The sequence below is a fragment of the Variovorax multivorans genome (genome assembly GCF_051216835.1).
Taxonomy (GTDB): domain Bacteria; phylum Pseudomonadota; class Gammaproteobacteria; order Burkholderiales; family Burkholderiaceae_C; genus Variovorax.
This window is the reverse complement of record NZ_JBPJZL010000007.1, coordinates 332,491-443,709: the sequence shown is the minus strand read 5'-3', so window position 1 is coordinate 443,709 and position 111,219 is coordinate 332,491. Positions and strand designations below refer to the sequence as shown.

At 66.0% G+C, this 111,219-nt stretch carries 102 protein-coding genes, 1 tRNA gene, 2 pseudogenes and 1 riboswitch (1 of these 106 only partly in view); of the genes and pseudogenes, 51 read left to right on the top strand and 54 right to left on the bottom strand.

Features of this window, described 5'->3' with window-relative positions; translation table 11 throughout:
* Nucleotides 1–93: 93 nt before the first annotated feature.
* Nucleotides 94–507 (bottom strand): gamma-glutamylcyclotransferase family protein, encoded by a 414-nt coding sequence (locus ACSFCA_RS21070; RefSeq protein WP_435460634.1) that lies wholly within the window; start codon nt 505–507, stop codon nt 94–96.
* Between the two features lie 38 nt (nt 508–545).
* On the opposite strand from ACSFCA_RS21070, the gene ACSFCA_RS21065 reads away from it, so the two are divergent.
* Both ACSFCA_RS21065 and ACSFCA_RS21060 read left to right on the top strand, forming a co-directional pair.
* Entirely contained in the window at nt 546–1,469 is a 924-nt protein-coding gene (locus tag ACSFCA_RS21065; protein ID WP_093081674.1) for a DMT family transporter, read from the top strand.
* A gap of 155 nt (nt 1,470–1,624) precedes the next feature.
* Nucleotides 1,625–2,068: an SWIB/MDM2 domain-containing protein gene (locus ACSFCA_RS21060; RefSeq protein ID WP_093081677.1), complete on the top strand. Its 444-nt coding sequence runs from the start codon at nt 1,625–1,627 to the stop codon at nt 2,066–2,068.
* Nucleotides 2,069–2,108: 40 nt separating this feature from the next.
* Here the strand turns inward: ACSFCA_RS21060 and ACSFCA_RS21055 are convergent, their stop codons facing one another.
* Nucleotides 2,109–2,888: an AraC family transcriptional regulator gene (locus ACSFCA_RS21055; RefSeq protein WP_435460635.1), complete on the bottom strand. Its 780-nt coding sequence runs from the start codon at nt 2,886–2,888 to the stop codon at nt 2,109–2,111.
* Between the two features lie 103 nt (nt 2,889–2,991).
* Here ACSFCA_RS21055 and ACSFCA_RS21050 point away from each other — a divergent pair, with 103 nt between their 5' ends.
* Nucleotides 2,992–3,288, top strand: coding sequence for a hypothetical protein (locus ACSFCA_RS21050; RefSeq protein ID WP_435460636.1), 297 nt, complete (start codon nt 2,992–2,994; stop codon nt 3,286–3,288).
* On the opposite strand, the pseudogene ACSFCA_RS21045 reads toward ACSFCA_RS21050, so the two are convergent.
* Nucleotides 3,251–4,980, bottom strand: a pseudogene (locus tag ACSFCA_RS21045) (thiamine pyrophosphate-binding protein). The gene ACSFCA_RS21050 and the pseudogene ACSFCA_RS21045 overlap by 38 nt on opposite strands.
* Nucleotides 4,981–5,074: 94 nt before the next feature.
* Here ACSFCA_RS21045 and ACSFCA_RS21040 point away from each other — a divergent pair.
* From ACSFCA_RS21040 to ACSFCA_RS21000, 9 genes are all read left to right on the top strand, one after another.
* The gene (locus tag ACSFCA_RS21040) at nt 5,075–5,740 is read left to right on the top strand and encodes a TetR/AcrR family transcriptional regulator (RefSeq protein ID WP_258350116.1); all 666 of its coding nucleotides are present in this window, start codon (nt 5,075–5,077) and stop codon (nt 5,738–5,740) included.
* A 144-nt stretch (nt 5,741–5,884) separates the two neighbouring features.
* Entirely contained in the window at nt 5,885–6,877 is a 993-nt protein-coding gene (locus tag ACSFCA_RS21035) for a tripartite tricarboxylate transporter substrate binding protein (protein ID WP_258350117.1), read from the top strand.
* A 30-nt stretch (nt 6,878–6,907) separates the two neighbouring features.
* Nucleotides 6,908–7,681: an ABC transporter permease gene (locus ACSFCA_RS21030; RefSeq protein WP_093053105.1), complete on the top strand. Its 774-nt coding sequence runs from the start codon at nt 6,908–6,910 to the stop codon at nt 7,679–7,681.
* Between the two features lie 52 nt (nt 7,682–7,733).
* Complete coding sequence (locus ACSFCA_RS21025) at nt 7,734–8,735, top strand: ABC transporter substrate-binding protein (RefSeq protein WP_435460637.1); 1,002 nt, start codon at nt 7,734–7,736, stop codon at nt 8,733–8,735.
* Between the two features lie 57 nt (nt 8,736–8,792).
* A complete protein-coding gene (locus tag ACSFCA_RS21020; protein ID WP_435460638.1) occupies nt 8,793–9,572 on the top strand; it encodes an ABC transporter ATP-binding protein in 780 nt (259 codons plus the stop codon).
* A 14-nt stretch (nt 9,573–9,586) separates the two neighbouring features.
* The gene (locus ACSFCA_RS21015) at nt 9,587–11,017 is read left to right on the top strand and encodes an enolase C-terminal domain-like protein (RefSeq protein ID WP_435460639.1); all 1,431 of its coding nucleotides are present in this window, start codon (nt 9,587–9,589) and stop codon (nt 11,015–11,017) included.
* Nucleotides 11,018–11,065: 48 nt separating this feature from the next.
* The gene (locus ACSFCA_RS21010; RefSeq protein WP_435460640.1) at nt 11,066–12,229 is read left to right on the top strand and encodes a Gfo/Idh/MocA family protein; all 1,164 of its coding nucleotides are present in this window, start codon (nt 11,066–11,068) and stop codon (nt 12,227–12,229) included.
* Nucleotides 12,230–12,239: 10 nt separating this feature from the next.
* A complete protein-coding gene (locus ACSFCA_RS21005) occupies nt 12,240–13,427 on the top strand; it encodes a dihydrodipicolinate synthase family protein (RefSeq protein WP_435460641.1) in 1,188 nt (395 codons plus the stop codon).
* An 8-nt stretch (nt 13,428–13,435) separates the two neighbouring features.
* Nucleotides 13,436–14,314: a sugar phosphate isomerase/epimerase family protein gene (locus ACSFCA_RS21000; protein ID WP_435460642.1), complete on the top strand. Its 879-nt coding sequence runs from the start codon at nt 13,436–13,438 to the stop codon at nt 14,312–14,314.
* A 410-nt stretch (nt 14,315–14,724) separates the two neighbouring features.
* On the opposite strand, the gene ACSFCA_RS20995 is transcribed toward ACSFCA_RS21000, so the two are convergent.
* Both ACSFCA_RS20995 and ACSFCA_RS20990 read right to left on the bottom strand, forming a co-directional pair.
* The gene (locus ACSFCA_RS20995; RefSeq protein WP_435460643.1) at nt 14,725–16,542 is read right to left on the bottom strand and encodes a tetratricopeptide repeat protein; all 1,818 of its coding nucleotides are present in this window, start codon (nt 16,540–16,542) and stop codon (nt 14,725–14,727) included.
* A 398-nt stretch (nt 16,543–16,940) separates the two neighbouring features.
* Nucleotides 16,941–17,210: a hypothetical protein gene (locus tag ACSFCA_RS20990; RefSeq protein WP_435460644.1), complete on the bottom strand. Its 270-nt coding sequence runs from the start codon at nt 17,208–17,210 to the stop codon at nt 16,941–16,943.
* Between the two features lie 476 nt (nt 17,211–17,686).
* Between ACSFCA_RS20990 and ACSFCA_RS20985 the strand changes: the two genes are divergently transcribed.
* From ACSFCA_RS20985 to arsC, 4 genes are all read left to right on the top strand, one after another.
* The gene (locus ACSFCA_RS20985) at nt 17,687–18,790 is read left to right on the top strand and encodes a DNA glycosylase AlkZ-like family protein (protein ID WP_435460645.1); all 1,104 of its coding nucleotides are present in this window, start codon (nt 17,687–17,689) and stop codon (nt 18,788–18,790) included.
* A 124-nt stretch (nt 18,791–18,914) separates the two neighbouring features.
* Nucleotides 18,915–19,075: riboswitch (FMN riboswitch) on the top strand.
* A 99-nt stretch (nt 19,076–19,174) separates the two neighbouring features.
* A complete protein-coding gene (locus ACSFCA_RS20980) occupies nt 19,175–19,690 on the top strand; it encodes a 6,7-dimethyl-8-ribityllumazine synthase (RefSeq protein WP_093057797.1) in 516 nt (171 codons plus the stop codon).
* Nucleotides 19,691–19,722: 32 nt separating this feature from the next.
* On the top strand, nt 19,723–20,409 hold the full coding sequence (locus ACSFCA_RS20975) for a glutathione S-transferase family protein (RefSeq protein WP_435460646.1): 687 nt from the start codon (nt 19,723–19,725) through the stop codon (nt 20,407–20,409).
* Between the two features lie 24 nt (nt 20,410–20,433).
* Nucleotides 20,434–20,814 carry an arsenate reductase (glutaredoxin) gene (arsC, locus tag ACSFCA_RS20970; protein ID WP_435460647.1) on the top strand — a complete coding sequence of 127 codons (381 nt, stop codon included), beginning with the start codon at nt 20,434–20,436 and terminating at the stop codon, nt 20,812–20,814.
* Between the two features lie 4 nt (nt 20,815–20,818).
* Here arsC and queG read toward each other — a convergent pair whose 3' ends face one another.
* Entirely contained in the window at nt 20,819–21,892 is a 1,074-nt protein-coding gene (gene queG, locus ACSFCA_RS20965; protein WP_435460648.1) for a tRNA epoxyqueuosine(34) reductase QueG, read from the bottom strand.
* Here queG and tsaE point away from each other — a divergent pair.
* The 3 genes from tsaE (at nt 21,878) to ACSFCA_RS20950 (ending at nt 24,289) form a co-directional block, all read left to right on the top strand.
* Complete coding sequence (gene tsaE / locus ACSFCA_RS20960; protein WP_435460649.1) at nt 21,878–22,384, top strand: tRNA (adenosine(37)-N6)-threonylcarbamoyltransferase complex ATPase subunit type 1 TsaE; 507 nt, start codon at nt 21,878–21,880, stop codon at nt 22,382–22,384. The two genes, queG and tsaE, sit on opposite strands and share 15 nt — an antisense overlap.
* Complete coding sequence (locus ACSFCA_RS20955) at nt 22,381–23,850, top strand: N-acetylmuramoyl-L-alanine amidase (RefSeq protein ID WP_258350131.1); 1,470 nt, start codon at nt 22,381–22,383, stop codon at nt 23,848–23,850. Before tsaE ends, ACSFCA_RS20955 begins: the two co-directional genes overlap by 4 nt.
* Before the next feature lie 151 nt (nt 23,851–24,001).
* Nucleotides 24,002–24,289, top strand: a complete 288-nt coding sequence (locus ACSFCA_RS20950; protein ID WP_093057920.1) for a glycine zipper domain-containing protein — start codon at nt 24,002–24,004, stop codon at nt 24,287–24,289.
* Nucleotides 24,290–24,365: 76 nt separating this feature from the next.
* Here the strand turns inward: ACSFCA_RS20950 and ACSFCA_RS20945 are convergent, their stop codons facing one another.
* Nucleotides 24,366–25,034, bottom strand: a complete 669-nt coding sequence (locus tag ACSFCA_RS20945; RefSeq protein WP_258350132.1) for a DedA family protein — start codon at nt 25,032–25,034, stop codon at nt 24,366–24,368.
* 47 nt (nt 25,035–25,081) lie between these two features.
* Here ACSFCA_RS20945 and ACSFCA_RS20940 point away from each other — a divergent pair, with 47 nt between their 5' ends.
* The 4 genes from ACSFCA_RS20940 (at nt 25,082) to ACSFCA_RS20925 (ending at nt 29,925) form a co-directional block, all read left to right on the top strand.
* A complete protein-coding gene (locus ACSFCA_RS20940; protein WP_435460650.1) occupies nt 25,082–25,579 on the top strand; it encodes a GNAT family N-acetyltransferase in 498 nt (165 codons plus the stop codon).
* Nucleotides 25,580–25,610: 31 nt separating this feature from the next.
* On the top strand, nt 25,611–26,828 hold the full coding sequence (locus ACSFCA_RS20935; protein ID WP_435460651.1) for a dienelactone hydrolase family protein: 1,218 nt from the start codon (nt 25,611–25,613) through the stop codon (nt 26,826–26,828).
* A 27-nt stretch (nt 26,829–26,855) separates the two neighbouring features.
* Entirely contained in the window at nt 26,856–28,760 is a 1,905-nt protein-coding gene (gene mutL / locus ACSFCA_RS20930; RefSeq protein WP_435460652.1) for a DNA mismatch repair endonuclease MutL, read from the top strand.
* Nucleotides 28,761–28,947: 187 nt separating this feature from the next.
* The gene (locus tag ACSFCA_RS20925; protein ID WP_375338399.1) at nt 28,948–29,925 is read left to right on the top strand and encodes an alpha/beta hydrolase; all 978 of its coding nucleotides are present in this window, start codon (nt 28,948–28,950) and stop codon (nt 29,923–29,925) included.
* A 22-nt stretch (nt 29,926–29,947) separates the two neighbouring features.
* On the opposite strand, the gene ACSFCA_RS20920 is transcribed toward ACSFCA_RS20925, so the two are convergent.
* The 4 genes from ACSFCA_RS20920 to ACSFCA_RS20905 are packed head-to-tail and all read right to left on the bottom strand — an operon-like array spanning nt 29,948 to nt 33,927.
* Nucleotides 29,948–32,203, bottom strand: coding sequence for a xanthine dehydrogenase family protein molybdopterin-binding subunit (locus ACSFCA_RS20920; protein WP_435460653.1), 2,256 nt, complete (start codon nt 32,201–32,203; stop codon nt 29,948–29,950).
* Between the two features lie 10 nt (nt 32,204–32,213).
* Nucleotides 32,214–32,687, bottom strand: coding sequence for a (2Fe-2S)-binding protein (locus tag ACSFCA_RS20915; RefSeq protein ID WP_435460654.1), 474 nt, complete (start codon nt 32,685–32,687; stop codon nt 32,214–32,216).
* A gap of 35 nt (nt 32,688–32,722) precedes the next feature.
* On the bottom strand, nt 32,723–33,079 hold the full coding sequence (locus tag ACSFCA_RS20910; RefSeq protein ID WP_435460655.1) for a c-type cytochrome: 357 nt from the start codon (nt 33,077–33,079) through the stop codon (nt 32,723–32,725).
* Nucleotides 33,076–33,927: an SDR family oxidoreductase gene (locus tag ACSFCA_RS20905; protein WP_435460656.1), complete on the bottom strand. Its 852-nt coding sequence runs from the start codon at nt 33,925–33,927 to the stop codon at nt 33,076–33,078. The genes ACSFCA_RS20910 and ACSFCA_RS20905 overlap by 4 nt, the downstream gene beginning before the upstream one ends.
* A 162-nt stretch (nt 33,928–34,089) precedes the next feature.
* Between ACSFCA_RS20905 and ACSFCA_RS20900 the strand changes: the two genes are divergently transcribed.
* The 4 genes from ACSFCA_RS20900 to ACSFCA_RS20885 all read left to right on the top strand — a co-directional run bounded on the left by ACSFCA_RS20900 (nt 34,090) and on the right by ACSFCA_RS20885 (nt 38,303).
* On the top strand, nt 34,090–35,007 hold the full coding sequence (locus tag ACSFCA_RS20900; protein ID WP_435460657.1) for an AraC family transcriptional regulator: 918 nt from the start codon (nt 34,090–34,092) through the stop codon (nt 35,005–35,007).
* 52 nt (nt 35,008–35,059) lie between these two features.
* Nucleotides 35,060–36,085, top strand: coding sequence for a tRNA (adenosine(37)-N6)-dimethylallyltransferase MiaA (gene miaA / locus ACSFCA_RS20895; protein WP_435460658.1), 1,026 nt, complete (start codon nt 35,060–35,062; stop codon nt 36,083–36,085).
* The gene (locus ACSFCA_RS20890; protein WP_093057810.1) at nt 36,082–36,735 is read left to right on the top strand and encodes an ABC transporter ATP-binding protein; all 654 of its coding nucleotides are present in this window, start codon (nt 36,082–36,084) and stop codon (nt 36,733–36,735) included. The genes miaA and ACSFCA_RS20890 overlap by 4 nt, the downstream gene beginning before the upstream one ends.
* A gap of 227 nt (nt 36,736–36,962) precedes the next feature.
* Complete coding sequence (locus ACSFCA_RS20885; protein WP_435460659.1) at nt 36,963–38,303, top strand: TIGR03118 family protein; 1,341 nt, start codon at nt 36,963–36,965, stop codon at nt 38,301–38,303.
* Nucleotides 38,304–38,307: 4 nt separating this feature from the next.
* Here ACSFCA_RS20885 and ACSFCA_RS20880 read toward each other — a convergent pair whose 3' ends face one another.
* Entirely contained in the window at nt 38,308–39,273 is a 966-nt protein-coding gene (locus ACSFCA_RS20880) for a threo-3-hydroxy-L-aspartate ammonia-lyase (protein WP_435460660.1), read from the bottom strand.
* Between the two features lie 114 nt (nt 39,274–39,387).
* Here ACSFCA_RS20880 and ACSFCA_RS20875 point away from each other — a divergent pair, with 114 nt between their 5' ends.
* From ACSFCA_RS20875 to ACSFCA_RS20855, 5 genes are all read left to right on the top strand, one after another.
* Complete coding sequence (locus ACSFCA_RS20875; RefSeq protein WP_435460661.1) at nt 39,388–40,092, top strand: GntR family transcriptional regulator; 705 nt, start codon at nt 39,388–39,390, stop codon at nt 40,090–40,092.
* Entirely contained in the window at nt 40,089–40,964 is an 876-nt protein-coding gene (locus ACSFCA_RS20870) for a phytanoyl-CoA dioxygenase family protein (protein WP_435460662.1), read from the top strand. Before ACSFCA_RS20875 ends, ACSFCA_RS20870 begins: the two co-directional genes overlap by 4 nt.
* A 4-nt stretch (nt 40,965–40,968) precedes the next feature.
* Nucleotides 40,969–42,330, top strand: coding sequence for an NAD(P)H-dependent oxidoreductase (locus ACSFCA_RS20865; RefSeq protein ID WP_435460663.1), 1,362 nt, complete (start codon nt 40,969–40,971; stop codon nt 42,328–42,330).
* Between the two features lie 149 nt (nt 42,331–42,479).
* Nucleotides 42,480–42,842, top strand: a complete 363-nt coding sequence (locus tag ACSFCA_RS20860; RefSeq protein WP_258350147.1) for a YciI family protein — start codon at nt 42,480–42,482, stop codon at nt 42,840–42,842.
* Nucleotides 42,839–44,071, top strand: coding sequence for an RNA polymerase sigma factor (locus ACSFCA_RS20855; protein WP_435460664.1), 1,233 nt, complete (start codon nt 42,839–42,841; stop codon nt 44,069–44,071). Before ACSFCA_RS20860 ends, ACSFCA_RS20855 begins: the two co-directional genes overlap by 4 nt.
* A 23-nt stretch (nt 44,072–44,094) precedes the next feature.
* Here ACSFCA_RS20855 and ACSFCA_RS20850 read toward each other — a convergent pair whose 3' ends face one another.
* Nucleotides 44,095–44,727 (bottom strand): NUDIX hydrolase, encoded by a 633-nt coding sequence (locus ACSFCA_RS20850; RefSeq protein ID WP_435460912.1) that lies wholly within the window; start codon nt 44,725–44,727, stop codon nt 44,095–44,097.
* A 197-nt stretch (nt 44,728–44,924) separates the two neighbouring features.
* On the opposite strand from ACSFCA_RS20850, the gene ACSFCA_RS20845 reads away from it, so the two are divergent.
* The 4 genes from ACSFCA_RS20845 to ACSFCA_RS20830 are packed head-to-tail and all read left to right on the top strand — an operon-like array spanning nt 44,925 to nt 47,845.
* A complete protein-coding gene (locus ACSFCA_RS20845) occupies nt 44,925–45,770 on the top strand; it encodes a TIGR02452 family protein (protein WP_435460665.1) in 846 nt (281 codons plus the stop codon).
* Complete coding sequence (locus ACSFCA_RS20840) at nt 45,767–46,375, top strand: DUF4291 domain-containing protein (protein WP_435460666.1); 609 nt, start codon at nt 45,767–45,769, stop codon at nt 46,373–46,375. The genes ACSFCA_RS20845 and ACSFCA_RS20840 overlap by 4 nt, the downstream gene beginning before the upstream one ends.
* A 13-nt stretch (nt 46,376–46,388) precedes the next feature.
* On the top strand, nt 46,389–46,949 hold the full coding sequence (locus ACSFCA_RS20835; protein ID WP_435460667.1) for an NADAR family protein: 561 nt from the start codon (nt 46,389–46,391) through the stop codon (nt 46,947–46,949).
* Complete coding sequence (locus ACSFCA_RS20830) at nt 46,946–47,845, top strand: ADP-ribosylglycohydrolase family protein (protein WP_435460668.1); 900 nt, start codon at nt 46,946–46,948, stop codon at nt 47,843–47,845. Before ACSFCA_RS20835 ends, ACSFCA_RS20830 begins: the two co-directional genes overlap by 4 nt.
* A gap of 13 nt (nt 47,846–47,858) precedes the next feature.
* Here ACSFCA_RS20830 and ACSFCA_RS20825 read toward each other — a convergent pair whose 3' ends face one another.
* Complete coding sequence (locus tag ACSFCA_RS20825; RefSeq protein WP_435460669.1) at nt 47,859–49,286, bottom strand: serine hydrolase domain-containing protein; 1,428 nt, start codon at nt 49,284–49,286, stop codon at nt 47,859–47,861.
* A gap of 81 nt (nt 49,287–49,367) precedes the next feature.
* On the opposite strand from ACSFCA_RS20825, the gene ACSFCA_RS20820 reads away from it, so the two are divergent.
* Nucleotides 49,368–51,971 carry an FtsX-like permease family protein gene (locus ACSFCA_RS20820; RefSeq protein ID WP_435460670.1) on the top strand — a complete coding sequence of 868 codons (2,604 nt, stop codon included), beginning with the start codon at nt 49,368–49,370 and terminating at the stop codon, nt 51,969–51,971.
* 14 nt (nt 51,972–51,985) lie between these two features.
* On the opposite strand, the gene ACSFCA_RS20815 is transcribed toward ACSFCA_RS20820, so the two are convergent.
* Nucleotides 51,986–54,487: a penicillin acylase family protein gene (locus tag ACSFCA_RS20815; protein ID WP_435460671.1), complete on the bottom strand. Its 2,502-nt coding sequence runs from the start codon at nt 54,485–54,487 to the stop codon at nt 51,986–51,988.
* A 97-nt stretch (nt 54,488–54,584) separates the two neighbouring features.
* Here ACSFCA_RS20815 and ACSFCA_RS20810 point away from each other — a divergent pair, with 97 nt between their 5' ends.
* From ACSFCA_RS20810 to ACSFCA_RS20795, 4 genes are all read left to right on the top strand, one after another.
* A complete protein-coding gene (locus ACSFCA_RS20810; RefSeq protein ID WP_435460672.1) occupies nt 54,585–55,661 on the top strand; it encodes a PLP-dependent cysteine synthase family protein in 1,077 nt (358 codons plus the stop codon).
* Nucleotides 55,661–56,731: a lipocalin-like domain-containing protein gene (locus ACSFCA_RS20805; RefSeq protein WP_435460673.1), complete on the top strand. Its 1,071-nt coding sequence runs from the start codon at nt 55,661–55,663 to the stop codon at nt 56,729–56,731. The genes ACSFCA_RS20810 and ACSFCA_RS20805 overlap by 1 nt, the downstream gene beginning before the upstream one ends.
* Before the next feature lie 361 nt (nt 56,732–57,092).
* Nucleotides 57,093–57,635: a DUF4399 domain-containing protein gene (locus tag ACSFCA_RS20800; RefSeq protein WP_435460674.1), complete on the top strand. Its 543-nt coding sequence runs from the start codon at nt 57,093–57,095 to the stop codon at nt 57,633–57,635.
* Between the two features lie 333 nt (nt 57,636–57,968).
* Entirely contained in the window at nt 57,969–58,442 is a 474-nt protein-coding gene (locus ACSFCA_RS20795) for a YXWGXW repeat-containing protein (RefSeq protein ID WP_258350154.1), read from the top strand.
* Between the two features lie 53 nt (nt 58,443–58,495).
* Here ACSFCA_RS20795 and ACSFCA_RS20790 read toward each other — a convergent pair whose 3' ends face one another.
* From ACSFCA_RS20790 to ACSFCA_RS20765, 6 genes are all read right to left on the bottom strand, one after another.
* Nucleotides 58,496–59,482, bottom strand: coding sequence for a branched-chain amino acid ABC transporter permease (locus ACSFCA_RS20790; protein ID WP_258350155.1), 987 nt, complete (start codon nt 59,480–59,482; stop codon nt 58,496–58,498).
* Between the two features lie 10 nt (nt 59,483–59,492).
* Nucleotides 59,493–60,368 carry a branched-chain amino acid ABC transporter permease gene (locus ACSFCA_RS20785; RefSeq protein WP_435460675.1) on the bottom strand — a complete coding sequence of 292 codons (876 nt, stop codon included), beginning with the start codon at nt 60,366–60,368 and terminating at the stop codon, nt 59,493–59,495.
* Between the two features lie 42 nt (nt 60,369–60,410).
* Nucleotides 60,411–61,607, bottom strand: coding sequence for an ABC transporter substrate-binding protein (locus tag ACSFCA_RS20780; protein WP_093057829.1), 1,197 nt, complete (start codon nt 61,605–61,607; stop codon nt 60,411–60,413).
* Between the two features lie 54 nt (nt 61,608–61,661).
* On the bottom strand, nt 61,662–62,810 hold the full coding sequence (locus tag ACSFCA_RS20775) for an ABC transporter substrate-binding protein (protein WP_375338482.1): 1,149 nt from the start codon (nt 62,808–62,810) through the stop codon (nt 61,662–61,664).
* A gap of 113 nt (nt 62,811–62,923) precedes the next feature.
* Complete coding sequence (locus ACSFCA_RS20770) at nt 62,924–63,631, bottom strand: ABC transporter ATP-binding protein (protein WP_093079937.1); 708 nt, start codon at nt 63,629–63,631, stop codon at nt 62,924–62,926.
* Entirely contained in the window at nt 63,631–64,401 is a 771-nt protein-coding gene (locus ACSFCA_RS20765; protein WP_093079935.1) for an ABC transporter ATP-binding protein, read from the bottom strand. Before ACSFCA_RS20765 ends, ACSFCA_RS20770 begins: the two co-directional genes overlap by 1 nt.
* A gap of 256 nt (nt 64,402–64,657) precedes the next feature.
* Between ACSFCA_RS20765 and ACSFCA_RS20760 the strand changes: the two genes are divergently transcribed.
* Nucleotides 64,658–65,857, top strand: a complete 1,200-nt coding sequence (locus ACSFCA_RS20760) for an AGE family epimerase/isomerase (protein WP_435460676.1) — start codon at nt 64,658–64,660, stop codon at nt 65,855–65,857.
* A gap of 56 nt (nt 65,858–65,913) precedes the next feature.
* On the opposite strand, the pseudogene ACSFCA_RS20755 reads toward ACSFCA_RS20760, so the two are convergent.
* From ACSFCA_RS20755 to ACSFCA_RS20740, 4 genes and pseudogenes are all read right to left on the bottom strand, one after another.
* Nucleotides 65,914–67,479: pseudogene (locus ACSFCA_RS20755) on the bottom strand (DHA2 family efflux MFS transporter permease subunit); the annotation flags it as partial.
* 47 nt (nt 67,480–67,526) lie between these two features.
* Nucleotides 67,527–68,861, bottom strand: coding sequence for an HlyD/EmrA/EmrK family protein (locus ACSFCA_RS20750; protein ID WP_258350158.1), 1,335 nt, complete (start codon nt 68,859–68,861; stop codon nt 67,527–67,529).
* A gap of 54 nt (nt 68,862–68,915) precedes the next feature.
* On the bottom strand, nt 68,916–70,391 hold the full coding sequence (locus ACSFCA_RS20745) for an efflux transporter outer membrane subunit (protein WP_093079927.1): 1,476 nt from the start codon (nt 70,389–70,391) through the stop codon (nt 68,916–68,918).
* Nucleotides 70,384–70,920 carry a MarR family winged helix-turn-helix transcriptional regulator gene (locus ACSFCA_RS20740; RefSeq protein WP_258350159.1) on the bottom strand — a complete coding sequence of 179 codons (537 nt, stop codon included), beginning with the start codon at nt 70,918–70,920 and terminating at the stop codon, nt 70,384–70,386. The genes ACSFCA_RS20745 and ACSFCA_RS20740 overlap by 8 nt, the downstream gene beginning before the upstream one ends.
* A gap of 77 nt (nt 70,921–70,997) precedes the next feature.
* Here ACSFCA_RS20740 and ACSFCA_RS20735 point away from each other — a divergent pair, with 77 nt between their 5' ends.
* Complete coding sequence (locus tag ACSFCA_RS20735; protein WP_435460677.1) at nt 70,998–72,782, top strand: ABC transporter transmembrane domain-containing protein; 1,785 nt, start codon at nt 70,998–71,000, stop codon at nt 72,780–72,782.
* Between the two features lie 22 nt (nt 72,783–72,804).
* Here the strand turns inward: ACSFCA_RS20735 and ACSFCA_RS20730 are convergent, their stop codons facing one another.
* The 26 genes from ACSFCA_RS20730 to ACSFCA_RS20605 form a co-directional block, all read right to left on the bottom strand.
* Complete coding sequence (locus ACSFCA_RS20730; protein WP_435460678.1) at nt 72,805–73,257, bottom strand: DUF1178 family protein; 453 nt, start codon at nt 73,255–73,257, stop codon at nt 72,805–72,807.
* 7 nt (nt 73,258–73,264) lie between these two features.
* Nucleotides 73,265–73,876 carry an NUDIX domain-containing protein gene (locus ACSFCA_RS20725; protein ID WP_258350162.1) on the bottom strand — a complete coding sequence of 204 codons (612 nt, stop codon included), beginning with the start codon at nt 73,874–73,876 and terminating at the stop codon, nt 73,265–73,267.
* A 10-nt stretch (nt 73,877–73,886) separates the two neighbouring features.
* The gene (locus tag ACSFCA_RS20720; protein ID WP_435460679.1) at nt 73,887–74,192 is read right to left on the bottom strand and encodes a DUF2818 family protein; all 306 of its coding nucleotides are present in this window, start codon (nt 74,190–74,192) and stop codon (nt 73,887–73,889) included.
* Nucleotides 74,193–74,205: 13 nt separating this feature from the next.
* On the bottom strand, nt 74,206–75,693 hold the full coding sequence (nuoN, locus tag ACSFCA_RS20715) for an NADH-quinone oxidoreductase subunit NuoN (RefSeq protein WP_093057842.1): 1,488 nt from the start codon (nt 75,691–75,693) through the stop codon (nt 74,206–74,208).
* Between the two features lie 24 nt (nt 75,694–75,717).
* Entirely contained in the window at nt 75,718–77,196 is a 1,479-nt protein-coding gene (locus ACSFCA_RS20710) for an NADH-quinone oxidoreductase subunit M (protein WP_258350164.1), read from the bottom strand.
* Nucleotides 77,197–77,220: 24 nt separating this feature from the next.
* Nucleotides 77,221–79,254, bottom strand: coding sequence for an NADH-quinone oxidoreductase subunit L (gene nuoL, locus ACSFCA_RS20705; RefSeq protein WP_435460680.1), 2,034 nt, complete (start codon nt 79,252–79,254; stop codon nt 77,221–77,223).
* 7 nt (nt 79,255–79,261) lie between these two features.
* Nucleotides 79,262–79,570: an NADH-quinone oxidoreductase subunit NuoK gene (gene nuoK / locus ACSFCA_RS20700; RefSeq protein WP_019653383.1), complete on the bottom strand. Its 309-nt coding sequence runs from the start codon at nt 79,568–79,570 to the stop codon at nt 79,262–79,264.
* Complete coding sequence (locus ACSFCA_RS20695; protein ID WP_258350166.1) at nt 79,567–80,217, bottom strand: NADH-quinone oxidoreductase subunit J; 651 nt, start codon at nt 80,215–80,217, stop codon at nt 79,567–79,569. The genes nuoK and ACSFCA_RS20695 overlap by 4 nt, the downstream gene beginning before the upstream one ends.
* Before the next feature lie 38 nt (nt 80,218–80,255).
* Nucleotides 80,256–80,777, bottom strand: a complete 522-nt coding sequence (nuoI, locus tag ACSFCA_RS20690; protein WP_042579825.1) for an NADH-quinone oxidoreductase subunit NuoI — start codon at nt 80,775–80,777, stop codon at nt 80,256–80,258.
* Nucleotides 80,778–80,794: 17 nt separating this feature from the next.
* The gene (gene nuoH / locus ACSFCA_RS20685; protein ID WP_371127400.1) at nt 80,795–81,874 is read right to left on the bottom strand and encodes an NADH-quinone oxidoreductase subunit NuoH; all 1,080 of its coding nucleotides are present in this window, start codon (nt 81,872–81,874) and stop codon (nt 80,795–80,797) included.
* Nucleotides 81,871–84,042 (bottom strand): NADH-quinone oxidoreductase subunit NuoG, encoded by a 2,172-nt coding sequence (gene nuoG / locus ACSFCA_RS20680; protein ID WP_435460681.1) that lies wholly within the window; start codon nt 84,040–84,042, stop codon nt 81,871–81,873. Before nuoG ends, nuoH begins: the two co-directional genes overlap by 4 nt.
* 20 nt (nt 84,043–84,062) lie before the next feature.
* Nucleotides 84,063–85,403, bottom strand: a complete 1,341-nt coding sequence (gene nuoF, locus ACSFCA_RS20675; RefSeq protein ID WP_093057847.1) for an NADH-quinone oxidoreductase subunit NuoF — start codon at nt 85,401–85,403, stop codon at nt 84,063–84,065.
* Complete coding sequence (locus ACSFCA_RS20670; protein ID WP_093057848.1) at nt 85,403–85,942, bottom strand: NADH-quinone oxidoreductase subunit NuoE family protein; 540 nt, start codon at nt 85,940–85,942, stop codon at nt 85,403–85,405. Before ACSFCA_RS20670 ends, nuoF begins: the two co-directional genes overlap by 1 nt.
* Nucleotides 85,943–85,952: 10 nt before the next feature.
* Nucleotides 85,953–87,206 (bottom strand): NADH-quinone oxidoreductase subunit D, encoded by a 1,254-nt coding sequence (locus tag ACSFCA_RS20665; RefSeq protein ID WP_258350169.1) that lies wholly within the window; start codon nt 87,204–87,206, stop codon nt 85,953–85,955.
* 1 nt (nt 87,207) lies between these two features.
* On the bottom strand, nt 87,208–87,819 hold the full coding sequence (locus ACSFCA_RS20660; protein WP_093057850.1) for an NADH-quinone oxidoreductase subunit C: 612 nt from the start codon (nt 87,817–87,819) through the stop codon (nt 87,208–87,210).
* Between the two features lie 13 nt (nt 87,820–87,832).
* Nucleotides 87,833–88,312 carry a NuoB/complex I 20 kDa subunit family protein gene (locus ACSFCA_RS20655; protein ID WP_007837763.1) on the bottom strand — a complete coding sequence of 160 codons (480 nt, stop codon included), beginning with the start codon at nt 88,310–88,312 and terminating at the stop codon, nt 87,833–87,835.
* A gap of 12 nt (nt 88,313–88,324) precedes the next feature.
* Complete coding sequence (locus ACSFCA_RS20650; RefSeq protein ID WP_012748607.1) at nt 88,325–88,684, bottom strand: NADH-quinone oxidoreductase subunit A; 360 nt, start codon at nt 88,682–88,684, stop codon at nt 88,325–88,327.
* Nucleotides 88,685–88,751: 67 nt separating this feature from the next.
* Nucleotides 88,752–88,836: transfer RNA gene (locus ACSFCA_RS20645), tRNA-Leu, on the bottom strand.
* Nucleotides 88,837–88,955: 119 nt separating this feature from the next.
* Nucleotides 88,956–89,357 (bottom strand): preprotein translocase subunit SecG, encoded by a 402-nt coding sequence (secG, locus tag ACSFCA_RS20640; RefSeq protein WP_258350171.1) that lies wholly within the window; start codon nt 89,355–89,357, stop codon nt 88,956–88,958.
* Nucleotides 89,358–89,393: 36 nt separating this feature from the next.
* Nucleotides 89,394–90,158: a triose-phosphate isomerase gene (tpiA, locus tag ACSFCA_RS20635; RefSeq protein ID WP_435460682.1), complete on the bottom strand. Its 765-nt coding sequence runs from the start codon at nt 90,156–90,158 to the stop codon at nt 89,394–89,396.
* A gap of 20 nt (nt 90,159–90,178) precedes the next feature.
* Entirely contained in the window at nt 90,179–91,177 is a 999-nt protein-coding gene (locus ACSFCA_RS20630; RefSeq protein WP_435460683.1) for an NAD(P)H-quinone oxidoreductase, read from the bottom strand.
* 89 nt (nt 91,178–91,266) lie between these two features.
* Nucleotides 91,267–93,570, bottom strand: coding sequence for a polyribonucleotide nucleotidyltransferase (pnp, locus tag ACSFCA_RS20625; protein ID WP_435460684.1), 2,304 nt, complete (start codon nt 93,568–93,570; stop codon nt 91,267–91,269).
* 206 nt (nt 93,571–93,776) lie between these two features.
* Nucleotides 93,777–94,043: a 30S ribosomal protein S15 gene (gene rpsO / locus ACSFCA_RS20620; RefSeq protein ID WP_007837783.1), complete on the bottom strand. Its 267-nt coding sequence runs from the start codon at nt 94,041–94,043 to the stop codon at nt 93,777–93,779.
* A gap of 88 nt (nt 94,044–94,131) precedes the next feature.
* A complete protein-coding gene (locus ACSFCA_RS20615) occupies nt 94,132–95,067 on the bottom strand; it encodes a DMT family transporter (RefSeq protein WP_435460685.1) in 936 nt (311 codons plus the stop codon).
* 81 nt (nt 95,068–95,148) lie between these two features.
* Nucleotides 95,149–96,321: a pyridoxal phosphate-dependent aminotransferase gene (locus tag ACSFCA_RS20610; protein WP_435460686.1), complete on the bottom strand. Its 1,173-nt coding sequence runs from the start codon at nt 96,319–96,321 to the stop codon at nt 95,149–95,151.
* 30 nt (nt 96,322–96,351) lie between these two features.
* Nucleotides 96,352–97,644, bottom strand: coding sequence for a branched-chain amino acid ABC transporter substrate-binding protein (locus tag ACSFCA_RS20605; protein WP_435460687.1), 1,293 nt, complete (start codon nt 97,642–97,644; stop codon nt 96,352–96,354).
* 124 nt (nt 97,645–97,768) lie between these two features.
* Between ACSFCA_RS20605 and ACSFCA_RS20600 the strand changes: the two genes are divergently transcribed.
* Both ACSFCA_RS20600 and ACSFCA_RS20595 read left to right on the top strand, forming a co-directional pair.
* The gene (locus tag ACSFCA_RS20600; protein ID WP_258350179.1) at nt 97,769–98,140 is read left to right on the top strand and encodes an Hsp20/alpha crystallin family protein; all 372 of its coding nucleotides are present in this window, start codon (nt 97,769–97,771) and stop codon (nt 98,138–98,140) included.
* A 188-nt stretch (nt 98,141–98,328) separates the two neighbouring features.
* Nucleotides 98,329–99,087 carry an alpha/beta hydrolase-fold protein gene (locus ACSFCA_RS20595; RefSeq protein ID WP_435460688.1) on the top strand — a complete coding sequence of 253 codons (759 nt, stop codon included), beginning with the start codon at nt 98,329–98,331 and terminating at the stop codon, nt 99,085–99,087.
* Here ACSFCA_RS20595 and tsaD read toward each other — a convergent pair.
* Nucleotides 99,020–100,084: a tRNA (adenosine(37)-N6)-threonylcarbamoyltransferase complex transferase subunit TsaD gene (tsaD, locus tag ACSFCA_RS20590; RefSeq protein ID WP_435460689.1), complete on the bottom strand. Its 1,065-nt coding sequence runs from the start codon at nt 100,082–100,084 to the stop codon at nt 99,020–99,022. The two genes, ACSFCA_RS20595 and tsaD, sit on opposite strands and share 68 nt — an antisense overlap.
* Nucleotides 100,085–100,204: 120 nt before the next feature.
* Here tsaD and ACSFCA_RS20585 point away from each other — a divergent pair, with 120 nt between their 5' ends.
* The 4 genes from ACSFCA_RS20585 (at nt 100,205) to ACSFCA_RS20570 (ending at nt 104,796) form a co-directional block, all read left to right on the top strand.
* Nucleotides 100,205–101,467 carry a nitrate- and nitrite sensing domain-containing protein gene (locus ACSFCA_RS20585; RefSeq protein ID WP_435460690.1) on the top strand — a complete coding sequence of 421 codons (1,263 nt, stop codon included), beginning with the start codon at nt 100,205–100,207 and terminating at the stop codon, nt 101,465–101,467.
* 344 nt (nt 101,468–101,811) lie between these two features.
* Entirely contained in the window at nt 101,812–103,056 is a 1,245-nt protein-coding gene (locus ACSFCA_RS20580) for a CmpA/NrtA family ABC transporter substrate-binding protein (RefSeq protein ID WP_258350182.1), read from the top strand.
* 10 nt (nt 103,057–103,066) lie between these two features.
* Nucleotides 103,067–103,990 carry a nitrate ABC transporter permease gene (ntrB, locus tag ACSFCA_RS20575; RefSeq protein ID WP_435460691.1) on the top strand — a complete coding sequence of 308 codons (924 nt, stop codon included), beginning with the start codon at nt 103,067–103,069 and terminating at the stop codon, nt 103,988–103,990.
* The gene (locus ACSFCA_RS20570) at nt 103,987–104,796 is read left to right on the top strand and encodes an ABC transporter ATP-binding protein (protein ID WP_258350184.1); all 810 of its coding nucleotides are present in this window, start codon (nt 103,987–103,989) and stop codon (nt 104,794–104,796) included. Before ntrB ends, ACSFCA_RS20570 begins: the two co-directional genes overlap by 4 nt.
* 28 nt (nt 104,797–104,824) lie before the next feature.
* Here ACSFCA_RS20570 and ACSFCA_RS20565 read toward each other — a convergent pair whose 3' ends face one another.
* Nucleotides 104,825–106,102, bottom strand: coding sequence for an ANTAR domain-containing protein (locus ACSFCA_RS20565; protein WP_435460692.1), 1,278 nt, complete (start codon nt 106,100–106,102; stop codon nt 104,825–104,827).
* 266 nt (nt 106,103–106,368) lie between these two features.
* Between ACSFCA_RS20565 and ACSFCA_RS20560 the strand changes: the two genes are divergently transcribed.
* Nucleotides 106,369–107,628, top strand: a complete 1,260-nt coding sequence (locus tag ACSFCA_RS20560; protein WP_435460693.1) for an MFS transporter — start codon at nt 106,369–106,371, stop codon at nt 107,626–107,628.
* 20 nt (nt 107,629–107,648) lie between these two features.
* On the opposite strand, the gene ACSFCA_RS20555 is transcribed toward ACSFCA_RS20560, so the two are convergent.
* Nucleotides 107,649–109,370 carry a bifunctional protein-serine/threonine kinase/phosphatase gene (locus ACSFCA_RS20555; protein ID WP_435460694.1) on the bottom strand — a complete coding sequence of 574 codons (1,722 nt, stop codon included), beginning with the start codon at nt 109,368–109,370 and terminating at the stop codon, nt 107,649–107,651.
* Nucleotides 109,371–109,434: 64 nt separating this feature from the next.
* Here ACSFCA_RS20555 and nirB point away from each other — a divergent pair, with 64 nt between their 5' ends.
* Nucleotides 109,435–111,219, top strand: the 5' portion of a protein-coding gene (nirB, locus tag ACSFCA_RS20550) for a nitrite reductase large subunit NirB (protein ID WP_435460695.1). It continues 660 nt past the right edge of the window; 1,785 of the gene's 2,445 nt are visible here — the first part of the coding sequence; its start codon is at nt 109,435–109,437; its stop codon lies beyond the right edge, outside the window.

Here is a 111,219-nt window from a genome sequence, read left to right as displayed (position 1 = left end):
CAACTTATAGAGATATTTCTCAATGCAAAATTATTTTTCTCATATCGAGAAAAAATATTGCGGCGCAGCAGCCAGGGATTTCGCAATGCGCAATCAACCTTTCGGTTGTGAAAACGAGGCATCGCTTCGCGCCGCATGCGCGATCCAGTCACCGCTTTCGATCACGCGACGGCCCGCGATACGCATCGGATGGATCTCGTAGACCAGGCAATCGAACCATTGCCCGCCAACCTCGACGCGCACCTGCCGCTTGATGTACTCCCCCGAGTCGTCGTCGGCCACTTCCTCGAGCACATCGAGCGCTGTCTCGACCGCAGGCTCGACAACATAGACCTCGCCCCTCACGCGCCCCACCCCACCCAGCACGACACCCGGATAGGCGCCCAGGTCGTACAGCGTGCCGGCAATGCTCGCCTCGCCCACTAACACCGGCGTGGGCCGGTAGCGCGCGATGTCGTTGCGCCCGCCGCGGCGCAGCGTGCCGTAAACAAAAACGTGGGGCATCATCGAAACCGCCTTCCCAGCAACTACAGAACTTCAGTCTATTGAACTCCGCTGCTCCCGCATCAGGCCGCCTCGTGGCCTACGGCTGCCTGGCCCTGAGCATGTCGCTCGTCGGCGGCTACGTCGCCCTCTCCAAGCCCCTCGTTGCCGCCTTTCCGGTGCTGCTGCTCGCATGGCTGCGCTTCGGCATCGCCGCGCTGGCCATGCCGCATTGGCTCAAGCGCACACCCGACGAGCCGCCGATGACCGCGCGCACGCGCTGGCTGGTGTTCCTCGAGTCGTTCCTCGGCAACTTCATGTTCTCGATCTGCATGCTGTTCGGCGTGAGCCTCACGAGCGCGGTGTCGGCGGGCGTGATCATGGCGTCGATCCCCGCGTGCGTGGCCGTCGCGAGCTGGCTGTTCCTGCGCGAGCGCATCACCGTGCGCATCGGCCTGGCCATCGCCTGCGCCGCGCTCGGCATCGGTCTGCTGGCACTGTCGCCGGCGCACGCACCGGCATCGCCATCTGCTTCGTCGGCATCGATGCCCTGGCTCGGCAACCTGCTCGTGTTCTGCGCGGTGCTCTGCGAGACGGCCTATGCGGTGATCGGCAAGTCGCTCACGGGACGCCTGGGGCCCAAGCGCATCGCCTCGCTCATCAACCTGTGGGGCTTCGTGCTCTCGCTGCCCTTCGGCATCTGGTTCGCGCTGCAGTTCGACTTCACCGCGGTGCGCTTCGGCACCTGGGCGCTGCTCGTGGTCTACGCGCTCGCTGCAAGCATCTGGACGGTGTGGCTCTGGATGACCGGACTTCGCCACGTACCAGCCGCACAAGCAGGTGTTTTCGCCGTGATGTTGCCCGTGAGCGCAGCCCTCGTTGGCGTGCTCGTGCTGGGTGAAAACCTCTCTTCGCCACAGCTCGTTGCGTTCGTCATTGCCCTCGCGGGCGTGGTGCTTGCGACATGGCCTGGGCGCCGAACGTGAAAAACAGGGCTTCTCCCCTCTGAAAAAACAACAACTCCCAATGAAAAAAGCGCTTTTTCCCTTGGAAACGCGTTTTTTCTCATTTAGCATCCGCATTGCCACTGGAGACGCAAGTTTTTCATTGGTGAGTGTTCAACCAAAAAAGGAAATCAACCATGGCAACTGCAAAGAAGGCTCCGGCCAAGAAAGCTCCGGCAAAGAAGGCCGCTCCCGCAAAGAAGGCGGCGGCTCCTGCGAAGAAGGCAGCACCGGCCAAGAAGGCTGCTGCTCCTGCTAAGAAGGCTGCTCCGGCGAAGAAGGCTCCTGCCAAGAAGGCCGCTCCCGCAAAGAAGGCTGCTCCCGCCAAGAAGCGCACGCCCAACGCCGCGTTCATGAAGGCCCTGACCCCCAGCCCGGCACTCGCCGCTGTGGTCGGCTCGACGCCGCTGCCGCGTACCGCTGTCGTGAGCAAGCTGTGGGACTACATCAAGAAGAACAACCTTCAAGACAAGGCCAACAAGCGCAACATCAACGCCGACGCCAAGCTGAAGGAAATCTTCGGCAAGGCCCAAGTGTCGATGTTCGAACTGGCCGCGCTGATCGGCAAGCACGTCAAGTAAGCGCTCAGGGGCCTCGCGCTCCTGAATCAAAAAGCCCGCTTCATGCGGGCTTTTTTTTCGCCTGCGGCAAGGCCACGCCCTCTTCGAAGAAGCGCGACGGCGTGCGGCCGAAGTGCTTGCGGAAGGCCTCGATGAAGGCGCTCACCGAGCTGTAGCCCACCGTCAGCGCCACCGCCGTCACGGGCTCCTTCAGGCTCAGCAGCTCGACGGCCTTCAGCAACCGCGCCTGCTGGCGCCATTGCGCGAAGCTCAGGCCCGTCTCCACGGCGAAGCGGCGAGTGAGCGTCCTGCGCGCCATGCCGATGCGATCGGCCCATTCGTCGATGCTGTCCGGCAATGCCGGATCATTGGCCAGCGCCGCAGCCATCGCGGCAAGGCGCTTGTCCTGCGGCATCGGCAGGTGCAGCGACGGCCTGGCGCTCGCCGCGAGCTCGTCGATCAGCACGCCGACCAGGCGCGCACGACGCGGCTCCAGCAGGGGCTCGGTGGCATCCATCGACGTCAGCCGATCGATCAGCCCCTGCACCAGCGGTGTGACGGCAAACACATGCGGCCCGTCCGGCAAGGCAGTCGCCATCAGCGCGTCGATGTGCAGGCTCCAGCCTGCCGTCGCACCAAAGCTCTGCGCCGCATGGGCGCAGCGCGGCGCGATCCAGCCGATCCACCCCGGCGGCTGCACCCAGCGGCCCGAAGGCGTCTCGATGACCTGCAAACCCTCGCGCAGTGCGAACAACTGGCCGGTTTCATGCGCGTGGTAGTCCGTGACGCGCGGCGCCTCGTAGGCGTTGATCCAGAGCTTCACAGGAGCCTCAGCGGCCATGGTTGGCCCGCCGGAGGTATCGATTGGCCCCGTGCCGCAAGCCCGAACGCGCGCCGCTGCCTAGCATCGAGTTCATCTTCAACAACCCATCCAAGGAACATCCATGAAAGCCCAAGACGTATTGCCCGACGGCGCAGACTTCACCGTCGTGAACGGCCGCACCCTGCGCAAGGGATCGGTCGGCGCCTTCCTCGCCAACGTGCGAATCCTCGAAGATGCAGACGCGTCGACCGCCGACAGGCACGCCGCCGAGCAAGACCTTGTCGCCCTGATCCCCGCCCTCGACGCGCTCGGCCTGTTCGACGTGTTCGAACTGCGCTCGCCGTCCTTGCGCGACGAGGTGGCCCGTCATCGCTCGGCGCTCAGCCCTGCGCCTGCTGCTGCTTCGCCGAACGCGTGATCGACGCGAGCGTGCCACGGGTGGTGATCACTTCGGGGTCGAGCGGAATCTCGATCAGCGTGCCGGTGTCGGCCGCCAGCGCGCGCAGCAGCGCTGCCTCGAACTGCGCCGTTTCCGTCACACGCTCGGCCGCATAGCCGTAGGCGCGCGCGAGGCCGCAGAAGTCAGGGTTGCGCAGCGCGGTGCCGCTGGTGCGTTCGGGGTACTCGCGCTCCTGGGGTGCATGCGGATGGTGCCGAACATGCCGTTGTTGAGCAGCACGACGATGCTCTTGCCGCCGTGCTGCGCAGCCGTCGCCAGCTCCTGCCCGGTCATCAGAAAATCGCCGTCGCCCGCGATGGTGAAGGCCACGCGCCCCGTCGCAAGATTGGCTGCGATGCCAGCCGGCACCCCATAGCCCATCGCCCCGCTGGTCGGCGCCAGCTGCGTCTTCGCGCCCTTCGCGAGCCCGTGATAGCGGAAGTAGCGATGCACCCAGCTCGCAAAGTTGCCCGCGCCGTTGGTGATGGCCGCGTCCGCCGGCAGGTGCTTCTGCAGTAGCGCGACAACTTCCGCCATGTCGACCGGCCCGCGCGGCGTCTCTGCGGGCATGCCGGCCAGCGCCTGCGGCACGAGGTTGGCCTCGTAGTCGGCATGGGCCTGCAGCGTCCATTCTTCCCACGGCAGCGTCGGCGGCGCGCTCAGCACTTCCAGGCTGCGCGCGGCCGCGCTCATGCCGGCGTTGATGGCCAGGTCGGCTTGGTAGACACGGTTGAGCTCTTCGGCGCTCGCATGGATATGCACCAGCGTCTGCTTCGCCTTGGGCGCTTCGAGCAGCGTGTAGCCGCCGGTCGTCATCTCGCCCAGGCGCGGGCCGATGGCCAGAATCAGGTCGGCGTCTTTCACGCGCTGCGCGAGCTTCGGGTTGATCGCAATGCCGACGTCGCCCGCATACAGCGGATGGTGGTTGTCGAAAGTGTCCTGAAAGCGGAAGGCGTTCGTCACCGGCAGCCGCCAGTTCTCCGCAAAGCGCTGCAGCGCCTGCGCGGCCTGCGGCGTCCAGCCGCCACCACCGGCAATCACCAGCGGGCGCTGCGACTTCAGCAGCAGCTCGCGCAAGGTGCGTAGCGCGCCCGGGTCGCTCCAGGGCTCGACCGCCTCCACGCGCGCCAGCGGCCGCGCCGCCGTCTCGCTGCGCAGCATGTCCTCGGGCAGCACCAGCACCACCGGCCCCGGCCGTCCGTTCATCGCGGTAGCGAAGGCGCGCGCGATGTATTCAGGAATGCGGTTCGCATCGTCGATGCGCTCCACGCGCTTGGCAAAGCCCTTGGTGCTCGGTCCGAAGAAGCTACCGTAGTCGACCTCCTGGAAAGCCTCGCGGTCGCGGAAGTCGCTGCCGACGTCGCCGACGAACAACACCATCGGCGTCGAGTCCTGGAAGGCGTTGTGCACGCCGATCGATGCGTTCGTCGCGCCGGGCCCGCGCGTGACGAAGCACACGCCCGGCCGCCCCGTGAGCTTGCCGTGCGCCTCGGCCATGAAGGCCGCGCCGCCCTCCTGCCGGTTGACGATGAAGCGCGTGCGATCGCGGTACGCATGGAAGCCGTCGAGCACCGCCAGGAAGCTCTCGCCCGGCACGCCGAACGCGATTTCCATTCCCTGTTCGACCAGGCACTCGACGATCAGGTGGCCTGCGGGTTGTGATGTACTCATGAGAAGTAGAACCTCAGCTGCAAATGTCTTCGGCAATTATGTGCGCCCGCTCCAGACGCCTTGCGTTAATTCCCCAATTGGTTAAATTCTCGCCATGAAGGCCTCCAAGGACTCCTCACCCGACGCCGCCGAAGTGATCGAACCCCGTTCGCGCGACGCCGACCGTTCGCAGCTCGCCATCCTCGCGTCGGCGCGCGACGAGTTCTCCGCGCGCGGCCTCGCTGGCGCGCGCATGGACAGCATTGCCGAGCGCGCGGGCCTCAACAAGCGCCTCATCTACTACTACTTCGGCAGCAAGGACGACCTGTTCCTCGCGGTGCTGGAGCGCACCTATGCCGACATCCGCGAGGCCGAGCAGCGCCTGCACCTCGACGAGATCGAGCCGGTCGAGGCCATCCGCCAGCTGGTCTCGTTCACCTGGCACTACTACCTCGAGCACCCCGAGTTCATCACGCTGCTCAACAGCGAGAACCTGCATTGCGCGGCGCACCTGAAGCGCTCCGAACGCATCCAGGAGATGAATTCGCCGCTGGTGCAACTGCTAGACACCGTGCTGGAACGCGGCCGGCGCGACAACCTGTTCCGCGCCGGCGTGGACCCGGTGCAGCTCTACATCTCCATCGCGTCGCTCTGCTACTTCTACCTCTCGAACAACCACACGCTCTCGGCCATCTTCGGCCGCGACCTGCGCGCGCCCAAAGCGATGGCGCAACGCCTCTCGCACATGACCGACCTCGTGCTGGGCTACGTCCTGCACTGAGCTTCGTCGGCTCGCCTTCGCACCTCCGGGTATCTACTAGGCAGCGGCCGTTGACGCTGCGGCGCAGCCGTTCCTACAATCGATAATTCACTCAATGGTGAATTGATCGATTCAAGAAAGCGGCCCGACCGCGCGGAGACATCCATGAAGCTCTTTGCCAGCACTGCACGCACCACCGTCGTTGCTTCGCTGACCTGCATCGCGGCCCTGCTGCCCGGCCTGGCCGCCGCGCAGAACGGCTACCCGACCAAGCCCATCCGCGTGATCGTTCCCTTCGCGGCCGGCAGTACCACCGACATCATTGCCCGCGCCATCACCGACAAGATGAGCGCCAGCATGGGCCAGACGCTGGTGGTCGACAACCGCGGCGGCGCCAGCGGCACCATCGGCCAGCAGGCGGTGGCCACGGCCGCGCCCGATGGCTACACAGTGATGATCCATTCGTCATCGCATACGGTGAGCCCTTCGACCTTCGCCAAGCTGCCGTTTGACACGGTGCACGACTTCGCGGGTGTCACGCCGATCTCGTCGCTGCCCAACGCGCTGGTGATCTCGCCCAGCAAGAACATCAAGACGCTGCCCCAGCTGCTGGCCGCCGCGCGCGCCAAGCCCGGCAGCATGAACTTCGCCTCAGCCGGCCAGGGCAGCGCGACGCACCTGAACGCCGAGAAGTTCAAGATGGCCGCGAAGATCGACGCGACCAACATCCCCTTCAAAGGATCGGGCGAGGCTGTGACCGAAGTGCTCTCGGGCCGCGTCGACTACTACTTCTCGCCCATCGCCCCGGTCATCGGCCAGATCAAGGAAGGCCAGCTGCTGGCGCTGGCCGTCGGCTCGCCCAAGCGCGCCGCCGCCCTGCCCGACGTGCCCACCACCACCGAAGCCGGCGTGCCCGGCTCCGAGTTCAACTTCTGGATCGGGATGATGGCGCCCGCCAAGACGCCGCGCGACATCGTCGAGCGCCTGCACGCCGAGGTGGCGAAGGCGCTGGCCACGCCCGAGGTGAAGGAGCGCTTCGCCAAGCTCGGCGCGGACGCGTGGACGCTCAAGCCCGAGCAGTTCGACGCCTACATCAAGGAAGAGATCGCGAGCAACGCGCAGCTCGTGAAGGCAGCCGGGCTCTCGGTTCAACAGTAAGCAAGCCCCCTGAAAGCCCCGGCCCTCGCCATGTTCCGCAAGCTCCTGCTCTCTCCGGCCCTACGCCCTTTCATCCTCATCTTGCTGCTGCTGGTGCTGTGGGACCTGGCGATCCGCCTCTTCAAGATTCCGGCCTATCTGATTCCCCCGCCGTGGGAGGTCGTGAAGCAACTCGTCGCCGAGTGGCCGCGCCTGCTCGCCGAGAGCTGGAAGACCACGCTCGCCACGCTGGGCGGCTTCGGCCTGACGATCCTGATCGGCATTCCGATTGCCATGGTCATCGCCTACTCGCGCGTGGTCGAGTCGTACGTTTATCCCCTGCTGGTGTTCTCGCAGAGCATCCCGAAGGTAGCGATCGCGCCGCTGTTCGTGGTGTGGTTCGGCTTCGGCATCTTTCCGAAGGTGATCAGCGCCTTCCTGCTGGGCTTCTTCCCTGTGGTGGTGTCGACGGTGATGGGCTTCAAGTCGGTCGAGCCCGACATGCTCGACCTCTCGCGCTCGATGGGTGCGAGCCGCCTGCAGACCTTTCTCAAGATCAGCCTGCCGCAGGCGCTGCCGTCGATCTTCAGCGGCCTGAAGGTATCGGTCACGCTGGCCGTGGTCGGCGCGGTGGTTGGTGAATTCGTCGGCTCCAACTCGGGCATCGGCTACGTGCTGCAGGTGGCCAACGGCAACTTCGATCTGCCGCTGATGTTCGCCGCGCTGGTGGTGCTGTCGAGCATCGGCGTCATTCTTTTCGTTGCCGTCGACCTGGTCGAGCGCGTGATGATTCCCTGGCACGCCTCGCAGCGCCACGCGAACTGAGTTTTCTCTTTCAAGTTCCTTCGCAAAGCCAACAACTCCCGGAGACAAGACCATGAAGAAACTGCTTCCCTCGCTGCTCGCTGCAGCAGTGCTCGCCACCTTTGCCATCGCTCCTGTGCATGCCCAGGGCGACAAACCCAAGGACAAGGTCACGCTGATGCTCAACTGGTACCTGTACAGCGAGCACGCGCCCTTCTTCCTCGGCAAGGAAAAGGGCTTCTACGCTGAAGAGGGCATCGACCTCGACATCCAGGAAGGCCGCGGCTCCGCCGTCACCGCACAGGCGGTGGCCGCCAAGTCGGCCACCTTTGGCTACATCGACGTCACGACCATGATCAAGGCCGCCGCCAAGGGCGCGCCGCTGAAGTCGACCGGCGTGCTGTTCCAGGTGAGCCCGATGTCGGTGATGGGCTTCACCGAGAAGAACATCAAGACGCCGAAGGACATCATCGGCAAGACCGTGGCCGTCACGCCGGGCGACTCGATGTCGCAGATGTGGCCCCTCTTCCTCAAGGTCAACAACATCACGGCCGACCAGGTGAAGATCGTCTCGGGCGACGGCCAGACCAAGCTCAATGCCGTGACCAACGGCCAGGCCGACCTGCTGCTGGGCTACGTGATGGACCAGGCCATCAAGCTGCAGGACGCCACCGGCAAGCCGGTGACGCCGATCCGCTTCGCCGACTCGGGCGTAAACCAGATCAGCTCCGGGATCATCACCAACAAGAACCTGCTGACCGAGAACCCCGACCTGGTGAAGCGCTTCATGCGCGCCTCCACCAAGGCCGCCGAAGCCGCCGAGAAGAGCCCCGAGGCCGCAGTCGACGCGATGCTCAAGGCCAACCCCAAGGCCGGCGTGCGCGACACCCTGATCGTCGGCATGAAGCAGAGCGTGGCGCTCTATCACACGAAGGAAACGGCCAACCAGCGTCCCTACCGCGTGGCGATGAAGAACGTGAGCGACTCGCTCGACCTGCTGGTGCAGTACGGCGGCATGGATGCGTCCACGCGCGGCAAGCCGGAAGACTACGTAACGCTCGACTTCCTGCCCTGACCTGCCACTGCCTTCGAACCCGCGCGCTCTTCGCTACCGCCACCTCTCACGCATTCAATGTCCCAAGTCAACCTGATCGAAGCGCGCGGCGTCTCGAAGATCTACCAAAGCAAGGACGGCCCGGTCGAGTCGCTCAAGCCGCTCGACTTCGCCATCAAGGAAGGTGAGTTCGTCTCCGTCGTCGGCCCCTCGGGTTGCGGCAAGAGCACGCTGCTGAAGATGGTGGCGGGCCTGCTGCCCATCAGCGGCGGCAGCCTCACGCTGGCCGGCAAGCCGATCAAGGGTCCGCAGAAGGATGTGGGCATCGTGTTCCAGAGCGCGGTGCTGCTGCCCTGGCGCAGCGTGGAAGACAACATCCTGCTGCAGGCCGAGATGCGCCATCTGCCCAAGGCCGCCTCGAAGGACCGCGCGCGTCAGCTCATGGAAATGGCCGGCCTGAAGGGCTTCGAGGGCAAGTACCCCTGGCAGCTCTCGGGCGGCATGCAGCAACGCGCGTCGATCTGCCGCGCGCTGCTGCACGACCCGTCGGTGCTGCTGATGGACGAGCCCTTCGGCGCGCTCGACGCAATGACGCGCGAGAAGATGAACCTGGAGCTGCAGCGCATCTGGATGGCGTCGAAGAAGACGGTGATGCTCATCACCCACAGCATTCCGGAGGCCATCTTCCTGTCGGACCGCGTGATCGTGATGAGCGAGCGGCCCGGCTCCATTGCCGCGGTGTACGACATCGACCTGCCGCGCCCGCGCACGCTCGACATGATGGCTTCGCCCGAGTTCGGCGCGTACACGAAGCTGGTGCGCGCGCATTTCTTCTCGCAGGGCATCCTGGACCACTGAAGAAAGCGCCAGCCATGGATGCCATCCGCTTTCACGTCGAAGATATCCGCTTTGCCGAGCGCAACGTCACGCTGCGGCTGCCGTTCCGCTTCGGCGCCGCCACCGTCACAGCCTGCCCGCAGGTCTACGTGAAGGCCCGCATTCGCCTTGCGGACGGTCGCACGGCAGAGGGATGCGCTGCCGAGATGATGGTGCCCAAGTGGTTCGACAAGAACCCGGCCCTCACCAACGAGCAGAACTTCGAGCAACTGCGCTTCGCCTTGCGCGATGCGCGCGAGGCCTACACCGCGGAGCCAGATGCGCAGACCGCGTGGACGCATTTCGCGTCGAACTACGCATCGCTGCAGGCACGGGCCAAAGCCAAGGGTCTGCAGCCGCTGGTGGCCAGCTACGGCCCGGCGCTGATCGACCGCTCCCTGCTCGACGCGCTGTGCCTGCACAGTGGCGTGAGCTTCGCGGCAGCGATGAGCGGCAACCTGAGCGGCATCGACGTCGCAGGCAGCGGTCTGGCCGATGACCTAGCTGGTTTCGACATGTCCAGCTTCCTGTCCAGGCAATCGCCGCGCACGCGCATCGCGGCGCGCCACACGGTCGGGCTGGCCGATGCGATCGACGACAACGACACCATGCCCGACGCCCCCACCGACGGCCTGCCCACGACTCTCGCAGCGGCAGTGCGCCGCTACGGCCTCACGCACTTCAAGCTCAAGCTGTGCGGCAACACCGCGCAAGACATCGACCGCCTCCAACGCATCGCCCGCGTGATCGACGGCCACGCGCAGCTCGTGACGCTCGACGGCAACGAGCAGTACGCCGATGCGGACGACTTCGGCGTCTTCCTCGACCGCATGCTGTCCACGCCCGTGCTGTGGAAGCTCGCGCAGAAGACATTCTTCGTCGAGCAGCCGATTCGCCGCGACGCGGCCCTGCAGCGCGACGTGTCCGCGCTCGGCAAGCGCATTCCGCTGCTCATCGACGAATCCGACGCCACGATCGACACCTTCGTGCAGGCTCGTGCGCTCGGCTATACCGGCGTGTCGAGCAAGAGCTGCAAGGGCTTCTACAAGTCGGTCATCAACGCGGCACGCTGCGCTCAGTGGAACGCCGCGGGCGACACCACACGCTACTTCCTCTCCGGAGAAGACCTCACCATGCAGGCCGGCCTCGGCGTGCAACAAGACCTGGCGCTGGTCTCCTGGCTCGGCCTCTCGCACGTGGAGCGCAACGGCCACCACTACGTCAACGGCCTTGCCGCAGCCCCAGAAACCGAACAACAGGCCCTGCTGCGCGCCCACCCGGGCCTGTACGAACTGAGCGACGGCGCAGTGCGCCTCGCCATCCGCGACGGGCAGCTCGACCTGTCCTCGCTCGCCACCGCGCCCGGCTTTGCCACAGGCAAACCCGGCGCCGGCATCTCGTGGGACGCCATGCGTTCCGTCTACTGAAGCCCCGCTTCGATCTGCAATCTCTCTCGCATCTCAAGGAAGAAAACGATGGCCACCCAACGTCTAGGAATCATCATGCACGGCGTCACCGGCCGCATGGGCATGAACCAGCATCTAATCCGCTCTATCTGCGCCATCCGCGCGCAAGGCGGCGTCACGCTGTCGAATGGCGACAAGGTCATGCCCGACCCGATCCTCATCGGCCGCAACGCCGAGAAGATGGAAGCGCTGGCCAAGGCCCACAGCATCCCGCGCTGGGGCACCGACCTCGACAAGGCACTGGAGAACAAGGACGACACCATCTTCTTCGACGCCGGCACCACGCAGATGCGCCCCACGCTGCTGGCCAAGGCCATCCGCGCCGGCAAGCACGTGTATTGCGAGAAGCCGATTGCCACCAACCTGAACGAAGCGGTGGAGATCGCGCGCCTCGCCGAAGGCTCTGGCCTGAAACACGGCGCAGTGCAAGACAAGCTCTTCCTGCCCGGCCTGCGCAAGCTCGACATGCTGCGCCGCGCCGGCTTCTTCGGCCGCATGCTCAGCGTGCGCCTGGAGTTCGGCTACTGGGTGTTCGAGGGCGACCTGCAGCCCATTCAGCGCCCGAGCTGGAACTACCGCAAGGAAGACGGCGGCGGCATGATCCTCGACATGATGTGCCACTGGCGCTACGTGCTGGACAACCTGTTCGGCGAAGTGAAGTCGGTGTCGTGCATCGGCGCCACCCACATCCCCAAGCGTTGGGACGAAGCCGGCAAGCCGTATGAAGCCACCGCCGATGACGCGGCCTACGCCACTTGCGAGCTGACCGGCCACAACGGCGAACCCGTCATCGCGCAGATCAACATGAGCTGGGTCACGCGCGTGCGCCGCGACGACCTCGTCACCTTCCACGTCGACGGCACCGACGGCTCGGCCGTGGCGGGCTTGTCGAGCTGCCGCGCCCAGTCGCGCGTGGCCACGCCGCGCCCGGTGTGGAACCCCGACGAGAAGCAGATGATGAATTTCTTCGACCAGTGGCAGGAGATTCCGGACTCGCAGGTCTACGACAACGGCTTCAAGATCCAGTGGGAGCACTTCATTCGCCACGTGGTCGAGAACGAGCCGTACAAGTGGACGCTGCCCGAAGGCGCCAAGGGCGTGCAGCTGGTGGAGGCCGCGCTCACGTCGTGGAAGGACCGCCGCTGGGTCGATGTGCCGGCGCTGAAGGTCTGAGGCAGGCAGCATGGCACTTTCGCTGAACCTCCCCACCGCCGGCGGCACGCTCGCGCCCTACGCGCTGCGCAGCACCGCACCGGTGAAGCCCGATGCGGGCGTCAAGTTCAACCGCATCGCCTACTCGGCCGCACACGTCGTGGCCGATCCGCTGGCGGCCATCGATCCGTGGCTGCAAAGCGCAGTCGACTGGGACACCACCATCGCCTACCGCCGCCACCTGTTCTCGCTGGGCCTGGGCGTGGCCGAGGCGATGGACACCGCGCAGCGCGGCATGGGGCTGGACTGGCCCACATCGCTGGAGCTGATCCGCCGCTCGCTCGACGCCGCGAAGGACGTGCCCGGCGCACTGGTCGCCTCGGGCTGCGGCACCGACCACCTGAACATCGACGATGTGAAGAGCGTCGACGACGTGATCCGCGGCTACGAAGAGCAGATGGCCGCCATCGAGGCGCTCGGCGGCAAGCTGATCGTGATGGCCAGCCGCGCGCTGGCCCGCGTGGCCAAGAGCCCGGCCGACTACGAGCGCGTGTACGACCGCATCCTGAGCCAGGCGAAGCAGCCGGTGGTGCTGCACTGGCTGGGCGACATGTTCGACCCTGCCCTGGCGGGCTACTGGGGCACGAAGGATGTCGATGCGGCTATGGACACGGCGCTGGACATCATCGCGGCTCACCCGGAGAAGGTCGACGGCATCAAGATTTCGCTGCTCGACAAGGACAAGGAAATTGCGATGCGCCGGCGCTTGCCGCCGGGTGTTCGCATGTACACGGGCGACGACTTCAACTACGCCGAGCTCATTGCCGGTGATGGCTTCGGCAGCGAGCCCACGCACGGCAAGAGCGATGCGCTGCTGGGCATCTTCGACGCCATCGCGCCGGCCGCAAGCGCCGCCCTCGGTGCGCTGGCACAGGGCAACACCGAGAAGTTCCACGCCATCCTCGGCCCCACGGTGCCGCTGTCGCGCCACATCTTTGCGGCGCCCACGCGCTTCTACAAGACCGGTGTGGTGTTCATGGCCTGGCTCAACGGCCACCAGAAGCATTTCACGATGGTGGGCGGTCAGCAGAGCACTCGCTCGCTGCAGCACTTCGCCGAATTGTTCCGGCTGGCCGACATGGCCAACCTGCTGGAGCAACCGGAGCTGGCGGTTCAGCGCATGAAGACGCTGCTGGCTTTGCATGGCGTGGAAGGCTGAAGCAACCCATGCGCGATTTCTCGCAGAACCACGACTGGCTGTCGATCAACACCGCCACGGTGCGCAAGCAATCGGGCGCCGAGGTGCCGCTGGACCGCATCATCGACCAGTGCGCCGAACGCGGCATCCGCGCCATCAGCCCCTGGCGCGATCAGGTGGCGTCCGTCGGGCTCGACAAGGTGGCGAAGCAGCTGAAGGCGAACGGCATCGGCCTCTCGGGCTACTGCCGAGGCGGCTTCTTTCCCGCGCCCGACGCAGCAGGCCTGAAGGCCGCGCTCGACGACAACCGCCGCGCCATCGACGAAGCGAAGACGCTCGACGCGCCCTGCCTCGTGCTGGTGGTCGGCGCCCTGCCCGGCGCGCTCGAAGGCAAGGTCGCCTACAAGGACATCGGCCGCGCACGCGGCGAGGTGCGCGACGGCATCGCCGCATCGCTCGAATACGCCCGCGAAGTCGGCATGCCACTCGCCATCGAGCCCCTGCACCCGATGCAGGCGGCCGACCGCGCGTGCATCAACACGCTCGAACACGCGCTCGACCTCTGCGATGAACTCGACGCCGGCAAGAGCGGCATGCTCGGCGTGGCCCTCGACATCTATCACGTGTGGTGGGACCCGAAGCTGCAGCAGCAGATCGCCCGCGCCGGCCGCGAGCGCCTGCTGGCCTACCACGTGTGCGACTGGCTCACGCCCACGCGTGATCTGCTGAGCGACCGCGGGATGATGGGCGACGGCGTGGTCGAGCTGAAGAAGATCCGGGGTTGGGTGGACGGCGCGGGCTTCGCCGGGTTCAGCGAGGTGGAGATCTTCTCGAATCTCGACTGGTGGCAGCGGCCTGGTAGCGAGACTCTGGACGTCTGCATCGAGCGGCACAAGCAGGTGGTCTAGAGTCGCTCGTCGTTCAAGGCGCGTACACAGGCCACCAGCCACTCCCCTGCATGAATGTCCCTCGGCCTGCGGGCCTCCTACTTATTTGGCTGCTGGGAACACCCGATGGCCTGTGCACAGTGAACGCAGCTGTGACGCTGGTAGCTTGACTGCGGCTGCCGATCGAAGTTAGACGTGTGGGGACGCACCACTGAACTTCTTTTGTGAGGGACGAGCGGGGGACAAGCAAAAGTCCGAAGGGTTGGTGCTGGCCGCGGTCGACATTGCGGTGACCGCGTTCAATGTTCGCTTCAGACTGGCTGCAGTCGTTCAACTTCAGCCAGCGAATGACAGTCGCTGCCGAATTCCGACGTTCATCGCTTTGCGAAGTTGCTAGGCGACGGGGCCATGACGACATTAGGCGCACGTCATCAGTCCTGTGCGCCTGTTTCGGGCTGACCTAAGTGCAGCATCGCACTACGTGTAGCCGCAACTCCACGAGAGTGGCCAATCGATTCGTGAAGTGCCAGTGACACTTCGAACTCCTGCCGCGCTAGATCAAGATTGCCATCTACCATCGCAAGCTTGCCTAGATTGCCGTGTGCATTGCCTTCTGTCTCTTTCAGGACTAGCGCTCTTCGCATGGCAACTTCAGGGGCGCGATCAAATTCGTCAGCAAGCAGGTTGCAAACCTCGATCTCGTCGGTTTCGGGAGATGCAACGGCCGTGCCATTTGCCAGTTTCTGCGCATGTTGCTCACGACGGCAAGCCGCCTCTTCAACGCTGATAAGTTTGGTTCCGACGATTAGCCGTCCTTGACGTGGATCTCCTCTGCACAGGGCGAGAGCTTGGGCAAAGTAGTCTCGCGCAGTATTTGCCTGGCCTCGCATGCCAGCGACGACACCCAGATTGCAAAGATAGACCGCCTCAGCCACGAAGTCTCTCTGCTCGACGGACATGGCACGCGCACGCTGTAGGTACTCTTCACTTTCGTCGAGTTCGCCGCGATGACTAGCGACTCGCGCCAGGCCTTCAAGGATGCGGCGATGCTCAGTCGGTGCAGCGCTGAGGCCGATCACGTTGCCTAGGTTATAGGCCCGTTCGGTAAAGAACTTGACTATCCCAGGCGCATCAAATTCTGTCGGCTCTCGTCGCTCGTCGAGCCGATCCACGGGCACAAGCCGCAAGACCCACTTCGAGACCAACGATGGCTCACGCCGCAAGATCTCAATAATGTTGAGCCCAGCGATCATGACGCCTCTAACCGTCCATATATATGCTTCGTGGGTGACGTCCGGGTGATCAATCATGAAACGAGCCCGCTGTACTTCAGGCGAATCCTCTGCTCTGGCTAGCGTTTCAACCCCTTCCGGCAGGAGGTACCACAGTCGAGTAAAGGCATGCAACGCCTTATCCAAGCGACCCACCCACCAAGAAGCCTCGCCCAATCGACTCCAGCCGTAGGGATTTGACGGGTCAATTTCGGTGCAACGCTCGTAGGCGTTTGCGGCTTGCCGACGGTCCGAGACGAAGGCGATATCTCCAGCATCGACCCACCGGGCCGCCGCACGGCCACGAGCCTTCTCGGCGGCGTTCCCAAGATAAGTCGCAGCACTGGCTTCGTCTTCAGCGAGGCGAATTGCTTCTGTTGCGGCATCCGCATAGCGACCGTCGCTGCTCAGCTGTATGGCAGCTGATCCGCGAGCCTTGCCACTGTCCGCAAGTCGTCTCAAGGCTTCCAACAAATGATCGAGTGGTTCAACGCCCATCTGATCTGATGTGCGTCCATTGGCAAGATCTGCCTGAATGGAGCTCAGTTTGGCAAGTATTTCTCGTTGGACTTGATCTTGCTGCGTGATGAGTATTTGCGTCTGCGTATGCAAACGAGCATCTGTGAGGAGCGGCTTGCCAAATTCCTGCGTAGCGGCAGCTTCAGCAGAAGTTTTCCACTCGCGCAGAAGCTCGACTGGATATGCATCCCGGTTGTGATCGATCTTGCGTGCACAGACAACACAGAGCCAGAGCCCGTTCTCGATGGATGATCGCTCGGTCGCAGAAATGCTCTCGTCGTAACGAGGTCCCTTCGGTGAGGCCGCGGTGATATGTGCGGCATCGCCTCCTCGAACTACGCCTGTGGTCCCGGATCTCGGGGCCGAGGTAGGGACTCGGCATTCAGGGTTGGAGCAGCGATGCGCGACGCGATCACGAAGCGCAGCCTTGATTGACTCCTTGAAGTTATCCCGCAGCATTCGCCAATTGTGCCTTTCGCTCAGATGCCACCAGCATAGGGTTACGGTTTCTCTGAAATCTCCATGCTAGGAGCGCTCGTCTTGCCGGGCTACCTTGGGCATAGATCTCATTGTCGTGCCGGTGAGACGTGAACCACATGCCCGCTCGAGGCAAGTGGCAGAGAGCTGGTGTAGCCGGCTTGCCGCTGAGCTGCTGCTTCTGGCGGGGCGCGGGCAGTCATCCCCCGGCACCGAGGGGCAGCAACCGCTGCAAAGCAGATGCGCGCATTGTCCGCCGCCGATCAGCTCGGAGCACATAGCTCCCATCGAGCCCTACCCGCAAACTTCAATCAACCCGAATTCCCTTCACCAAGAAGGCTTCAGGCGGGCCGCGAAATCCGCAGCCCGCGGACGGGCCGCTAACCGCCGGTCTCAGGCGCCTCACATCGCGCCTTCTCGCTCAGCTGAAACAGCTCTCCGGCCTTGCGCGCCAGTTCAGCCGCAAGCCAAAGCAGGTTGTCCAGTCGCCGAGGCCCGTCACCGCTGCACCAGTCGATGTCTTCCCCATGGCAGACCCACAGTAGAGCTTCGAGTTGAGAGAGGGTGTTTTCGAGAAGATCCGCCGGGTCTTGGGCGTTGTCTTCGGAAGCTACCGGCGTGCGAGGCCGGGCTATAGTCTTGGTAGCCATTTTTGTGCGCTTCTTTTGAGGGGTTGCACGAACTTGGTTAGACGGTTGGGGTGCTGATAACACCCCGGCCGTCGCCTTTTGATACCTCGCATCTGCATCGCTGCTTTCGCACCGACAACCTGCCGCGAGGCAAGCAGTCTTCAAACATCTGGGTGACTTGGGTGTGTTGCGCCTTTCTTCTCCCTTTGTTGGGGTATCGAGTGACAGGGGCATCCACTCTAGAGAAGAACCCGGCGAAATAGCCGCTCCATGCGGCATGAAGTCCCGACGACCGCCAACAAATGCAGCTTCCGCAGCGGCGCTGAACGCTCACGCCGATGGGGTGCCTTGCGCAGCGAAATAAAGGAGGAGGCCGCAGGCCGGGGGACATTCGCGGAGCAAGGTACCCCGTCGGCGTGAGCGCGCCCTGAACGACAACGGAGCCCAACGCACAACGCAGCAAAGCGAAAGTCCGCCGCCTGTGCTGCAATCCGCTGATGCCTGCCCCGACCCTCGACGACCTGCGCCGCTACGCGGTGGCGCGCACCCTCTTCAAGCCCACGACGCTGCCCGCCGCGATCCGGCACCTGGGCTTCGTACAGGCCGACCCGATCCGCGCCCCCGCACGCGCGCAAGACCTCACGCTGCGCCACCGCGTAAAGGACTACCGCGCAGGCGATCTGGAAAGCCGCTACACCCGCCTCGCCATCGAGGAAGACTGCCTCGTCAACTACGGCTTCCTGCCACGCGAGCACCTGGCGCTGATGCACCCGCGCGAAGCCAAGCGCGCATGGGACGCCGACACGCGGCGCAAGGCCGCCGATGTACTCGCCTACGTGCAGGAACACGGCCCGGTGCATCCACGCCAGGTGGAGCAGCACTTCGCGCACGGCCGCATCAAGAACTACTGGGGCGGTTCGAGCAACGCGACCACGCACCTGCTCGACGAAATGCACTACCGCGGCATGCTGCGCGTGGTGCGGCGCGACAGCGGCACGCGCGTCTATGAGGCCGTGACGCACCAGCCCGCCGACGACAGCCCCGCTGGCCGCGCGCAACGCGCCGCCGCGCTGATCGAACTGGTGGTGCGCAAATATGCGCCGCTGCCGGCCGCGAGCCTCACCTACCTCGTGCGCCTGCTCGGCTACGGTGCGCCGCATCTCTCGCTGCAAACGCAGGCGGCATTGCGCATCGCCCGCGAAGAACTACTCGCGAGCTGCCGCATCGACGGCACGACCTGGTACTGGCCCGCTGGCGAGAACCCGGCCTCGCGCCGCCACGCACCCGACGACGCGGTGCGCCTGCTCGCGCCCTTCGACCCCGTTGTGTGGGACCGCCGCCGCTTCGAGCTGCTCTGGGACTGGACGTACAAGTTCGAGGCCTACACGCCCGCACCCAAGCGCCAGTTCGGCTACTACGCGCTGCCGATGCTGTGGCATGACCGCGTGATCGGCTGGGCCAACGTCACCGCGCCCGAAGGCCGGTTGAAGCCAACCTTCGGCTACGCCGGCAAGAAACCGCGCGACGCGGCCTTCCGGGCGGCGCTCGACGACGAACTGCAGCGCATGACGCAGTTCCTTGCAGGGCGAGCCGTACCCTGACTGCTGCGGCCGCGTACCGCCTCCGAAGAAAATCCCCGCTCGGTCGAAGGTCTGCCGCGCGGGCGACAGGCCCACGCGGCGGTGGGCTCCTAGAATCGCGCCGTTGCCCGGTTCGCCGGGCGACAAGCGTTCTCAGGGCGGGGTGCAATTCCCCACCGGCGGTGATGGCGGCTGAAAGGCTGCACAAGCCCGCGAGCGCCTGGAGCTTGCAACAAGCTCCAGGGTCAGCAGATTTCGGTGCGATTCCGAAGCCGACGGTCACAGTCCGGATGAAAGAGAGCGCGAAATGCGGGCTCGCCCGCGCGCATTGCTTTGCCGTGCGCGCAGGTAGCCTTGCGGTTTCGTGCGCCCTGATTCAGGAAACCTGCTTTCAAGAGGCACACCATGAGTCAGATCAACGACCTTCCCCTTTCTGCCGTCACCGCGTCGGGCTCGCCGCGCGGCGAGCGCATCGCATTCGTCGAGGCGCAGTGGCATTCCGACATCGTCCATCAGGCGCGCGACGCCTTCCTCGAAGAGATGGACCGGCTCGGCGTGGCACGCGAGCTCATCGACATCTTCGACGTGCCCGGCGCCTTCGAGATTCCGCTGCACGCCAAGCGGCTCGCCAACTCGGGCAAGTACGCGGCCATCATCGGCTGCGCGCTGGTGGTCGATGGCGGCATCTACCGCCACGAGTTCGTCGCGAACACGGTGGTCAGCACGCTGATGTCGCTGCAGCTGGAAACCGACGTGCCGATCTTCTCGGCCGTGCTCACGCCGCATCATTTCCACGAGCATGTGGAGCATCGCAAGTACTTCCACCGCCACTTCGCAGTCAAGGGCACGGAAGTGGCCGAGGCCTGCTTCAAGACGCTCGAAGGGCTGAAGAAGGTCGACGCGCTGCTGGCCGCTGCGTGACAACAGGCGCGAGCCTGCAGTAATCTGGGCGGATGAGCTCTTCATCATCCGCCCGCGAAGACCGCTACACCCTCTACGGCGCGCCCGGTTCGGGCGCCACGCCGATACACGCCGCGCTGACGCTGATCGGTGCGCAGGTCGATACCGTCGACGTCGCCACTTGGGAAAGCGATGCCGAGCGCGAACGCGTGTCGGGCGTCAACCCGATGCGCCAGGTGCCCGCGCTGGTGCTGCCTTCGGGCGAGGTGATGACCGAGAGCGCGGCCATCCTGATCTGGCTCGGCGACCGCTACCCCGAAGCCGGGCTCTGCCCTGCGCTCGACGACCCGCTTCGCTCACGCTACCTGCGCTGGATGGTCTACCTGCCGGCGGCCATCTACTCATTGTTCTGGGTACGCGACGACCCGCAGCGCCTCGTGCCCGACCCCACCGCACAAGCCGCGATGCTCGAACGCTCGGCCGAGCGCATCGCGCACTGCTGGCACCTGATGGACACGCAGATCGACGAGCCCGGGCCCTACCTTCTGGGCGAGAAGCTGAGCATGCTCGACCTGTACGTGACCGTGATGTCGCGCTGGACGCCGGGCCGCAGGCGCTTCTACCGCGTGGCGCCGCGCATGGCCCGGGTGGTGCGCCGCGTGGACGCCGACCCTCGGCTGGCGGAGTTCTGGGCAGCGCGCTTTCCCTTCACGATGGACCCGAGCGCTCCGGGAGGCTGAGTCCTGTTTTCTATCATCGACACCATGACCGCACGCACACCGACCACCGTCTACCCGATGACGATTTATCACAAGCCCAACTGCAGCACCTCGCGCAACGTGCTGACGTTGATCCGCGAAAGCGGCGTGGAGCCCGAGATCGTCCTGTACCTGGAAACGCCGCCGCCGAAGAAAAAGCTGCGCGAGCTCGCGAAGGCGATGGGCATGGGCGCGCGCGAACTGCTGCGCACCAAGGAAGCGCCGTACGAAGAACTGAAGCTGGCCGATCCGAAGTGGACCGACGACCAGCTGTTCGACGCCATCGTCGAGCACCCCATCTTGCTGCAGCGGCCCATCGTGGTGTCGCCGCGCGGCACGCTGATGTGCCGGCCATGGGGGCGCGTGCGCGAGATCCTGCCTGCCTGAAGCCTCAGCTCGTGGCCTGCTGCGCCAGGCCCCAGGCGACATGCTCGCGCACGAGTTCGCTCGGGTGTTCGGCCCGCGTCGCCAGCGCCTCCTGCGCATCGCCCTCACCCGCTCGCGCCGCATTGCCCAGCGCCACGGCGATGTTGCGCAGCCAGCGCTCATGCCCGATGCGGCGGATCGGGCTGCCTTCGGTGCGGCGCAGGAAGTCGTCTTCGGTCCATGCAAAAAGCTCGGCCAGAGTGCGGCCCGTGAGCCCTTCGCGCGCATCGAAGTCGGGCAACTCGCTCTTCTTCGCGAACTTGTTCCAGGGGCAAATGAGCTGGCAGTCGTCGCAGCCGTAGATGCGGTTGCCCATCAGCGGACGCAGCTCCAGCGGAATGGGCCCGCCGTGCTCGATGGTGAGGTACGAGATGCAGCGCCGCGCATCCAGCCGCTGCGGCGCGACGATGGCCTGCGTCGGGCAGATGTCGATGCAGGCGCTGCAGCTGCCGCAATGTGCCGTCACCGGTTCGCTCGGCGGCAGTTCCATGTCGACATAGATTTCGCCCAGGAAGAACATCGAGCCGGCGTCGCGGTCGAGCACCAGCGTGTGCTTGCCGCGCCAGCCCTGCCCGCTGCGCGAGGCCAGTTCGGCTTCGAGCACGGGGGCCGAGTCGGTGAAGGCGCGGTGGCCGAAGGGGCCGACTTCCTCGGCGATGCGCTCGGCCAGCTTCGCGAGCCGGTTGCGCAGCACCTTGTGATAGTCGCGGCCTCGCGCATAGACCGACACGATGGCCTCGCCGGGCCGCGTGAGCCGGTCGAACTCGATGGCTTGCCACTCGGGCTGCGTGCTGCGCGGCAGGTAGTCCATGCGCGCGGTGATCACGCTCACCGTGCCCGGCACCAGCTCGGCAGGACGGGCGCGGCGCGTGCCGTGTGTTGCCATGTATTGCATCTCGCCATGGAACCCATGGGCCAGCCATTGCATCAGACCGGCCTCGGCGCTCGATAAATCGACGCCCGCGATTCCGATTTGGGAGAATCCGAGTTCCCGGGCCAAAGCCTGAATACGAACAACGAGTGGATGGCTGACGATCACTTGCCGATTGTAGAAACGACCCAGAACGCCCGCACCCTGCGCTGGCGCGGCGAGGACGACACCGACGCTTTCGCGCTGGCCCTCGCGTCCTCGCCCGCATTGCGCGATGCCTTCATTGCGCTGCATGGCGACCTTGGCGCCGGCAAGACCACTTTCGTTCGACACCTGCTGCGCGCGCTCGGTATCGCGGGGCGCATCAAGAGCCCCACCTATGCGGTGGTCGAGCCCCATGAGGCACCCGACGGCCTGCAGATCTTCCATTTCGATTTCTACCGCTTCGCCGATCCGCGCGAATGGGACGACGCCGGTTTCCGCGACATCTTCGCGGGACCGGGCCTCAAGCTGGCCGAATGGCCGGAAAACGCCGCGGGCCGCACACCGGTTGCCGACCTCGCTATTAAAATAGAAGCAATGACTGACGACACACGCAGCGTGACCCTCCTGGCGAACACCCCTCGCGGCAGCGATCTGCTGGCGCGCATCGCCGCATGAAGGCGACCGGCCTGAAACGGCGCGTGCTGCTGCAGGGCGGCAGCATCGCGCTGATGCTCGGCGTGCACCAGATCGCCCGCGGCGCCACCATCCTCGCCGTGCGCGTGTGGCCCGCAGCCGACTACACGCGCGTGACCATCGAGTCCGATGCCCGCCTCAATTCGCAGCAACTCGTGGTGGGCAGCCCGCCGCGGCTTGCCGTCGACATCGAGGGCATCGACCTCAGCCCCGAACTGCGCGAGCTGGTCGGCAAGATCAAGCCGGGCGACCCGTTCATCAATGGCCTGCGCGTCGGGCAGAACGCGCCGAAGGTGGTGCGTATCGTGTTCGACCTGAAGCAGGCCGTGGTGCCGCAGGTGTTCTCGCTCGCGCCCGTGGCCGCATACAAGCACCGGCTGGTGCTCGACCTGTACCCCGAACAGGCGATCGACCCGATGGAAGCGCTGATTGCCGAGCGCCTGCGCGATGCGCCTCGCGCGGGCAGCGGCAGCAACACGAACAACGCTCCAGCCGTGGCCGGCATCGTGCCCTCTGCCCCGGCCGCACCGGCCGCCGACCCACTCGGCGAACTGATGGCGCAACAGTCGATGCGCCCGGGCCCGCAGACGCCGCCACCCGTGCTCGTTACGCCGCCACCGCCCGTGGTGGGCACCGCGCCCGTCAGGCCTGTGACGCCCCCTCCCCCAGTGGCTGCCGCACGCGGCGGCAGCAACAGCACTGCCGCCACGGCCAGCCGCACCGACCGCATCATCATCGTGGCGCTCGACCCCGGCCACGGCGGCGAAGACCCTGGAGCCATCGGCCCCAACGGCACGCGCGAGAAAGACATCGTGCTGCAAGTGGCGCACCGGCTGCGCGAGCGCATCAACGCGAGCAGCGTGAACGGCAGCCCGATGCGCGCCTTTCTCACGCGCGACGCCGACTTCTTCGTGCCGCTGGGCGTGCGCGTGCAGAAGGCGCGGCGCGTGCAGGCCGACCTGTTCGTGAGCATCCATGCCGACGCCTTCACCACGCCCGCAGCACGCGGCGCCAGCGTGTTCGCGCTGAGCCAGAGCGGCGCGTCGAGCAGCGCGGCACGCTGGATGGCCAACAAGGAAAACGATGCCGACAAGGTCGGCGGCGTGAATGTGGGCGGCCACGAGGCGCAGGTGCAGCGCGCCCTGCTCGACATGAGCACCACCGCACAGATCAACGACAGCCTGAAGCTCGGCGGCGCGATGCTCGGCGAGATCAAGAACATCGGCGCGCGGCTGCACAAGGGCCAGGTCGAACAGGCCGGCTTCGCAGTGTTGAAGGCACCGGACATCCCGAGCGTGCTGGTGGAGACCGCCTTCATCAGCAATCCGGAAGAAGAAGCCAACCTGCGCCGCGTCGACTATCAGGAGAACCTGGCCGATGCGCTGATGCGCGGCATTCAGCGCTACTTTGCGCAGAACCCGCCTCTGGCGCGCAGCCGGCAGCTCTGATCGGCCGCGCGGCTTTGTAAAGCCAAAGCGTGCACTGCTGTCCCACGCCGTGCGGCCCACGAGTCCGCACAGGCAGGCGCGGCAGGCTCCTACACAGATGCCACCGGCCTTCTGGACATGATGACTCATCACTCCTCGAAAGGTGGACATCATGAACACACGTCTCTGGATCGCTGCTTTCGCAGCCACTTCGGTCATGACGATTGCAGGCTGCGCGAGCGGCCCTAACCAGAACCTCGGGACTGGTGTGGGCGCTGTCGGCGGCGCGCTGGTGGGCCACGCCATCGGCGGCAACACTGCGAGCACTGTGGGTGGCGCAGCCATCGGCGGCATCATCGGCAACCAGGTCGGCCGCAATGCCGACGAACGCAACTACTACAACCAGCAGCGCTATCCGCAAGGCAGCGGCTACTACCCGAGCAACGGCCCGAACTACTGAGATACGGCCTGAACAAAAAAGCGCGCCAGCGGCGCGCTTTTTTGCTGGTTGATCGGCCTGATCGGCCAGGCAGTCGTCAGGCCTGCGAGGCCTGCGCCTCGCGTGCCTTCTCGGCCTTCGAGGCGCGCCACGCGCCGAAGATCGCCAGCAGCCCCGGCACGAAGATCAGCGCCCAGATGATCTTGTCCAGATGCTGGCGCACGAACGGCAGATTGCCGAAGAAGTAACCCGCTGTTGCAATGCCCAGCACCCAGATCAGCGCGCCGACCACGTTGAACATGGTGAACTTCGCGCGGCTCATCTCGGCCACGCCGGCCACGAACGGCGCGAAGGTGCGAATGAACGGCATGAAGCGCGCAAGAATGATCGTGATGCCGCCGTAGCGCTCGTAGAAGCCGTGAGCCTGGTCGAAGGCCTTGCGGTTGAAGAAGCGCGAGTTCTCCCACTGGAACACCTTCGGCCCGAAGTAGCGGCCGATCGAGTAGTTGCACTGGTCGCCCAGAATGGCCGCCGCAATCAGGATCCCGCAGGCCAGCGGGTAGCTCATGAGCCCCGCGCCGCACAACGCACCGACGATGAAGAGCAGCGAATCCCCGGGCAGAAACGGCATCACCACCGCACCGGTCTCGACGAAGACGATGAGGAACAGCAAGGCATAGACCCAGGGGCCATAGGCAATGACAAAGGCCTCGAGGTGTTTGTCGACGTGAAGAATGAAGTCGACGAGAAAGCTGATGATTTCCATGGCCGCGGATTATCCTTGTTGAAACCGAACGCCCTGTGAATCACCCCATGCTGCACATACGCGCTGCCACCGACGCAGACTGGCCGGCCATCTGGTCCGTGCTCGAACCCACCTTCCGCCGCGGCGACACATACACCTTCGCGACCGACGTCACCGAAGCCGAGGCCCGCCATGCGTGGATGAACCTGCCCGCCGCCACTTTCGTGGCCTGCGACGCGCAAGGCGCGTTGCTCGGCACCTACGTCATCAAGGCCAACCAGCCCGGGCACGGCTCGCACGTGAGCAACTGCGGCTACGTAGTGTCCGAGGCCGCGCGCGGCCTGGGCGTGGCATCGGCGCTGTGCGAACACTCGCAGCAGGAGGCCCTTCGCATGGGCTTTCGCGCGATGCAGTTCAACTTCGTGGTGTCCACCAACGAAGGCGCGGTGCGCCTGTGGCGCAAGCTGGGCTTTGCCATCGTCGGCACGCTGCCCGGCGCGTTCAGGCATCCGCAGCTTGGCTTCGTGGATGCCTTCGTCATGTTCAAGCAACTGCAGCAGCCATAAGACTTACTTACCCCACCCGGAGAAACACACGATGACAGGCCAGTACATCCAGATGAAAGCCGCCGACGGCAGCGGCACCTTCCGCGGCTACCTCGCCCTGCCCGAAGCCGGCACAGGCCCGGGCCTGGTGATCGCGCAGGAAATCTTCGGCATCAACCACACGATGCGCGAGGTGGCCGACTACTACGCCGAAGAAGGCTACGTGGCGCTGGTGCCCGACCTGTTCTGGCGCCAGGAGCCGAACGTGGAGCTCGGCTACAGCGAAGCCGACTGGCAACGCGCCTTCGCGCTCTACGGCGGCTTCGACGAGGCCAAGGGTATGGAGGACATGCAGACCGCCATCGACGCGCTGCGTGGCCGCGCCGAGGTGCCCTCGAAGAAAGTCGGCGTGCTCGGCTTCTGCTTGGGCGGCAAGCTGGCCTACCTCGCGGCCTGTCGCACCGATGCGGATGTTGCCGTCGGCTACTACGGCGTGGGCATCGACGCCGCGCTCGACGAGGCCGACAAGATCAAGCGCCCGCTCACACTGCACATCGCAGAGCTCGACAAGTTCTGCCCACCCGAGGCGCGCGACCGCATCGTCGCCACGCTCCAGGGCCGGCCCGGCGTCTCGCTGTATGTGTATCCCGGCATGGACCACGCCTTCGCACGCGCCGGCGGCGAGCACTTCCACAAGCCCTCGGCGCTGATGGCGCACGAGCGCAGCATCGCCACGCTGAAGGACGCCATCGGCCCGCACTACGACCTCTCGGCGCTGTGGGACAAGCACTGCGAATACGAGTTCGCCACCCGCAACGTCGACGACACCATGTCGACCATGGTGGCCGAGCCGTACGTCAACCATATCCCGACCATGACCGGCGGCGTGGGCTACAAGGCGCTGCACGCGTTCTATACGAACCACTTCGTCAACAGCAATCCGCCCGACACCGCGCTCACGTCGATCTCGCGCACCGTGGGCGCCACGCAGGTGGTCGACGAACTGCTCTTCAGCTTCACCCACACCACCGAGATTCCGTGGATGCTCCCGGGCGTTGCGCCCACGGGCAAGCGCGTGGAAGTGCCGCTGCTCGCGGTCATCAAGTTCCGCGGCGACAAGCTCTATCACGAGCACATCTACTGGGACCAGGCCAGCGTGCTGGTGCAGGTGGGTCTGCTCGATGCGAAGCTGCTGCCGGTGGCAGGCATCGAGACGGCGCGCAAGCTGCTGGACGAGACGCTGCCGTCGAACACCCTGATGCCGCGCTGAAAACGACACGGCTTTTAGAATGCCCCGGTGAGCGCCCTCCCCACTTCCATCACCCCTTCCGAACGCCGACCGATCCGCGAACTCCCCGACGAACTGATCAGCCAGATCGCCGCCGGTGAAGTCGTCGAGCGCCCCGCATCGGTGGTACGCGAGCTGCTGGACAACGCGCTCGACGCGGGCGCCAGCCAGATCACGGTACGGCTGGCCTCGGGCGGCGTGCGGCTGATTTCGGTGGAAGACGACGGCCTGGGCATTCCGCGCGAAGAGCTCACGGTGGCCCTGCGCCGCCACGCAACCAGCAAGATCGCCAGCCTCAACGACCTCGAAACGGTCGGCACGATGGGCTTTCGCGGCGAGGCGCTGGCGGCCATAAATGCGATTGCCGAGCTCAGCATTCTTTCGCGCTTCACCGGCTCCGACACCGCCTTCGCGCTCGATGGGCGCACTGGCGAACTGCGACCGGTGGCCCGCTCCACCGGCACCACAGTCGAGGTGCGCGAACTGTTCTTTGCAACACCCGCGCGCCGCAAGTTTCTGAAGACCGACGCCACCGAGCTGGCCCATTGCATCGAGGCGGTGCGCCGTCATGCGCTGGCGCGGCCCGAGGTGGGCTTTTCGGTGTGGCATGACGGCAAGCTGGTCGAGCAGTGGCGCGCCGCCACCACGCGCGAGCAACGGCTGGCCGATGCGCTGAGCGACGAGTTCGTGTCGCAGAGCGTGGCCGTCTATCGCGAAGGCGGCCCGGTGCGCGTGGTCGGCCGTGCCGGCATTCCGGATGCGGCGCGCTCGCGCGGCGACCAGCAGTTCTTCTACGTCAATGGCCGCTTCGTACGCGACAAGGTGCTGTCGCACGCGGTGCGCAGCGCGTACGAAGACGTGCTGCACGGCCAGCGCCAGCCGATCTACGCGCTGTACCTGGAGATCGATCCGGCACGGGTCGACGTGAACGTGCACCCGACCAAGATCGAGGTGCGCTTTCGCGACGGACGCGAGGTGCATCAGGCGGTGCGCCATGCCATCGAGGATGCGCTGGCGGCCCCGCGTGCCGGCGATGCAGTGGCGCCAGCGGGCGCAGCACCGCAGCCGTTTTTCAAGCAGACCCCGCTGCCGTCGAACGCCAGCTGGGCTCAGCCCGCCATCAATTTCACATCGCAGGAGCGCGGCGCCGGCGATTTCGAGGCAATGTGGCCTCGACGCAGTGAGCAGCCGGCGCAGCATGCGGCGGAATCGGCCGCATCGTCTCTCTGGCCCCAGGCCAGTGCGGCTCCGGCAACGTTCCAAACCCCTACCGGGCTGCCCATGGCCGCGGCCAACACTGAGGCTGCCGCCCTCGCCACCAACGAACAAGCCTGGCCGCTTGGCCGCGCGCTGGCCCAGCTGCAGGGCATCTACATCCTGGCCGAGAACAGCCAGGGCCTCGTGATCGTCGACATGCACGCGGCGCACGAGCGCATCGTCTACGAGCGGCTGAAGACGCAGCTCGACGGCGCGGCCATCAGCAGCCAGCCGCTGCTGATTCCGGCCACTTTCGCGGCCACGCCGCAGGAAGTGGCCACGGCCGAGGCCTGCGCCGAGGTGCTGCCGACGCTGGGCTTGGAAATCACCCCCTTTTCGGCACGCACGCTAGCGGTGCGCGCCGTGCCCGGAACGCTGGCCGACGGCGATCCGGTGGAGCTGGCGCGCAGCGTGCTGGCCGAGCTGGGCCAGCACGACGCGAGCACGGTGGTACAGCGCGCTCAGAACGAACTGCTGTCCACCATGGCCTGCCACGGGGCGGTGCGGGCCAACCGCAAGCTCACCATCGACGAGATGAACGCACTGTTACGTCAGATGGAAGCAACAGAACGTTCGGACCAGTGCAACCACGGCCGGCCGACTTGGCGCCAGCTGTCGGTTCGCGAGCTGGATTCGCTGTTCATGCGCGGCCGATAGGCCAAATCAGCGCTTTAAGCCTTTTTTCTAGGGTTTTCCGCAGTCATCGGGATTGCGGGCACGCACGTTGCATAGGCTCGGTAAAGCGCCAGTGAGCGTTGTTTCGGGGGGTTACCAAGGTGCAGTGTCGGCGCACCAAGGTGAAAGCAGGTGAACTTTTCCGCCGACTTCGCTGTCCCTCAACCCCATGATGAAACGCTGGACCCTCCTCGCGTCTGTCCTCTCGCTTTGTGCCCTGCTGGCAGCCGGTTGCTCGACGCTTGACGAACAGCAACGCGAATGGATCTTCCAGCCCAGCGACCGCAGCTGGGGCAACACCGCCTCCATGACCCAGGGCATGGAAGACGTGTGGATTGATTTCCAGTCTTCCCTCACCGGCGAGCCCGCGCGCCTGCACGGCCTGTGGCTGGGCGGCGCACCCGAGACCACCGACACCCCCGTGATGCTGTACCTGCACGGCGCCCGCTACAACGTGGCCGGCTCGGCGCCGCGCATCCAGCGCATGCACGAGTTGGGCTTCTCGGTGCTGGCCATCGACTACCGCGGCTTCGGGAAGAGCTCCAAGGGCCTGCCCTCGGAGGAATCGGCCCGCGAAGACGCCCGCGCCGCCTGGACTTGGCTGGCCGCGCGCCACCCCAAACAACATCGCTACATCTTCGGCCACTCGCTCGGCGGCGCCATCGGCATCGACCTGGCGGCGCATGTGAACGACGAGAGCGGCACCATCGTCGAGAGCACCTTCACCTCGATCGCCGACGTGGTCAGCGGCTTCAAGTGGGGCTGGCTGCCCTTCGGCCCGTTCATCACGCAACGCTTCGAGGCAATCAATACGGTCAAGGACATTGGCTCGCCATTGCTGGTGGTGCATGGCACGGCCGACAGCCTCATCAACCCGACGCTGGGCCGCAAGCTGTATGACGCGGCCACCGTGCCCAAGCTGTTCGTGCTGGTCGAGGGCGGCTCGCACCACAACACCAATTCGATCGGCGAGGCGCAGTACCGCGCGGCGCTGACGCAGTTGTTCCGCATGAAGCCGGAGAGCATGGTCGCCAGCAATGGCGGCGCGGCGAACCGGCCGCAGCCACGGCTTGCGCCGCCCGCCGCCGCGCTTGCGCCGCAGGATGTGCGGGGCGAGGTGCGCGCGCCGGCACCGGCCGCTATCTAGGTTTCGTCCGCGCGCCCCGTCGTCAAGCCAGATTGAAGGGCAGCTGACGCAAGGGCTTGCCGGTCAGCCGCGCGATGGCGTTGGCGAACGCGGGTGCCAATGGCGGCAGGCCGGGCTCGCCCATGCCGGTGGGTGCATCGGCGCTGGGCACGATGTGGATCTCGAACTCCGGCATGTTGGTGATGCGGGCCACGGTGAAATCGCCGAAGTTGCTCTGCTGCACAACGCCTTCCTTCAACGTGATCGCACCGCCGGACAGGCACGTCGACAGTCCCATCACCGCCGCTCCCTGCACTTGCGCCTCCACACTGCGCGGGTTGACCGCCAGGTTGCAGTGCACGCCGCTGGTGACGCGATGCAGCACCGGCTGGCCGTCCTTCACCGAAGCTTCCACCACATAGGCCACCACGGAGTCGAATGACTCGTGCACGGCTACGCCCCAGGCACGGCCGCCGGGCAGCTGCTTCTTGCCGTAGCCGCTCTTGTCCACGGCCAGTTGCAGCGCGGCGCGGTGGCGTGGGTGCTTGTCTGCGAAGAGCTGCATCCGATATGCCACCGGGTCCTGCTTCGTGCTGCGGGCGATCTCGTCGATCAGGGTCTCCATCACGAAGGCGGTGTGGGTGGAACCCACGCTGCGCCACCACAGCACGGGCACGTTGACCTGGGGGTGATGCACCGTCAGGCGCATCGGAAGCGGGTACGGATCGCGCATGCCCTCGGTGGCCGTGGCGTCGATGCCGTCCTTCACCTGAAATTCTCCGAACACCGTGCCCGTGGTGATCGACTGGCCGACGATGACGTGGTCCCACGCCAGAATCCTGCCGCGCTCGTCGAAGCCGATGCGTGCGCGGTGCAGATGCATGGGGCGGTAGTAGCCGCCCTTGATGTCGTCTTCGCGGCTCCACAGCAGGCGCACCGGCACGTCGAAGCCGGCGGCACGCGCGGCCTTGGCGATCTCGCAGGCCTCGACCACGAAGTCGCTGGTGCCCACGAAACGCCGGCCGAAGCCACCGCCCGCCATCTGCACATGCACCGTCACCTGCTCGGGCTTGAGGCTCAGCACGCGCGCGGCGGCGGCAGCGTCCAGCCCGGCGCACTGGGTGCCGACCCACAGCTCGGCGCGCCCATTCGACAGCTTGACGGTGCAGTTCTCCGGCTCCATGGGTGCATGGGCCAGATAAGGAAAGACGAACTCGGCTTCCAGCTGCCGGGGCGCGGTGGCCAGCGGTGCCATGTCGGCGTCGAACTTGCGTGAGCCCGGGCGCCCGGCCAGCTCGCGGTACTGCGCCAGTTGCTTTTCGGTGTCCACCTTCTCGACGGAGGCCGTGTCCCACTGCAGCTTCAGTGCGTCGCGGCCCAGCTTGGCCGGCCAGTAGCCATCGGCCACCACGGCCACGCCTTCGGCGCCGCGGTCCAGCGGCACGCGCAGCACGGCCTTCACGCCCTTGACGGCGCGCGCCGCGCTGTCGTCCACCGAGGCCAGGCGGGCACCGAACACCGGTGGATGGGCCACGACCGCCGTGAGCTGACCGGGATGCTTGACGTCGATGCCGAAGTCCTGCCAGCCGCTGCTCTTGGCGCGCGCGTCCAGGCGCGTGGTCGGACGGCCGATGATCCGGAAGTCCTTGGGATTCTTCAACGTGACCTTCTCAGGCACCGGTAGCGCCATCGCTGCTTCGGCCAGCTCGCCATAGCCCAGCTTGCGCCCACCCGGGCCCAGCACCGTGCCGGCCTGCGTGCGCAGCGTGGCCGCATCGACCTTCCAGCGCGCCGCTGCCGCCGACAGCAGCATGGCCCGGGCGCGTGCACCCAGTTCGCGGTACTGCGTGAAGCTGTTCTTGATCGAGTGGGAGCCACCAGTCATGTTGATGCCGAAGAGCGGGTCGACGTAAGCGGGGTCGTTCGATCCGTTGCGACTGCGCACCAGGGCCCAGTCCGCGTCCAGTTCCTCGGCCAGGATCATCGGCAGGCCGGTCTGTACACCCTGGCCGAATTCCAGCCGGTTGATGGTCACCGTGACTTCGCCGTTGGGTGCGATCTGCACGAAGGCCGACGGCTGTTGCGTCGGCTTGAGCGCGCCGGCCACCTGCGCTGCGCCATCGGCCTGCGCCATGGCCAGATGAGGAAAGGCGCCGAGCACGAGGCCGCCGGCTCCGGCCATCTTCAGGAAGCTGCGACGGGGCAGCGTGGCGGCTTCGCTGGTCGGGGCCTGGGCCATCAGACGCTGCATGGCACGCGGAAGTTCGCGGTAATCGATGTTGGCAATGTTGGGCAGCATGGCGGCTCCTTCAGGCGAGGGTCTTGGCCGCATCGGCCACGGCGGCGCGAATGCGGGCGTAGGTGCCGCAGCGGCAGATGTTGCCGACCATGGCCGAATCGATCTCGTCCGCGCTGGGCTGCTTGCCTCGGGGCAGCGATTTGAGGAAGGCAGTCGCGCTCATGATCTGACCGCTCTGGCAGTAGCCGCATTGCGCCACGTCGTGCTTGACCCATGCGGTGTGCACGGCTGCGCCGACCCGATCGCTGCCGCTGGTCGTTGCTTCGATGGTGGTGATCTTCTTGCCCTCGGCGGCCGAGATGGGTGTGATGCACGAGCGGATGGCCTGGTCGTCCAGATGCACGGTGCAGGCGCCGCACAGCGCCGCGCCGCAGCCGAACTTGGTGCCGGTCATGCCCAGCGTGTCGCGCAAGGCCCAGAGGATGGGAGTGCCGGGGTCGGCGTCGACCGTGTGTTCACGGCCGTTGATGTGGAGCACGCTCATGTTCGGTTCTTCCTAGGTAGTAGGTTGGATCGGATTCACTTGGCCCCGTCGAGCACCCATTGCGCGAGCGACTGCAGGTCCGCGTCGGGGATCTGGGTTTGCGGCGGCATCGGCATCGCGCCCCACTTTCCCGAGCTGCCGGCCTTGATGCTTGCAGCCAGCTGAGCGGCCGTTCCCTTTCCTTCGCCGTACCTTGCCCCGATGTCTTTCCAGGACGGGCCCACTACCTTGGCCGCGGGCTGGTGGCATGCGACGCACGCGTACTTCTGCGCCAGCGCCTGGCTGGCCACTGCGCGTGCCGGCCATGCAACGACGCTCACGCCAATACCCAGCGCTACGACGAGGGAAGCGGTAAAGGAACGCTGGACGGTTGCGATGCTGTCGTTGGTCATTGCTGTTTCCGGTCGTCGTAGGCAAGAGACGTGGACAAGTCGCGATGCGCGCCAGCCTGTGCAAGCAGCGCGTTGGCCTTGGCTTCGAAGGTCTGCACGGCATCGGCACCTGCGGCGAACCGGGCCGGCGGCTCTTCGAGCGCGGCAAGCCGCACGATGGCGTCTGCGAGCTTGGCGGGGTCGCCGCCCTGCTTGCCGCTCATGCTGCTCCAGGCTGCAACGGTTTCCCTGGTGCGCTCGGCGTAGTCGTCGATGTTCGGCTCGGCGAAAGTGGTCGAGTCGGCGGTGAGCAGCTCGGTGCGGAAGAAGCCCGGCTCTACCAGCATGGTGCGTATGCCGAAGGGGGCAAGCTCAGGGGCAAGCGACTCCATCCATCCTTCGACGCCAAACTTTGCCGCGGCATAGGCAGTGCAGAACATTCCGCCGGCAATCCCCGCAGTCGAAGAGATGGTGAGCACCAGACCCGAGCGCTGCTTGCGCATCATCGGCAGCACGGCGCGGGTGACGTTCATCGGGCCGAACAGCAGTGTCTCGATCTGGTTGCGGACCTGCTCGGGGCTCAGCTCCTCGAAGAAACCGGCGTAGAAGTTGCCCGCGTTGTTGACCAGGACGTCGATGCGCCCGAACTTCGCGATGGCGGCCTCCACTGCTGCCTGTGCGTCGTCGAGGCGGGTGACATCGAGCTTGACGCTCAACAGGTCTGCATGGGAGCCGATGGCCGCAGCCACCTTCACGGGATCGCGGCCAGTGGCCACGACAACATGGCCGGCGGCCAGGGCGGCCTTGGCGATGTCGACGCCCAGGCCCCGGCCTGCGCCGGTGATGAACCAGATTTTCTTGTCGGTCATGGGAATGTTCCTTTCGGTTGGTGCCAGTGTCTGCCCAGGGGCCATGGACCCGTTTGCCGAAAGCGCGCGTGTTCTTGCCTGAAACGATGAGACTGCGCCAGAAATGCGGGCCGAGCGAAATGCGCGAGCTAGACTTTGTCGGAGCACCCCGAAAGGATTCAAATGGAAGCGCCGCAGCTGACGCAGCAAAGCGAATCGGCCGTCCTGAGCGGCTTGGCCAAAGCGGTCGGAAGCGTTGTCAAAAATGACGGCGACTTCATCACCGCCATTCCCGAACTCTCGCTCCACCGTCGCAGTGCCGCGACCGAGCCTGTGCATTGCATCTATGGCTTTGGTGTGGGCATCACTGTCAGCGGGCAGAAGCGGGTTGCGCTCGGCGAGGAATTTTTCGACTACGCCGCGGGGCAATCGCTGCTGACCACGGCCGACCTTCCCGTCGTGGCGCATGTCACCCAGGCCAGCGCCGCGCGGCCCTTTCTGGGCCTCATGCTCAAGCTCGACTCGCGCGCCATCGTGCAGGCTGCAGCCGAGATGGCGTTGCCCCAACCGACAAAGGACTACAGCTATCGAGCCATGTCGCTCGGCGATCTCGATCCGACACTGCTTGGCACAGTGACGCGGCTCGTCGAACTGCTTGCCGAGCCCAAACTGATTCCCCAGATCGCTCCACTGCTTCAACAGGAGATCGCCGTTCGCCTGCTCGCCGGGCGCCACGGCCAGCAGTTGCAGCGCCTCGTGGCAGTCGGCTCTCCAGGCCAGCAGGTGGCGCAGAGCATGGCCTGGCTCAAGATGAATTTCACGCAGCCCGTGCTCGCAGACGACCTGGCTGCTTCCGTGCATATGAGCCCATCGACGTTCCGGCAGCACTTCCGTGCCGTGGCGGGCATGAGCCCCATGCAATACCTGAAGCAGCTGCGCCTGCAAGAGGCCCGGCAACTGATGCTGAACCAGGGCATCGACGCCGGCACCGCGGGAGTGCGCGTGGGATATGAAAGCGCCTCGCAGTTCAGCCGCGAATACGCCCGCCTGTTCGGGGCGCCACCGCTGCGCGACATCAAGCGGATGCGGGAAACGACCTGAGCAAGACCCGCGCTGCAGACCGGCGCGCGCCATTTGCTACCCTCGGCGCATCATGCTTCCCAGCTCCGCACCGGCCGCCGAGGCCGCTCCCCCGGCATCGCCCGCCGCTGCGCGCTCCGGTCCGCCGCGCTATGTGGCACTCGCCGGCCCCACCGCTTCAGGCAAGACGGCCGCCGCATTGGCGCTGGCGCGGCTGCAACCGGTCGAAATCATCAGCGTCGACTCGGCGCTGGTTTACCGCGGCATGGACATCGGCACCGCCAAGCCCACGGCCGCCGAGCAGGCCGCCGCGCCGCATCACCTGATCGACATCCTCGATGCGCGCGACAGCTACAGCGCAGCCGCCTTCGTGGCCGACGCCACGCGGCTCATCGGCGAGATTCGCGCGCGTGGCGCGCTGCCGCTGCTGGTGGGCGGCACCATGCTGTATTTCAAGGCCCTGTTCGACGGCATCGACGCCATGCCCTCAGCCGACGCCGCGGTGCGCGCGCGCATCGATGCCGATGCCGCCACGCTCGGCTGGCCCGCCATGCATGCGCGGCTCGCGCAGGTGGACCCGGTCACGGCCGCGCGGCTGGCACCGCAGGACAGCCAGCGCATCCAGCGCGCGCTCGAAGTGTGGGAAAGCAGCGGCCAGCCGCTGTCGAGCTTTCATGCGAGCGACAACAAGACTGCCAGCGCGGTCGAAGGCGGCGTGCTGTTCTCGCTCGAACCGACCGACCGCGCCTGGCTGCACAGGCGCATTGCCGAGCGCTTCGATGCGATGCTGGCAGCCGGCTTCCTCGACGAAGTACGCGCCCTGCGTGCGCGCGGCGACCTGTCGACCGACCTTCCCTCGATGCGCTGCGTCGGCTACCGGCAGGCATGGGAAACACTCGACGCCTGCGGCGACGCCGTGCCCGATGCCCGGGCCATCACCGGTCTGCGCGAACGCGGCATCGCCGCCACGCGCCAGCTTGCCAAGCGGCAGATCACCTGGTTGCGCAGCATGCCGAAGCGCACCGTGATCGCCTGCGACGCCCCCGACGCGGTGCAGACCGCCGTTCAACTGATCGCCAAGACCACTCAACCCGGATGACGCTGCGCATTTCCAACCTCGGCAAGCACTACGGTGATGCGCCTGTCTTCGAGAACGTGACGCTCGGCGTCGAGCCCGGCGAATTCGTCGCCATCGTGGGCGAATCGGGCGTGGGCAAGTCGACGCTGCTCAACTGCATGGCCGGCCTCGACAGCTGGGACCAGGGCACGGTGACGCACGACGGCACCGACATCGGCGCGCTCGACGGCGAAGCCTGCGCGCTCTGGCGGCGGCGCCACGTGGGCTTCGTGTTTCAGGCCTTCCACGTGCTGCCGCACCTCGACGTGGCGCAGAACGTGTCGCTGCCGCTGATGCTGCTGGGCCAGCAGAAGGACAACGACGGCCGCGTCGCCCACATGCTCGAAGCGGTGGGCCTGCCCGGCATGGGCGCGCGGCTGCCGCAGACGCTGTCGGGCGGTCAGTTGCAGCGCGTGGCGATTGCGCGCGCGCTGGTGCACCGCCCCGCCCTGCTGCTGGCCGACGAGCCCACGGGCAACCTCGACCCGACCACTGCCGCGAAGGTGATGGAGCTGCTGATCGGCCAGACCCGCGAGCACGGCGCGTCGCTGGTGCTGGTGACGCACTCGGAGAGCGCGGCCGCCCGCGCGGACCGCCTGCTGCATCTGCGCGCCGACGGCATCGCCACCTGAGACTTCCTGGCTACGCCCAATGCCATCGCCAAGTCCGGCAAAAGTTGGCAGAAACAGAGCCGGATTTTTGAACCTCCAAGACGGGTGCTCATAGCATTCGACGGCCCGTAGCCAAGCCACCTGCGAACACACCGACGCCTGCAGTTCATCTGCTTCAAAGGCATGGTGGTCCCGCGTGCTCAGCCAATTCATAAAACGGCTTTGCAATGCAATCAGGGGGATCACTCATGCTCGACAGAAGAAACTTCGTTCTAGGCACGCTCGCTTCATCGGCGCTAGTCGCTTGTGGCGGGGGCAACGACACCGCTGCCAACCAATGTTCATCAGCGCCGGCCGCCTGTGGTGGCGGCAACAGCGGCAGCAGCAATAGCGCCGCTGTCAACCGATACCGCCAGGCCAATTTGCTGGCCAGCCACACCCGCTACGGCGCTTCCTTCACGGAGCCGGAATTCATCAATGGCTGGGGCATCGCCATCCGCCCGGTCGGTGCCGGCGGCCATTTCTGGGTTGGCGGCGGTGGCATCTCCTGGCAATACCTCGGCGACGTCACGCGTTCGGCCGACCCGGCATTGCGCGCACTGCACCAGGACGGCCTGCGCGAAGTGACCGTACCGGGCTCGGATGCCAGCACGAGCGACGACAGCGCAGGCAAGGTCACCGGCGTCGTGTTCAACGGCGCGGCCCTGACTTCGGACCTGTTCCGGGTGCAAGGCCAGCCGGCCGGCGAGCGCACGCTGGACGGTTCGGCGCGCTTCGTCTTCGTCACCGACAGCGGTAGCGTCAGCGCCTGGACCGAGCGCGATGCAGACAGCGGCGCCATCGTGCGCATGGACGGCCCGGCCGTGGAGGTCTTCAACGGTGCCGATCAGGGCATGGCCTTCTTCGGCGCCGCCATCCACACCGGCCGCTGGGACCGGCTGTGGCTGGCCGACTTCGGCGCGCAACCGCAGATACGCACACTGGACGCGCAGTGGCAGTTGGTGCCGACTCAGGGCTTCGCCAACCCCTTCGCGAGCGGACCGGCAGGCGCGGCACGGCCGGGCGACCCAGTGCCTTTCAACATCCAGGTGGTGAACGACGGAACCCGGGACCGGGTGTTCGTGCTGTATGCGATCAGCCAGGCCGGCCCAGCCGAAGCGCATGCCTTCCACGCCGGCGAGGAAGATGCGCTGGATGCCGCGGCCGAAGCCGCAACGGGCAATCGCCCCTCGCGCGGCAGGCTCGTCGAATTCGATCTGGATGGTCGTCTGCTGCGCGTCTATGCGGATGACGGCCGGCTCAACGCGCCCTGGGGCGTGGCCATTGCGCCCGCTGACTTCGGCGCGCTGTCGGGCTTGCTGCTGGTCGGCAATTTCGGCGGGGCGGGCCGCATCTGCGCTTTCGATCCGGCCAGCGGCCAGTATGTGGACGACTTGCGCGATGCGCAGGACCGGCCCGTGTCCATCGCCGGCCTCTGGGGCCTGCAGTTCGGCAATGGCGTGGCGCTCGGCGACAGCAATGCGCTGTACTTCGCGGCCGGGCCGCAGGACGAAACCGAAGGGCTCTTCGGTTCGCTGCGCACGGCCTGAAGCCTTATGTCTGCGGCGCGAGGAAGGTCGCGTAGCGCGACAGGTCGACGTTGCCGCCGCTGATCACGATGCCCACGCGCTTGCCGGTAATCGCTTTGCCCGCAGCAATCGCACCCGCGAAGGCGAGGCAGCCTGTCGGCTCCACCACCATCTTCATGCGCTCGGCAAAGAAGCGCATCGCATCGACGAGTTGCTCGTCAGTAACGGTGAAGATGTCGTCCACGTCGCGGCGGATGATGCCGAAGGTGTACTCGCCCAGATGCTGCGTCTGCGCGCCATCGGCAATGGTCTTCGGCGTTTCGATGTGCACGATCTTCCCCGCGCGAAACGACTGCTGGCCGTCGTTGCCCGCCTCGGGCTCCACGCCATAGACCTTGCAACTCGGCGCCAGCGCGCGCGCCGACAGCGCCGAACCCGACAGCAGCCCGCCGCCGCCCAGGCACACGAAAAGATGGTCGAGCGGGCCGGTTTCCTCGATCAGCTCTTTCACCGCCGTGCCCTGCCCCGTCAGCACGTCGGGATGGTCATAGGGCGGAATCATCGTCATGCCGCGCTCCTGTGCGAGCTGCTTCGTCAGCGCCTCGCGGTCTTCGGTGAAGCGGTCATACATCACCACTTCGGCGCCGTAGCCCTTGGTGGCGGCGACCTTGGCGGCCGGTGCGTCTTTCGGCATGACGATCACGGCCGGCATCGACAGCAGGCGCGCCGACAGTGCGATGGCCTGCGCATGATTGCCCGACGAGAACGCGATCACGCCACCCTTGCGCTGCGTGGCGTCGAACTTCGACAGCGCGTTGAAAGCACCGCGAAACTTGAACGCGCCCATGCGCTGGAAGTTCTCGCACTTGAAGAAGAACTCGGCGCCCCAGCGTTCGTTGGCGGTGGTGGAACGCAGCACCGGCGTGCGGTGGGCATGGCCTTCGAGCCGCGCGGCCGCGGCAATGACGTCGTCGTAGGTAGGTAGTTGCATGTGTCCGAGCTTAGCGGCGGCTTGCAAATTTTTGCAGCCCCGATGGGTAAAAACCCGGGATACGCGTCGGCCGTGAACTCCGTACTCTGTATACAGAGTTCAAAGAAAGCGCCCATGCCCGCCCAGCTCGTCAGCATCGAAGCCGCCCCCGACCTCGTCGATCAGGTCTACCGCGCCCTGCTCGGCGCCATCAGCAGCGGCACGCTCGCGCCTGGCGAACGCATCACGCAGGAAGACATCGCGCAGCGCCTCTCGGTGTCGCGCCAGCCCGTGCTGCAGGCGCTTCGGCTGCTGAAAAAAGACGGCTTCGTGCTCGACGCGCCCGGCCGTGGCGTGCTGGTGGCGCCGCTGGAAGCCGAGGCGATGCGCAAGGTCTACCAGGTGCGCGGCGCGCTCGATGTGCTGGCCGCTCGGCTGGCGGCGCAGCAGCGTTTTCGCATCGACCCGAAGCTCATCGAACGCGGCCGGCGTGCCGCGCGCGGGCGCAATGTCGAAGCCATGATCGACGCCGACGTGGCCTTTCACCAGGCCATCTACGACGCATCGGGCAACCCACTGATCGGCCAGAGCGCCGATCCGCACTGGCGCCACCTGCGCCGCGCGATGGGCGCGGTGCTGCAGGCCGAGCCACAGCGCGAATCGCTGTGGGACGAACACGAGGCCATCGCCACGGCCATCGCCGCCGGCAATGTCGAGCGCGCCTCGCGCCTGAGCGAAGAACACGTCTCGCGGGCCAGCGAGGCATTGAGCGAACGGCTCGCGCAGCAACTGGCGCGAGCCGCATCCCCCACCCCCACGAAAAAAGGAGACAAGGCATGAAGCTGACCCCCGAGCAACGCGCGCAGTTCGAGCGCGACGGCTATCTGTTCTTCCCCGGCCATTTCTCGGCCGAAGAGACGAAGGTGCTGACCGACGCGGTGCCCGACCTCTACAGCAGGCGCGAAGCCTTCAACGTGCGCGAGAAAGGCTCCAACGCCGTGCGCACGAACTTCGCCGCGCACCTCATCAGCGAGCCCTTTGCGCGGCTGGCGCGACACCCACGCATGGTGGGGCCGGTGAGCGATCTCTTCGAGGAAGAGGTCTACATGCACCAGTTCAAGATCAACGGCAAGATGGCCTTCGAGGGTGACGTGTGGCAGTGGCACCAGGACTACGGCACCTGGCTCAACGACGACCTTATGCCCACCGAGCGCGCGATGAACGTCGCGATCTTTCTCGACGAAGTGACCGAGCACAACGGCCCGCTGATGTTCATTCCGGGCAGTCACCGCAAGGGCGTGGTCGATGCGAAGCATGACCTCACGACCACCAGCTACCCGCTGTGGACCGTGGACAACGAGCTGATCCGCCAGCTGGTCGATCGCGCCGGAGGCAGGCACGGCGGCATCGTCTCACCCAAGGGCCCGGCCGGTTCGATGATCCTGTTCCACAGCTGCCTGGTGCATGCCTCGGGCAGCAACCTCTCGCCCTTCAACCGCGTGGCGGTGTACCTGAGCCTGTGCGCGGTCGGCAACCACATCCGGCGCCACAAGCGGCCCGAGTACATCGCGCACCGCGACTTCACGCCCATCGAGATGCTGCCCGACGACTGCCTGCTGAAGCCCTACCCGGTCGAAGTGCCGTGGAAAAACGGCCTGCCCGAGAGCGCGCTGCGCACCTCGCTCGACGTGCTCGACATCGCACAGGCCTGACCCCATGAGCCTGCACACCCGCCTGCAACAACGCGCCACCGAAGGCCGCCCCATCCGCATCGGCCTGATCGGCGCCGGCAAGTTCGGCTCGATGTACCTCGCGCAGATTCCGCGCACGCCCGGCGTGCAGCTGGTGGCGATTGCCGACCTGTCGCCCGACGCCGCCCGCGTCAACCTCGAACGCGTGGGCTGGCAGCCCGAGCGCGCCGCTGCCGGCTCAGTGCAAGAGGCGCTGAAGCAAGGCACCACCTGGATCACCGACGACTGGCAGGCCGTAACGCGCGAGCCTTCCATCGACATCGTGGTCGAGTGCACCGGCAACCCCATTGCGGCGGTGGACCACTGCCTCGACGCCTTCGCGCACGGCAAGCACGTGGTGAACGTGACGGTCGAGGCCGACGCCTTCTGCGGCCCGCTGCTCGCGCACAAGGCGCAGCAGGCCGGCGTGATCTATTCGCTGGCCTTCGGCGACCAGCCCGCGCTGATCTGCGACCTGGTCGACTGGGCGCGCACCTGCGGCTTTCCGGTGGTGGCGGCCGGGCGCGGCCACAAATGGCTGCCGCACTTCACCGAATCGACGCCCGAGACGGTGTGGGGCAACTACGGCCTCACGCCCGAGCAGGCGAAGCGCGGCGGGCTCAACCCGAAGATGTTCAACAGCTTTCTCGACGGCTCCAAGCCTTCCATCGAAAGCTCGGCGGTGGCCAACGCCACCGGGCTCACGGTGCCTTCGGACGGCCTGCTCTATCCGCCCGCGAGCGTGGAAGACATTCCCTTCGTCACGCGGCCCAGGAGCGAAGGCGGCGTGCTCGAGCGCAAGGGCATGGTCGAGGTGGTGTCGTCGCTCGAAGCCGATGGCCGGAAGATTCCCTACGACATCCGCATGGGCGTGTGGGTCACGGTCGAGGCCGAGACCGACTACATCAAGAACTGCTTCGAGGAATACAACGCCCACACCGACCCGAGCGGGCGCTACTTCACGCTCTACAAGCGCTGGCACCTGATCGGGCTGGAAGTCGGCATGTCGGTGGCCAGTGTGGCGCTTCGCGGCGAGCCCACCGGCGTGGCCACCTGCTGGAACGCCGACGTGGTCGCCACAGCCAAGCGCGACCTCTCGGCGGGCGAGATGCTCGACGGCGAAGGCGGCTACACGGTCTGGGGCAAGCTGCTGCCGGCCGAGCGCTCGCTGCGCCTGGGCGGCCTGCCGCTCGGGCTGGCGCACAACGTCAAGCTGGTGCGCGCCGTGAAGAAGGGCCAGAGCCTGAGCTGGGCCGACGTGGCGATCGACACCTCGACCGCCGCCTACAGGCTGCGCAACGAAATGGAAGCCATGTTCGCGCCCTCCATCAGGGCAAAGGCCGCATGACAGCCTAGGTAGCTCAACCGTTGCGCCGAACGGCAATCACATAAAAAATAATCTGCTCGGCACGCACCTCGTGTCGAAATGACCGCCGGCGGGCCGTCATTGTGGTGAGCGATCTTGCTCAACAGCCTTTTCCTTGACGGAGAGACACCATGCAGTACATGTTGATGTTCTATCAGCCCGCGGCCGAATTCGAACAGCGCGACGACGCGTCCTCGCAGGCCTACCGGGCCAGCTGGATCGCGTATGCAGACGCCGTGCGCCAGGCCGGCATCTCGCTCGGCGGCCACGGCCTCTTCCCGCCCATGACCGGCACCACGCTGCGCGTGCGCGGCGACAAGCGCCAGGTGCAGGACGGCCCCTTCGCCGACACCAAGGAACAGCTTGGCGGCTACTTCGTGGTCGACGTGCCCGACATCGACGCCGCGCTCGAATGGGCGGCGCGCGCGCCCTGCGCGACCAGCGGCGGGGTGGAGATACGGCCTGTCTTCATGGCGACGGCTGTAGCAGCATGAGCGAGCCGGCGGCTCACCGGGCCGCCGAACGTGCGGCGCGCGATTCGTACGGGCGGCTGCTGGCCATCCTGTCGGCGCGCACGCACGATATCGCCGCATCGGAAGACGCGCTCGCCGACGCCTTTGCGCGAGCGCTCGAACGCTGGCCCGCCGACGGCATTCCCGTGCAGCCCGATGCCTGGCTGCTGAGCGTGGCACGGCACCGCAAGCTCGACGCCTGGCGCCACACCCGCGTGCAGGACGCCGCCACGCAGAGCCTGCTGCTGCTGGCCGGCGAGGTCGACGAAGGCACCACCGACGGCGCGGCCGTGCCCGACGAGCGACTGCGCCTGCTGTTCGTGTGCGCGCACCCGGCCATCGATGCGCCGGCGCGCGCGCCGCTCATGCTGCAGACCGTGCTCGGCCTGGATGCGGCGCGCATGGCCGGCGCCTTTCTCACCGCGCCGGCCACGCTCGGCCAGCGGCTGGTACGCGCCAAGGCCCGTATCCGCGCGGCCGGCATTCCATTCGAATACCCGCAGGCGCGCGACCTGCCGCAGCGGCTGCAGGACGTGCTCGACGGCATCTACGCCGCCTACGGCACCGGCTGGGACGACGTGGACGGCGCCGACGCCCTGCCCCGCGGCCTCACGGCCGAGGCCATCGACCTCTGCCGCATCCTGTGCGGCCTGATGCCGAACGAGCCCGAGCCACTGGGCCTGCTGGCGCTGATGCTGTTCTGCGAAAGCCGCGCCGCGGCCCGGCGCAGCGAGACCGGCGCCTACGTGCCGCTAGACCAGCAGGACCCGCTGCGCTGGGACCCGGATCTGCTCGCGGAGGCCGAGCGTTGTCTGCGGCGGGCATCAGAAATGAAATCTCTCGGCGCGTACCAGCTTGAAGCGGCCATCCAATCGGCCCACTGCGAGCGCCGCGTGGGCGCGCCGGTGGAGCCCGAAGTGCTGGTGTCGCTGTACGAAGGCCTGCTGGCGCTGCGGCCGAGCATCGGCGCCCAGGTCAGCCGAGCCTGCGCGCTGGCAAACGCGCGCGGCCCCGAAATCGGCTTGCGGGCGCTCGAAGCTATTCCCGCGCTGGAGGTGGCGAACTACCAGCCGTTCTGGGCAGCACGTGCGCATCTGCTCGCGGCCGGCGGTGCACGTTCCGCCTCGCGGCAGGCTTATGACCGCGCCATCGGACTGAGCGCCAGCGCGGCGGTTCGTGCGTACCTGCATGCGATGTCGGATCGGCTTTGAGCGAACGGCTCAGGGCCCCAGACTTATTTCGCGTTGAACGTGCGGGGAAACAGCGCTGCCTGCGAACGATCGCGCAGCCGGTAGCTCATGGCCGGTCGGCCGAGGCTGCCGGTGAGCATTCCCGCCTCTTCCATGAACCCGCCGTCGAGCATGCGCTTGCGGAAGGCGCTCTTGTCGATGCCCCGGCCCAGCACCACCTCGTAGGTCTGCTGCAGCGCTGGCAGCGTGAACGGCTCTTCGAGCAGAAAGGCCGGCAGGGAGGTGTATTCGACCTTGCTGCGCAACCGGGCGACAGCCGCATCGAGCAGTTCGCCATGGTCGAAGGCCAGCCGCTTGCGCGAAGCGGCATCGACCTCGAACCATGCCACTTCGGCCGCGTTGGCGCCGCTGCGCAACTGCATCGCCTGTGCGGGAATCAGCGCATAGAAACAGTGCGTGGCCGACCAGCCGCGCGGGTCGCGTTGCGCGCCCCCCCAACTGCCGAGCTGTTCGAGGTAGGGCGTCACCACGCCGGTCTTCTCGCGCAGCTTGCGCAAGGCGCAATCGAGCAGCGTGGCGTCTTCGTCGATGTTCACGAAGCCGCCCGGCAAGGCCCACTTGCCGGGGAACGGCTCGACCATGTCGGCGGGCCGCTTCACCAGCAAGACTTGCAGCATGTTGTCGAGCACGGTGAACGTCACCACGTCGACCGTGACCAGCGGCCGCGGGAAGGTCAGGGCCGGAAAGTTCGACTTGTATTGGGTCACAGGGTGGCTTGACTCTCGGCTATTTAGTTGTACTATACAACCCTATATTAGTTGTACAGAGCAACCAATAGAAATGCTGTCACACATCATCACCAAGAAAAAGAAAAATGAATCGCAACCAACGCATGACCGTCGCCCATGAAACCCTGGCCATCCTCGAGCAAGGGCGCTATACAACCTCGGCCCACCAAACCGTAGACATCGCGGCGACCGTCGACGCATGCCTGCGCTCGACCCGCTATATCGACGCATCCGACACCGGCGTCCTCCTCCGGCAAGCCGGGGAACTGCCGGGGCGTCCCCATGGCGCCTCCATCGAAGTGATCAACGAAACCACGCTGGCCGGCATCTCTCGCGTGCTGCGCGAGAACGGTGGCCCCGTTGCGGCACTGAACTTCGCATCCGCGCGCAACCCCGGTGGCGGTTTCCTGAACGGCAGCCTCGCTCAGGAGGAGTCGCTGGCGAGCTGCTCGGCGCTCTACGCATCGCTTCTGCGTGCACCGCTTTTCTACGAGCGGCATCGCGCTTCGGCAGCAGCCCTGTATTCGGACTCGATGATCGTTTCACCGAACTGCCCCGTCTTCCGCAGTGACGACGGCATCTTGATGGACCAACCCGAGCTCGCCACCTTCATCACGTGCGCAGCGCCCAATGCAGGCGCCGTGGCGAAGAATCAGCCGGGAGATATCCCGAGGATCGAAGACGTCCTTCGCACCCGATTGGAACTCGTTCTGGCGCTGGCAGCCCAACAAGGCTGCGCCACTCTGGTTCTCGGCGCCTGGGGTTGCGGCGTGTTCCGGAACGACCCGGCCATGGTGGCCCAGATTTTCCGCAATCACCTGTGCGGCAGCGCTTTCTGGGCGAATCGGTTCGAACGCATCGTGTTCGCGGTGCTCGACACCTCTGCACAACAAGATATCTACAAGACATTCAAGAAAGTACTCGCGCCATGAACGCGCCCTTGCCCACCGAATCGCACCTGACACAGCGCGCGCGCTGGCCACAAAGCGGCCAACACATCCTCGCTCACCACGACGCGGCATCCGTCGTCGTCTACCAAGCCTACCGTCCCGCCATCGGCGAATATGCGATTCGCCACGGCCGGCTCGACGGCCCCGACTTCAGCCTTTCGCGCATGAGCTGGATCAAGCCCAACTTCCTCTGGATGATGTACCGCTGCGGCTGGGGCGCCAAGGAAGGCCAGGAGGTCACGCTCGGCCTGCGGCTGCGCCGTGCTTTCTTCGAGCGCGTGGTGCGCGAGGCCGTGCCATCGACCTTCAACCTCAACTACCCGAGCCGCGAGGCATGGCAAGCAGCGGTCGAGAGCTCGGAAGTGCGCCTGCAATGGGACCCGGATCACTCGCCCAGCGGCCACAAGCTGGAACGCCGCGCGATCCAGCTAGGCCTGCGCGGCCGTACGCTCGCAGCTTTCGCGCACGAAGAACTGCTGGAGGTCATCGACATGCGCGCTTTCGTGGACGCACAGCGTCCCTTGGCGCAAAACGACAACCCCGAATTGCAATTGCCGGTGGAGCATCCGCTCGACATCGGCACCTGAGGAGAAAAAAGAAATGACGACGACACCGCGCAGCATCCAGGACCTGCCTGCGTATTTCGCACAGGGCCGTCAGCCCGAGTACCTGCTGTTCTGGGGGCACCAGGCGCCCAGGACCGGCGTGAACAAGAGTTGCTTCAGCCAGTGGTTCGAGGCCGAATTCACCGTCGATGGCACGCACTACCGCACAGCCGAGCATTTCATGATGGCCGGCAAGTCGCGCCTGTTCAACGATGCGGAAACCTGCGAGCAGATTCTCGCGGCCCGCACGCCGGGCGAAGCCAAGAAGCTCGGCCGCAAGATCCACGGATTCGACGAAGCGGCATGGGTGGCCGCGCGCCTCGACATCGTGACGCAGGGCAACATTGAGAAGTTCTCGCAGAACCCAACACTCGGCGCCTTCCTGCTCGGCACCGGCCATCAGGTGCTGGTAGAGGCCAGCCCGGTCGATTCGATCTGGGGCATTGGCCTCGCGGCCACCGATCCCGCGGCGCAAGACCCACGCGAATGGAAAGGCCTCAACCTGCTGGGCTTTGCTCTGATGGCCGCACGCGATGCGCTGAGGAAAGCGCAATGACCGACATCGAACGCTATCGAGGCTGCCTGCTCGGCCTGGCCTGTGGCGATGCCGTGGGCACCACGGTCGAGTTCCGCACGCGCGGCAGCTTCGCCCCCGTGACGGGCATGCAGGGTGGTGGCCCTTTCGGACTGATTGCCGGCGAATGGACCGACGACACCTCGATGGCACTGTGCCTCGCGGCGAGCCTGATCCACCGCAAGGGCTTCGATGCGGTCGACCAGATGAACCGCTATTGCAACTGGCGCAGCGTGGGCTACATGAGCAGCACGGGGCAATGCTTCGACATCGGCCTGACGGTGTCGGGTGCGCTCACCCGCTATCTCGCGTCGGGCGATCCGTTCTCGGGCGACCCCGATCCGCGTACGGCCGGCAACGGCGCGCTGATGCGACTCGCGCCGGTGCCGATGTTCTATGCAGCGAGCGCCGAGGCCACATGGCAGCAGGCGGGCGATAGCACACGCACCACACACGGCGCGCTGGAGGCCATCGAGTGCTCGCGGCTCTTCGCGCTGCAACTGCGCGCGGCATTGCACGGCGAAGGCAAGTCGGCGATTCTTGCGACCGTGCCGCTGGAGCCGCTGAGCGAGAAGGTCGCGGCACTGGCACGCGGCGACTACGCCTCGAAGCCCATCGAGCACATCAAGGGATCAGGCTACTGCGTCGAGTCGCTCGAAGCAGCCCTCTGGTGCTTCGCGCATACCGAATCCCTCGAGGGGGCCGTGCTCGCCGCGACCAATCTTGGCGACGACGCCGACACCACCGCCGCGATCTGCGGCCAGCTGGCGGGCGCCTTCTATGGCATCGGCGGCATTCCGGAGAGCTGGCTCAGGCAACTCGTCATGCGCGGCGAAATGGAGCAGATGGCCGACCAGTTGCTGGCGCTGGCCGGCTAGTCGCGTCGTGCGCTCACTCCTGCGGCATAGCAACAGCCTCCCCCACCCGCTTCGCATCGAGCTGGCTCCCACCCTGCGTCAGCGACACCGCAACCACCGCATTCCCCGCATCCCGCCGGAACACGAACTGCGCCCCGATGCCAGTCACGGCAAACCGGTCGTTACCGGTGGGCGTGAGCGCGTTGTAGCCACGCCCGGTCTCGCGCACCAGCAGCTTGCCGCTGCGCACGGTGAAGCTCAACGACTTGGTCTTCGTCACGCGGAACTCGCCCTTGTAGTCCTCCAGCCGTTTCGGATCGACCGGCACTTCCACTGTCGGCACCGGGTAGCGGCTCTTGCCGATGGCCAGCATCACGGGCTGCATCGGCGCGCGTGCGTTGCTGCTGAGCACGATCAGCGCCTCGCCGGTGTCGGGCGCGAGCAGCCATAGCGTGCGGTAGCCCTCGGTGACGCCCGCGTGCCAGTAGGTGCGCCGGCCGCCATCAGGCCCGCGCACCATCACCGCGTAGCCGATCTCGGCGCCCTCGTAGCGCGCCAGCGGCGTAAGCATGCGCGCGGCGGCCGGGCCGAGCGGGCCGCCAGCGCCCGCGAGGATGGCGCGGCTGAAGGTCATCATGTCGGCGGCGGTGGAGCGCAGCGCGCTGGCCGGCGCGTAGGCCAGCATATCGAACAGCGGCTGGCGGCGGTCGCCTGCGAAGGCCGGGGCCATGCGCGAGGCCTTGTCGCCGAGCGAAATGACGGTGTCGTTCATGCCCAGCGGCTCGGTGATGCGCGCGCGCACCAGCTCGCCCCACGAGGTGTCGTAGTGCTCGGCCAGCAACTGGCCGAGCAGCGCCATGCCGAAGTTGCTGTACGCGCCTTCGCACGGCGGCGCGGCGGCCGTGAGCTTGATGCGCGCGAGGGACGCCCAGAACATGGGCTTGTCGAAGGTGCGGAACTGTTCGGCGAGCGACGCGCCGCCCGTTACGCCATCGGCCATCACCGGCATGCAGCCCGTGTGCGTGACGAGCTGGCGCAGCGTGACCGAGGCCACCGCGGACGAGAGGCCATCGACCTTGCCGGCGAGCAGCTTGCCCACGGTGTCGTCGAGCTTCAGGTCGCCGCGCTCCACCGACTGCGCAAGCAGCAGGCCGGTGAAGACCTTGGTGACGGAGCCGATCTCGAACATGGGCTGCTCGGCGCTGCCGGCCGCGATGGCGCGCGGCGACGACGGAGGCTCGGGGTTGTAGGCGGCGCCGTAGGCTGCCTGGCCGTTGCGCAGCGTGCCCACCACCAGCGTGCCCCGCTCGGCACCGAGAGCGGCTTTGGCCAGCACCGTCGGGTCACTGGCGAGTGTCAGGGGCTGCTGCTGAAGCTGCGCGGCGGCATGGCCTGCCAGCAGTGGAGCGAGGAACCAGGCGGCAAGCCAGGGGCGGTACAGGGCACGGGGCAAGAGCCGCATCGTCAGGTTCCTCAGGCGTCGTCGAAGAGGCGCCATCGTGCCACGGCGGCGTAACACCGCGTGCGCCGCGACAATTGCCCGATGCGCGCATTGCTCACCACCTTCTCCTGGCAGGAACTCCGCCACCACCCCTGGCGCAACGCGGCGGCTGTGCTGGCCGTGATGCTGGGCGTGGCGCTGGCCTTTTCGGTGCAGCTGATCAACGCGTCGGCGCTCGACGAGTTCGCGAGCGCGGTGCGCTCGGTCAACGGCCAGCCCGACCTGGAAGTGCGCGCCGTGCAGGGCGGCTTCGACGAGACCGTGTTCGAGCGGCTGGCCCGGCACCCGCAGGTGTCGCTGGCGAGCCCCGTGGTCGAGTTCCAGGGTCTCGCGCTGGCCGGCGAGCGCCAAGTGCCGATGCGCGTGATCGGCGTCGATGCGCTGGTGCTGCCCACCATCGCGCCCGCGCTGATGCCGCAGGCCACAGCCGGCGCAGACCGCTTCTCGCTGTTTGCGCCGGGCCATGTGTTCCTCAACGCTGCGGCACGCAGCGCACTGGGCCTGCCGGCGGAAACGCCCACCGGAACGACGGAGACGATGCAACTGCGCAGCGGCGACGCATGGCACAAGCTCGACGTCGCCGGCCATCTCGCAGCCGGCGGCACGGCGCTCGCGGTGATGGACATCGCTGCCGCGCAGGAGCTGTTCGGCCAGATCGGCCGGCTCAGTCGCATCGACCTGCGACTGACGCCCGGCACGGACAGGGCCGCCTTCATGGCCTCGCTGCAGCAGTCGCCGGGCTGGCCAGCAGGCGTGCAGTTTGCCGAGCCCGGCGATGCGGCGCAGCGCGTGAGCAACCTGTCGCGCGCCTACCGCGTGAACCTGACGGTGCTGGCGCTGGTGGCGCTGTTCACGGGTGCGTTCCTGGTGTTCTCGGTGCTGGCGCTCAGCGTGGCCAAGCGCGCGCAGCAGTTCGCGCTGCTCGGCGTGCTGGGCCTCACGCCGCGCGAGCGGCTGCGGCTGGTGCTGGCCGAATCGCTGGTGCTGGGGCTGATCGGCAGTGCAGCCGGTCTCGCGCTGGGCACGGCGCTCGCGGCCTTTGCGCTGCGCGTTCTGGGCGGCGATCTCGGCGGCGGGTATTTCGAAGGCGTGGCGCCCACGCTGCACTGGAGCGCGGGCTCGGCGCTGCTGTACGGCGGCCTCGGCGTGCTGGCCGCGCTGGTCGGCGGCTGGTGGCCCGCGCGCGCTGCGCAGGCGCTGCCCGAAGCGCAGACGCTCAAGGGCCTGGGCGCCGCGCCCACGCAGGGCAACGGCCACTGGCTGGCGTTGGGGCTGATCGCGCTCGGCGCGGTGCTGGCCAACATGCCGGCCATCGGCGGCATTCCGGTGGCGGCGTACCTGTCGGTGGGCTGCCTGCTGGTCGGAGGCATCACCGCCCTGCCCTGGCTGATCGCGCTGCTGTACGACCGAGTGGCGCCGATGTTCGCGCGACACGTGCTGCCGATGCTGGCGGTCGAGCGCGCGCGCCGCATGCGTGGCACGGCGGCAGTGGCGGTCAGCGGCGTGGTCGCGAGCCTGAGCCTGGCGGTCGCGCTGACAGTGATGGTCGCGAGCTTTCGCGATTCGGTGACGCACTGGCTCGATGTGGTGCTGCCGGCCGACCTGTACGTGCGCGCCACCTCGGGCGGGCGCGGCAGCAACAGCGGCAACAGCAGCAGCACCGACACCGCTACCTTCTCGCCGGCCTTCGTGCAGTCGCTGGCGCAGCTGCCCGGCGTGGCACGCACGGGCACGCTGCGCACGCAATCGCTTCAGCTCGATGCAACACGGCCCACCGTGACGCTGATTGCGCGCAGCCTGGAAGGCGGGGCAACGCAGTCGTTGCCGCTGGTGGGTGCCGCGCTGCCCGTGCCCGAGGGACAGATCGGCATCTACGTGAGCGAGCCGATGGTGGAGCTGTATGGCGCGAAGCCGGGCACGGCATTCACGCCGCTGTCGGATGCAATGGGCCTGCGGGCGGGCTCGAAGAAGGCGCAGACGTTCTTCGTGGCGGGCGTGTGGCGCGACTACGCGCGGCAGTTCGGCACGGTCACGATGGATGCGCGGGACTTCGAGCGCATCACCGGCGAGCGCAATGTGAGCGACGTGGCGCTGTGGCTTGCGCCCGGAGCGTCGGAAGGCGCAGTGCAGACCGCGGTGCGCGCGCTGGCGGCACGCCAGGGCGGCTCATCCGCCGAGTCCGTCGAGATCGCATCGGTGGGGCAGATCCGCGCGACCTCGCTGCGCATCTTCGACCGCAGCTTCGCCGTGACCTACTGGCTGCAGGCCGTGGCCATCGCCATCGGGCTGTTCGGCATTGCCGCTAGCTTCAGCGCGCAGGTGCTGGCGCGGCGCAAGGAGTTCGGGCTGCTCGCGCACCTAGGCTTCACACGGCGGCAGGTGCTGGCGGTGGTGGCCGGTGAAGGCGCCGCGTGGACCGCCATCGGCGCCGTGGCTGGATTGGGACTGGGGCTGGCGGTGTCAGTGGTGCTGGTGAAGGTCGTGAACCCGCAGAGCTTCCACTGGAGCATGGACCTGCTGGTGCCCTGGGAGCGTCTGCTGGTGCTGTGCGGCGCGGTGGTGGCCGCCGGCACCGTGACGGCCTGGCTGGCCGGGCGAGCCGCGGCCGGCAAGGACGTGGTGCTGGCTGTGAAGGAAGACTGGTAGGCGGCCTCAGCGCCTCAGCGCGCCGGCGTCAGCTGGATCCTCTCCACCGTTTCCTTCTCGACGGCTCCCCGGCTGTAGACCAGCGGCACGTACTTGCCTTCGAGCCATAGCGGCGCAAGGTCGCGGTAGTTCGGGCTCTCCGGGTTGCCCGACTGGCCCGGCGTGTTGATGACCCGCGAGGCGTCCCAGTTGCCCACGTCCAGCACCATGCGGAACGATGCGCCCGCCGTCAGCTTGTAGTCGCTGGCCCGGTAGGTGGCCGCCATCGGCGTGAAGGAAGAGCCGGACATCGGCCAGTCGCCCACGTCGAGCTTCTTGCGCGTGGCGGCATCGACCACGCCGCCGAGCGGATGGCGGAACTCGGCGCGGTGCAACGCGCCCCACTTCCAGGTCGCGGGGTCGGGGCCGAGCTTGGTGGTGAGCTCCTGCATCGCTGCCGGCAAGGTCTTGAGCAGCAGTGCATCGCGCTGCTCGTTCGTGACCCAGCCGAACGGGTTCTCGAGCAGCAGCACCATGCGCGTGCTGTCGCCGGGCGCGGCCAGCGCGGCGCCGGCATCGCCCGCACCGGCCTTGAGCACGGCGGCGCGCAAGGGCTTGCTGCTCCACACCTCGTACAGCGCGGCGGCAGCGCTGTCGCGGTCCATGGTGCCGTCCCAGCTTTGCAGCATGCGCAGCGCTGTTGCCGTTTGCGCGTCATCGCTGCGCAGGCCGGCCAGCAGCTTCAGCACGCGCTGCGCGGGCGTCGCGACGATGTCGTTCTGCATGCGCTCCGAGTCTTCGATGGAGAAGCGCGAACCCGCCGCCACCTTGGCCGCGAACAGCTCCTTGAGGCGCCGCGCACGCGCCGCGTCGCTCCACTCGTAGCCCACGCCCTTCTTCGCGGCGGGATGGTCGGGCGGAATGTTGTTCTCGTTGGCGGTCACCACATAGCCACGCGCCGGGTTGAACTCCGAAGGCAGCTCGTCGCCGTTGCGGAAGCCCGACCACTCGTAGCGCCCATCGCCCGGCACCGGCATCAGCCCGTCCCAGTTGGGCCGGATGGGTGTCAGGCCGCCGGGTATCCAGCCGACGTTGCCGCTCGTGTCCGCATAGACCTGGTTCTCGCCCGGCGCGCCCCAGCGGTTCATGGCGGCGCGGAACTGGTCCCAGTTGCGCGCGCGCATGTAGTCCATGGAACCGAAGTACGGCGCCATGCCGGGCTCCAGCCACGCCGCGCGCAGTGCATATGCGCGCTGCTTGCCCGGTTCGGACAGCAGCACCGGGCCATGGCGCGTGAAGGTGTTGACCACCTCGCGCGGCGCGCTCTCACCCTTGACCGCGATGCGTTCGGTGACGCGCACCATCGGCTCCCAGCGGCCCTGGTAGCGGTACTCGTTGGCATTGCGCGGGTTGAGCTGATACACGTACAGGTCTTCCTGATCCATGTAGAAGCGCGTGAGGCCGAAGGCGATGGTGCCGTTATGCCCGATCGACAGACCAGGCAGGAAGGGCTCGCCCGCGCCGATGGCGTCCATGCCCGGTGCGCTCAGGTGCGTCATGTAGCGCAGGCTGGGCGCACCGTGGGCGCGGTGCGGGTCATTGGCCAGGATGGGACGGCCGGTGGACGTGAGCTTCGGCGAGATCACCCAGTTGTTGCTGCCGTAGGCGCCGGTTGGGTCGCCTTGCGATGCCTGCAGCTGTTCTGCTTCGTCGCTGCCCGGCAGTTGGGCCACCGGTGACGCCAGCCGCGTGTTGGCCTTGGTGAACTGCGGCGACTCTGTTGCGCGCATGTAGGCAGCGCGCAGTTCGGCCGCGGGAATGGTGCACGGGTCGAGCCCCGGCGGCACGCGCGGGTTGATCGGCGGATCGAGCTCGCGGCGCAGCCAGTCGGCCTTGACGCCGGCTCCGCCCGCGCAGTACGCACGGGCGCGATCGATCTCCGACGTGAAGTTGAGCGTGAGGCCGTGATGCCGGATGCGCACCACGTCTTCGGGCGACCACGTTGCCGGCTGGTAGCCCAGCAGCGCGAACTCCGGCGGCAGCAACGAGGGCTGCGCGCGCACCTGCGCCACATAGGCATTGACGCCGGCCGTGAAGGCCTCGGCCACGCGCTTGGCGTCGGAGCCATAGGCCAGCCACTCGCGGTACATGTCGCCGCGATAGAGCACGGCGCGCGCGGCGCGGTCGTTCTCGACCCAGGCGGGGCCGAAGTCCTTCGCCATTTCGCCGAGGCCGCGCTTGCGCCAGAGATCCATCTGCCACAAGCGGTCGCGCGCGGCGATGAAGCCCTGCGCCACGAATGCGTCGTAGAGCGTGCCCGCATAAAGATGCGGCACGCCCCAGCGGTCGACCAGCACTTCGGCCGGCTTCTCGAGACCGGGCACGGCGAACGATGAAGAAGGGCGCGTGGGCGTCTGCGAACCGGGAGGCCCCGACGCGCAACCCGCGAGCACAAGGGCCGCGAGCGCAACGACGCCGAAGGAATGCCTTTGACCTAACGAGCGCCGCGATGCTAGGCGCAGGTTTGTTCTTTTCATGTGTCTCGTCTCCTGCCTTGTTGTAGATGGCAGGGCACAGTATCCCGATTTGCGCCTTGCGTGGGCGTTACAAGGCATGACTTGTAGACTGAGCGCCATGCAGCAAACACCCTCCATCCCCTCCTGCAGCGGCTGGCTCGGCGGCGCGATCCGTCGCATCGAAGCCGACTACCAGCGCAGTGCCGACACGCACCTGATCCCGCTGCCCCTGCCCTCGTTCGCCGCGCACGGCATCGACATGTACCTGAAGGACGAATCGACGCACCCGACCGGCAGCCTCAAGCACCGGCTCGCACGTTCGCTCTTTCTCTATGCGCTGTGCAACGGATGGGTGCGCGAAGGCACGACCATCGTCGAGGCCTCCAGCGGCTCGACGGCCGTGAGCGAGGCCTACTTCGCGCGGCTGCTGGGCCTGCCCTTCATCGCGGTGATGCCGCGCACCACCTCGCCCGAGAAGATCGCGCAGATCGCCTTCTACGGCGCGAGCTGCCACTTCGTCGACCATGCCGCGCAGGTGTACGAAGAAGCCCGCGCGCTGGCCGAGCGCACCGGTGGCCACTACATGGACCAGTTCACGTATGCCGAGCGCGCGACCGACTGGCGCGGCAACAACAACATCGCCGAGAGCATGTTCCAGCAGATGTCGCGCGAGCGGCATCCGGTGCCCAAGTGGATCGTCGTGGGCGCGGGCACGGGCGGCACCAGCGCGACCATCGGTCGCTACCTGCGCTATCGCTGCCACGACACGCAGGTGTGCGTGCCCGACCCCGAAGGCTCGGTGTTCTCGGCCTACCACCGCACGGGCGACGCCACGCTGACGGCCGCCGGCTCGCGCATCGAGGGCATTGGCCGTCCGCGCGTGGAGCCGAGCTTCATCCGCACGCTGGTCGACCGGATGATCGAAGTGCCGAACCTCGATTCGGTAGCGGCCATGCATGCGCTGTCGGCGCTGCTGGGGCGCAAGGTCGGGCCGTCGACGGGCACCAACTTCATCGGCATGCTGGCCGTGGCGCAGGAGATGCGCGCGGCGGGGCGGCAGGGTTCCATTCTTTCGCTGCTGTGCGATGCGGGCGAACGCTACCTGCCGAGCTACCACGACGCAGCGTGGGTGCAGAACGCCTTCGGCGACATCGGGCCGGCACAGCAGCGCATCGATGCGCTGGTGGCGTCGTGATGTCTCCCCTGCCACTGCTGTCGCGCCGCGGCCTGCTGCTGGCGGCGCTCGCGGCGGGGCCGCTGGCGGCATGGGCATTGCCCGAGCGCCGGCTGGAGTTTCCGCGCGACTTCGGCAGCCACCCTGACCTGCACACCGAGTGGTGGTACATCACCGGTCATGCGAAGACGCCGGCGGGGCGCGAGTTCGGCTATCAGGTGACCTTCTTCCGCTCGCGCGTCGAGGCCACGCAGGGCATGCGCTCGGCCTTCGCGGCGAAGCATCTCGTGTTCGCGCACGCGGCCGTCACCGACCTCGAAGGCCGCGTGCTGCTGCATGACCAGCGCATCGCGCGCACGGGCTTCGGCGTGGCGGAGGCGAGCACGAGCGACACCGACGTGCGCATCCGTGACTGGTCGCTGGTGCGGGAAAAAGACGGCATCTACGTCGCGCGCATTCCGGCTGGCGAGTTCTCGCTCGACCTGCGCTTCACGCCGACGCAGCCGGTGCTGCTGCAAGGCAACGCCGGCCTCTCGCGCAAGGGGCCCGATGAATCGCAGGCGAGCTACTACTACAGCGAACCGCAGCTCAAGGCGCAAGGCAAGCTCACGCTCAAGGGACAGTCCTTCGACGTGGGCGGCACCGCATGGCTGGACCATGAATGGAGCGAGGCGCTGATGCACCCCGAGGCCGTGGGCTGGGACTGGATCGGCATGAACCTCGACGACGGCAGCGCCCTCACCGCCTTCCACCTGCGGCGCAGCGACGGCAGTGCACTGTGGGGCGGCGGCTCGTTCCGCCCACGCGATGGCGCGGCTCGCATCTTCAGGAACGACGAAGTGCGTTTCGAGAGCCTCAAGACCTGGGACAGCCCGCGCACGCAGGCAAAGTACCCGACGCAATGGCGCGTGCAGACGCCCGCTGGCAGCTTCGAGGTGCGCGCCCTGCTCGACGACCAGGAACTGGACAGCCGCGGCTCGACCGGCGGCGTGTACTGGGAAGGCGTGAGCGATCTGCTCGATGCGCAAGGGCGCCGCGTGGGGCGTGGCTATCTGGAGATGACGGGCTACGCTGCGCCGCTGCGGCTGTAGCCTTTGTGCGTTTCTAGGGGCGTGTGTTCGTTCGGGGTGCGTGCGAATGACACCCGGTACTCCCCTCCGCGAATGTCCCCCGCCTTCGGCTCCTCTTTTATTTCGCTGCGGGGAGTACCCGGTGCCATTCGCACATGAGCGCGGCTCTTGTGCCGGCCGATCGACCGCTGCGTCCATCGATCACGTCGATGGTGTGCTCTGCGCAGCGAAATAAAGGAGGAGGCCGCAGGCCGGGGGACATTCGCGGAGCAGAGCACACCGTCGGCGTGAGCGCGCCCCAAACATCGCAACATCACCACAACATTCCAAAAAGAAAACGGTAGAGTGCATCCGTTTTTCGGCCGGAATCGTAAGTCCCCCCATGAACACCCATCACCACCTGAAAACGCCGGTCATCGCCAGTGCCTTGCTGTCGATCAGCACCTCTTTCGCCATCGCAGCGCCGCCCGACGTCGCGCTCAAACCGCTGGAGACCACGGAATCCGTGATCAGCGACATCAGCGCGAGCGATCGCACGCGCCCTTTCCTGCCCGGGGAAAAACTGCTGTACTTCACGAACATCAAGAACGGGGACCAGGTGAAGTCACCGTTTCGCGTCGCGTTCGTGGCTTCGGGCATGGGGGTCTCGCCCGTGGTTGCCGGCGACATCAAGAACACCGGTCACCACCACATCCTGATCGACATGCCGCTGCCGGTGGATATCAAGGCGCCGATTCCCTTCGACAAGCCCGACGAGTACCTGCACCAGCACTACAAGCACTATGGGAACGGAGAAACGGAGGCCGTGCTCGACCTGCCGCCCGGCAAGCACAAGCTGCGCCTGCTGTTCGCCAACCACGCGCACGTGCCGTACTACGTGGCCAGCCGGGAGATCGAAATCACCGTGCTTCCGAAGGCCAACTAGCAGCCCTCGCGACAGGCGCTACACGCTCCTCGACAAAATCCGGACTCCAGGAAACAGGACACCGTACATCATCTATGGGGGCTCGAATGCCAACGGTCAGAAAGTCGAAGCTCGAAATCGAGGCGCCATTGGTTTGACAAATAGCCCCCCAGAGCTATTCGAGTACGTTCTTTCGGCGCTTGCCATTCATCCGAATCGAATTTAGAGGTCACTGGCCACAGCCACCGCTGAAGCTGTAACTGTTGTAGCGGCGTAGAAGAACTGACAACCGGACGACTCCCCCGTGCGTTGGGAAAAATTACCAGAACCGTCCTAAGACAGAGGAGCCCCATCATGAAAATCCGAATCGCAGTACTGGCCATGGCCGGCGCCCTTTCAATCCTTGCGAGCCCTCTTGCCGCCAACGCGCAGGTCTCGGTGAACATCAACGTGCCAGGGCTGGTGATGACGGCGCCGCCGCCACCACGCTACGAACCCCTGCCACCGCCGCGCGGCGGCTTCGTCTGGGTGCCGGGCCGCTGGGCCTGGGACGGCCGTGCCTACGGATGGCGTCCGGGTGGCTGGCAGCCCGAGCGCGCAGGCTACGCCTATGCCCCGGGCCGCTGGATCGAGGACCGCGGCGGCTGGCGTTGGACCGAAGGCGACTGGCGCCGGCGCGAGGCGTACCGTGAAGCGCGCCGCGAACGCGAGTGGGAAGAAGAGCATCGCCGCCGCGACCACGATCGCGACTATCGGCGCGGCCATGACCACGATCGCGACCGCGGCGATTTCTGCCCGCCCGGCCAGGCGAAAAAAGGCAACTGCTGATGCAATGAAAAAGGGAGCCTCGGCTCCCTTTTTCATTGCAGTTGCCTTGCTTGCTATTTGGCTCGTCGCCGCTCGATGAACGCAATGATCTCGCCCATGATCCCCTTGCGGAATGCCAGCACGCAGATCACGAAGATCAGGCCCGTGACCATGGTCACCGACTCGCCCAGCGTGTTGAACCAGTCGATGGTCGTGATGCGCGCCAGGAAGTTGCCGAGTTCGCCGATCTTGTTCTCCAGCAGCACCACCACGGCCGAGCCCACCAGCGGACCCGAGAGCGTGCCGAGGCCACCCACCAGCGTCATCAGGATGACCTGGCCCGAGGCGGTCCAGTGCACGTCCGACAAAGTGGCAAAGCCCAGCACCAGCGTCTTGAGCGAACCGGCCAGGCCCGACAGCGCCGCGGAGATCACGAAGGCCAGCAGCTTGAAGCGACTCACGTCGTAGCCCAGCGACAGCGCGCGTGGCTCGTTCTCCTTGATGCCCTTGAGCACCTGGCCGAAGGGCGAGTGGATGGTGCGCACGATCAGCAGGAAGGCCGCAACCACGATGACCAGCGCGACGTAGTACATCGTGAGGTCGTTCGACAGGTCGATCAGGCCGAACAGCTTGCCGCGCGGCACGCCCTGCAGGCCGTCTTCGCCGCCCGTGAACTTGGCCTGCAGCGCGACGAAGAACATCATCTGCGCGAGCGCCAGCGTGATCATCGCGAAGTAGATGCCCTGCCGGCGGATGGCCAGCACGCCGAACAGCCAGCCGAGGAAAGCGCCAGTGAGCGTGCCCGCGATCAGGCCAAGCTCGGGCGTGAGGCCCCAGACCTTGATCGCATGGCCGGCCACATACGCGGAGCCGCCGAGGAAGGCCGCATGGCCGAACGACAGCAGGCCCGTGAAGCCCAACAGCAGGTTGAAGGCCGCGGCGAAAAGTGCGAAGCACATCAGCTTCATCACGAACACCGGGTAGGCGCCGAAGAACGGCGCCAGCAGCAGCGCGACCAACAGCAAGACGTAGACGACGGTGGAGATTTTTTTCATGTTCATGCCGTTCGCCTTATTTCTCTTTGCCGAACAGGCCGGCGGGGCGAATCAACAGCACGATGACCATGATCACGAACACAACCGTAGACGATGCCTCGGGATAGAAAACCTTGGTGAGCCCTTCGATCACACCGAGCCCGAGGCCCGTGAGGATGGCTCCCATGATCGACCCCATGCCGCCGATCACCACCACGGCGAACACCACGATGATGAGGTTCTGCCCCATCAGCGGCGACACCTGCATCACCGGCGCGGCCAGCACGCCTGCGAAGGCTGCGAGCGCGCAGCCGAAGGCGTAGGTCAGCGTGATCATCAACGGCACGTTGACGCCGAAGGCTTCCACGAGCCGCGGGTTCTCGGTGCCGGCGCGCAGGTAGGCACCCAGGCGCGTCTTCTCGATCACGTACCAGGTGGCGAAGCACACCACGAGCGAGGCGACGACCACCCAGGCGCGGTAGTTCGGCAGCACCATGAAGCCAAGGTCGGTGGCGCTCGACAGCGCATCGGGCGCGTCGTAGGGCAGCCCCGACACGCCGTAGATCGAGCGGAACACGCCCTCGATCAGCAGCGTGAGGCCCAGCGTGAGCAGCAGGCCGTAGAGATGGTCGAGCTTGTAGATCCAGCGCAGCAGCAGGCGCTCGATCACCACGCCGAAGATGCCGATGACGACGGGCGCCGCGATCAGCATCACCCAGTAGTTGACGCCGAGGTACTCCATCGCCATCCACGTGAGGACAGCGCCGAGCATGAACAGCGCGCCGTGCGCGAAGTTGATGACATTGAGCAGGCCGAAGATCACCGCCAGCCCGAGGCTCAGGATGGCGTAGAAGGAGCCGTTGACCAGCCCCAGGAGGAGCTGGCTCAAAAGCGCGGGAAGGGAAATGGTCATAAGCGTTTCAACGAACCCGGGCGGCTGCGCGCCCGCGGGGGATCACTTCCAGAGGGCGCACTTGCTTTCGGCCTTCGTCGTGAAGACCTCTTCACCCTTGAGCTTCTGGATCACCTTGTAGTAGTCCCACGGCTGCTTGGATTCGGCCGGCGACTTGACCTGCACCAGGTACATGTCGTGCACGAAGCGGCCGTCGGCGCGCACGGTGCCCTTGGCGTAGAAGTCGTCGATGGGCGTGGCCTTGATCGTCTCCATCACCTTGTCGGCATCGACCGTCTTGGCGGCCTGCACGGCCTTCAGGTAGGTCATGGTGGCCGAGTAGTCGGCGGCCTGGATATCGGTGGGCATGCGCTTGGTCTTCTCGAAGAAGCGCTTGCCGAAGGCACGCGTCTTGTCGTCGAGGTTCCAGTCCCAGCTGGTGGTGAGCAGCAGGCCCTCGGTGTTCTTCAGGCCCAGGCTGTGCACGTCGGTCACGAACACCAGCAGGCCGACCATCTTCATGGTCTTGGTGATGCCGAATTCCTTGGCCGCCTTGATCGAGTTGATGGTGTCGCCACCGGCATTGGCCAGCGCGAGCACCTGGGCCTTGGAGTTTTGCGCCTGCAGCAGGAACGAAGAGAAGTCGGAGGTGTTGAGCGGATGCTTCACGCTGCCCACCACGGTGCCGCCCTTCTCCTTCACGACCTTGGAGGCATCGGCCTCCAGCGCCTGGCCGAAGGCGTAGTCGGCCGTGAGGAAATACCAGCTCTTGTCGCCGCGCGCAATCACCGCGCTGCCGGTGCCCTTGGCCAGCGCCACGGTGTCGTAAGCGTAGTGCACGGTGTAGGGGCTGCACTGCTCGTTGGTGAGCGCCGAGCTGCCCGCGCCGTTCACGACGAACACGCGCTTCTTCTCCTGCGCCACCTTGGCCATGGCCAGGGCTGTGCCCGAGCTGGTGCCGCCGAACAGCATCGTCAGGCCCTGCGTGTCGATCCATTCGCGCGCCTTGGAGGCGGCGATGTCGGCCTTGTTCTGGTGGTCGGCCTGCAGCAGCTCGATGGGCATGCCATTGACCTTGCCGCCGAAGTCGTCGATGGCCATCTGGATCGCGAGGGCGCCGTTCTTGCCCTCCACGTCCGCGTAGAGGCTCGACATGTCGGTGATGAAACCGATCTTGACCTTGTCCTGGGCCTGCGCGGCGCCAACGGCCATGAGGCAGGTAGCGGCGAGGCAGGCAGAGGCGATGAGCGTGCGTTTCATGGGATGGTTCTCTTGGTTGACTTCGGTGGAAGGGTCTGGGGCAGCGTCAGCTGCTTATTTCCAGAGAGCGCATTTCGTCTCGGCCTTCGTGGTGAAGACCTGGTCGCCCGGCAGCGTCTTGAGCACCTTCAGGTAGTCCCAGGGCTTCTTCGATTCGGCGGGCGACTTCACCTCGACCAGGTACATGTCGTGGATGAAGCTGCCGTCGGCGCGGATGGTGCCCTTGGCATAGAAGTCGTCGACCTTCGTGCTCTTGAGCTGCGCCATCACCTTGTCGGAGTCGGTGGTCTTGGCGGCGGCCACGGCCTTCAGGTAGGTCATGGTGGCCGAGTAGTCGGCGGCCTGCACGTCGGTCGGCATGCGCTTGGTCTTCTCGAAGAAGCGGTTGGCAAACTTGCGCGATTCGTCGTTCAAGTCCCAATACCAGCTGGTGGTGTGCAGCAGGCCTTCGGTGTTCTTCAAGCCCAGGCTGTGGATGTCGCTCAGAAAGACCAGCAGGCCGGCCGTCTTCATGGTCTTGTTGATACCGAATTCCTTGGCCGCCTTGATCGAGTTGATGGTGTCGCCACCAGCATTGGCCAGGCCCAGGATCTGCGCCTTTGAGTTCTGCGCCTGCAGCAGGAACGAGGAGAAGTCCGAAGCGTTCAGCGGATGGCGCACCGCGCCCACCACCGTGCCGCCCTTTTCCTTCACCACCTTGGTGGTGTCGGCTTCGAGCGCGTGGCCGAAGGCGTAGTCGGCCGTCAGGAAGAACCAGCTCTTGCCACCGCGGTCTACAACCGCCGCGCCGGTGCCTTTGGCCAGCGCCACGGTGTCGTAGGCGTAGTGGATGGTGTAGGGGCTGCACTGCTCGTTGGTGAGCACCGAGCTGCCCGCGCCGTTGTTGAAGTACACGCGCTTCTTCTCTTCCGCCACCTTGGCGGTGGCCAGCGCGGTACCGGAATTGGTGCCGCCGAAGACCATGGTCACGCCAGCCGTGTCGATCCATTCGCGGGCCTTGGAGGCGGCGATGTCAGCCTTGTTCTGGTGGTCGGCCACCAGCAGCTCGATGGGCTGGCCCAGCGCCTTGCCGCCGAAGTCGTCGATGGCCATCTGGATGGCGGTGGCGCCGCCTTTGCCTTCGAGGTCGGCGTACAGGCTCGACAGGTCGGTAACGAAGCCGATCTTCACTTTTTCCTGCGCCTGCGCGGCGCCCGCGCTCATGGCGAGGACGGCGACGGCGGTAGCGATGAGGCCGAGTTTTTTATTCATGGTGTTGTCTCCTGAAGAAATCTTTGTGGGATGCGAGAAAAGGTCTTGTGGACGTGTCTTTTGCTTCAGACGCCGAGCAACTCGGTGAGCACCGGCATCTTGGCTTCGAGCTCGGCCGCGCCGAACTTCTCCACGATGCGGCCGTGCTCCATCACGTAGAAGCGGTCGGCCAGCGGCGCGGCGAAGCGGAAGTTCTGCTCCACCATGACGATGGTGTAGCCCTTGGAGCGCAGCGTGGTGATCATGCGGGCCAGCGCCTGCACGATGACCGGCGCGAGGCCTTCGGAAATTTCGTCGAGCAACAGCAGCTTGGCGCCCGTGCGCAGGATGCGCGCCACGGCCAGCATCTGCTGCTCGCCGCCCGACAGGCGCGTGCCCTGGCTGTTACGGCGCTCGGCCAGGTTGGGGAACATGGCGTAGATCTCTTCGACCGACATGCCCTGCCCTGCGCCTTTGAGTTCGGGCGGCAGCAGGAGGTTTTCTTCGCACGAGAGGCTGGCGAAGATGCCGCGCTCTTCAGGGCAATAGCCGATGCCCAGGTGCGCAATGCGGTGCGTCGGCATGCCGATGGTCTCTTTGCCGTTGACCTCGATGCTGCCCTTGCGCGCGCCTGTCAGGCCCATGATGGCCCGCAGCGTGGTGGTGCGGCCCGCGCCGTTGCGGCCCAGCAGCGTGACGACTTCGCCCGGCTGCACGACCATGTCGACGCCGTGCAGCACGTGCGATTCGCCGTACCAGGCTTGAAGGCCCTTGATCTCCAACGCGGCGGTCATCAGTGAGCCCCTTGGAGTTGGCCGTCGGTAGTGCCCATGTAGGCTTCCATCACCTGCGGGTTCTTCGAGACTTCGGCGTACGGGCCTTCGGCCAGCACGGCGCCGCGCTGCAACACGGTGATGGTGTCGGCGATGGTCGAGACCACGCTCATGTTGTGTTCGACCATCAGGATGGTGCGTCCAGCCGACACGCGCTTGATGAGTTCAGCCACGCGGTGCACGTCTTCATGGCCCATGCCCTGCGTGGGTTCGTCGAGCAGCATCAGCTCGGGCTCCATCGCCAGCGTGGTCGCGATCTCGAGCGCGCGCTTGCGGCCATAGGGCAGGTTTACCGTCTGTTCGTCGGCGAGCTCTTCGAGGCCGACTTCAGCCAGCAGCTCGCGGGCTCTGGCATCCAATGGCTTGAGCGACTTCTCGCTCTTCCAGAAGTGGTACGAGGTGCCGAGGCGTCGCTGCAACCCGAGGCGCACGTTTTCGAGCAGCGTGAGGTGCGGGAACACGGCCGAGATCTGGAACGAGCGGATGATGCCGCGCCGCGCGATCTGCGCGGGCCGCTCGCCGGTGATGTCCTGCCCGTTGAACAGGATCGTGCCGGTGGTCGGTTCGAGGAACTTGGTGAGCAGGTTGAAGCAGGTCGTCTTGCCGGCACCGTTCGGACCGATGAGCGCGTGGATGGATCCGCGCACCACCGACAGGTCGACCTTGCTGACCGCCGTGAACCCTTTGAATTCCTTGGTGAGCTGGCGTGTTTCGAGAATGACGTCGCTCATCTCGCGAAGTCGCCCGGGTACGGAAAAAGAATGTCGGTCATGCGGTCCATCTCAATGCGCCACCATCGAGCGCGGACCGATTGTTCGTGGGCCTACCCCGCTTGCATACTGGGGCAAATGCCTATGCTGCAGTGCAACCTGCACGGACCGGCGCACATTCGAATCGGGGACTGTCGTTATGACGACAAAGAAAGCTCCGGCGGCATCGGAAACCCCAAGCCGGTGCGCACAGGGGTCTGCGTAGACTGCAGCCAACATGCCGGACTTCCGCTCTCCCGACTTCCTGACCGACCACATCCTGCACACGCTGGCTTTCTACGAGCCGCGCGACCTCGATGCCACGGGCGGCTTCTTTCATTTCTTCAAGGACGACGGCACGGTGTACGACCGGCGTACGCGCCACCTGGTTAGCAGCACACGCTTCGTTTTCAACCACGCAATGGCGTATCGCCGCTTCGGCATTCCCGCGCATCTTGCGGCCGCTCGGCACGGCCTTGCGTTCGTCGAGCATGCGCATCGGCAGCCGGGCGGCGGCTATGCATGGCAGATCGACTGGCACCAGCAGCGCGCCACCGTGCAGGACGGCACCAACCACTGCTACGGCCTGGACTTCGTGCTGCTCGCGCAAGCGCATGCGCTGATGGCCGGCATCGAAGAGGCGCATGCGGGGCTGGAGCACACCTGGCAACTGATGGAACAGCATTTCTGGGAGCCACGACACCAGCTCTATGCCGACGAGGCCACGGCCGACTGGCGCATCGGCGCCTATCGCGGACAGAACGCCAACATGCACGCCTGCGAGGCCCTGATGGCCGCATTCGAAGCCACGCAGCAAACGCCCTACCTCGACCGCGCGCTGGCTGTAGCCGAATCAGTGACCGGCAAGCAGGCCGCGCTGGCCGACGGGCTGGTCTGGGAGCACTACCGCGAAGACTGGTCGGTCGACTGGGACTACAACCGCGGCGACAAGACCAACATCTTCAGGCCCTGGGGTTTCCAGACAGGCCACCTGACGGAGTGGGCCAAGCTGCTGCTGCAGTTGGAAGGCCATCTCGCCACCAAGGACCGTACGGCCGACTGGATCGTGCCGCGCGCGCGCCATTTCTTCGACACCGCCATGTTCCGCGGCTGGGATGCCGACAACGGCGGGCTGGTCTACGGCTTCGGCCCCGACGGCAAGGTGTGCGACGGCGACAAGTACTTCTGGGTACAGGCCGAGAGCTTCGCGGCTGCCGCCCTGCTCGCGGTGCGCACCGGCGAGGCCAGCTACTGGGACTGGTACGACAGCATCTGGGCCTACAGCTGGGAGCACTTCGTCGACCACCGGCACGGCGCCTGGTACCGCATCCTCACGCCGCAGAACCGGAAGATCAGCGACGAGAAGAGCCCCGCCGGCAAGACCGACTATCACACCATGGGCGCGTGCCACGACGTGCTCAGGGCGCTGCGCAAATAAGAACCCCCAGGCTCCTTGCGAAGACTGGGGGTGATTGGTGTGAAGACGATGCGCTGTCAGTGCGCGCCTGCTGCTGCGTCGCCACCGGCGCCGCCCTTCTGGGGCCGTGCCAGCCACACCAGCGGAATCAGCAGCAGAAACAGGATCGCCGACGCGTAGAAGATGTCGTTCGTGGCCAGCATGTAGGCCTGCTGATCGACGATACGGTTGATCTGCCCCAGCACCTGGTCGGCGCTGAAGCCGCTGGCGTTGAGCCCGGACATCGCGCTCGTGGCTGCGTTGTTGCCCTGGTTGATCGTCTCGGCCAGTTGCGTGTGGTGCAGCGTGGCACGGTTGTCCCACAGCGTGGTGGTGATCGACGTGCCCATTGCACCCGCCGTGATCCGCAGGAAGTTCGACAGCCCCGACGCGGCCGGGATGCGGTCGGGCGTGAGGCCCGACAGCGTGATGGTCACGAGCGGGATGAAGAAGAACGCCATCGCGATGCCCTGGATCACCGTCGGGATGATGATGGTGACGAAGTCGGCCTGCGTATTGAAGTTCGACCGCATCCACAGCACCAGTGCGAACACCAGGAACGAGAAGGTCGCGTAACGGCGCGGATCGATCTTGGCCACCGTGAGCCCTACCACCGGCGAGAAGAAGATCGCCAGCAGCCCCACGGGCGCCATGATCATTCCCGCCTGCGTGGCGGTGTAGCCCATCCACTGCTGCAGCCACAGCGGCAGCAGCACCACGTTGCCGAAGAACAGGCCGTAGGCCACGGCCGTTGCCACGGCGCCCGACCAGAAGTTGCGGCGCTTGAACAGCGACAGGTCGACCACCGGGTGCTTGTCGGTCAGCTCCCAGATCAGGAAGAACGCGAAGCCGACCACGGCCACCACCGCCATCGTGACGATCTGCGGCGAATGGAACCAGTCGAGCTCCTTGCCCTTGTCGAGCATGAGCTGCATCGAGCCCACCCACAGCACCAGCAGCGCAAGACCGATGGCGTCGATCGGCACCTTGTGCGTGGTGCTCTCGCGCTTGCGGTACAGCGCCCAGGTAATGGCCGCCGCGACGATGCCCACGGGGATGTTGATGTAGAAGATCCACGGCCACGAGATGTTGTCGGTGATCCAGCCGCCCAGCAGCGGCCCCATCACCGGCGCGACCAGCGTGGTCATCGACCACATGGCCATCGCAAGGCCTGCCTTGGCGCGCGGATAGCTCGACAGCAGCAGCGTCTGCGACAGCGGGATCATCGGGCCCGCAACGAAGCCCTGCAGCGCGCGAAAGGCGATGAGCGTCGTCATGTTCGGCGCCAGGCCGCACAGCAGCGAGGCGACCATGAACAGGATCACGCTGGCCATGAACAGGCGCACCTGTCCGAAGCGCTGCGTCATGAAGCCCGTGAGCGGCACCGCGATGGCGTTGGCCACCGCGAAGCTGGTGATGACCCAGGTGCCTTGCGTGGTGCTCACGCCCAGGTCGCCCGAGATGGCGGGCAACGACACGTTCGCGATCGACGAATCGAGCACGTTCATGAAGGTTGCCGCAGACAGCGCTACCGTGCCCCAGACGCGGGCTGCGCCTTCGAGCGGTGGATGCGCAACGTAAGCAGGAGCAGCGGTGGCCATTGCGGTCGCGCGAACTGTTTGCCTGAGTTACCCGAGGGAAGCGCGGGCGATCAGCCCGGCTGCCCCTGCACTGCCACCGATGCCGCGGCGGGTGCGCTCGACGGTGCCGCCGAGCCCTTCGACGGCGCGGTGGCCGTTGCCGGTGCGCTGCGGCCGAGGTTGGCCGCGACGATGCGGTCGACTTCGGCGTCGGCGCCGCGGTCGAGCTGGCTGTAGACCTGCGTCTGTGTCAGCGCGGTAGCGCGCGGCGCGTCGGCGAGCATCTTGCCGCTCTTGGACGAGATGTCGACTTCGGCGTCCATCGACAGGCCGATGCGCAGCGGGTTGGCCTTGAGCTGCTCGGGGTCGAGCGCGATGCGCACGGGCACGCGCTGCACCACCTTGATCCAGTTGCCGGTCGCGTTCTGCGCGGGCAGCAGCGCGAACGCACTGCCGGTGCCAACGCCCAGGCCCGCGACCTTGCCGGTGTATTCGACCTTCTTGCCGTACACGTCGGCCGTGAGCTTCACGGGCTGGTCGATACGGATGTTGCGCAGCTGCACTTCCTTGAAGTTGGCGTCGACCCACAGCTGGTTGAGCGGCACGATCGACATCATCGGCGTGCCGGCGGCCACGCGCTGGCCGAGCTGCACGGTGCGCTTGGCGACGTAGCCGTCGACCGGTGCGGGCATGGCCACACGCTGGGTGGCGAGGTAGGCCTCGCGCACCTTGGCGGCTGCGGCCAGCACGCTCGGGTGCTGGGCCACGCTGGTGCCGTCGGTCAGCGACTGGTTGCTGACCAGAGCTTCCTTCGCGGCGACCACGCCGGCCTGCGCCGCGGCGAGTGCGCTCTTGGCGGTGTCGAGCTGCGTCTCGGCGTGGTTGAGTTCTTCCTTCGACACGGCGCCGTTGCCCGACAGCGCGCGGCGGCGCTGCAGGTCGTCCTGCGCCTTGGCGATGTCGCTCTGCGCCTTCACGATGTCCGACTGGCGCAGCGTGACTTGCGCGGCCAGCGAGCCGTTGTTGGCGTACAGCGTGCGCACCTGGCGCACAGCCTGCGCGAGCGCGGCTTCGGCCTGTTCGAGCGACACCTTGGCATCGGCCGGGTCGAGCTGCACCAGCGGCTGGCCGGCCTTCACGAAGTCGGTGTCATCGGCGCCGATGGCCATCACGGTGCCGCCGATCTGCGGCGTGATCTGGATGACGTTGCCCTGCACGTAGGCGTTGTCGGTGTCCTCGTAGTGGCTGGCAACCAGCCATTCGTAGAGGCCCCAGCCGCCGCCGACGACGATCACCACCGCGGCGAGCGCGGTGAGTGCGCGGCGGCGCTTGCCGTTGCCGGCGGGCGCCTCGGGGGCTGCAGGAGCTGCGGCTGCAGCGGGCGTCGGAGTGTTGTTGTCGCTCATGATGAAGTTCTTTCCGAAGACGAGGAAGTCGGGTCAGTTCTGGTCGGTTCTTGTTCAGTTCACAGCGGCCGCGGGGGCCGAAGCGGTGGCCGTGGCCGGGGGCTGCCAGCCGCCGCCCAGTGCGCGCGCCAGGCCCACCTGCGTGTCGAGCGCGCGGGCGGCGAGGTCGACGGCCAGCCGGCGCTGCGCCAGCACGGAGGTTTCCGCCGTCAGCACGTTGAGGTAGTTGCCGAGGCCCGCGCGGTAGCGTTGCACGGCGATGTCGTAGGCGCCTTCGGCGGCGGTCTGCGCGGCGCGTTGTTCGGTTTGCTGGCGCGTGATCGACTGCGCGCTCGTGACCTGGTCGGCCGCGTCGCGCACCGCGTCGAGCACGGTGGCGTTGTAGCTTTCGATGGCCACGTCGAGGTCGGCCGACTTGCCGCGCAGGTTGGCGCGCAGCTTGCCGCCCTCGAAGATCGGCAGGCTGATGGCCGGGCCCACGCCCCACTGCTCGCTGCCCGACTTCAGCAGCTTGCCGAAGCCCAGGCTCTGGAAGCCGACGAAGGCCGTGAGGTTCACGTTGGGATAGAAGAGCGTCTTGGCGTTGGCCACGTCGCTCGTGGCGGCCTCGACGCGCCAGCGCGCGGCGGCGATGTCGGCGCGGCGGCCGAGCAGGTCGGCCGGAATGCTGCCCTGCAGTGCCATCGGCTTGACGCCGGCCAGCACCGGCGGCTTGAGGGATGCCGACACGTTCGGCTGGCCGACGAGCGCGTCGAGCGCGTGCTGCTGCAGCGCGATCTGCTCGTTGAGCGATTCGATCTGCTGGCGTGCCTCGGGCAGGCCGCCTTCGCTCTGGCGCAGTTCGAGGCGGGTGTCGAGACCGGCGGACACGCGGTCGCGCACGAGCTTGAGCGTTTCGTCGCGCTGCGCCAGCGTGCGCTGGGCGACGGTGAGCTGATCGTTCAGGCGCGCCCATTGAAAGTAGCTGCGTGCCACGTTGCTCGCAAGCAGCACGCGGGCGGCGTCCGCGTCGGCGGCCGCGGCATTCGCCGAGCCGATGGCAGCGTCGAGCGCGGTGCGGTTCTTGCCGAAGAAGTCGAGCTCCCAGCTTGCGCCGAGCTGCAGCAGGCCGATGTTCTGCGTGGAGCCGCCCAGCGGTGCCGGGTAGATGTAGTTGCTGTTGAACTTCTGGCGATCCAGGTCGAGCTCGGCGTTGACCTTCGGCTTGAGGGCCGAGCCGGCGATGTCGGCGGAGGCCTGCGCGCGCGCGAGGCGGGCTTGGGCGACCTGCAGGTTGGGGTTGCCGGCCACAGCCTGGTCGATCAGCGAATTGAGCTGCGTGTCGCCGAAGGCGAGCCACCATTGGCTGTCGAGGCGGGACACAGGCGCCGCGGCGCTGTCGGGCGCGATGCCCAGCGACGAAGCGTCGCGCAGCTTGGCCTGCGAGCCGATGCCGGCCATGTCGGCACAGCCGGCAAGTGCGACCACGAGCAATGCTGCGGCCACGACGGGGGTGCGACGCACAGCGCGCACGGCGAGGGAATCAGTCATTTTTATCTCCACGGGCCGCGAGAGCCTGGGCGTTGTCGAGGATGCGGCGCAAGTAACCCTTGAGCTGCTCCCATTCTTCGGCGCTGAAGCCAGCGAGGTGTTCGTTCTGCACACGGCTCAGCACGTAAGGCACTTCCTTGGCGGCGGCACGGCCTTCGTCGGTGAGCTCGATGTTGACCACGCGGCGGTCTTCGAGCGAGCGCACACGGCGGCACAGGCCCTTGGCCTCGAGGCGGTCGAGCAGGCGCGTCATGGCGCCGGTGTCGAGTTCGCAGGCGCGGGCCAGTTCGGCCACGGTGGTGGCGGCGCCGGTGTGCAATTTGTATAGAGGCACCCATTGCGGATAGGTCGGGCCGCCAGGCTCGCACATGCGGGTTTCTACTGCCTGACCGACCGCGGTGACGATGCGGCGCATCAGGTAACCGATGCTGTCTTCGGTCGAATAAGTCTCCGCGCGATAGAAGACAGGCGGGCGACGCTCAGCGTCGGCGGGGGCCGACGAGGCTTCTGGAGTGTTTGCATCGCTCATGGGTCGAAATATTAGCTGCCGCGGCAGTAATTGTCAAGGCCGCCTTTGTGGAGGCAAGGGATCGTTAGAATCGGCGCATGGCTTCTACCCCACCGTCTTCCATGGCCAAGGGCTCGCCCCGGTCGCTGTCGGGCCTGAGCCCTTTTCTTCGGCCCTACCGCGTGCAGATCGTGCTGGCGGCCCTCTTTCTGGTGCTGGCGGCGGTTACCACGCTGGTTTTCCCTATCGCATTGCGCAGCCTGATTGACGGCGGCTTGATCAGCACCGACAAAGGCGCCCAGACCATGGCACTGCGCGAGCACTTCGGCGCCCTCTTCGCGGTGGCCGTGGCGCTGGGCGTTTTCTCGGCGGCGCGCTTCTATACAGTGAGCTGGCTGGGCGAGCGTGTGACGGCCGACATCCGCAACGCGGTCTACGGCCATGTGCTGAAGCAAAGCCCCGTCTTCTTCGAAACCACGCAGACCGGCGAAGTGCTGTCGCGCCTGACGGCCGACACCACGCTCGTGCAGACGGTCGTCGGCTCTTCGCTGAGCATGGGCCTGCGCAACGCGGTGATGGGCGTGGGCGCCCTGGCGGTGCTGATCTGGACCAACCCCTACGTGATGGTGCAGGTGCTGGGCATCCTCGTGCTGGTGGTGCTGCCGAGCATGTGGTTCGGCCGCCGCGTGCGCAAGCTGTCGCGCGCCAGCCAGGACCGCGTGGCCGATTCGAGCGCCATCGCCGCCGAGGTGCTGAACGCCATTCCCGTGGTGCAGAGCTACACGGCCGAAGACCGCGAGGCCGCGCGCTTCAACGGCTCGACCGAGAACGCCTTTCGCACCGCCGTGCGCCGCACCAAGGCACGCTCGGTGCTGGTGGCGTTCATCATCATCGCGACCTCGGCGGCGCTGCTCTGGGGTCTCTATCAAGGTACGCAGGCGGTGCTGCGCGGCGACATCACGGCCGGCCATCTGGGCCAGACCGTCGTCTACGTCGCCATCCTGGCCAGCGCGACCGCCGTGCTCGGCGAGGTGTACGGCGACCTGCTGCGTGCAGCCGGCGCGACCGAGCGGCTGATGGAGTTGCTGCATGCGCCCGCCGCCATCTTTTCACCGCCGAGCCCGACGGTCACGCCCGTTCCCGTGGCGGGCAGCACGATCAAGTTCGATGCAGTGACCTTCCATTACCCGTCGCGGCCGGGCACGCCAGCACTGCGCGACTTCAGTCTCGAAGTCGCGCCGGGCGAAACCGTGGCACTGGTGGGATCGAGCGGCGCGGGCAAGAGCACGGTGTTCCAGTTGCTGCTGCGCTATTACGATCCTCAATCGGGCCGCCTGCTGCTCGACGGCGCGCCGCTGGCCTCGCTCGCCCTGCCCGACCTGCGCACCCGCATCGGCCTCGTGCCGCAGGACGCCGTGATCTTCTCGACCACCGCGTTCGAGAACATCCGCTACGGCCGTCCCGAAGCCACGGCCGATGAAGTACATGCCGCAGCACGCGCCGCCTTCGCCCACGACTTCCTCCAGGCGCTGCCTGAGAGCTACGACACCTTCCTCGGCGAGCGCGGCGTGCGGCTGTCGGGCGGGCAACGCCAGCGCATCGCGATTGCGCGCGCGATCCTGAAGAACCCGCCGCTGCTGCTGCTCGACGAAGCCACGAGCGCACTCGACGCGGAAAGCGAACGCATGGTGCAGGCGGCGCTTGAATCGGCGATGGAGAACCGGACCACGCTGGTCATCGCTCACCGGCTGGCAACGGTGCAGAAGGCCGACCGCATCGTGGTGCTGGACCACGGCGGAATCGTCGAGCAGGGAACGCATGCGACGCTGGTCGCGCAGGGCGGTGTGTACGCGCGCCTGGCTGCGCTTCAGTTCACGGCCTGAACGGCTGCGACCGGCTGGTCGATTACTGCAGGGTTTCTTTCAGCGCCGCCGGAATCGGCAGCGCCATCACCGGAATGCCTTCGTCGAGCAGCGCTTCGGTCTGCTCCGGCGTCGCCTGGCCGCGAATGCCGCGCTCCTGGGCTTCGCCGTAGTGCATCTTGCGGGCTTCGTCGGCAAAGCGGTCGCCGACGTCTTCGGTCTTTGCCAGCACCTCGCGCACGGCGCGCATCCAGCGGGCTTCGGGCGAGAGTTCGGCAGGAACGCTTGAGGCAGCAGCAATTGGTGCCGCAGCCTCAGGCGCCTTGGCATTGCTCAGATTGAGTCGCGGCGCGCTCAGCAGCTTGACGACGGCGGTGTCGCCGCAGATCGGGCACTCGACCAGTCCGCTAGCCAACTGGCTGTCGAAGGCCTCGTTGGACGCGAACCAGCCCTCGAAGCCGTGGCCGTGCGCGCAGCGGAGATTGAGAACCTTCATGCGGGGATTATCCCGCGCTGCCTTCCGCAGGGGCAGCCTTCCAATCCAGTGCCCATGCGCCCGAAAGGACGTTCTGCAGCCAGAGCGTGCAGGTCAGAGTCTTGGCGTCGGTCACTTTGCCGTCGCGGCACCAGCCGGCCAGCTCATCGGGCGTGCCCGTGAACACGTCGAGAAACTCGCCGTGGTCGAGCTGCCGCTCCCCAAGCGAAAGGCCACGCGCGAAGTAGATGTGGATGATTTCGGTCGAGTACGCCACCGCCAGGTGCATCGCGCCCGCATACGCCCATTCGCGCGCGGTGTAGCCCGTTTCCTCGAGCAGTTCGCGCCGGCCGCAGTCGAACGGGTCTTCGCCCGCGTCGAGCTTGCCCGCCGGAAATTCGATCATCACGTGGCCGACCGGATAGCGGAACTGCCGCTCCAGCACCACCCGGCCGTCGTCCAGCAGCGGAATCACCACCACGGCGCCCGGGTGCACCACGTACTCGCGCGTGGCGCTGTGGCCGTCGGGCAGCCGGATGGTGTCGCGCCTGGCCTCCAGGAACTTGCCCTTGAACAACTCTTCGCGGCTCGTGAGCTCTTCCTTCAGGTGGGAATCGGTGGTGTCGATGGGCGTGGTCATGTCGTCGTCCTCAATGCCTGTGCTTCATCAGATAGCGCCAGGTGAACCCTGGAAAGGCCAGCACGATGAACAGCGCGCCGGTCACCGCATAGAACTCCCAGCCCTGCGGGGCGATCTGCCCTGCCCTGCGCTCGAACAGCAGCCCGATGCCACCGGCCAGAAAGTACAAGACCACCAGTTCGGCGAGGCGCACCGCGAGCGGCTTGGGTTTCGTCGCAAGCGGCACGACGCCGAACAGGCGGTCGTTGAAGAACGGCAGGTTGGCGGCCACCAGGGCCACCAGCAGAACGACCCAGACCGACGCGGTTTGCGACACCAGGTCGGCCGCGTCAGTGGGCCAGGGTTGCCACGATCGCGTCGTAGCAAAGCGTCATCAGGCCGCCGGGCACGATGCCCAGGATCAGGATCAGCGCGCCGTTGATCGTGAGCACGGTGCGCACGTCGCGCGGTGCCGACACGGTGGTGGCCGTGACGGGCGCGTCGAAGTACATGACCTTGACCACGCGCAGGTAGTAGAACGCGCCGATCAGCGACATCATCACCGCGAACACGGCCAGGCCGATGTAGATGGCGTGGCCCGAGGCGATCAGCGCCTGCAGCACGGCCAGCTTCGCGTAGAAGCCGACCAGCGGCGGCAGGCCGGCCAGCGAGAACATCGCAATGGCCATGACGCCGGCGTACAGCGGGCTGCGCTGGTTCAGGCCAGCCAGGTCGGTGATCTCTTCGCTTTCGAAGCCTTCGCGCGCCAGCAGCAGGATGATGCCGAAGCTGGCCAGCGTGGTCAGCACGTAGGTCACGATGTAGAACATCGAGGCGCTGTAGGCGTACTGGGCGTTGTAAGTGCCCTGCTGGTCCGAGCCGGCAACCAGGCCGAGGAGCATGAAGCCCATCTGCGAGATCGTCGAATAGGCCAGCATGCGCTTCAAGTTGCTCTGCGCAATGGCCGCCAGGTTGCCGACCAGCAGCGAGGCAATGGCCAGCACGGCCAGCATCTGCTGCCAGTCGATGGCCAGCGGCTGCAGCGCATCGACCAGCAGGCGGATGATGATGGCGAAGGCAGCCAGCTCGGGCGCGGCGCCGATCAGCAGCGTGATCGCAGTCGGAGCGCCCTGGTAGACGTCAGGCACCCACATGTGGAACGGCGCAGCGCCCACCTTGAAGGCCAGGCCGGCGACGATGAACACCAGGCCGAACACCAGCACCTGGTGGTTCACCTTGCCGCTTGCGATGGTCTTGAACACTTCGTTGACGTCGAGCGAGCCGGTCGCGCCGTACATCATCGACAGGCCGTACAGCAGGAAGCCGCTGGCCATCGCGCCGAGCACGAAGTACTTCATGGCGGCTTCGCTGGCCACCGCGTTGTCGCGGCGCAGCGCCACCAGGGCATAGCTCGACAGCGTGAGCAGTTCGAGGCCCAGGTAGATCAGCAGGAAGTTGCTGCCCGAGATCATCACGAACATGCCCAGTAGCGCGAACATGCTGACGGTGAACATTTCGCCGCCGCGCAGCATCTCGCGGTCGGCCGCATAGGGACGGCCGTAGACCAGCGTGACCATCAGGGCGACGGTGGCAAAGCACTTGAGCCAGTTGCCCATCGGGTCGCTGACGACCATGCCGCCGAAGCCGTAGATCGTCTTGGCGTCCAGGGCCTGCAGGCCCGACAGCACGGCGACCACGGCCAGCGTGGCCAGCGTCAGCACATAGGTGCGGGTACGGCGCGGGCTCGTGTCCGACAGGTCGACCAGCGCAATGATGCAGGCCATGACCAGCAACACGATTTCGGGGTAGATCGTGACCCAGCTGAGTTTGTCAATCATCTCGTTCTCTTCTTCAGCGTGGCATCAGGAAGGCAGCTTCGAAACTGCCACGTGGCGCAGGAGCTCGGTCACCGAGGCGTCCATCGCGTCGGTGAACGGCTTCGGGAACAGGCCCATCCACAGCACGGCGATGGCCAGCAGTGCCAGCATCAGGAACTCGCGGGCGTTGATGTCGCTGAGCTCCTTGACGTGGTCGTTACCGACCGGACCCAGGTACACGCGCTTGTACATCCAGAGGGTGTAGGCCGCGCCGAAAATCAGCGCGGTGGCGGCGCCGAGGCCGATCCAGAAGTTGGCCTTCACGGCGCCCAGGATCACCATCCACTCGCCCACGAAACCGGCGGTGCCCGGCAGGCCGCAGTTGGCCATGGCGAACAGCAGCGCGAACGCGGCGAACTTGGGCATGGTGTTGACCACGCCGCCGTAGTCGGCGATCTGGCGCGAGTGCACGCGGTCGTACAGCACGCCGATGCCCAGGAACATGGCGCCCGACACGAAGCCGTGCGCAATCATCTGCACGATGCCGCCGGACACGCCGAGCTCGTTGAAGATGAAGAAGCCGAGCGTCACGAAGCCCATGTGGGCCACCGACGAATAAGCCACCAGCTTCTTCATGTCCTGCTGCACCAGTGCCACCAGGCCCACGTAGATCACGGCGATCAGCGACAGCGCGATCATGAGCCAGGCCCATTCGTGGGAGGCGTCGGGCGCGATGGGCATCGAGAAGCGCAGGAAGCCATAGGCACCCAGCTTCAGCATGATCGCGGCCAGCACGGCGGAGCCGCCGGTGGGCGCCTCGACGTGCACGTCGGGCAGCCAGGTGTGCACCGGCCACATCGGCACCTTCACGGCGAAGGCCGCGAAGAAGGCGAAGAACAGGAAGGTCTGCGCGGTCGAACTCAGCGGCAGCTTGTGCCAGGCCAGGATGTCGAAGCTGCCGCCCGACTTGTTGTACAGGAAGATCAGTGCAACCAGCATCAGCAGCGAGCCGAGCAAGGTGTACAAGAAGAACTTGAACGCCGCGTAGATCTTGTTCGGGCCGCCCCAGATGCCGATGATCAGGTACATCGGGATCAACGTGGCTTCGAAGAACACGTAGAACAGCACGCCGTCGAGCGCGGAGAACACGCCGATCATGAAGCCCGACAGGATCAGGAACGCGCCCATGTACTGGTTCACGCGCTCGGTGATCACTTCCCAGGCCGAGATCACGACGACGACCGTGATGAACGACGTCAGCAGCACCAGCCAGAGCGACAGACCGTCGATCCCGAGGTGGTAGTTGACGTTGAAGCGTGCGATCCAGCCCGTCTTTTCGACGAACTGCATCGCGGCAGTGCCGTTCTGGAAACGCGTGAACAGCGGCACCGTGACCAGGAAGCTCACGATGGCACCGACTAGCGCGACCCAGCGCACGCCCTTGGCATGCTCGTCACGGCCAAACGCCAGCAGCACGGCGCCGAATGCGATCGGCACCCAGATGGCAAGGCTCAACAAACCCATTTTTCTTTTTCTCCAGCGCTAGGCTCAGCGTTTGAACCAGACGAAGTACGTCATCAGGATGAAGATGCCGAGCAGCATCGCGAAGGCGTAGTGGTAGATATAGCCAGACTGCATCCAGCGCACCACACCCGAAATCCGGCCAATCACTTTCCACGAACCGTTGACGACGGCGCCGTCGATGAGCGCCTGGTCGCCGCCCTTCCACAGACCGGTGCCAAGCGCGCGCGTGGCGCGGGCAATGACGTTCTCGTTGAACCAGTCCATGTAGTACTTGTTCTCGAGCAGGCGGTAGATCGGGCCGCAGGCGCGCTTGATCGCAGCCGGCAGCGCCGGGTTGATCATGTACATGTACCAGGACAGGACTACGCCAGCCAGCGCCAGCCAGAACGGCGCGGCCTGCAGGCCGTGGATGGCCATGGCCACCGGACCGTGGAAGGCTTCTTCCAGTTCCTTCATGGCGTGGTGCTTCGAACCATCCACGAAGATCGCGCTCTTGAAGAACTCGCCGAACAGCATCGGCTCGATCGTCATGAAGCCGATCACCACCGAGGGAATGGCCAGCAGCACCAGCGGCAGCCAGACGACCATCGGCGACTCGTGCGGCTTCTGGTCATGACCGTGACCATGATCGTCATGACCGTGAGCATGGTCGTCATGGTGCGCGTCGGGGTTCTGGTCGTAGCGTTCCTTGCCGTGGAAGACCAGGAAGTACATGCGGAACGAATAGAACGCCGTGATGAACACGCCGGCCAGCACCGCGTAATACGCGAAGTTCGCGCCCCACAGGTGGCTTTCGTGCACCGCTTCGATGATGCTGTCCTTCGAGTAGAAGCCGGCGAAGAACGGCGTGCCGATCAGCGCAAGCGAACCCAGCAGCGAGGTGATCCAGGTGATCGGCATGTACTTGCGCACGCCGCCCATCCAGCGGATGTCCTGGTTGTGGTGCATGCCGATGATCACCGAGCCGGCGCCGAGGAACAGCAGCGCCTTGAAGAACGCGTGCGTCATCAGGTGGAACACCGCGACCGAGTAGGCCGAGGCACCGAGCGCCACCGTCATGTAGCCGAGCTGCGAGAGCGTCGAATACGCGACCACGCGCTTGATGTCGTTCTGGATGATGCCCAGGAAGCCCATGAACAGCGCAGTGATGGCACCGATCACGAGGATGAAGCTCAGGGCCGTATCGCTCAGCTCGAACAGCGGCGACATGCGCGCCACCATGAAGATGCCGGCCGTCACCATCGTTGCCGCGTGGATCAGCGCGGAGATGGGCGTCGGGCCTTCCATCGAGTCGGGCAGCCACACATGCAGCGGGAACTGGGCGCTCTTGCCCATCGCGCCGATGAACAGGCAGATGCAGATCACCGTGATGAGCATCCACTCGGTGCCCGGGAAGGTGATGCCTGCCAGCGTGCCTGCCTTGGCGAAGGCTTCGGTGTAGTTCAGCGTGCCGGCGTAGGCGGCGATCAGGCCGATGCCGAGGATGAAGCCGAAGTCGCCAACGCGGTTGACCAGGAAGGCCTTCATGTTCGCGAAGATCGCGGTCGGCTTGTTGAACCAGAAGCCGATCAGCAGGTACGACACCAGGCCCACCGCCTCCCAGCCGAAGAACAGCTGGAGCATGTTGTTGCTCATGACGAGCATCAGCATCGAGAAGGTGAACAGCGAGATGTACGCGAAGAAGCGGTTGTAGCCGTCGTCTTCTTCCATGTAGCCGATGGTGTAGATGTGGACCATCAGCGACACGAAGGTCACGACGCACATCATCATCGCGGTAAGGCCGTCGACCATGAAGCCGACTTCCATCTTCAGGCCGCCCACCACCATCCATTCATAGATGGTTTCGTTGAAGCGGGCGCCGTCGGCCACCACGCTCTTGAGCGTCATGGCCGAGATGATGAAGGCGACCAGCACGCCGAGGATGGTCAGCGAATGCGTGACCTTGCGGCCGATGTGATTGCCGCCGAACTTGGTGCCGAACAGGCCGGCGACAGCGGCGCCGACCAGGGGTGCCAGCGGCACGGCCAGCAAGGTGGATGCGGAAAGGGTTGCGCTCATGTTGCTTTCAACCCTTGAGCGAGTTGAGTTCGTCGACGTTGATGTTCGACTTGTTACGGAACAGCAGGACCAGCAGCGCCAGCCCGATGGCCGACTCGGCCGCAGCCACCGTCAGGATGAAGAACACGAAAATCTGGCCGTGCATGTCGCCCAGGAAGTGCGAGAACGCCACGAAGTTCATGTTGACCGCGAGCAGCATCAGCTCGATGGCCATCAGCAGGACGATCAGGTTCTTGCGGTTCAGGAAGATGCCGATCACGGACAGCGCGAAGAGCATCGCGCCGAGCGAAAGAAAGTGTCCGAGCGTGAGCGTCATGCCTTGTTTTCCTTTGCAGCGTCCGCAGCTTCAACCACAGGCTCGGCAGCACGCGTTACCGGCATCTGCACGATGCGCACGCGGTCGCGCGCCTTCACGCGGACCTGGTCGGCCGGGTTGACGTACTTGCTGTCCTTGCGGGTACGCAGCGTCAACGCGATGGCGGCCACGATGGCCACGAGCAGGATGACCGCGGCGATTTCCAGCGGGTAGAGGTATTCGGAGTAAAGCAGCTTGCCGAGTTCGAGCGTATTGGAAGTGTTGGCCCCTAACGCACCGGCAGCAGCGCGCGGCTCGCCGAGGCGGAAACCGCCCATGAGCACGGCCGCCATTTCGAGCGCAATCAGCGCACCCACGCCTGCCGCAAGCGGAAAGTGCTTCCAGAAGCCCTCTCGCAAGCCGTCGACGTTGATGTCCAGCATCATCACCACGAACAGGAACAGCACCATCACGGCGCCGACATATACCAGCACGAGCGAGATCGCGAGGAACTCGGCACGCAGCAGCAGCCAGATGGCCGATGCCTGGAAGAAGGCCAGAACCAGGTACAGCGCGGCGTACACGGGGTTGCGGGCGGTGATGACGCGGAACGCTGCAAACAGCAGCACCACGGCAAACAGATAGAACAGACCGGTCTTGACGTCCATTGGAATTCGAATTGGTACGGGGTTCGGGCTGGTCGGAATCAGCGGTACTTGGCGTCAGCCGCCTTGTTCGCTGCGATTTCTTTTTCGTAGCGGTCGCCCACGGCCAGCAGCATGTCCTTGGTGAAGTACAGGTCGCCGCGCTTTTCGCCGTGGTATTCGAAGATGTGCGTCTCGACGATCGAGTCGACCGGGCAGCTCTCTTCGCAGAAGCCGCAGAAGATGCACTTGGTCAGGTCGATGTCGTAGCGCGTGGTGCGGCGCGAGCCGTCGTCGCGCACATCCGATTCGATGGTGATGGCCAGCGCCGGGCAGACGGCTTCGCAGAGCTTGCAGGCAATGCAGCGCTCTTCGCCGTTTTCATAGCGGCGCAGCGCGTGCAGACCGCGGAAGCGCGGCGACAGCGGCGTCTTCTCTTCGGGGAACTGCACCGTGATCTTGCGGGCGAAGGCGTACTTGCCGGTAATGGCCAGGCCCTTGAACAGCTCGAACAGCATGAAGCTGCCCAGGAAGTCCTTGAGCGAGAACGGCGCGGACGGTGTTGCGGTGTGCGCAGCAGACATGATGTTGGCGCTTCCTGTTATTTCCAGATGTTGAACGGCGTCTGCATCCAGCCACCGACCACGACCAGCCACACGAGGGTGACGGGAATGAAGATCTTCCAGCCCAGACGCATGATCTGGTCATAGCGGAAGCGCGGGAACGTCGAGCGCACCCACAGGAACATGGTGACCACGCAGAAGGTCTTGAGGCCCAGCCAGATCCAGCCCGGAATGATGCTCAGGAACTCGAACGGCGGCAGCCATCCGCCGAGGAACAGCACGACGGTCAGGATCGAGACGAGCCACATGTTGGCGTACTCGGCCAGGAAGAACATCGCGAAGCTCATGCCCGAGTACTCGATCATGTGACCGGCAACGATTTCGGACTCGCCTTCCACCACGTCGAACGGGTGGCGGTTGGTCTCGGCCAGGCCGGAGATGAAGTACACGACGAAGATCGGCAGCAGCGGCAGCCAGTTCCACGACAGGAAACCCACGCCCATGTTGGCGAACATGCCCTTGCCCTGAACGTTCACGATCTCGCTCATGTTCAGGCTGCCCGTGACCATCAGCACCACGACGAAGCAGAAGCCCATCGCGATTTCGTAGCTCACCATCTGTGCCGAGGCGCGCAACGCGCCCAGGAAGGCGTACTTCGAGTTCGAGGCCCAGCCGGCGATGATCACGCCGTACACCTCGAGCGAGGTGATGGCCATCACGAACAGCAGGCCAGCGTTGATGTTGGCCAGCGCCACGTCGGGGCCGAAGGGAATCACGGCCCATGCGGCGAGCGCCGGCATGATGGTCATGATCGGGCCCAGCAGGAACAGACCCTTGTTGGCGACCGTCGGAAGAATGATTTCCTTGGTCATCAGCTTGAGCGCGTCGGCGATCGGCTGGAGCAGGCCCAGTGGTCCGATGCGGTTCGGGCCGATGCGGATCTGCGTGAAGCCGATGGCCTTGCGCTCCCACAGCGTGAGGTACGCCACGGCCAGCATCAGCGGGATCACCACCACGATGATCTTGATCAGCGTCCAGATCAGGGGCCAGACCACGGCGGTCCACCAACCTGCGGCAACCAGCCCCTGGCCGAAGCCATGAATGGTGTCGACGATCATGCCAGTGCCTCCTCGGCACGCGCCGACACGTTCGATCCAGCCGATGCATTGCGCGCGTCGGCAGTCAGTTGCAGCGACGGTGCGCGACGCACGATCGAGTCGAGCTGGTAGATGCTGGCGACCACGGGAGCGGCAGTCGCACCGCTGGAAGCGACGGCATTGGCGGAGGTGGCGTTGCTCAGCGCGTTCGCCGGCACCGCACCCTTGTCACCGATGGTGGCCAGTACATCGGCAGTCGATTCGAACGCGAAGCCGGGCAGACCCAGCAGGTTGGCCAGCACGCGCAGCACCTTCCACGCCGGACGCGTTTCGCCTTGCGGCTTCACGACAGCATGGAAACCTTGCAAGCGGCCTTCGGCATTGACGAAGGTACCGGGGGTTTCGGTGAAAGGAGCGATCGGGAGCAGCACGTCGCTGAACTCGAGGTTGGCCTTGAAGGGGCTCAGCGTGACGACCATTTGCGCATTGCCGATGACATCGGCAGCGGCGGCGCCAGCAGCCGAGTCGAACACCGGCTCGGTGTTCAGCAGCATCACGGCCTTCAGGCCGGAACCGGCGGCGAGCATGCGGCCCGCATCGAGACCGCCGTTCTTCGGGAAAACGCCGACGATCTGCGCGCCAACGGTGTTGGCGGCTTCAGTCAGGTAGCCGACGGTGGCGCCCGTTTGCGCGCCGATCCAGTTCGCCAGGGCCAGCAGACTGCTGGCTTGTGCGTGGTGGGCGGCGGCATTGCCGAGCAGGATGGCCTTGCGTTCGCCGCTCAGCAGCGAGGCTGCGATGGCTTGCGCGGCGGCGTCCGGCGCGTTCTTCGGTGCCAGGGGCGCGGTTGCGCCATTGGTCTGGCCGATGGCGGCGGCAACTGCGGCCAGCGCCTCGACCCATTGGTCGGCTTCGACGATGGACGATTGCGCCACGTCGATGGCCCAGGCGTCGCGGGCAGCCATCAGGCTGGCCGAGGTGATCACCGATAGCGCGGCGCCCTTGCGCACGGCCTGGCGGATGCGCTGCGCGAACAGCGGATGTTCCTTGCGCAGGTTCGAGCCCACGACCAGCGCGCGCTGCACTTGCGTGAGCGAAGCGATCGAGGTACCGAGCCAGCGCACGCCTTCGAACGCCGTGAATTCGGCATTGCGCAGGCGGTAGTCGATGTTGTCGCTGCCGAGTTCACGCGTGAGCATGGCGGCGAGCTGCAGCTCTTCGAGCGTGCTGTGCGGGCTGACGAGCGTACCGATGCTTTGTGCACCGTGGTCAGCCTTGATCTGCTTCAGGCCATTGGCGACGTACTCGAGCGCCGTCTGCCAGTCGACCTGCTGCCACTGGCCGCCCTGCTTCAGCATGGGCTGCGTCAGGCGTTCCGGGCCGTTGAGGGCTTCGTACGAGAAACGGTCGCGGTCGGCAATCCAGCATTCGTTGACGTCTTCGTTCTCGAGCGGCACCACGCGCATCACGCGGTTGTTCTTGACCTGGACGATCAGGTTGGCACCGGTGGAGTCGTGCGGGCTCACCGACTTGCGGCGCGACAACTCCCAGGTACGGGCGCTGTAGCGGAAAGGCTTGCTCGTGAGCGCACCGACCGGGCAGATATCGATCATGTTGCCCGAGAGCTCGGAGTCGACCGAGTCGCCGAGGAAGGTTTCGATTTCGGAGTGCTCGCCGCGGTGCGACATGCCGAGCTCCATCACGCCGGCCACTTCCTGGCCAAAGCGGACGCAGCGCGTGCAATGGATGCAGCGGCTCATTTCTTCCATGCTGATCAGCGGGCCGACGTCCTTGTGGAACACGACACGCTTTTCTTCTTCGTAGCGCGAAGAAGAACCGCCGTAGCCCACGGCCAGATCTTGCAGCTGGCACTCGCCGCCCTGGTCGCAAATGGGGCAATCCAGCGGGTGGTTGATCAGGAGGAACTCCATGACCGACTGCTGCGCCTTGATGGCCTTTTCGCTCTTGGTGCGAACGATCATGCCCTGCGTGACGGGGGTGGCGCAGGCCGGCATCGGCTTGGGCGCCTTTTCCACGTCGACCAGGCACATGCGGCAGTTGGCCGCGATGCTGAGTTTCTTGTGATAGCAGAAGTGCGGGATGTACGTGCCCGCCTTGTCGGCAGCATGCATCACCATGCTGCCTTCGGTCACTTCGACCTTCTTGCCGTCGAGTTCGATTTCGATCATGAGTATGTTTCTTCTCGCGCTCAGGCCTTGACGGGCGCCGTCGGAACGTAGCCCGGGATCAGGGCTTCGAACTCGTGACGGAAGTGCTTGATCATGGCGCGCACCGGCATCGCTGCCGCATCGCCGAGCGCACAGATGGTGCGGCCCATGATGTCGCCGGCGACGGAGTCCAGCAGTTGCAGGTCGCTGGGCTTGCCCTGCCCGTTGTGGATGCGGTCCACCACGCGGTAGAGCCAGCCCGTGCCTTCGCGACAGGGAGTGCATTGGCCGCAGGACTCGTGCATGTAGAAGTACGAGAGGCGCTTGAGCGACTCGACCATCGAGCGGCTGTCGTCCATGACGATCACCGCGCCCGAACCGAGCATGGAGCCGGCCTTGGCGATGGAGTCGTAGTCCATGGTGCAGGCCATCATGATGTCGGCCGGCAGCACCGGCGCCGACGATCCGCCGGGGATCACGGCCTTCAGCGTGCGACCCTTGCGCACGCCACCGGCTAGCTCGAGGAGCTTGGAGAACGGCGTGCCCATGGGCACTTCGTAGTTGCCGGGCAGCTCGACGTCACCGCTCACCGAGTAGATCTTGGTGCCGCCGTTGTTCGGCTTGCCGCATTCAAGGTAGGCCGGACCGCCGTTGCGGATGATCCAGGGCACCGCCGCGAAGGTCTCGGTGTTGTTGATGGTGGTCGGCTTGCCGTACAGGCCGAAGCTGGCCGGGAACGGCGGCTTGAAGCGCGGCTGGCCCTTCTTGCCTTCGAGCGATTCGAGCAGCGCGGTTTCTTCGCCGCAGATGTAGGCGCCGAAGCCGTGGGCGGCGTGCAACTGGAAGTTGTACGTGCTGCCCATGATCTTGTCGCCGAGGTAGCCGGCGGCGCGCGCCTCTTCGAGGGCTTCCTCGAAGCGGTCGTAGCTCTGGAAGATCTCGCCGTGGATGTAGTTGTAGCCCACGCTGATGCCCATCGCATACGCGGCGATGGCCATGCCTTCGATCACGATGTGCGGGTTGAACTGCAGGATGTCGCGGTCCTTGCACGTGCCCGGTTCGCCTTCGTCCGAATTGCAGACGAGGTACTTCTGGCCCGGGAACTGGCGGGGCATGAAGCTCCACTTCAGGCCGGTCGGGAAACCTGCGCCGCCACGGCCGCGCAGGCCCGAAGCCTTGACTTCGGCGATCACCTGGTCGGGCGTGAGGCCCTCGGTGAGAATCTTGCGCAAGGCCTGGTAGCCGCCGCGCGCTTCGTAGTCGGCCAGACGCCAGTTGGTGCCGTCGAGGCCCGCATAGATCTGCGGTTCGATGTGGCGGTCATGGAAACAGGTCTGGACGCCTGTCGCCTGGAACTGCTGGAGCACTTGTTCGGGTGACATCAGGCAGCCTCCCCTTTGGTGGAACCGCGCAGGCCTTCGATGAGCTGGTCGAGCTTCTCGTTGCTCATGAAGCTGCACATGGTGCGGTCGTTGACCAGCATCACGGGCGAATCGGCACAGGCGCCGAGGCATTCGCTCTGCTGCAGCGTGAACAGGCCATCGGCCGTGGTCTCGCCCATCTTGATGCCGAGCTTCTTCTCGAGGTGCACGAGGGCAGTGACGCCGTCGCGCAGCTGGCAGGGCAGGTTGGTGCACACGTTGAGCTTGAACTTGCCCACCGGATGCTGGTTGTACATGTTGTAGAAGGTCGTCACTTCATGCACGGCGATGGGCGCCATGCCGAGGTACTCGGCAATCTCGCGCTCGCGCTGCAGACTGACGTGGCCCTCGTCCTGCTGGACGATGGCGAGGCAGGCCATCACGGCGGATTGCTTGCCTGCTTCGGGGTACTTGGCGACCTCGCGCGCAAAGCGCTCGAGGATCGTAGTCTTCAACGGCGCCGAGGGCGCCGCGTCATGGTGGGTCGAGGAAGTCGTCATTCGCTCTTTCTCACCTGTCGATCTCGCCGAACACGATGTCCATCGTGCCGATCACCGCGACAGCGTCGGCGATCATGTGACCGCGCGACATTTCGTCGAGGGCGGCGAGGTGCGGGAAGCCAGGGGCGCGGATCTTCAGGCGGTACGGCTTGTTGGCGCCGTCGCTCACGAGATAGATGCCGAACTCGCCCTTCGGATGCTCGACGGCGGCATACGCCTCGCCTTCGGGCACATGGAAGCCTTCGGTGAAGAGCTTGAAATGGTGGATCAGCTCCTCCATGTTCGCTTTCATCGATTCGCGCGCGGGCGCGGCGACCTTGTGGTTGTCGGTGATGACAGGACCAGGGTTGGCGCGCAGCCAGGCCGAGCACTGCTGGATGATCTTGTTGGCCTGTCGCATCTCTTCGACGCGGACCAGGTAGCGGTCGTAGCAGTCGCCGGTCTTGCCGACGGGCACGTCGAACTGCATTTGGTCGTAGACGTCGTAGGGCTGCTTCTTGCGCAGGTCCCATTCGATGCCCGAGCCGCGCAGCATGGGGCCGGTGAAGCCGAGGTTCAGCGCGCGCTCCGGCGTGACCACGCCGATGCCCACAGTGCGCTGCTTCCAGATGCGGTTGTCGGTGAGCAGCGTCTCGTACTCGTCGACCATCTTAGGAAAGCGCTTGCAGAAGGCGTCGATGAAGTCGAGCAGCGACCCCTGGCGATCTTCGTTCAGGCGCTCGATGGCCTTGGCATTCTTGATCTTGCTGACCTTGTACTGCGGCATCGCGTCAGGCAGGTCGCGGTACACGCCGCCCGGACGGAAGTACGCCGCGTGCATGCGCGCGCCGGAAACGGCCTCGTACATGTCGAACAGGTCTTCGCGCTCGCGGAAGCAGTAGATGAGCATGTTCATCGCGCCGCAGTCCAGACCGTGCGCGCCGAGCCACAGCAGGTGGTTCAGCAGGCGGGTGATCTCGGCGAACATCACGCGGATGTACTGTGCGCGGATCGGCACTTCGAGGCCCATCATCCGCTCGATGGCGAGGCAGTACGCGTGCTCGTTGCTCATCATCGACACGTAGTCGAGACGGTCCATGTACGGCAGCGACTGGATGAAGGTGCGCGATTCGGCAAGCTTCTCGGTCGCGCGGTGCAGCAGGCCGATGTGGGGGTCGGCGCGCTGGATCACTTCGCCGTCCAGCTCGAGCACCAGGCGCAGCACGCCGTGCGCCGCAGGGTGCTGGGGACCGAAGTTGAGTGTGTAGTTCTTGATTTCGGCCATATCAGTGCAAACCGCCGCCGTAGTTGTCTTCGCGGATCACGCGCGGGGTGATTTCGCGCGGCTCGATGGAAACCGGCTGGTAGACCACGCGCTTCTGTTCTTCGTCGTAACGCATCTCGACATGACCGGACACCGGGAAGTCCTTGCGGAACGGGTGGCCGATGAAGCCGTAGTCGGTCAGGATGCGGCGCAGGTCGTCGTGACCGTCGAACACGATGCCATAGAGGTCGAAGGCCTCGCGCTCGAACCAGGTGGCGGCATTCCAGACGGGCTGCAGCGAATCGACCACAGGCAGGTCTTCGTTCGGTGCAAACACCTTCAGGCGCACGCGCTGGTTGAGGCTTACCGACAGCAGGTGGGTGACGACGCAGTAGCGCTCGCCCTGCCACTCGCCTTCGCGGTAGTCGGAGTAGTCCATGCCGCAAAGGTCGATCAGCTGCTCGAAGCGGCAGCCGGGCGCATCGCGCAGCAGCAAGGCGGCTTCGATGTAGTCGGCAGCACCGACCACCACAGTCACCTCTTCCAGGGCGAGCGTCACGCTCTTGGCCTTGGCGCCGAGCGTCTCGGCGATGGTGGCGCGCAGCACCTCCGGCGAAATTGCAAAGTCAGTCATCGTCGGCAATCCCTCAGGCGCGGGCAATGGTGTTGGTGCGGCGAATCTTCTGCTGCAACTGGATCACGCCGTAGAGCAAAGCCTCGGCGGTGGGCGGGCAACCCGGAACGTAGACATCGACCGGCACGATGCGGTCGCAGCCGCGCACGACGGAATAGCTGTAGTGGTAGTAGCCACCACCATTCGCGCACGAACCCATCGACAACACCCAGCGCGGCTCGGGCATCTGGTCATAGACCTTGCGCAAGGCCGGAGCCATCTTGTTGCACAGCGTGCCGGCCACGATCATCAGATCGGACTGGCGCGGGCTGGGGCGAAACAGCATGCCGAAGCGATCGATGTCATAGCGGGCGGCGCCCGCGTGCATCATTTCCACCGCACAGCATGCGAGGCCGAAGGTCATCGGCCAGAGAGATCCGGTCTTCGCCCAATTCACCACCGAGTCGTAGGTGGTGGTGACGAAACCTTCTTTGAGAACGCCTTCAATGGCCATCGTGATTCCTTGTCATTCCCAGTCGAGCGCGCCTTTTTTCCACTCGTAGGCAAAGCCCACGACGAGGATGGCGAGAAAGATCATCATGGCCCAGAAGCCGACAGCACCGATCTCCTTGAGCGCAATGGCCCACGGAAAGAGAAAGGCAATTTCGAGATCGAACAGGATGAAGAGAATCGCAACGAGGTAGTAGCGCACGTCGAACTTCATGCGTGCGTCCTCGAAGGCTTCAAAGCCACACTCGTAGGGAGCGTTCTTTGCGGCGTCGGGCCTGTTGGGGCCGAGAATGTATCCGATGACCTGAGGGGCGACGCCTACGCCGACTCCGACCAGAATGAACAAAAGGACGGGGAGGTAGGAGTCGAGATTCATCGAGAGTTTTTCACCGCTTGCCACCGGCAAGAGGAGCCCCTGGATGAGGCTTTCTGCCGATGAGATTTGGTGCGGTCGGCGAGACTCGAACTCGCACAGCTTTCGCCACTACCCCCTCAAGATAGCGTGTCTACCAATTTCACCACGACCGCGGTTTTTGCTGTTCGGATGGCATGAGGTACCTGCAAGAGGCATTTGGCTTTCCGAACAGATTTAGAGTTTACCCTGAAATGAAGCCATTTCTCACAGGCAACTCATGAAAACGAGTTGATTACTTGCTCGGAATCTGGCCCGCGCCCGAAACCGGGGCAGCAGGAGCCGAAGCAGGCGCAGTGGGAGCCGCCGCACCAGGAATTTCACTCGCTGCACCAGAAGCCGGCGTGGCCGGCGCACCCACTGCAGCGCGCTCAAGAAGACTGCCACCGCCTGCAGGACGTGCATGGCTGAAATAGGCCAGCAGCAGCGTGCATGCGAAGAACACCGCAGCAAGCACAGCCGTGGTGCGCGAGAGGAAGTTGGCACTGCCGCTGGCACCGAACAGGCTGCCGGCACTGCCGCTGCCGAAGGCCGCGCCCATGTCGGCGCCCTTGCCGTGCTGGATCAGGATCAGGCCGATCATTGCGAGGGCCGTCAGCATCTGCACGCCGACCAGTAGATTGAGGACCAGGTTCATTCGTTCTTACTCCTAAGTGATACAGCCGTTGCGCGTTCAGCGCGCAGCGGCGGAAATGATCTGCAGAAAATCGGGTGCCTTGAGCGAAGCGCCGCCAATGAGGCCGCCATCGATGTCGGCCTGCGCCAGCAGTTCTGCGGCGTTGGCGGCGTTCATGCTGCCGCCATAAAGAATCTGGATGCCGGCGGCATGCTCGCTCGCTGCGTGATGCAGCTGCGCGCGCAGCACCGCGTGCACCGCTTGCGCCTGCTCCGGCGTGGCCGTCTTGCCTGTGCCAATGGCCCAGACCGGCTCGTACGCCACGACGATCTCGCTGATGCAATGACCGTTCACATGGATGACCGCAGCCAGCTGACGCTTGACGACTTCTTCGGTCTGCCCTGCTTCGCGCTGTGCCAGCGTTTCACCAACGCAGACGATCGGCGTGATGCCGTTGGCCAGCGCTGCCGCCGTCTTGGCCGCGACCGCTTCATCGGTCTCGCCGTGATACTGCCGACGCTCGGAGTGACCGACGATGGCATAGCGCACACCGAAGTCCTTCAGCATCGCCGCCGATTGCTCGCCGGTGAATGCTCCTTGCGGATGCGCCGAAATGTCCTGCGCACCCAGCGCCAGTGCTGGCGAACCTGCCAGCAGCGACTGCAGTTGCGCGAAGTACGGTGCAGGCGCACACAGCGCCACGTCACAAGCCGCCGGGCTTGCGGCCAGGCCTTGTTGCAAGGCCTTTACCAGCACCTCGTTGGCAGCCAGACTGCCATTCATCTTCCAGTTGCCAGCGATCAGTTTCTTCTTGGTCGTCATCGCGTTCGTCTTCCCGTCACTCACCATGTCAGCACGATCTTGCCGATGTGCTGGTTCGATTCCATCAGCGCGTGAGCCTGGGCTGCGCCACTTGGCTCGCCCGCCGCCGCAAAGATGCTGTGGATCACGGGCTTGATCGCACCGCTTTCCAGCAGCGGCCACACCTTCTCGCAAAGGGCCTTGGCAATAGCGCCCTTGAACGCCACTGGCCGCGGACGCAGCGTCGAGCCGGTGATCGTGAGCCGCCTGCGCAGCACGAGGCCCGCATTGATCTCACTCTTCACGCCGCCCTGCACCGCGATGATCACGAGCCGGCCATCTTCGGCCAGGCACTCGATCTCGCGCGCCACGTAGTCGCCGGCGACCATGTCGAGCACCACGTCCACACCCTTGCCGCCAGTGAGCTTCTTCGCCTCTTCGACGAAGTCGCTCGTGCGGTAGTTGATGGCATGGTCGGCACCAAGCTTCAGGCAGGCCTCGCACTTGTCGTCGCTGCCGGCCGTGACGATCACGGTCGCACCGAGCGCCTTGGCGATCTGGATCGCCGTGACGCCGATGCCGCTCGAGCCGCCCTGGATCAGCAGCGTCTCGCCCTTTTGCAGGCGGCCGCGGTCAAACACATTGCTCCAGACGGTGAAGAAGGTTTCGGGCAGCGAAGCTGCATCGATATCGCTCCACCCCTTGGGCACCGGCAGGCATTGCGCCACGGGCGCCACGCACAGCTCGGCATAGCCGCCACCGGCGATCAGCGCACAGACACGGTCACCAACCTTGAAGCCCGCCTCGGCCAGCGCCGCAGCGTCACCCGAGACGATCTCGCCGGCCACTTCGAGGCCCGGCAGATCGGAAGCGCCCGGCGGCACGGGGTAGTGCCCCTTGCGCTGCAGCACGTCCGGGCGATTGACGCCACTTGCCGCCACACGGATCAGCAGTTCGCCCGCACCCGCTACCGGGTCGGGACGCTGCGCAACGCGCAGCACCTCAGGGGCGCCGTACGAAGTGATTTCAATGGCTTTCATGGTCTTTCGGCCTCCAACGCCCGCAGATGGGGCGAAGCTTGATGTTCAAAAGATAGCAACGGCGGCCGGAGACCGCCGTTGCGCCCTTCTTACTCCTGAGGCTCGCGCGGGGCTTGCTGCTGCTCGCCGGCCGGGGCCTGCGGCTGCTCGTTGCGCGGCTGCTGTTGCTCGTTGTTGAAGCGCGGTGCGCGCTCGCCACGGTCGCCGCCGCGATCACCACCGCGATCGCCACGTTCACGGCGATCGCCACGGTCACCGCGGTCTTCGCGCGGCGGGCGCTCGCTGTATTCCATGCCGGCGGGACGCTCGGTCAGGGCCTTCATGGACAGCTTGACGCGGCCCTTCTCGTCCGTTTCCAGAACCTTGACCTTCACGATCTGGCCTTCGCTCAGATAGTCGGTCACCTTCTCGACGCGTTCGTGCGCGATCTGGCTGATGTGCAGCAGGCCGTCCTTGCCGGGCAGCAGGTTGATGAGCGCACCGAAGTCCAGGATCTTGGTGACCGGGCCTTCGTAGACCTTGCCGATTTCGACTTCGGCCGTGATCTGCTCGATGCGCTTCTTGGCCAGTTCGGCCTTTTCCGGATCGGTCGAAGCGATGGTGATGGTGCCGTCTTCGTCGATGTTGATCGTCGTGCCGGTTTCTTCCTGCAGGCCACGGATGACCGAGCCGCCCTTGCCGATCACGTCGCGGATCTTCTCGGGGTTGATCTTCAGCGTGGTCAGGCGCGGTGCGAAGCTGGAGACTTCGGCCTTGGCCTCGCCCATGGCTTCCTGCATCTTGCCCAGGATGTGCATGCGCGCTTCCTTGGCCTGCGCCAGTGCGACCTGCATGATTTCCTTGGTGATGCCCTGGATCTTGATGTCCATCTGCAGCGCGGTGATGCCGTTGGTGGTACCCGCAACCTTGAAGTCCATGTCGCCCAGGTGATCTTCGTCGCCCAGGATGTCGGTCAGCACCGCGAAGCGGTTGTCTTCCTTGATCAGGCCCATGGCGATGCCGGCCACGTGAGCCTTCATGGGAACGCCGGCGTCCATCATCGAGAGGCAGCCGCCGCAGACCGAAGCCATCGATGACGAGCCGTTCGACTCGGTGATTTCCGACACCACGCGAACCGTGTACGGGAACTCTTCCTTGTTCGGCAGCACGGCGACGAGTGCGCGCTTGGCCAGGCGGCCGTGGCCGATTTCGCGGCGCTTGGTCGAGCCCATGCGGCCCACTTCGCCGGTGGCGAAGGGAGGCATGTTGTAGTGGAACAGGAAGCGGTCTTCGTATTCGCCGGCCAGCGCGTCGATGCGCTGTGCGTCGCGCTCGGTGCCGAGCGTGGTGATGACCAGCGCCTGGGTTTCACCGCGCGTGAACAGGGCCGAACCGTGGGTGCGGGGCAGCACCGAGTTGCGGATTTCGATGGGGCGCACGGTGCGCGTGTCGCGGCCGTCGATGCGGGGCTCGCCCGACAGGATCTGGCTGCGCACGATCTTCGATTCGATCGAGAACAGCAGGTCGTTGACCTTGCCGGCGTCGAAAGGCTCGCCGCTTTCCTTCAGCGATGCCATCACGCTGGCATTGGCTTCGCGCAGGGCTTGCGTGCGGGCTTGCTTGCTGCGAATTTGATAGACAGCGCGCAGCTTTTCTTCGGCCAAGCCCTTGACCTTGGCAACGAAGGCTTCGTCTTCGGCGGGTGCTTGCCAGTCCCACACCGGCTTGCCGGCGTCGCGCACGAGTTCATGGATCGCGTTGATGGCGATGTTGGCTTGTTCGTGGCCGAACACCACGCCGCCCAGCATGATTTCTTCGCTGAGTTGCAGGGCTTCGGATTCGACCATCAGCACCGCGGATTGTGTGCCGGCGACGACGAGGTCCATCTGCGAATCCTTGCGAGCCGTCTGGCCCGGATTCAGCACGTACTGGCCGTTGATGTAGCCCACGCGGGCGGCACCGATCGGGCCGTTGAACGGCACGCCGGAGATCGACAGCGCGGCGCTCACGCCGATCATGGCGGCGATGTCGGCATCGACTTCGGGGTTGAGCGACACGGTGTGGATGACCACATGCACTTCGTTCAGGAAGCCTTCGGGGAACAGCGGGCGGATCGGGCGGTCGATCAGGCGGCTGGTCAGCGTTTCATGTTCGCTGGGCTTGGCTTCGCGCTTGAAGAAGCTGCCGGGAATCTTGCCTGCGGCGTAGGTCTTCTCGATGTAGTCGACGGTCAGCGGGAAGAAGTCCTGGCCGGCCTTGGCCGACTTGGAGGCGACCACGGTCGCGAGGATGACGGTGCCGTCGATGTCGACGAGCACGGCGCCGCTGGCCTGGCGGGCGATTTCACCCGTTTCCATGACGACGGTCTTGTCGCCCCACTGGAACGACTTGGTGACTTTGTTGAAGAGGCTCATGTTTTGCTCCTGTTTTGATAGCGGACTACACAGAATCCGCAAGAGACGGAGGCTTCTCAGAACACGATGCCATTCCAGCGAAGCTCGGGGCGAACTTCATTGGAATGACACAGCTTCGCTCTGTTTGGGCACTCCGAAAGTGGATCGCGAAGTAAAAAACGCCTGAGCTAGCGGACTAACCCAGGCGTTTTTTCATGCGATTCGATTTACTTGCGCAGACCCAGCTTGGCGATCAGCGCGGTGTAACGGTCGGCGTCCTTGGACTTGAGGTAGTCGAGGAGCTTGCGGCGGCGGCTCACCATGCGCAGCAGACCGCGACGGCCGTGGTGGTCCTTGGCGTGCGTCTTGAAGTGGGGGGTGAGCTCGTTGATGCGGGCGGTCAGCAGTGCGACTTGCACTTCGGGGCTGCCGGTGTCGTTGGCGGCGCGGGCGTTGTCCTTGACAACTTCTGCCTTGATGGAGGCTGCGATCATGTTGATTTCCTTGTTCCGGGATGTTTGACTTGCGGTGTGCGCTGGAACTGCACCCACCGTGCGCCTTGCGGCATGCAAAGCCTTGGAATTATAGCCCGACCGTCCTGATCGGGCTTTCAGGCCCCTTGCGGGGCCTTCCATCGAGCGAAGCCAGCCCCACGGCGCCCAGCACGCAAACCGCCCCGCCGATCTGCGCCAGGCTGATGCTTTCGCCCAGCCAGAGCGCGGCCAGCACCAGCGCCGAAACCGGCAGAACGGCGGTGAAAAGCGCCGCCTCGGCCCCGCGCAGCCGGGAAGATCCGGCGAACCACAGTACGAAGCCCAACACCGTCGGCACCAGCGCGTAGTAGGCGACGCCGGCCAGCGCCTCCGCCGGCAAAGGATGCTCCCATGCCCGCTCGAACAGGGCCGGCACCAGCGACAGCAGCAGCCCGAAGGCCGTCATCAGCGTCGACAGCGCCAGCGGACGCACTGGCACCCGCAGGCGCTTGTTGAGCAGGATGAACATTGCCTCGCAGACCACCGCGCCCAGCACCAGCAGGTTGCCGATCAGCGCCGCGGGAGATTTCGAGTCCCCCGCTGAAACCGGGCCCGCCCCGGGCCAACTGATTGCCAGCACCCCCACCGTTGCCAGCACGATGCTTCCCACCAGAAACCGCCCTGGCCGCTCGCGCAGCGCAATCACCGCCACCAGCGCCGCCACAGCCGGCAAGGTGCCCGCCACCACGCCCGCACTGGCTGCCGGCGCCCAGCGCACGCCCAGGATCAGCAGCACGGTGTAGCCCACGCTCCCCAGACCCGCCTGGCACACCAGCAGCGCCAGATCGCGCCGGCCGGGTCGCGGCCATGGTGTGCGGGTCAGCCGCAGCAGCACCAAGAACACCGGCAGCGCCATCGCGAACCGCAGTGCGGTCGCGGTGAACGGAGGCAGCCCGCCCGCGATGACCTTGCTGGCCACCACCGTACTGCCCACCGTGACCATTGCCAGCGCGCACAGCGCCATCCCCTTCAACCGTTGCGACAACATGCCGAGCCTTTCGCTTTCGAGAAAAGCCCGAGCTTCGCGACCCCGGCACGCCGCGTATTGAACGAAATTGCAGCCGGCTCAGCCCTTGCCGGGTTGCTGCTCCGCCAGCCAGTTACGCAGCCGCTCCACCCCCTTCACCAGCCGCTGCGGATCTTTCGACGCGAAGCACCAGCGCAGCCAGCCCTGTGCCTCGGGCGCAAAGGCGTTGCCCGGCGCGAGCCCCAGGCCCGCCTCTGCCACAAGCCGCTTGGCAACTTCGAGCGAATCGCCGAAGCCTTCGAGCCGGAAGAAGGCGTACATGCCCCCCTTGGCCGAGGCCACCTGCACGCCCGGCAGCGCCGCCAGCAGCGGCACCAGCGTGTCGCGGCATTGCTTCAGGTGCGCCACCACGCGCGGCGTGATCTCGCTCGTGTGCGCAATGGCGGTGATGGCGGCGCGCTGCGTGAACACGCTGGCGCACGAGGTGTTGAACTCGATCAGCTTGCCGATGCCGTCCACCATCGACGGCGGCAGCACCAGCCAGCCGAGGCGCCAGCCCGTCATCAGGAAGCTCTTCGAAAAGCTGTGCGTGACGACCAGGCGATCGTCAGGCTTCGAGATATCGAGGAAGCTCGGCGCGCAGCCATTGGGCGTCGGCTCGTAGTACAGCCGCTCGTACACCTCGTCGGCCAGGATCCACGTGCCGGTCTGGCGGCAATGGTCGAGCACGGCCTGCTGCTCGTCGCGGCTCATGGTCCAGCCCGTGGGGTTGTTCGGCGCATTGACGATCAGCAGCTTCGTCTTCGACGTGACCGCTGCGCGCAGCGCGGGCAGGTCGAGTGTCCACTGCCCGTTCACCGGCACCAGCGACAGCGTGCGCACGTGCGCGCCCATGATCGCGGGCTGCGCCGTCAGGTTGGGCCACACCGGCGTCACGGCGACCACTTCGTCGCCCGCATCGACCAGCGCCTGCACCGCGAGCATCAGCGCGCTCACGCCGCCCGAGGTGACGGCGATGCGCGAGGCGTCGACCGCCGGATGCAGCCCGCTGGTGTAGCGCGCGATGGCGTCGCGCAATTCGGGCAGGCCGAGGTTGTGGGCGTAGAAGGTTTCGCCCCGCTGCAGCGACTCGATGGCCGACTGGCGGATTACTTCGGGTGTGACTTCGTCGCTTTCGCCGAACCAGAAGGCCAGCACGTCGTCGCGGCCCATGCCGGCATTGGCGACTTCGCGGATCTTCGATGCTTCGAGGTTGTGGATTGCTTCACGCATGTCTGGTCGTCCTGTTCATCATCATCGTCATCAAGGTCTCTTCATCTTGCACGAGGTCGGCAGTTCGGCACGTTCGGGGGCGATGGTCTTGACCACCCGAAAGCCGTAGCCGGAGCCCTCGACGTCGAACTGCACGCCCGGCCGGCCCTGCTTGTCCATCACGCCGACCACGAGCTGCTGCTGGAACTGGTGGTCCACAGCGCGCATGCGCCCGCGCTGGCCGTACAGGCTCACATCGGCCTGCTCCAGCGCGCGCGCCACCGGCACTGCGTCGACACTGCCCGCGCGTTCGATGGCCTGTACAAGCGCTTCGATCATCAGCGCCAGCCGCATGTGCACATAGTCTTCGGCTGGCTTCGGAAAGCGCGCGCGGAAGGCACGATAGAAGGCTTCGGACTGCGCCGTCTGCACGTTGGGCAGCCAGTCGGCCACCGCGATCACGCGCCCAATGCCCGCATCGCCGATGGCTGCGGGCGCGCCCAGTGCATTGCCGTAGAAGGTATAGAAGGTGCCGTTGAAACCGGCTTCGCGCGCCGCCTTCACCAGCAGTGTGAGGTCGTTGCCCCAGTTGCCCGTGACCACGGCCTGCGCACCGCTCGCGATGATCTTGGTGGCGTAGGGCGCGAAGTCTTTCACCTTGCCCATCGGATGCAGTTCGTCGCCGACGATCTCCACGTCGGGCCGCTGCACGCCGAGCTGCCGGCGCGCCTCGCGCAGCACGGCCTGGCCGAAGCTGTAGTCCTGCCCGATCAGGTAGACGCGCTTGAGCGCTGCGTCGTCCTTCACCACGTCCATCAGCGCGGCCACGCGCATGTCGGCATGGGCGTCGAAGCGAAAGTGCCAGAAGCTGCAGCGCTCGTTCGTGAGCACCGGGTCGACCGCCGCGTAGTTGAGGAAGATCACGCGCCGCGACGGGTCACGCTCGTTGTTCTTGTCGATGGCATCGACCAGCGCCGCGGCCGTGGCCGACGAGTTGCCCTGCAGCACGATGCGCGCGCCGTCGTCCATCGCGGCGCGCAGTGCGGAGAGCGCCTCTTCGTTCTGCCCCTTGCTGTCGTAGCGGTCGAGCTGCAGGGGCCGCGCGCCGCCGGGCAGCTTGATGCCGCCGCGCGCATTCACGCGCTCCACCGCCCACAGCAGATTGCGGAACACGGCTTCACCCGTGTTGGCGAAGGGGCCACTCATGCTTTCGATGAGAGCCAGGCGAATGGGCGCAGGTGGCGCCGAAACCGATGCCTGCGCGAGCGCGGCGAAGGGCCTCGCGCATAGCGCCAGCGCTGCGAATTTCAAGGCCTCGCGGCGCCAAATAAAGGGGGGATTCATTGTCTTGAAACGCGTGCGGCTGCGCCTAGATGAGGTGTCAAGCGGCACTCACGATTGAACGGCCGCGCAGTGTAAGGGACACACATTCCTTGTCCCCATTGTGTTGATTCAGGAGTTCTTCATCATGTTTTTCGCCCCCACCCTTCGCACCGCCCGCTTCGCTCCTCGCGCCTATGACCGCTCGTTCGAACGCTTCGTGAACGAAGCCTTCGCCGGTGCCCGCCGCTCGCCACTCGTGGAGCAGGACGACAAGAGCTGGACCCTCTCGCTCGACGTGCCGGGTTTCACGCGCGAAGACCTCGCGATCAGCATCGAAGGCGCCGTGCTGCGCATCGACAGCAAGGCCGAAGCCAAGCGCCAGTTCAAGGCCGCCTACGAGCTGCCGCAAGACATCGACGTGGCCACCAGCGAAGCGAAGCTCGAGAACGGCGTGCTCACGCTGAAGCTCGGCAAACTGGTCCCCGTGAGCCAAGCCACTCAGTTACAAATCAACTAATTTGGCCTATGCCCACAAGAGGAAAATGTTAGTTAAGGCCTCGTTTTGACTTTAAACGAGCACCTTATTCACAATAGCGCTAGATAACGTCACATGATGTGACGTTTTCCCAGAACTTTCTTCTTCGTGGGCGTCTCGTAAACGCACCGAACTCGCTACGGTGCGGTTCGGGTGCCCCCAAAGGCACCATGAAAACGCACCTTCAATCCGCCAACCCCAACGAACAATCCGACACGCTCCTGGTGTTCCTGCCCGGGGCATACCTGAAGCCCGACGAGTTCGAGCGCGAAGGGTTCATCGCAGCCGTGCGCGAACGCCATCTGGCGGCCGACTCCCTGCTGGTGGACGCGGATGTCTCCTACTACTACGAGCAGACGCTGAGCGATCGCCTCCACACCGAGGTCATCGAGCCGCAGCGCGCCAAGGGCTACAAGTCGATCTGGCTCGTGGGCATTTCCATCGGTGGCTTCGGTGCGCTCATTCACGAACTGGCACGGCCGGGCTCGGTGGACGGCATCGTGGCGCTCGCGCCCTACCTGGGGCGCCGGGTGCTCGGCGCGGAGATCAAGAAGGCCGGCGGCCTGCGCGCCTGGCAGGCGCCCACCGGGCCGCAGCCCGACGAAGAGCCCGACCGCAAGCTCTGGCCCTTCTTCCAGCAGTACCTGGAAGCCCAGCCGTCGCAGAACCTGCCGCCGCTGTATCTGGGCTTCGGGCTCGACGACCGCTTTGCCAGCAACCACAAGCTGCTGGCCGACGCCCTGCCGCCGGGGCGCGTCTTCACGACCGAGGGTGGCCACGACTGGCCGCAGTGGCGCCAGCTGTGGCGCAATGTGCTTGACGTACTGCCGCTGCCGGCAATCGGTCGATCGAAGCAACTGCTTACGCAGTCTCCGGTAGCGAAGCCTCAGCCGCTGGCGACAGCGAGGCCATGGGCCATCGCGGCCTGACGTCGAAGGCATAGCGCTCGCTCGCCTGCGACAGCCCTGACTGCAAGCGCATCGCCGCAGCCATGGCGATCATCGCGCCGTTGTCGGTGCACAGGTGCAGCTCCGGGTAGTGCACGCGCACCTTGCGCTTCGCGCATGCGGCATTCAGCTGCTCGCGCAGATTCTTGTTGGCTCCCACTCCTCCCGCAACCACCAGCCGCCTGAGTCCGGTCTGGTCGAGCGCGGCGAGCGACTTCTTCAGCAGCACCTCGACGATGGCCGCCTGCGTGGACGCTGCCAGGTCGGCCTTGTTGGCTTCGAGCTGGTCGCCGAGCTTCTTGGCCTGCGTGAGCACGGCCGTCTTCAGGCCGGCAAAGGAAAAATCGAGATCGCCGCTGTGCAGCAACGGCCGCGGCAGCTTGAAGGCCGTCGCATTGCCGCCTTCAGCCAGCTTCGCAAGCCACGGCCCGCCGGGGTACGGCAGGCCCATGAGCTTGGCGCTCTTGTCGAAGGCCTCGCCGGCCGCGTCGTCGATGGTTTCGCCGAGCAGCTTGTAGCGGCCCACGCCGTCCACCCGCATCAGTTGGGTGTGGCCGCCCGACACGAGCAGCGCGACGAACGGAAACTCCGGCGGATCGGCGCTCAGGAACGGCGACAGCAGATGCCCTTCGAGGTGATGCACCCCCAGCACCGGCTTGCCCAGCGCCACGCCCAATGCGCAAGCCACGCCGGCGCCCACCAGCAGCGCGCCTGCCAGGCCCGGTCCGCGCGTGTAGGCCACCACGTCGATCTCGCCCAGCGTGCGACCGGCTTCGGCCATGACGGTCTCGGTCAGCGGCAGCACGCGGCGAATGTGGTCGCGGCTGGCCAGTTCGGGCACCACGCCGCCGTAGGCTTGGTGCATGGCGATCTGGCTGTGCAGCGCGTGCGAAAGCAGCAGCGGCAGCGCGTCGCCGTGCGACTCGACCAGCGCCACGCCGGTTTCATCGCAGGATGATTCGATTCCCAACAAGAGCATGCCGCCGAGTGTAGGCGGCGCCCTCCGCTGGCGCCCGCGAAGGGGCAAACGGTGCCGGCCTCCACGCCCCCGGGGCACGGATGTTGCAGTGACTGAGCCAGAGCCCCGCGCCCACCCACCATGAAATCCGGACTGAGTTTTCTGATTGCCGCTCGCCGCTGCGAAATCGACGAGCTGGATCAGCTCGCCCGCACCAGCGAGCTGGTGGGCGTGATCGGCCGCCTCGTCCACGCGCTGCAGCGCGAGCGGGGCATGTCGAACATGTTCCTCACCTCGCGCGGCGCCCGCTTCGCCGACCAGCGCGGCCCGCAGATCGCCGAATGCATTGCGCTCGAGCAGGAGGTGCGCGCCGGCTTCGACCAGCTCGAGGCCGACAACCACCGCGGCGCGGGCCCCGGCAACAGCGCGCGCCTGTTCAGCCGCATCGCCTGGGTGCTCCCCGGCCTGGACGCCCTGCCCGGCCTGCGCCGCCGCATCGACGCGCTCGAACTGAAGCCCGCGCAGTCCACCGCTGCGTTCGCCAAGCTCGTCGCGGGCCTGCTGTCGGTGGTGTTCGAAGCCGCCGACGGCGCCACCGACCCCGAGATCTCGCGCCTGCTCGTCGCGATGTTCAACTTCATGCAGGGCAAGGAATTCGCCGGCCAGGAGCGCGCCTTCGGCTCCGCCGCGCTGGCGCTGGGCCGCAGCGACGAGGCGCAGCGCCTGCAGTGGCTGCACCTGATCGAATCGCAGGAGCGCTGCTTCCAGGTGTTCGCCGATTTCTCCGGCGAGGCAGTGCTCGCGCTCTGGCGCAACAGCCAGCCCGATGCTGAAGTGGTCGAGCTCGAACGCATTCGCCGGCGCGGCAACACCTCTGCCCCGGCCGACGTGCCGCTCAGCCAGGCCTGGTTCGACTGCTGCACCCGCCGCATCGACGCCATGAAGATCGTCGAAGACCGTCTGGCCGCCGACCTGCGCGCGCTGTGCGAACGCAAGACCGTGCAGGCCCGTAGCGAACTGCAGGAATACCGGCAACTGCTCGACACGCTGGCCCCGCAGGCCGGCGCCCTGTTCTTCGACGATGCCGATGCGCAGTCGGCCGCGCCTGCCCAGTTCGGCCGCCATCTCGAACGCTCGGTGCTCGACATGGTCCAGGAGCAATCGCACCGCCTGCAGGCCATGAGCGACGAGCTCGAAACCGTGCGCGCCTCGCTCAACGAACGCAAGATCGTCGAGCGCGCCAAGGGCCTGCTGATGGCGCACCGCCGGCTCAGCGAAGAAGACGCGCACAAGATGCTGCGCCAGACCGCCATGAACCAGAAGCGGCGGCTGGTCGACGTGGCCGAGTCGATGCTGGCAATGGCCGACTACCTGCCCATGCTCGACCGCGCGCCGCCGCGCTGAAGCGGCCTGGACCGTTCAACTTGGTGCAGTGCACAACAACCGTGCCATCGGCACTTCCCGGCCTGATCGGGCCCTCTCCCATGCTGTAGGGCCGCATCCCGCTACTTTCTTGATAGCAGCCCACAGCTCCCGAAGGCTGGCACACCGCTTGCAAGCAATAAGTTCGTAGGCCCCTCAATGGGTCTTCAGGCAGGCGGCACCCAACGGCGGGTGTCTCCCACCGAACCGGACAAAGGCGTCCCCATCCCGCAAGGGCTCGTTTTCGAGCAGCCCCTGCGCGGTGCGGACGCCTTTTCGTTTTTGTCTTTCTTGTTTTTGTTTGTCTTCAACCGGAGCCCCGCCCCATGACCGACCTGCTCAAAACCCGCCTCAGCCGACGCCGCGTATTGCAAGCCGCTGCCATCGGCGCCGTCGGCATCGACCCGGCGCTGCGCGCCGCCGTCTGGGCCCAGGGCTCTGACAAGCCCGAGAAGGAGGAAGTGAAGATCGGCTTCATCCCGCTGACCGACTGCGCCAGCGTGGTGATGGCCTCGGTGCTCGGCATCGACAAGAAGTACGGCGTGAAGATCGTGCCCAGCAAGGAAGCCAGCTGGGCCGGCGTGCGCGACAAGCTGGTCAACGGCGAGCTCGACATGGCCCACGTGCTCTACGGCCTGATCTACGGCGTGCACCTCGGCGTAAGCGGCCCCAAGAAGGACATGGCCGTGCTCATGACCCTCAACAACAACGGCCAGGCCATCACGCTGTCGAAGAAGCTCTCGGACAAGGGCGCGGTCGATGCGGCCTCGCTCGCCAAGCTCATCGCCAGCGAGAAGCGCGAATACACCTTCGCGCAGACCTTCCCCACCGGCACTCACGCCATGTGGCTCTACTACTGGCTCGCCTCCGCCGGCATCGATCCGTTCAAGGACGTGAAGAACATCACCGTGCCGCCGCCGCAGATGGTGGCCAACATGCGCGTGGGCAACATGGACGGCTACTGCGTGGGCGAGCCCTGGGGCCAGCGCGCCATCATGGACGGCATCGGCATCACGGCCATCACCACGCAGGACATCTGGAAGGACCACCCCGAGAAGGTGCTCGGCACCACGGCCGAGTTCACCAAGAAATACCCCAACACCGCACGCGCCGTGACCGCCGCCATCCTCGAGGCCGGCAAGTGGATCGACACCGGCCTGCAGAACAAGAACAAGATGGCCGAGACCATCGCCGACAAGAGCTACGTCAACACCAGCGTGGACGCCATCAACCAGCGCATCCTGGGCCGCTACACCAACGGCCTGGGCAAGAGCTGGGACGACCCCAACCACATGAAGTTCTACAACGGCGGCGCCGTGAACTTCCCGTACCTGTCGGACGGCATGTGGTTCCTCACGCAGCACAAGCGCTGGGGCCTGCTGAAGGAACACCCCGACTACCTGAAGGTGGCCACCGAGATCAACCGCATCGACATCTACAAGCAGGCCGCCGCAGCCACGCAGACGCCGGTGCCCAAGGAAACGATGCGCACCAGCAAGCTGTTCGACGGCTCGGTGTGGGACGGCAAGGACCCGAAGAAATACGCCGAGTCGTTCAAGCTTCATGCATAGGGAGAACAACATGGTCAGCGCAGTCTTTCACTCGCCGCTCGAAGCGACCACCGCACAGGTGACGCAGGTGGCCCCTTCCGTCGCGGCCAGGCCGGCAGCTCCAAAGCCGACACCCGCCCCGGCGCCCGAGCCCCGGGTGCGCACGCCCATCGACCTGCGCGCCTTCTGGATGCGCGTGCTGCCGCCGCTCGCGGGCTTCGGCCTGCTGCTGCTGATCTGGGAAGTGGTGGCCATGAAAAGCACCACCGGCTTCCCCACGCCCGCGGCCACCTGGCAGCAGGCCGTGACGGTGTTCAGCGATCCGTTCTACAGCAAGGGCCCGAACGACCAGGGCGTGGGCTGGAACGTGCTCTCGTCGCTGCAGCGCGTGGCGCTGGGCTTCGGGCTGGCGGCGCTGGTCGGCATTCCGGCGGGCTTTGCGATCGGGCGCTTCGAATTTCTCGCTCGCATGTTCAACCCGCTGATCAGCCTGCTGCGCCCGGTGTCGCCGCTGGCCTGGCTGCCCATCGGCCTCCTGGTGTTCAAGGGCGCCAACCCGGCCGCCATCTGGACCATCTTCATCTGCTCGATCTGGCCGATGGTCATCAACACTGCCGTGGGCGTGCAGCGCGTGCCGAGCGACTACATGAACGTGGCCAAGGTGCTGAACCTCAGCGAATGGAAGATCCTCACCAAGATCCTGTTCCCCGCCGTGCTGCCCTACATGCTGACCGGCGTGCGGCTGGCCGTGGGCACCGCGTGGCTGGTGATCGTGGCGGCCGAGATGCTCACGGGCGGCGTCGGCATCGGCTTCTGGGTGTGGGACGAGTGGAACAACCTCAACGTCGCCAACATCATCATCGCGATCTTCGTCATCGGCATCGTCGGCCTGGTGCTGGAGTTCGCGCTCATCAAGCTGGCAACGGCATTCACGTTCGAAGAGGTGAAGTCATGATCGACGACAGCAAGTACATCCAGATCCACGGTGTCGAGCAGGCGTTCAAGACGCCCAAGGGCCGCTTCGTCGCGCTGCGCGACGTGAACCTGAACGTGGCCAAGGGCGAGTTCATCACGCTCATCGGCCACTCGGGCTGCGGCAAGTCGACGCTGCTGAACCTGATCGCCGGGCTCACCACGCCCACCGAAGGCTCGCTGCTGTGCGCCAACAAGGAAATCAAAGGGCCCGGCCCCGAGCGCGCGGTGGTGTTCCAGAACCACTCGCTGCTGCCCTGGCTCACCTGCTTCGAGAACGTGTACCTCGCGGTCGAGCGCGTGTTCGCGGCCACCGAGAGCAAGGCGCAGCTGCGCGCACGCACCGATGCGGCGCTGGCGCTGGTGGGCCTCACGCCCGCCGCGCAGAAGCGGCCCGGCGAAATCTCCGGTGGCATGAAGCAGCGCGTGGGCATTGCGCGCGCGCTGTCGATGGAGCCCAAGGTGCTGCTGATGGACGAGCCCTTCGGCGCGCTCGACGCCCTCACCCGCGCCAAGCTGCAGGACGAGCTGCTGGCCATCGTGCAGAAGACACACAGCACCGTCGTCATGGTCACGCACGACGTCGACGAGGCCGTGCTGCTGAGCGACCGCATCGTGATGCTGACCAACGGCCCGGCCGCCACCATCGGCGACGTGCTCGCAGTGAACATTCCGCGCCCGCGCAACCGCGTGGAGCTGGCCGAAGACCCGGCCTACGTGCACGCGCGCAAGGCGGTGATCGACTTCCTCTACACGCGCCAGGCGCACGTGGAGAAGGTCGCGGCCTGACGCTGCGCCCGCGCCAGCACAACCGGCGTCAAGACATGATCACTTGCAGGCTGTGCTCGTACGACGCGGTAAGGCGCTCGAAGGTATCGACCAGCGCGTCGCTGGAGCGCACCAGCGTGGCACGGCCGTCAGCGCTGTCGAGCGTGCGCACGCCGCCGACCAGCCGCAGCCATTCGTCACGGGCGCTGGCCAGCGCGGCGCGGATCTCGGTGGTGCTGAGCGGCGCGTGCTCCAGTTCGAGCAACGCGGCCTCGAACTCGGCCATGGTCGGCACCAGCCGCGCGTTCGCGGCCTTCTCTTTCAGCGCGGCGGCCAGCAGTGCGTCCTTGGCCAGCCGCTGCGCACGCATGCGCTGCCGCCCGCAGATGTTGACGATGCGCAGCGCGCGCCGTGCGCCCGAGGTTTCGAGCGCCTCGGTCAAGGCCTCGGCGGCGCAGAGCAGCACTTCCGCGCGCTGGTCGATGTCGGCCAGCCCTGCTGCCGTCGGCCGTGCGGTCAAGGCAGTGGCCAGCCCGCTCCACGCGGCTTGCGCATCCCCCAGCGCCTGCGCGCCAACCGCGCCGAGCCCGAGGGCCGCCAGATGATCAAGATTCTGCTGCACCCGCTCGGCCGACTGCGTGCGCAGCACCCGCGCCCGCTGCGCGTCGATGCTGCCCAGCAGCTGCGCCGCCACGCGCACCAGACGCTGCGAGAGCATGCGCAACTGTCCGGCGCGGTTGATCGCATCGGCCCACTGCGCCGCCTCGATGACAGAGCGCGACACCTCGCCCAGACGCAAGTTGGCGTGCATCGCGGCGCCGCGCAGCAGCCCGAAGGCTTCGTCCTCGCCGATGCCGCGCGCGGACATCAGCAGGCCCTTGGCGCGGTCGACCCACTTGCGCTCGTCCATGCGGGTGCGCAGGCTCTCCAGTTCGGTGCGCAAAGTGGCCTCGCGCTGCCAGCGCGACTGGGCTCGGGCGGTCAATGCGGCGAGCGATGCGGCATCGATGGCATCGATCTGCATCCACGCGTGCACGCCGAGTGCGACCAGTTCTTCATGCTGAGCACCGCTCAACGGCGCGCTGACAAGGCTCAGCGCACACGGCGGCAGGCCGGACCACGTGCGCAATGCGTCGAGCAGCGCGGGCGTGGGCAAAGGCAGGCAGATCAAGGCCTGTCGAGGGGCCAGCGCCTCGACTTGCCGCGCGAAGCTGCCGCAATCCGCGCAGCCGAGCACGTCGAGACCAGCGACGGACAGTGCCCGCGCAAGCGCCTCGGGCAGCACGAGGCCGGCAGGTTCATCGGGCAGGACAACGAGAAGGGACATCTTGGGGAAGCGGTGTGGGAACGCACCGCGAGCATAGGCCACGCCCGCGCGAACTCGCGGGCACGCCTCTTGCATGAAACGGAGCGCGGTGTAACGAAGCACCGCTTTGGTGATGAGGCTGCAGGCTCCTGCAGCCGGCCCGGCAATTCACACGCCGTGCACACCCCCACGCCGACAGCGTCCGCTGCCGGCACTCCGCCCCCAACCCCGTCCGTCGACACGACCTCTCCAGGGTCGCGCCGCGGCTTTTCGCATCTTTGAACGCCATGTCCAGCTTCAGGAATTTCTTGCAATCAGGCCACAGCCCGACACTGTTCGCGGCCTTCCTGTACTTCTCGTTCTCCTGCTGCATCTGGGTGCTCAACGGCGCCATGGCGCCCTTCATCGGCGAAACCTTCAACCTCTCGCCGGCGCAGAAGGGCTTGATGCTGTCGGTGCCGATCATCGCGGGCGCGCTGATGCGCTTTCCGCTGGGCATCCTCTCGCAGTACATCGGGCGCAAGAAGGCCACGCTGGTCGAGATGGCGCTGATCGCGGTGGCGATGCTGTTCGGCTTCTTCTTCGTCAAGAGCTTCAACGACCTGCTCGCCATGGGCGTGCTGCTGGGCATCGCAGGCGCGAGCTTCGGCGTGGCGCTGTCGCTGGGCTCGGGCTGGTTCCCGCCGCAGCACAAGGGCCTGGCCATGGGCCTGGTGGGCGCGGGCAACGTGGGCACCGCGGTGTCGGTGCTGGTGGCGCCGCCTCTGGCGAACTGGCTGGGCTGGCAGGCGGTGTATGGCGTGGCCGCTGTCGCCATCCTCATTCCGATGGTCGTGATGGTGGTGTTCGCCAAGGAACCGCCGGACGTGAACGCCCATTCGAGCTTCCGCGAGCACATTGCCTGCCTGTTCGAGAAAGACGGCTGGGTGTTCAGCCTGATCTACGGCGTGACCTTCGGCGGCTTCATCGGCCTCACGACCTTCCTGCCCTCCTACTACTACGACCAGTTCGGCGTGAGCAAGGTGCAGGCCGGCCAGCTGACCATGCTCGCGGCCTTCATGGGCGCGGCGGTGCGCGTCGTGGGCGGCTGGATCTCCGACCGCTGGGGCGGCGTGAACACGCTGACGGTGGTGCTGCTGGTGGTGGCCGTGAGCCTCGTGCTGGTGGGCTTCTCTTCAGGCTCGCTGACCGTCACCACGCTGGTGCTGATCGTCTGCTTCGGTGCACTGGGCGCGGGCAACGGCGCGCTGTTCCAGCTGGTGCCGCTGCGCTGGCCCACAAGCACGGCGGTGGCCGGTTCGATGATCGGCGAGATCGGCGCACTGGGCGGCGGCCTCGTGCCCAACGCGATGGGCCTGTCGAAGCAGTACCTGGGCAGCTACATCTGGGGTTTTGTTTTCTTCGCGGCGCTGTCGCTGGTGATGCTGGGCGTGATGCGCGTGATGCAGATCCGCTGGACGCGCACCTGGGCCGAAAAGGGTGGACGCGCGCGCGTCACGACACCGCACGCCACGGCCACTCATATTCGAAAGACGGCACGCTCATGACACGTCCCGCCGTCTTCCGCTCAACGTGGCAGGAACAGCAGCCACACGATGAGCAGCACGTTGAACAGCACCGACACGCCAAGCGCGAGCTGGTACAGCGCGAGCGGATCGCGGCGGATCAGCGGCGTGGCGGCGGGCGCATTCACCGGGCGGGAAGCGCCGCGCTCCAGCGCGAGCAGCAGTTCCTCGGCGGTTTCGAAGCGCTCGCGCGGATCGCGGGCAACGGCCTTGCGCACCAGATGGTCGAGCCAGATCGGCACGTCGGGACGGATGCGCGAGAGTGCGACCGGATCGCGCCGGTAGCGCGCCACCTGGTAGGGCTCGATCTCGCCGTAGGGCAGATGCCCGGTGAGCCACTGGTACAGCGTGACGCCGAGCGCGAACAGGTCGCTGGCCGCGTCGGCGGTGCCGCCCTCATCCCACTGCTCGGGGTTGATGTAGCTCGGCGTGCCGGCATGCAGCTCGCGCTGGGCAGCGCCTTCGCGGCCGGACAGTGCCACGCCGAGGTCGATGATGCGCCAGCGCCCGTCGTCGCCCAGGTGCAGGTTGCCGGGCTTGATGTCGCGATGGATCACGCCCTGCCGGTGCAGCCGGCCGAGCGCACGGCTCAGCTCGATGCCGGCGGCCACCACCTCGGCCACCACACCGCGCGCATTCGCCTTGCGCAATTGCTCCAGCGTGCGCCCGCCATGCCAGTCGAACACGATGTACAGCGCGCTCGCGTTCTCGGCACGCTCGTGCACACGAACGAAACCACTGCCGCCAATACCTCCGACGCGCAGCCCCAGCCACGCCTCGTGCGCCAGCATCGCGCGTTCCTGCGGATCGCCGGCACGAGAGGGATGCAGCGTCTTCAGCGCGACCAGCTCGCGCGTCTGCGGATGCCGCGCCTGGTACAGCAGGTGCACGCCGGTGTCGGCCACCAGCGCGGTGATGGCGTAGCCGTCGAGCACGTCGCCCACTTTCAGCGCGGGCGGCGGTGCGAGCCGGCGACCGTCGCCGAGTTCGTCGTCGAGCTGGCGCGCATCGAGTCCCACCACGCGGATGACCAGCGCGGTCGCGTTGTCGCGCGTGCCGGCATCGAGCGCCGCATGCACCAGCGCCTCGCTGGCCGCTTCGGCATCGCCCTGCAGGGCCAGCGCGGCCACCTGCTGCGGCTTGAGCACGCCGTGCACGCCGTCGGAACTCAGCACGAAGCAATCGCCCACGCGCACGTCGCCCTGGGCGTAGTCGACGCGCACCTGGTCGTCCAGGCCGATGGCGCGCGTGAGCCGGCTGCGCATGTCAGGGTGGTCGAAGGCATGGTCCTGCGTGAGCGGCACGGCCGGCCCGCCGCCGGCGCGCACGCGCCAGGCGCGCGTGTCGCCCACGTGCGCCAGCGTGTAGCTCTGTCCGTGCAGCACCAGCGCGGTGAGCGTGGTGAGCGCGGTGCCGCCGTCCTGCTTGCTCTGGCGCCGGCGGTTGTGGTCGGCCAGCCAGCCGTTCTGCGCGCCGATCAGCCGGTCGAGCGCGGCGGTCGGCTCCCACGTTGCGGGCGTGGCGAAGTAGTCGGCCAGCAGGCCCATCACCGTGGTCTGCGCCGCTTCGCGGCCGTGCCCGCCGCTCGACACCCCATCGGCAATGGCCGCGATGAGGCCGCGAGCCTCGTCGCCCGGCGGCGCATGCACTGCACCGGCGAAGTCTTCGTTCAGCTCGCGCGGTCCGCGCTGGCTGCTGTAGCCGATGTCCACTTCAAAGCTCATGGCGCGATTCTGAACGCGCGCCACGGGCGCCCGTTTGCTTGATTTCCCTGAAAGGTCCAGCCCCATGAAGAAAATGAAACTCGTGATGGTCGGCAACGGCATGGCCGGCGTGCGCACGCTCGAAGAGCTGCTGAAGATCGCGCCCGAGCTGTACGACATCACCGTCTTCGGCGCGGAGCCGCATCCCAACTACAACCGCATCCTGCTGTCGCCGGTGCTGGCGGGCGAGCAGACGGTCGACGAGATCGTGCTCAACAGCTGGGAGTGGTACACGGACAACAACATCACGCTGCACGCCGGCAAGAAGGTGGTGGAAGTCGACCGCGTCAAGCGCATCGTGCGCGCCGTGGATTCGCAAGGCGATGTCACCGAGGCCGCCTACGACCGCCTGCTGATGTGCACCGGCTCCAACCCCTTCATGCTGCCGGTGCCCGGCAAGGACCTGAAGGGCGTGATCGCCTACCGCGACATCGCCGACACCGACTACATGATCGAGACCGCGCGCACGCACAAGAACGCGGTGGTCATCGGCGGCGGCCTGCTGGGCCTGGAAGCCGCCAACGGCCTGATGCTGCGCGGCATGAACGTGACAGTGGTGCACGTGATGCCCTGGCTGATGGAGCGCCAGCTCGACGACGTGGCGGGCAAGCTGCTGCAGAAGTCGCTGGAAGACCGGGGCCTGAAGTTCCGGATCGGCGCGCAGACGCAAGACCTGGTGGGCGGTGAAGATGGCCGCGTCAAGAGCATCCGCTTCAAGGACGGCACCGAAGTGGCCGCCGACCTGGTGGTGATGGCCGTGGGCATCCGCCCCAACGTGGAGCTGGCCGAGAAGATGCGCCTGCACTGCAACCGCGGCATCGTCGTCAACGACACGATGCAGACCGTGACCGATGCGCGCATCTACTCGGTCGGCGAATGCGCGGCGCACCGCGGCATTGCCTACGGCCTGGTCGCTCCGCTGTTCGAGCAGGCCAAGGTGGCGGCCAACCACCTGGCGCAGTTCGGCATCGGCCGCTACCTGGGTTCGCTCACTTCCACCAAGCTGAAGGTGACGGGCATCGACCTGTTCTCGGCCGGCGAGTTCATGGGCGGCGAAGGCACGGAAGAGATCGTCATGAGCGACCCCTTCGGCGGCGTCTACAAGAAGCTGGTGATCAAGGACGACAAGCTGGTGGGCGCCTGCCTCTACGGCGACACGGTGGACGGCAGCTGGTACTTCAAGCTGCTGCGCGACGGCCGCAGCGTGCACGACATCCGCGACAAGCTGATGTTCGGCGAATCGAACATCGGCGACACCGGCCACGAGGGCCACAACAAGGCCGCGAGCATGCCCGACGACGCCGAGGTCTGCGGCTGCAACGGCGTGAACAAGGGCACCATCTGCAAGGCCATCAAGGAAAAGGGCCTGTTCACGCTCGACGAGGTGAAGAAGCACACCAAGGCCAGCGCAAGCTGCGGCTCGTGCACCGGGCTGGTCGAGCAGATCCTGATGTTCACCGCCGGCGGCGACTACTCGGCCACACCCAAGAAAAAGGCCGTGTGCGGCTGCACCGACGCAAGCCACCAGGACGTGCGCGACGCAATCCGCAAGGAGCACTACCTGACGCACGACGAGGTGTATCGCAACCTCGGCTGGCGCACGCCCAACGGCTGCTCCACCTGCCGCCCGGCCATCAACTACTACCTGATCAGCACCTGGCCCAAGGAGGCGAAGGACGATCCGCAGAGCCGCTTCATCAACGAGCGCAGCCACGCCAACATCCAGAAGGACGGCACCTACTCCGTCATCCCGCGCATGTGGGGCGGCCACACCACGCCCGACGAGTTGCGCCGCATTGCCGACGCGGCC

Excerpts from the sequence above, each read along its gene's own strand:
- ACSFCA_RS21070 (WP_435460634.1), bottom strand. The coding sequence starts at position 507 with ATGATGCCCCACGTTTTTGTTTACGGCACGCTGCGCCGCGGCGGGCGC.
- ACSFCA_RS21060 (WP_093081677.1), top strand. The coding sequence starts at position 1,625 with ATGGCAACTGCAAAGAAGGCTCCGGCCAAGAAAGCTCCGGCAAAGAAG.
- ACSFCA_RS21055 (WP_435460635.1), bottom strand. The coding sequence starts at position 2,888 with ATGGCCGCTGAGGCTCCTGTGAAGCTCTGGATCAACGCCTACGAGGCG.
- ACSFCA_RS21050 (WP_435460636.1), top strand. The coding sequence starts at position 2,992 with ATGAAAGCCCAAGACGTATTGCCCGACGGCGCAGACTTCACCGTCGTG.
- ACSFCA_RS21040 (WP_258350116.1), top strand. The coding sequence starts at position 5,075 with ATGAAGGCCTCCAAGGACTCCTCACCCGACGCCGCCGAAGTGATCGAA.
- ACSFCA_RS21035 (WP_258350117.1), top strand. The coding sequence starts at position 5,885 with ATGAAGCTCTTTGCCAGCACTGCACGCACCACCGTCGTTGCTTCGCTG.
- ACSFCA_RS21030 (WP_093053105.1), top strand. The coding sequence starts at position 6,908 with ATGTTCCGCAAGCTCCTGCTCTCTCCGGCCCTACGCCCTTTCATCCTC.
- ACSFCA_RS21025 (WP_435460637.1), top strand. The coding sequence starts at position 7,734 with ATGAAGAAACTGCTTCCCTCGCTGCTCGCTGCAGCAGTGCTCGCCACC.
- ACSFCA_RS21020 (WP_435460638.1), top strand. The coding sequence starts at position 8,793 with ATGTCCCAAGTCAACCTGATCGAAGCGCGCGGCGTCTCGAAGATCTAC.
- ACSFCA_RS21015 (WP_435460639.1), top strand. The coding sequence starts at position 9,587 with ATGGATGCCATCCGCTTTCACGTCGAAGATATCCGCTTTGCCGAGCGC.
- ACSFCA_RS21010 (WP_435460640.1), top strand. The coding sequence starts at position 11,066 with ATGGCCACCCAACGTCTAGGAATCATCATGCACGGCGTCACCGGCCGC.
- ACSFCA_RS21005 (WP_435460641.1), top strand. The coding sequence starts at position 12,240 with ATGGCACTTTCGCTGAACCTCCCCACCGCCGGCGGCACGCTCGCGCCC.
- ACSFCA_RS21000 (WP_435460642.1), top strand. The coding sequence starts at position 13,436 with ATGCGCGATTTCTCGCAGAACCACGACTGGCTGTCGATCAACACCGCC.
- ACSFCA_RS20995 (WP_435460643.1), bottom strand. The coding sequence starts at position 16,542 with ATGCTGCGGGATAACTTCAAGGAGTCAATCAAGGCTGCGCTTCGTGAT.
- ACSFCA_RS20990 (WP_435460644.1), bottom strand. The coding sequence starts at position 17,210 with ATGGCTACCAAGACTATAGCCCGGCCTCGCACGCCGGTAGCTTCCGAA.
- ACSFCA_RS20985 (WP_435460645.1), top strand. The coding sequence starts at position 17,687 with ATGCCTGCCCCGACCCTCGACGACCTGCGCCGCTACGCGGTGGCGCGC.
- ACSFCA_RS20980 (WP_093057797.1), top strand. The coding sequence starts at position 19,175 with ATGAGTCAGATCAACGACCTTCCCCTTTCTGCCGTCACCGCGTCGGGC.
- ACSFCA_RS20975 (WP_435460646.1), top strand. The coding sequence starts at position 19,723 with ATGAGCTCTTCATCATCCGCCCGCGAAGACCGCTACACCCTCTACGGC.
- arsC (WP_435460647.1), top strand. The coding sequence starts at position 20,434 with ATGACCGCACGCACACCGACCACCGTCTACCCGATGACGATTTATCAC.
- tsaE (WP_435460649.1), top strand. The coding sequence starts at position 21,878 with ATGGCTGACGATCACTTGCCGATTGTAGAAACGACCCAGAACGCCCGC.
- ACSFCA_RS20955 (WP_258350131.1), top strand. The coding sequence starts at position 22,381 with ATGAAGGCGACCGGCCTGAAACGGCGCGTGCTGCTGCAGGGCGGCAGC.
- ACSFCA_RS20950 (WP_093057920.1), top strand. The coding sequence starts at position 24,002 with ATGAACACACGTCTCTGGATCGCTGCTTTCGCAGCCACTTCGGTCATG.
- ACSFCA_RS20945 (WP_258350132.1), bottom strand. The coding sequence starts at position 25,034 with ATGGAAATCATCAGCTTTCTCGTCGACTTCATTCTTCACGTCGACAAA.
- ACSFCA_RS20940 (WP_435460650.1), top strand. The coding sequence starts at position 25,082 with ATGCTGCACATACGCGCTGCCACCGACGCAGACTGGCCGGCCATCTGG.
- ACSFCA_RS20935 (WP_435460651.1), top strand. The coding sequence starts at position 25,611 with ATGACAGGCCAGTACATCCAGATGAAAGCCGCCGACGGCAGCGGCACC.
- ACSFCA_RS20925 (WP_375338399.1), top strand. The coding sequence starts at position 28,948 with ATGATGAAACGCTGGACCCTCCTCGCGTCTGTCCTCTCGCTTTGTGCC.
- ACSFCA_RS20920 (WP_435460653.1), bottom strand. The coding sequence starts at position 32,203 with ATGCTGCCCAACATTGCCAACATCGATTACCGCGAACTTCCGCGTGCC.
- ACSFCA_RS20915 (WP_435460654.1), bottom strand. The coding sequence starts at position 32,687 with ATGAGCGTGCTCCACATCAACGGCCGTGAACACACGGTCGACGCCGAC.
- ACSFCA_RS20910 (WP_435460655.1), bottom strand. The coding sequence starts at position 33,079 with ATGACCAACGACAGCATCGCAACCGTCCAGCGTTCCTTTACCGCTTCC.
- ACSFCA_RS20905 (WP_435460656.1), bottom strand. The coding sequence starts at position 33,927 with ATGACCGACAAGAAAATCTGGTTCATCACCGGCGCAGGCCGGGGCCTG.
- ACSFCA_RS20900 (WP_435460657.1), top strand. The coding sequence starts at position 34,090 with ATGGAAGCGCCGCAGCTGACGCAGCAAAGCGAATCGGCCGTCCTGAGC.
- miaA (WP_435460658.1), top strand. The coding sequence starts at position 35,060 with ATGCTTCCCAGCTCCGCACCGGCCGCCGAGGCCGCTCCCCCGGCATCG.
- ACSFCA_RS20890 (WP_093057810.1), top strand. The coding sequence starts at position 36,082 with ATGACGCTGCGCATTTCCAACCTCGGCAAGCACTACGGTGATGCGCCT.
- ACSFCA_RS20885 (WP_435460659.1), top strand. The coding sequence starts at position 36,963 with ATGCTCGACAGAAGAAACTTCGTTCTAGGCACGCTCGCTTCATCGGCG.
- ACSFCA_RS20880 (WP_435460660.1), bottom strand. The coding sequence starts at position 39,273 with ATGCAACTACCTACCTACGACGACGTCATTGCCGCGGCCGCGCGGCTC.
- ACSFCA_RS20875 (WP_435460661.1), top strand. The coding sequence starts at position 39,388 with ATGCCCGCCCAGCTCGTCAGCATCGAAGCCGCCCCCGACCTCGTCGAT.
- ACSFCA_RS20870 (WP_435460662.1), top strand. The coding sequence starts at position 40,089 with ATGAAGCTGACCCCCGAGCAACGCGCGCAGTTCGAGCGCGACGGCTAT.
- ACSFCA_RS20865 (WP_435460663.1), top strand. The coding sequence starts at position 40,969 with ATGAGCCTGCACACCCGCCTGCAACAACGCGCCACCGAAGGCCGCCCC.
- ACSFCA_RS20860 (WP_258350147.1), top strand. The coding sequence starts at position 42,480 with ATGCAGTACATGTTGATGTTCTATCAGCCCGCGGCCGAATTCGAACAG.
- ACSFCA_RS20855 (WP_435460664.1), top strand. The coding sequence starts at position 42,839 with ATGAGCGAGCCGGCGGCTCACCGGGCCGCCGAACGTGCGGCGCGCGAT.
- ACSFCA_RS20850 (WP_435460912.1), bottom strand. The coding sequence starts at position 44,727 with ATGCTGCAAGTCTTGCTGGTGAAGCGGCCCGCCGACATGGTCGAGCCG.
- ACSFCA_RS20845 (WP_435460665.1), top strand. The coding sequence starts at position 44,925 with ATGAATCGCAACCAACGCATGACCGTCGCCCATGAAACCCTGGCCATC.
- ACSFCA_RS20840 (WP_435460666.1), top strand. The coding sequence starts at position 45,767 with ATGAACGCGCCCTTGCCCACCGAATCGCACCTGACACAGCGCGCGCGC.
- ACSFCA_RS20835 (WP_435460667.1), top strand. The coding sequence starts at position 46,389 with ATGACGACGACACCGCGCAGCATCCAGGACCTGCCTGCGTATTTCGCA.
- ACSFCA_RS20830 (WP_435460668.1), top strand. The coding sequence starts at position 46,946 with ATGACCGACATCGAACGCTATCGAGGCTGCCTGCTCGGCCTGGCCTGT.
- ACSFCA_RS20825 (WP_435460669.1), bottom strand. The coding sequence starts at position 49,286 with ATGCGGCTCTTGCCCCGTGCCCTGTACCGCCCCTGGCTTGCCGCCTGG.
- ACSFCA_RS20820 (WP_435460670.1), top strand. The coding sequence starts at position 49,368 with ATGCGCGCATTGCTCACCACCTTCTCCTGGCAGGAACTCCGCCACCAC.
- ACSFCA_RS20815 (WP_435460671.1), bottom strand. The coding sequence starts at position 54,487 with ATGAAAAGAACAAACCTGCGCCTAGCATCGCGGCGCTCGTTAGGTCAA.
- ACSFCA_RS20810 (WP_435460672.1), top strand. The coding sequence starts at position 54,585 with ATGCAGCAAACACCCTCCATCCCCTCCTGCAGCGGCTGGCTCGGCGGC.
- ACSFCA_RS20805 (WP_435460673.1), top strand. The coding sequence starts at position 55,661 with ATGTCTCCCCTGCCACTGCTGTCGCGCCGCGGCCTGCTGCTGGCGGCG.
- ACSFCA_RS20800 (WP_435460674.1), top strand. The coding sequence starts at position 57,093 with ATGAACACCCATCACCACCTGAAAACGCCGGTCATCGCCAGTGCCTTG.
- ACSFCA_RS20795 (WP_258350154.1), top strand. The coding sequence starts at position 57,969 with ATGAAAATCCGAATCGCAGTACTGGCCATGGCCGGCGCCCTTTCAATC.
- ACSFCA_RS20790 (WP_258350155.1), bottom strand. The coding sequence starts at position 59,482 with ATGAACATGAAAAAAATCTCCACCGTCGTCTACGTCTTGCTGTTGGTC.
- ACSFCA_RS20785 (WP_435460675.1), bottom strand. The coding sequence starts at position 60,368 with ATGACCATTTCCCTTCCCGCGCTTTTGAGCCAGCTCCTCCTGGGGCTG.
- ACSFCA_RS20780 (WP_093057829.1), bottom strand. The coding sequence starts at position 61,607 with ATGAAACGCACGCTCATCGCCTCTGCCTGCCTCGCCGCTACCTGCCTC.
- ACSFCA_RS20775 (WP_375338482.1), bottom strand. The coding sequence starts at position 62,810 with ATGAGCGCGGGCGCCGCGCAGGCGCAGGAAAAAGTGAAGATCGGCTTC.
- ACSFCA_RS20770 (WP_093079937.1), bottom strand. The coding sequence starts at position 63,631 with ATGACCGCCGCGTTGGAGATCAAGGGCCTTCAAGCCTGGTACGGCGAA.
- ACSFCA_RS20765 (WP_093079935.1), bottom strand. The coding sequence starts at position 64,401 with ATGAGCGACGTCATTCTCGAAACACGCCAGCTCACCAAGGAATTCAAA.
- ACSFCA_RS20760 (WP_435460676.1), top strand. The coding sequence starts at position 64,658 with ATGCCGGACTTCCGCTCTCCCGACTTCCTGACCGACCACATCCTGCAC.
- ACSFCA_RS20750 (WP_258350158.1), bottom strand. The coding sequence starts at position 68,861 with ATGAGCGACAACAACACTCCGACGCCCGCTGCAGCCGCAGCTCCTGCA.
- ACSFCA_RS20745 (WP_093079927.1), bottom strand. The coding sequence starts at position 70,391 with ATGACTGATTCCCTCGCCGTGCGCGCTGTGCGTCGCACCCCCGTCGTG.
- ACSFCA_RS20740 (WP_258350159.1), bottom strand. The coding sequence starts at position 70,920 with ATGAGCGATGCAAACACTCCAGAAGCCTCGTCGGCCCCCGCCGACGCT.
- ACSFCA_RS20735 (WP_435460677.1), top strand. The coding sequence starts at position 70,998 with ATGGCTTCTACCCCACCGTCTTCCATGGCCAAGGGCTCGCCCCGGTCG.
- ACSFCA_RS20730 (WP_435460678.1), bottom strand. The coding sequence starts at position 73,257 with ATGAAGGTTCTCAATCTCCGCTGCGCGCACGGCCACGGCTTCGAGGGC.
- ACSFCA_RS20725 (WP_258350162.1), bottom strand. The coding sequence starts at position 73,876 with ATGACCACGCCCATCGACACCACCGATTCCCACCTGAAGGAAGAGCTC.
- nuoN (WP_093057842.1), bottom strand. The coding sequence starts at position 75,693 with ATGATTGACAAACTCAGCTGGGTCACGATCTACCCCGAAATCGTGTTG.
- ACSFCA_RS20710 (WP_258350164.1), bottom strand. The coding sequence starts at position 77,196 with ATGGGTTTGTTGAGCCTTGCCATCTGGGTGCCGATCGCATTCGGCGCC.
- nuoL (WP_435460680.1), bottom strand. The coding sequence starts at position 79,254 with ATGAGCGCAACCCTTTCCGCATCCACCTTGCTGGCCGTGCCGCTGGCA.
- nuoK (WP_019653383.1), bottom strand. The coding sequence starts at position 79,570 with ATGACGCTCACGCTCGGACACTTTCTTTCGCTCGGCGCGATGCTCTTC.
- ACSFCA_RS20695 (WP_258350166.1), bottom strand. The coding sequence starts at position 80,217 with ATGGACGTCAAGACCGGTCTGTTCTATCTGTTTGCCGTGGTGCTGCTG.
- nuoI (WP_042579825.1), bottom strand. The coding sequence starts at position 80,777 with ATGTCTGCTGCGCACACCGCAACACCGTCCGCGCCGTTCTCGCTCAAG.
- nuoH (WP_371127400.1), bottom strand. The coding sequence starts at position 81,874 with ATGATCGTCGACACCATTCATGGCTTCGGCCAGGGGCTGGTTGCCGCA.
- nuoG (WP_435460681.1), bottom strand. The coding sequence starts at position 84,042 with ATGATCGAAATCGAACTCGACGGCAAGAAGGTCGAAGTGACCGAAGGC.
- nuoF (WP_093057847.1), bottom strand. The coding sequence starts at position 85,403 with ATGTCACCCGAACAAGTGCTCCAGCAGTTCCAGGCGACAGGCGTCCAG.
- ACSFCA_RS20670 (WP_093057848.1), bottom strand. The coding sequence starts at position 85,942 with ATGACGACTTCCTCGACCCACCATGACGCGGCGCCCTCGGCGCCGTTG.
- ACSFCA_RS20665 (WP_258350169.1), bottom strand. The coding sequence starts at position 87,206 with ATGGCCGAAATCAAGAACTACACACTCAACTTCGGTCCCCAGCACCCT.
- ACSFCA_RS20660 (WP_093057850.1), bottom strand. The coding sequence starts at position 87,819 with ATGACTGACTTTGCAATTTCGCCGGAGGTGCTGCGCGCCACCATCGCC.
- ACSFCA_RS20655 (WP_007837763.1), bottom strand. The coding sequence starts at position 88,312 with ATGGCCATTGAAGGCGTTCTCAAAGAAGGTTTCGTCACCACCACCTAC.
- ACSFCA_RS20650 (WP_012748607.1), bottom strand. The coding sequence starts at position 88,684 with ATGAATCTCGACTCCTACCTCCCCGTCCTTTTGTTCATTCTGGTCGGA.
- secG (WP_258350171.1), bottom strand. The coding sequence starts at position 89,357 with ATGAACCTGGTCCTCAATCTACTGGTCGGCGTGCAGATGCTGACGGCC.
- tpiA (WP_435460682.1), bottom strand. The coding sequence starts at position 90,158 with ATGACGACCAAGAAGAAACTGATCGCTGGCAACTGGAAGATGAATGGC.
- ACSFCA_RS20630 (WP_435460683.1), bottom strand. The coding sequence starts at position 91,177 with ATGAAAGCCATTGAAATCACTTCGTACGGCGCCCCTGAGGTGCTGCGC.
- pnp (WP_435460684.1), bottom strand. The coding sequence starts at position 93,570 with ATGAGCCTCTTCAACAAAGTCACCAAGTCGTTCCAGTGGGGCGACAAG.
- rpsO (WP_007837783.1), bottom strand. The coding sequence starts at position 94,043 with ATGATCGCAGCCTCCATCAAGGCAGAAGTTGTCAAGGACAACGCCCGC.
- ACSFCA_RS20610 (WP_435460686.1), bottom strand. The coding sequence starts at position 96,321 with ATGCGTGAAGCAATCCACAACCTCGAAGCATCGAAGATCCGCGAAGTC.
- ACSFCA_RS20605 (WP_435460687.1), bottom strand. The coding sequence starts at position 97,644 with ATGAATCCCCCCTTTATTTGGCGCCGCGAGGCCTTGAAATTCGCAGCG.
- ACSFCA_RS20600 (WP_258350179.1), top strand. The coding sequence starts at position 97,769 with ATGTTTTTCGCCCCCACCCTTCGCACCGCCCGCTTCGCTCCTCGCGCC.
- ACSFCA_RS20595 (WP_435460688.1), top strand. The coding sequence starts at position 98,329 with ATGAAAACGCACCTTCAATCCGCCAACCCCAACGAACAATCCGACACG.
- tsaD (WP_435460689.1), bottom strand. The coding sequence starts at position 100,084 with ATGCTCTTGTTGGGAATCGAATCATCCTGCGATGAAACCGGCGTGGCG.
- ACSFCA_RS20585 (WP_435460690.1), top strand. The coding sequence starts at position 100,205 with ATGAAATCCGGACTGAGTTTTCTGATTGCCGCTCGCCGCTGCGAAATC.
- ACSFCA_RS20580 (WP_258350182.1), top strand. The coding sequence starts at position 101,812 with ATGACCGACCTGCTCAAAACCCGCCTCAGCCGACGCCGCGTATTGCAA.
- ntrB (WP_435460691.1), top strand. The coding sequence starts at position 103,067 with ATGGTCAGCGCAGTCTTTCACTCGCCGCTCGAAGCGACCACCGCACAG.
- ACSFCA_RS20570 (WP_258350184.1), top strand. The coding sequence starts at position 103,987 with ATGATCGACGACAGCAAGTACATCCAGATCCACGGTGTCGAGCAGGCG.
- ACSFCA_RS20565 (WP_435460692.1), bottom strand. The coding sequence starts at position 106,102 with ATGTCCCTTCTCGTTGTCCTGCCCGATGAACCTGCCGGCCTCGTGCTG.
- ACSFCA_RS20560 (WP_435460693.1), top strand. The coding sequence starts at position 106,369 with ATGTCCAGCTTCAGGAATTTCTTGCAATCAGGCCACAGCCCGACACTG.
- ACSFCA_RS20555 (WP_435460694.1), bottom strand. The coding sequence starts at position 109,370 with ATGAGCTTTGAAGTGGACATCGGCTACAGCAGCCAGCGCGGACCGCGC.